Below are 115,343 nucleotides of genomic sequence, written 5' to 3' on the forward strand. Positions count from 1 at the left end.
CGAACAAGCTCCTTGTAGCTCGCTGTTGCGGTGTTGTCCACCTTGCCGGAATTAAGATCCGACTGCTTGATGGTATAGGTCGTCACGATCAAGGTGTCAGTTCCCGGTGCCAGGGTCGAAATCAACTGGCTCAAGCCGGTCAGCGGGTCGGTCACCAAAATGTCCCTCAGCGTCACGTTGCCTTCGTTGGTCACCCTGATGTCGTAGCTGATCACGTCCCCTACCGCATCGTAGGTCTGCGGGGTCGCCACTTTTGTAATGCTGTAATCAAAGTCCTGGATCGCCGTCACCTGCTCTTCGGCTGTGCGAACAAGCTCCTTGTAGCTCGCCGTCGCGGTGTTGTCCACCTTGCCGGAATTAAGATCCGACTGCTTGATGGTATAGGTGGTCACGATCAAGGTGTCTGTTCCCGGTGCCAGGGTCGATACCAACTGGCTCAAGCCGGTCAGCGGGTCGGTCACCAAAATGTCCCTCAGCGTCACGTTGCCTTCGTTGGTCACCCTGATGTCGTAGCTGATTACGTCCCCTACCGCATCGTAGGTCTGGGGGGTCGCCACTTTTGTAATGCTGTAATCGAAGTCCTGGATCGCCGTCACCTGCTCTTCGGCTGTGCGAACAAGCTCTTTGTAGCTCGCCGTCGCGGTGTTGTCCACCTTGCCGGAATTAAGATCCGACTGCTTGATGGTATAGGTCGTTACGATCAAGGTGTCAGTTCCCGGTGCCAGGGTAGATACCAACTGGCTCAAGCCGGTCAGCGGGTCGGTCACCAAAATGTCCCTCAGCGTCACGTTGCCTTCGTTGGTCACCCTGATGTCGTAGCTGATCACGTCCCCTACCGCATCGTAGGTCTGGGGGGTCGCCACTTTTGTAATGCTGTAATCGAAGTTATGACAAACAGGAACGACCGTTGGATCATCATTATCCACTGCAGTTCCTGAAAGGTCGCTAACTTGGTGACCTTTGTGCTCTCCAGTCACAGTAGCTTGGTTTGTCACAGAACCTAATTCAATATCTTCAGGAAGAATTGTATAGGATCCAGTATAGACCCAAGTTTCATCAACCTGTAAAATATCATCATCGTTTTCATCCCCAGTTGGGCCTGTCAAAGTTCCAATCAAAGGATCTACAAGTGAAATATTAGCCAAACCTACTTCTCCTTGGTTGGTAACTGTAAAGGAATAGTAGATAATCGGATTCGCTTCAGGATCCAAACACTCTTCAGGACCCGGTCCATTTGTCGCTTCTTTGACCACTGCGATAGCACAGTTGACAATTTCTATATTTACGGCCTCTGGAGCACTTTCACATTCTCCATCTTTAATTTGAGTTACGTAATAGGTAAATGTTCCCAAGCCGGAAACATCGCTATCAACTGTTGGAGCGTCATTCCCCAAAAAGTCAGTCATCTCCAAATCACTATACCAATTTAGAGTATAACCAGAATCAGGGGTCGCAGAAAATGCATGCTCCCCGGAATTTTCACAGAAAACTTGATCCACCACTGTCACAGGCGGAGCATCATTTGGAATTGTGATAAAAACTTTCGCAACTTTATCACAACCCCCAGTAGTAAAACTATAAGTGATATAATAGTCCCCAGGATCACTGGCACTTAAATCAATGGTTCCATCTGGATATTCAGGAGTTGGAGCAAAAAACAACTGCCCTCCAGCATTTCCCAAAGAGTCGGTTGCTACATAAGAGTACACTCCACTCTCAACCCCTGTTTGAGTAACATAAGCATAATCTCCACAAAGATCTTCTCCTTCATAAGAAATTGTGGCATTTCCAAATATCAAACTTGCTTCTATTGGAAAGATAAAATCATCCAACTCAGCACTCAATGACCCAGAAGTTTTTGTTTTAACCAGAACCGATCCAATTGTCAAATCTTGACAAGGCTCTCCACCATTCAAAAATGCCTGGATATTGATTGCCGCTTCAACAAACTGAAAGCTGGAATATACCTCTGAGCCAAAAGCACCGAAAGGATTTTCAACTCCATCAACTTGGTTTGTAAACGCATAATATTCTAAAGGCTCTAATGACTCATAGTAATCCCAGTCGCCCGCACCAGGGATTGATTCTCTCCAAGTAAAAGCTTGAATAATTGGAACAGAACCACCGTTTGAATAAATAATTGAGATCTGAATATCGCCTTCTGTTCGTCCGCCGTCTGCCCCAGAACTTGTAACATCGCCCCCTCCTTCAGGAAAGGATAAAACTGTGCTGTTTTGAAAAAATTCAAAATCCAGATAGGAAGCTCCATTAGTCTCCCTTCTATCGGCTCCAACAATCAACCATTGATTCCCTTGATCATCTTGACCAATGTGTAAATAGGCATTATTAATATCCCCTTTACCATTCGCGTTTCCTATTGACCAGGACCAGTTATTTGGGTCTTCATTTGCCTTTCCTGCAAGAATATTATCACCAGACCCATTCCCAAACAAATCCACGGTTCTTAAGGTCGTAATGCTTTCTTTAGGAACAATTTTTCCCTCCAGATTTTGATAAAACACAACATCTTCTGCATCTGCTTTATCAAACCTGATCCAATCCCCTCCTTTTAAAAGGAGGTTCAGGTCGATATCAAAATCAAAATTGTTTCCAGGAAGAAGATTCCCATCAATTTCAAATCCTCCCACCGGCTTAAGTACCGGGACTGGATTACTTGGATTTTGAGAAAATCCATTTGTTTGAATTAGCAGGAAAAACAAAAAGAACCAAGAAAGTCCAGCAACTTCTCCTGTAAATTTCTTACTTAGCCATTTTAAAAATCTACCTTCCGGCGTTTTGGGTTTGTACTGATAATCGGATAACTTTTCCATATCCTTAGAGTTTTAAATTTTTCGAGTTCGTAAACGTTTCTCATTACCTTTATCTATTCAAAAGCCAACTTTCAAACTGGTCAAAACCCGCATTTCAAAACTCTAGGAATTCAGGCCCGACCTCTAAATCACTTTTGTCCCAAATTTTAGCACACTATTACCTAATAGAATCTTGTTAAATATTTTAATTTGTAATAAAAATACAGGTTTTTGCTTTTTATAACAAATTTTCAAGAGTTTATTTTCTATTTGAAATGCATTTTTTTTATTATGAAATTAATTTTTTCAAAATTGAAATACATTTTTATTTGGATTTAACCTCATCCATCAGCCAGAACCGAAAATTTCACCTGTTTTTCTTGCCCTTTAATAGCAAATTTCTCATCCCTATATAAAAATTTCACGCCGTTCTCCTCTTCCCATTTTAGCATTTTGTATTTTTTGAATTCTTTTCCAAGCCCGATATGACTTATCACCAACATCCAATCATTACCATGGTAGAAATTCAAGAGATTTTCAACCGCCAAAAAAAAACTGCAGAAAACTGGAGGTCTTCCCGAGCTGAAGAGCGTATTGAAAGGATCAAAAAAATCAGAACTTGGATCAAAAGCCACCAGAAAGAAATTCGAAAATCACTTTGGGAGGATTTTAAGAAGCCCGAAATAGAAACTGACCTGAGCGAAATTTTTCCGGTAACCTCCGAGATTAACCATACAATCAAAAATCTCAAGTCTTGGATGAAACCGCGCTCGCTAAAGACCCCAATGCCCATGCTGGGTACCAAAGCCCAGATCACTTTTGAGCCAAAAGGGAGAGCACTGATCATTTCCCCATGGAATTACCCCTTCAACCTTGCAATCGGACCTTTGATCTCTGCTTTAGCAGCAGGATGCCCCGCAATCATCAAACCCTCAGAAATTAGCCCTTTTACCTCTGAACTGCTGGAAAAGATGATTTCCGAATTATTTGACCCTAATGAAGTTGCAGTTATTCGGGGAGAATCCTCCACTGCCCAAGAACTTTTATCCTTACCATTTGACCATATTTTCTTTACGGGAAGTCCGCATGTGGGCAAAATAGTCATGCGTCATGCCGCTGAACATCTCAGTTCTGTTACCTTGGAGTTGGGAGGGAAATCTCCCGCAATCATCGATAAATCCGCTAATATCCAGGATGCAGCCGAAAAAGTGATTTGGGGGAAAATGGTCAATTGCGGACAGACCTGCATTGCCCCTGATTATATTCTGGTTCATCAGGAGGTGAAAGATATTTTGCTGGCGGAATTGAAGGTAGCTATTCAAAAAATGTACGATCCCATTTACAAGGGACTGGAATATTCCCAAGACCTGGCTCGAATTGTCAATGAAAGACATTATCACAGACTCACAAAATACCTTGAAGACGCTCTTGAAAAAGGCGCAAAATTAGAGTTTGGCGGGGGGAGTAATCCGCACCACCGATTCATTGAGCCCACAATTCTGAGTGAAATCAATGAGTCCATGCTTGTAGCTCATGAGGAAATATTCGGCCCCATTCTACCAGTGATAACCTTTGACTCCACAGAATCTGCCATATCCTATATCAATGCCAAGCCCAAACCATTGGCTTTGTATGCTTTTGGGGGAAACAAGAATTTTACAGATCAAGTCCTCCAACGCTGCAGTTCAGGAAATGCCCTAACCAACGATTGCGTCCTGCATTTTCTCCATAATGAACTTCCATTTGGAGGAGTCAACAACAGCGGAATAGGAAAGGCACATGGACAGTATGGTTTCTTGGCATTTAGCAATGAAAAAGGAGTACTCCATCAACGGACAGGTTACAACAACACTACCTTGCTCCGGCCTCCTTATGGGGCCAAGGCAAAGCAGATCGTAGCTTCCTTGATCAAATGGTTTTAAAATTTTTGACTACTACACCTTAAATAATTGGCCTCTACATACACACTCAACAAAAAAACCCTGCATAATTGGATTGTGCAGGGTTACCATAAGTTCAGACTTTTTGAAGTCCCGTAGATTTGGCTTTTGCTTTAATCGCCCTTACTACTTTTTCCGAAGGTTTTAAAGGAAGTTGATTCATTAACTCTATCGCGCTCAGCAACTCCACATATTCTTGCATCAGGGATTCATCACTTTGCAAGGCTTGCATCAAGAGTTCTTGTTCTACCTCCGGCATTTCCTGATAGATATATCGCACCAGGTCATTTGGGGTAAATGATTTTATCATAGGCAAAATTTAGTTGTTTCATTTTTTTCCTCAAGTGGATCAGCGCGTATCGCATTCTCCCCAAGGCTGTATTTATACTCACTCCAGTTTGATCTGCAATCTCCTGAAAGCTCATATCCATATAATGCCTCATGATCAGCACCTGTTTTTGAGCTTCCGGCAATTCTTCTATCAATCGCTTAACGAGCTCTACCTCATCTTCTTTGACTTTTTTGTCCTCCACAGTCTCCACTGCAAAATTCAAAGAATTGAAAATATTGCTTCCATCCTCCATCATGATGGTAGGATAGCGCTTGGCTTTTCGGAAATGGTCAATTGCCAGATTGTGTGCAATGCGCATTAACCAGGGCTGAAACTTCCCCTCCTCATTGTATTTGTCCGATTGGATGGTCTGAACCACCTTCACAAATACATCCTGAAGCAAATCTTCAGCGACTTCCCGATCTTTTACAATCAGGAAAATCGTAGTATAAACTCTACTCTGATAACGATCTACTAAAAGATCAAAAGCGGCAAAATTGCCATTTCTGTACTGAGCTATCAACTCGCTGTCCCGAGGACCTATTACCTTACTCATTTGATTTAGTTTATGAACAACGTAAAAGTCTAAGCCATAGTATATTTTTAGAGTGACAGAAATGAAAGGCTTTAAAAGTATGATTTTGAAAGTATCTGTGCAAAGAATTAAAACAGCTTTTTTTGCTTTGAAATCGATTCTTTTTCAGATCAGAATTTTATAATGGTCCAAAATCCAAAACCAATCAATAATTTGGTGTTTGTTAATTCGGATCATAGTTTAACCAATCCCTATGCCAAAAAATGTTAAATCGATATACTTTTCAAATTGTATTTAAACCCTTTGTGTCGGGAGATTAATCCAGCTTTGCTTACCTTCGTCAAATAGAAATTTTAATAGATTACAATATGGAATTGAGTGGAAAAATAATTCAGCAACTGCCCGAGGTAGGTGGAAATTCTAGAAATGGCAACGCTTGGAGAAAGCAGGAATATGTTCTGGAAACTCCCGGACAATATCCCAAAAAAGTTTGTGTTGCAATCTGGGGTGATAAAATCGAGCAGTTTAGCTTGAAAGTCGGGGAAAATGTCACCCTAGGAGTGGATGTGGAAAGCCGTGAATACAATGGAAGATGGTACACAGAGGTGAAAGCCTATAAAGTAGACCGAACAGGCAGTACTCCTACTTCTACCACCAATACATTACCAGAGGTAGACACCTTTTACTCAGACAGCGAAGAAGACAAGCTTCCTTTCTAAACAAGCAACTGGATTTTTTAACTATATGTGGGACGACTTTGACAATGAAGACCCGGATTTTGATGAGGAGGGTGAATTTGATTACAGAAAGGAGCAAGAAAGGATCTATCAACATCCCCTGATGAAAAAGGCCAAGGAGATTATTGGCCTTACTCGAGCACTGGTAGGAAGTTTGGATGAAGCAAGGAAAGAGCTTTATGGGGGAATTATGATGGATGATGCCATGATTTTGAGTGCAAAATTCTCCTCCGCTGAAGCCATTCCTGACTTTGTCCTGAAAATGGAGAAGGCGGTTCTTATGAAAGTGCATGCCAAAAGCCTAAACTCCATGACCTACCAATTGGCCTTGGAAGAAACCCATGCCGAAGAACATTTAGCCTTGCTCCGTCAGGCCATTGAGGAATATAGACTTCTGTTTATCGACTGGGTCACAGGATTTGATTCCTCTGAAAAAAGTGACGATGGTTGGGGGATCTTTACCGATTAAAGATTGCCACTTCCAAACCTGAATCCCATATAGGCTCCAAGTGCCATCAGCACTAGGGTAATCAGGATTAACAGCACAAAAATGTTCAAGGGGATTTCCCAGGGAACATCCCCGATTTTAAAACGTACGGGTTTTTTCCAGTCCATGATTGTCAGTAAAAAATGCGGCTAATTGCCGCATTTTATTTTTTCAATACTTCTTTCCAGCCTTTGGCCTCAATGTTCGCAGCTGACTCCTCCACTTTTTCCCGAAGGGAAGCTTTGTAGCGATCCAAATTAGCACCTACCTGAGCATCAAAAGCTCCAACAATAGAGGCTGCCAAAATTCCGGCATTCTTTGCGCCATTGAGAGCCACAGTTGCCACTGGTATTCCTCCGGGCATTTGGAGGATTGACAAAATGCTGTCCCACCCATCAATGGAATTTGAACTTTTGACAGGAACACCTATTACAGGCAAGCTGGTCATGGAGGCCACCATTCCCGGTAAGTGGGCAGCACCCCCGGCTCCTGCAACAATCACCTTCAGTCCTCTCTCTCTGGCAGACTCTGCATATTCCACCATTCTTTGGGGTGTTCTATGGGCCGATACCACTGTCAATTCATATGCGACACCCAATTCTTCGAGCATTTGGGCTGCCTCCGCCATTATCGGAAGGTCAGATTGGCTGCCCATGATTATTCCTACCTGTGGATTCATTGGTTGGATTTTATTTTGATGAGATTTTTGATTCGATTGGCTCTTTCCTTCAATTCAGTCACATTTTCGTCGAGTAGTGTCACATGACCCATTTTACGGAAAGGTTTTGTCAGTTTTTTGCCATAAAGATGGATGTACACGCCTTTTTCTCTCAATGCTTCATCCTGCCCCTCTACGATTGCCTCACCGGTGTATCCCTCTTCTCCCAATAAATTGATCATGGCAGCCGGGCAACGCAATTCAGGATTTCCCAAAGGCCAGTTCATCACAGACCTCAAGTGCTGCTCAAACTGAGAAGTAAAGTTAGCCTCTATGGTATGGTGTCCACTGTTATGAGGTCTGGGGGCAATTTCATTGACTAAAACTTCGCCCTCTTTCGTCACAAACATTTCCACGGCCAATATTCCTACCATCCCCAGTTTTGTGATCACATCCTTTGCGATTTTCTGGGCTGTTTCTTCTATCTCGGCAGATATTTCCGCCGGGGCAAACAAAAACTCCACAAGATTTGCGGTTGGATGGAAAGCACACTCCACAGCAGGGTATGCAATCATTTCTCCATCTTTATTTCGGGCAACGGTTACGGCGATTTCCTTATCAAAGTCAATTAGCTTTTCCAGCAAGCCCGGAGCATCAAAAGCCAAATTGAGATCTTCTTCATCTCGTAAAACCTGCACCCCACGGCCATCATATCCTTCCTTCCCAAGTTTATTGACTGCCGGAAGAAACTCCTTATTCTGAAGCACTTCAACTTTATCCGCAGTAAGGATAAAATCCGCTGTGGGAATTCCCTGAGACTTATAAAACTGCTTCTGCTCCCGCTTATCCTGGATCAGTTGAATTATTTCTGGTTGGGGAAAAACTTCTTTTCCTTCGGATTGGAGCTTTTTCAACGCCTCTGTATTGACAGTTTCAATCTCCACAGTAATCACATCACAAGCCTGTCCAAAGGCATACACTGTGTCAAAATCCTTCAATGAACCCACCGTAAATTTCTGAGCAAGATCCTTACAAGGTGCATTGGGGTCGGGATCCAAGATATGGATATCCTGATTGTAATTGATTGCGGACTGAATGAGCATGCGTCCCAGCTGTCCTCCGCCGAGTACGCCTAATATTCTGGAAGTGGATGATTTGGCCATAGCTTAATTTGAACCCAAAAATACGATAAACTCCGCTAAGGAAAAATCAAGCTGTTCCTCCAAAACGAATACCCATCAATTCCATCAGTTTGTGGGCATTAAAACTCGGACAGGGACCGGGCTTGATCTTGTAGTCAAAGTCGATGTTTTGATCATGGATTTCCGAGTGGAAACTGAAATTTTTTACATAAGGAATTTCGTCTTCGAGAGAGGCCTGCTCAATGTCATGGGTACTGATTATCCCTAAAGCTTTGGTTTCTTTTAGCTGACGAATAAGCGCTTCACTGCCTGCAATTCTGTCCTCTGTATTAGTCCCTTTTAAGATTTCATCTAACAAAAAGAAAATAGGCTCCCCATTTTCCAGTCTATCGATCAAGCTTTTGATTCTGCTCAATTCCGCATAAAAGGAACTGACACTTTCCCCTAAGTTATCCGAATTTCGCATACTGGTGTAAAGCTGCATCTGGTGAATCCCAAAGGATTTGGCAAAAGGTCTCAATCCCAGGTTGATCAGCACAAAATTGATCCCTAAGGTCCGCATAAAAGTTGTTTTCCCACTCATGTTAGCACCGGTAAGCAAAACCAATCGATAATCCTTCCCCATTTCAAAAGTATTGGACACCGCTCTTTGGGGATGAAGTAAAGGATGCCACAGATCTTGGGCTTTGATACCCGGGTATTCCAGTTTCAAAACCTCCCCTTTAGCACCGAGTTCCACCTCAAAAATTCCCAGAGAAACCAATACCTCCCACTTTTCCAATTGGCTTGGATATTTGGAAACCGCCATTCCAAATTTATTTTTCCAGGAAACAAACCTCCGATGCAAGAGCAAATCGGTCCAAAAAATAAGGTTGATGGGTATGTAAAGAATATTGAGGCGGTTTTGGATCCATAGCCCCAAGCGGTCCAACTCCCTAAAGTGCTGGGTTGCTTTTTCTTGACCCATCAGAAAAACAGCTTGGTTCCGTTGCAGAAAATCAGAATTGAAGGCTTCTCTTTCCAACAAAATGAGCCAGTTCAAATAAGCTTTCAGTTTGGCTTGGGCCGGTATTTTTTCACCTGCCTTTTTCAAAGGCTGAAAAACAAAGCCTAAAAAAAACATCCCGAGCAGAATCCAAATCCCCAAAAAACCGGCTGGAAGCTGCCCTGTCCAAACAAGCCCGGATAGAATAATCCCCCCTATTGGCCCCACAAAAGCAGGAAAGGTTAACCAGACTTTTTGGTCCTCTTCTTGACTTAGCCAAGACTCCCAATCCCTGCTTTCCTTTTCCTCTTCATAAAACGCCATACCAACTGCCTCCATTGATTTGAGAAAGTAGGGTTTCTGTGCAAGTTCATCCACTCCCTCGCGAATTTGGCTTGCCAATTTCAAATCTATCCCGGACTTCATTGCCTCAGCAAGACGTTGCTTTCCTCCTTTGGACACAGTATGATTGATCAATTGAAAAAGAGAATGATCCCCGAAGAGGTCAAGATCATTGCAAAATGGATGGGCTTTTTCCATAAACTCCATTCCGGAATCCAAACTTTCAAGATTTCTTTCCCTTCTTAATTTTTCTCTTTTACCCTGCTCTTTCAGCGCCAAAAAAATCTTCTCCTGGTCCTTTTGGAAATTATACCGGGAAATCAGAAAAATAAACAGTGTCAAGACTGCTATAAATGCAAGCATCCAAAGAGGGTGCTCTGCAATTCCAAGGACCAAAAGAGCTCCCATCCCTACAAATACCACTAATCTAAAAATGGAAAGGGATGCGGTTTTCCTTTTGACTTCCTTCAGTTTGGTCTCGAGCCTGGATGGATCAAAATCGTAAGCATTCATGATCAAAGATAAAGATTGGGAATGGATTACTGGCTTAAAGTTCTTTGACACGGGAAAATCTTATCCTAAGTTTATATGTCCAGCAACATTCAAAATGATCAAAAATTTCTGCCTATGAAAAGCCCAAAAAAAAAGAAAAAGGAAGAAGCCGAGGAAATAGAGGAGTTCGATTTTAGAAGCGGAATGGGAATACTTCCGGATGACATTCCTCTGACCAAAAACATTGGCTGTGTTGGAGGCTCAAATAAGAAGGCTGAGAAAAAGGAAAAATAGAAGAACTCAACATGGAAAAAAAAGTAATCCAAGGATTTGGTCATATCCCATATCGAAGAGCCTACTTGAGTCCTGAAGAAGTCCTCAAAAATTCCGAGAATTTCTTTCTTTCGATGAATGAGCGAAGGACCGTAAGGGAGTTTGACAGCAGGGAGGTACCGGAAGAAGTAATGATCACCCTTATCAAAACCGCAGGTACCGCTCCTTCTGGGGCCCATAAACAACCTTGGACCTTTTGTCTTATATCCGATCCGGAAATTAAACGGCAAATCAGGATAGCTGCTGAAGAGGAAGAGAAAATCAGCTACAGTTCCCGAATGCCTGAAACCTGGAAAAATGACTTAAAACCACTGGGAACAGACTGGAAAAAGCCCTTTCTGGAGGAGGCTCCCTATCTGATCGTGGTCTTCAAGCAGTCTTACGGAATAGAAAACGGAGAAAAAATTCAACATTACTATGTCAATGAATCCGTGGGTATTGCCTGTGGTTTCCTGATTGCGGCCATCCACCAGGCAGGGCTGGTCACTGTCACCCACACACCAAGTCCAATGAACTTTCTAAGCCAGATTCTCCAGCGCCCCTCCCATGAAAAACCCTATCTGTTACTGCCGGTTGGTTATGCCAAAGAAGAAACCTATGTGCCCGATATCCAAAGAAAAGCAATTGAAGAATTTTTGGTCCGTTATTAAACCACCTAAACTAAGCTTCATCTAAAGGACAGTTCATTTTAAATAGTTATAAAATTCATAGCCATGAAAAAAATCAAACTCGCTCGCTTGACCATTGTCGGATTTTTGGCTTTGGTTGCTTTCTCATGCAGTGAGCAACCGGAAGCTCCAATTGATACCCTAGATGAAATAGATGAGACCCTCCAGGAAACAGACCTGACAGGAACCATGGAGGACATTGATGAAATTACCCTGACGGGGTTCCAAAGAAATGAGTTTGCTGGCCGTATACTCGTAGAAACTGAGGATGACATTTGCGATCGGGCAAATATTACCTGGCTCCCTGAAGAAAAGAAAATGATCATTGATTTTGGGGAGGGTTGCACCAGCCCAAGAGGAGTGTTTAGAAAAGGGAAGATCATCGTGAGCTTTACAGGAAGGTTTTGGATCCCGGGCACCATCATCACCACAACTTTTGAAAACTTTTTCATCAATGACATGCAAATCGAAGGCATTCGGGTGGTAAAAAACCTGGGCTTCAATGCAGAGGAAAGCTACTTCAGCTTTTCGACAGTAGTCGAAGGTGGTAAAATCACCTGGTCCGATGGAACATCCAAAACCTTTGAGGCAAGACATACCAAAAGAATCTATCTGCCTAATGGTGAAAGAGGCCTGTTCTATGCGGTAAGCGGGGGCTCGGCAGGCACCAACAGAAACGGCAATAGTTATGTCTCTGAGATCGTAGAACCTTTGATTTTTATCCAAAGATGCATCCAAACAGGAGTGAATATCCCAAGTGCAGGTATTTTGAGTCTGAAAATAAGCGGACGCCAAGAAATCCTGGTTGATTTCGGGGACCGAACCTGCGACAGGGAGGTCACCCTTACCATCGGTGACCAAACAAAAACCATTATCCTCTCAAGAAATTAAAAAAGAAAAGGCGATCAAATGATCGCCTTTTTTATTGAATATTACTTGGCCTGATGTACCACTCGCTGGGGAAAGGGAATTTCGATCCCGTTTTGTTCAAACGCTTCATTAATGGCCTCCATTCCATCAAAATACAAAGGCCACAAATTAGCTGAATCTGTCCAGACGCGTACCACCAAATCCAAAGACGAATCTCCAAATTGGTTGAGAAAAACCACCGGAGCAGGATCCTGATGCGCCCTCGGATCATTCTTGAAAATCTCCAATATAATTTCCCTGGCTTTCTTTAGGTCCGTACCATAGGCAACCCCAATATTGAAGTCCGCTCTTCTGGTTGCTTGAGTGCTCATATTGACCACATCTGAATTTGCCAGATTGCCATTCGGAATGATGATTTCCTTATTGTCAAAAGTGGTCAAATGAGTATACAAAATGTCAATTCTCCGGACGGTTCCGGTATGGCCTTGAGCCACTACCACGTCATCCACTTTGAATGGCTTGAACAATAAAATCAAAACACCTCCGGCAAAATTGGATAGTGATCCCTGCAAAGCCAAACCGATAGCCAAGCCAGCTGCACCCAGAATGGTCAGGAAGGAGGACATGGGCACCCCGATGATCGTGGCCACACCTATAAATAAGGAAACATATAATAAAGCCTTGATCAGTCCGATCAGGAAATTATTCAGGGAAGGGTTTTCATCCCTTCTTTCCAATAGCTTCCTAAAACCACTGATGAGTTTATTGACAATGAATTTGCCTATGAAATAAAAAAGAATCGCATAGATCAGGGATGGAACAATACGGTAAAGTAAGTCTATACCTTGGTCGGAAAGTTTTGTGATAGTTTCTGGTGTAATCTCCATATTAACGTTGATTGGTTAGAAAATTCTAATTTAAGACAGATATCCCCCAAGGGAAAGTTTAAGTACCATTGATTTGAAATCCCTTGAATCGAACTGCAAGTTCTTCTCAACCCTTGATATGAAGAGTTTGTGTCCGAATTGGTGGATATTCCTAAATTGAGTTATTAAAAGATCCATAAGGATGCCTAAGACCCAGAAGCCATGAACCTAATTTCCAGCCTTCGCCTTCACTACTCACTTTTCTATCTTCCTGTTTTTTTCTTTGCCTTGGGCTTGACTCCCAACTTAAATGAAACCAGGTTACTTTGGGTTTTCCTTATCCTCCACCTTTTGGTCTACCCTTCCAACAACCTTTTCAGCACCTATTATTCCCATCAAAAAAACGAGTCCGAGGGAAGCCCAAACAAAAATGCGCTGTTCCGCTTTGGTTTGGTTCTGCTGGTGATTTCCATCCTACTCAGTTTCAAGATAAGCGGAGAATTTGCTTCCATGGTGGCAGTCTTTTCCCTGGGAGGTATTGTCTTCACCCACCCCTCCCTAGCAATTAAAAAATCCCCATGGATGACTTACCTGATAAAGGGTACTCTTCAGGGATATTTCGCTTTCGCAATGGCCTATGCCGGCCTGAGTGACTTTGGCTGGGGGATTTTTGGAAAAAGCCATGTACTTATTCCTGGAATTACTTTAAGCATGATGTATTTCGGGTATTATCCATTGGCAGAGATTTACCTTAAATCCAATCAGAAAAGCAGCCTAAAACAGGGAATCCTTGGCACTTTTCTTTTATCGGCCTTCCTATTCACTTTAAGCGGTGCTGGTTTTGCATGGTTTTTTATCCAAAATGGACAGCAAGACTTTCTTTGGACCTTTCTCGGCGCTATGACCCCCATGATGTTGTACTTTTTGGTATGGTTCAATTTTATCAGAGTCAATCCGGAAAAGTACGCAAGCAAAAGCTGGGTAAGAGGAATGGTTAGTCTATCCGTGATAATTTTCAACGGGTTTTCTTTTTACTTTTTTCTCGAAAACACCCAAATCCTTCAGTTATTCGCCTATTGATCAAGCTGGTAGATAAGCGCAAAGTACTGACAGAGGATTTAAATATTCATTTCTAAAAAAGTCCAATGATAAAAAATTTTGCTCCGTTCTGATCAGACACATTCCCGCCTTTGACTCTTCCAATATACCGTCTATCAAAAAAATCAAAGGAAAGCCCACCCATTAAGGAATTTGAAAGTTATTTTATTTCAAAAACTTTTAAATCATGAAAAATAGAACACCCAAATTTCTGAGGAGAATTACCTTACTCGGGGCAATGCTTGGGGTCATGCTGTATTCAGAGGGCTCATTTGCCCAACGAAAAAAAGACACCAAAAATGCTCCAGCTACCGTAACTCCGCCCGCAAGGCCCCAAGCCGGAGCCAACAGTAAAGGCCCAAAACCCTATAAAGAGGTCATTACCAACAAAGCCAAATCCAAAGACGGACTGTTTAAGGTCCACCAAATAGAGGACAAATATTTTTACGAAATCCCTGACTCCCTTTTTGGCAGGGATATGTTGATGGTCACCACCATCGCCAAAACTGCCGACGGAATCGGATACGGAGGTGAGCGTACCAACACCTTGATGCTCCGATGGGAAAAAAACAACGATGATGTTTTGTTGAAGGTCGTTTCTGTCAACAACTATGCTGCGGATTCACTTCCTATCGCCATGGCAGTGAAAAACTCCAACTTGGAGCCATTACTTCAAAAATTTGATGTGAAATCAAGAGGTACGGACAGCACCGGTGTGGTGATTGATGCGACTGATCTTTTCAGCAAAGATGTACAGGCCTTGGGACTTCAGCGAAACAGAAGAACGCAGTACAGAGTACAGCGTTTGGATGCTGATCGATCCTACATCCAGCACATCCATACCTACCCTATCAATATCGAAGCCCGCTACATCCTAACCTATGCTGCGGCAGAGCCCCCTTCAAATAGCTCAACCGGTTTGATCACCTTGGAAATGAATTCATCCATGATTTTGCTTCCAAAAGAACCCATGAAGCAGCGATTGGCAGACCAGCGAGTGGGTTGGTTTAGTCGCTCGGTAGTGGATTATGGTTCGGATGCCCAAAAAGCAGCTTCCAGAAGATTCTTGGATCGTTGGAGACTGGAGGTCAAGGAAGAGGACATGGAGAAGTTCAAGCGTGGAGAATTGGTCGAGCCCAAGAAACAAATTGTCTATTATATAGACCCGGCTACTCCTAAGCAGTGGGTTCCTTATCTGAAACAAGGTGTGGAAGACTGGCAAAAAGCATTTGAAGAAGCAGGATTCAAAAATGCCATTATCGCCAAAGAGGCTCCGACTCCGGAAGAGGATCCAACTTGGAGCCCAGAGGATGCCCGTTATTCCGTAATCAGATATTTTGCTTCCAATATCCAGAACGCCTATGGACCCCACGTTTCGGATCCTAGATCCGGAGAAATTCTGGAATCTGACATCGGATGGTATCACAACGTGATGAACTTGTTGAGAAACTGGTATTTCATCCAGACTGCAGCAGTTAATCCTCAGGCGAGAAGTGTAAAGTTTGACGATGAGGTAATGGGCAGATTAATTCGTTTCGTATCTGCACATGAGGTTGGTCACACATTGGGGCTTCCGCATAACTTCGCCTCCTCCCATGCTTATCCAGTTGAAAAATTGAGAGATCCTGAGTTTACCAAAACAATGGGAACTGCACCTTCCATCATGGATTATGCCCGATTCAATTACATAGCCCAGCCGGAAGACGAGGGGGTTAGCTTGATGCCTGACGTAGGCCCTTATGATAAATATGCGATTATGTGGGGTTATAAGCCTATTTTGGAGGCATCTACTCCAGAGGAAGAGCAGCCTATACTGGACCAGTGGATTTTGGCTAAAAACGGAGACCCTGTGTACCGATATGGTCGTCAGGGCAACAGCTACGATCCTTCGGCTCAAAGTGAGGACTTGGGGGATAATTCCGTTAAGGCTTCCGAATACGGAATCATGAACCTCAAACGCATCATGCCTAACCTGATTGAATGGACAGCTGAAAAAGACAAGCCTTACAAGAATTTTGAGGATTTGGAAGAAATGTATGGACAGGTATTGAGCCAATTCAACCGATACATGGGTCACGTAAGAACCAATGTGGGTGGTGTAATGGAAATCTACAAATCCAGTGGACAGAACGAACCTGTTTATATCCACACTTCCAAGGAAATGCAAAAGTCTGCTGTAGAATTTTTGAATAAACAGCTTTTCGCTACCCCTTCTTGGATGATGGATGAGGAGATCATTTCCCGCACCGGGGATTTCGGGGCTTTGGAAAGAATCAGAAGCCTTCAGGTAAACACACTGAATGGAGTATTGGATTGGGGAAGACTAGGAAGAGTCATCGAAAACGAAGCACTCAATGGATCCGATGCTTACAAAATCACTGAGCTGTTTGATGATTTGAGAAAAGGAATCTGGACTGAACTTGCATCCGGAAAAACCATCGATGTTCATAGAAGAGCTTTGCAGAGAGCACATATTGAAAGACTGGAAGTACTGCTTACTGGAAGTGAGCCGGAAGTTCCTGCTCGCTTCAGAAGCTTTGTGGGACCTCAAATCAATGCTTCCCAATCTGACATCCGTCCTATGGCAAGAGGTGAACTCAAAACACTTCAGACTCAAATCAGAGGGGCTATTGGAAGAACATCGGACCGAATGAGCAAACTTCATCTTCAGGATGCCCTGGAAAGAATCAATGCAATTCTTGACCCGAAATAACCCTAAACACTTCCTTTCAAAAGGGGCGTCAATGGCGCCCCTTTTTTGTACCTGGGGAATTTCTTTATTTTTACCCGGGTTATAGGATTATATGGTCACACCAAACAAAATATTAAAAAGTCACAAACTCCGTATCACCGATTGCCGGCTGGATATTATACAGGAATTTTTGGAAAAACAGGTCGCTTTGGCCCATAGTGATCTTGAAGACAGTTTGGACAAAAAATTCGACCGGGTAACCATCTATAGAACCCTGAATACGTTTCTGGAAAACGACATCATCCATAAAGTATTGGACGATAGTGGAGCAACCAAGTACGCACTTTGCTCCCATGAAGACGATCATGACCACAGTCACGAACACGTACATTTCAAATGTGATATCTGTGGGGAAACTACCTGCTTGGAATCAATCAGCCTTCCTCAGATCAAACTTCCCAAAGGGTTTGAAAAAAGAGAAATGAATTTATTGGTCACCGGCATCTGTGACAAATGCCATCAATAATCAACCGGCTCAGGTTTTTTGGATCTTGTGGGTGAGTCGCTCGGCCAGATCACCCCGGGAGGCAAATCAATTTTGGGAGGATTCAAATTTTCAACCCCTCCATCTCGGTCGTCTCCTTTATTCTTCCCCTTATTCAAAGAATTTTTAGTCATCATAGATACAAAATAGATGACAATGACGTACGCAAATCCTGCCAATAAGAGATTGATGAATAAACTGCTCATAGCTAAAAATTTTAATCAAGATAAGCCTATACTCTTTTTAAATCAATGACTTAGAGGAATTGTTTCATCCCCAATGGCTCACATATGAATTCCTTTGGCTTGTTTTATCCCCGGGATACTTGGATATTTGCGCTCTGAATTTGAAAAAGACATGATTGTAAAAACTAAAAAATATCAGCTTCCTACAGGAACATACATCAAAATGGGGCTTGTCAATATCCTCAAAGAACAGTGGTGGGTAATTTTGATTGCCCTTGCTATCGGATGCGGATATTTTTGGATAGCCTCCATTTGGTGGATAATAGGAGCCGTTTTGGCTTATGGGCTGTATGTGTTGTTTTGGGCAATCCAATTTACCGGAGTGACACAAATGGAACAAAACAAGGTCATTTTCGAAAAAATGGCCTATGAAATAGATAGCCGTCAGATTTTGATGAAAATTAATGTGCGCCAGGGTATGCCAGTGCAGTGGAATATGATCAAAAGGGCAGAAATCACCAAAGAGGCATTTGTGCTGTATATGTCCAAAGCTCAGTTCATCTATCTTCCTTTCAAGATTTTCAATTCTGATAATGATAGAAAATTTTTGGAGACTATCCTCAAGCGAAAAGAACTGATTAAATAATACATGAAGCCTGATCCCTAAATCAGGCTTTTTTATTGAATTCAAAGTATAGGGAGTTCTCCCCATGCCGGATAAAGTATCCCGCTAATTTTATCATATTTGGATATGCAGATCAAAGTATTGGCCATCGGAAAAACAGATCATCCCGCTATAGAGGAACTGATCCGGGAATACTCCAACCGACTGGGACATTATATCCGTTTCGAACTGGAGATTATTCCGGATCTGAAAAACACCAAATCCCTTTCCCAGACTGCCCAAAAGGAAAAGGAAGGAGAGTTAATATTAAAAAAACTCAGCCCGTCTGATGAATTGATTTTATTGGATGAAAGAGGTAAAAGTTTTTCCTCTTTGGAGTTTTCAGAATACCTCCAGAAAAAAATGAACTCCGGACTCAAACAGCTGATTTTTGTAATTGGAGGCCCTTTTGGCTTTTCTGAGGCCGTTTATGCCAGATGCAACGGAAAAATTTCCCTTTCAAAAATGACTTTTTCCCATCAGATGATTCGCCCTTTTTTGACTGAGCAACTCTACAGAGCCTTTACCATTCTCCGAAACGAACCCTACCATCACGAATAATTCTTAACAGGCTCAATGTTAAGTTTTTGAATCCTTTTTTCTTCCAATGTTACCAAATTGTTAACTTTATCGTAAATTGGTAACATTGGATTCACGAACTTGAAAAAAGGCTTATACATAGTACTCATTCTTTTGGGGATCAGCTTCCGGGCTTGGTCACAGGAAAGTGCTGTGTCCTTTGAATCCCTAGCTTTTGAAACATCCGTAGAAAAACAATTTTGGCAGACCGGAACTTCCGAAAACAACCCTCTGGCATTATTCATGGCAGTACATGCTGAAGCTGAAAATCAAGCTGAAAACTGGCATGACCTGCTTAGTACCTTAGATGAACAGTTTGAAAAGAAAGGAAGAAGTGAAAATTTTCTAAGGGTCCTATTCCAGAAAAGCCATCAGAACCTTTTCAAAAAATACGAGCAGCACTCTTCCTTCAATGACATGCTCAATGAGGGACTGTTTGACTGTGTAAGTGGTTCTGCGGCATTGGGAATGTTGTTGGAGCGTTATGGATTCGAATACGATATTGTAGAAACTGACTATCATGTCTTCATTGTAGCCAATTCAGACAACAAAAAAATCATCCTGGAAAGCACCGTGAAAATCGGAGGAATGATTTCAACTCCTTCTGAGGTTCAGAACTATTTGGATTCCTATCAACCTGCAAAAAAAGAAACCTATTTGGAGCTGAGACAGCGTATTGGTGCCCCAAAAGTGGATTTCAGTGAAAATTCCATTTTCAGAAAAGTAGATCTAAACCAACTGGCAGGCCTTCAATATTACAACGATGCCATCCTGCATTTCAACCAGCAAAGATTCCGGGAAGCTGCCTGGCAATTGGAAAAGGCCTTTCAGCTGTATCCTTCCGAAAGAATTGAAGGATTAAAAGAATTGGCCATTGATCAGGCCTATAAAACCTACGGTACCGACATCAGTCAATAAAACCCAAGTATTCTACTTACCAAAAAAGCCCTATTTGAAATAGGGCTTTATTTTTTAATAGAGAGGTATCAGTGGTGGTGACCACCTGGACCATGCACATGCCCATGTTCAATTTCTTCCTGCTCAGCATCCCTGATTCCAACGATCTTCCCTTCAAAATACAGATCAAAACCGGCCAGAGGTGGATTGAAATCCATATGAACCCCGAGATAGTCTACTTTGAGGACTTCTCCTCTCATCTGGTTTCCTTTGTCATCCTGCATGGGAATGACGTTACCAACTTTTAGGATGTCCTTATTCTTTTTGCCCTCCTCTTTAAAATTGGCCTTCGGAATGATCACCTTTTTATTTTCATCATAATCCCCATATCCATTTTCAAAATCGATAAACACCGAGAAGGAATCTCCTACAGCTTTGCCAAGGATTTCTTTTTCCAAAGCAGGAAGAATATTATTCGCTCCAGCTAAGAAATGAAAAGGAGTGGATTCATTCACCTCCTCAAAAGGCTGTGGGCCCGTCTCACCGTCATCTACCTTGAGACGGTAAGAAATAGAAACTACTTTATTTGCTTCTGCGATCATTAATTGATTGATTAAATTCATTGATTCAGTAGGGTTTCCCTTTTAACGGAACAAATAGGCCATGCTCAACTGACCTACAAAATTCTTCCGGTCATAACCCGGTACGAAATACTGGTCCGGCTGATTTTCCAAATACCACTTATAGTTAAAGGTCTTTACATACTGGAATTTTCCGGCGAGCAGGAAATCCCCAAACCTCCACTCAGGGGTAAGGGAAAACACCAAGTCCACATATTTGTTTCTGAAGTCCTTGGACTCCTCATACCGGAAGTAATAGAAATCATTGTTGTACTCAATCCGTTCCACTTGAACCCCGATTTTCTTGAGCTTTTCAACCCAGGCTACTCCTAGAAAAATCTGGTTGCTTCCCGGGCCGTTTCCGATTCCCAGCACCTGTCCCTGATTTGTATACCCATGCCGCACATGGTCATGAATGTACCAAGACCGGAGCTCCCGGATTTCTTCCCGTATAGTCTGTCCAGACTGGGTCATTTCGGAATTGATCTCAATAAATCGATTAGGCTTTTTCAGATCTATCAAATGGGTAAAGCCAAATGTAAATGCCCTCCCTTGTTCAGGAGTGGTAATAAATTCCTCCAGCTTTCTGGAATTACCCCGGGTACCGTATTCCCCATAAAATTCAAATCTTCCCTCCGGGCTCAGCCATCTGAAATATCCCGTACTGAATTGCTGTCTCTTGTCCCGGATGGGGTCAACTACATTCTGTAAGCCCTTTCTCCCGTTGAATACCGGCAATACATCTGCAAAATCCGTGATTTCATCCCGATACAGGTGATTTACAGAGCCATACCCCAGAAAGAGGCCCGGAATCCACTTGGGCTGATAGGTAAGGATCAAACCCGAAATAAAGCGGTCTCCATTTTCTCTCTTTGGGATGTACACCGGATTATTCACAAAAATGTAGTCCGAATGAGGAAGGAGGAAATTCGTTGACTTCAAGAAGCCCGCTATAGTCTGCCCTTCAAAAGTTCCTATTCCACTTTTTATTGGGCGACGGGTGTTTAAGGTATAGTGGAAAAATCCCGGGGCATTGTTGCCCATCAGTAAGGAATTTCTCCTTCCGGGACCCCACCAGAGATTTTCTGTAGAAGCCCCTAAAGAGATACTTCCAAGATTAAATCTTAAACTCGATTGCCCTGCAAACACTTTGTTGTAAACGCTTTTACCAAACCTTTCCGGCATATCTATTCGGTTCAGGTACTCGTAATAAAACAAAATGGTGGACTGGTGTTCAAAAGGAAAGCCTTCGTAATCTTTATTCTCGGCAAACAGAAACTCAGGTTGTACCTGAAGACTGAAATTTCCATATTCTGCATAAATCCCCGGACTGATCACGTGCTGATATCCCCTATTGGGAATAAAGGCTCCATCATTGACTCCAAAAGCATACACTGAATTGTATTGCCCCCGGTAAATTCCAGGCATAGCCAAAAGCTTCCCCTTTTCACCAATTCTTTGATGGAAGGCAGAGTTTTCCAAATCCACCAAAGTACCATCAATGTCAAAGCCATTGGCAAAGCCAAATGCCTCGGTAGGAAACAGAGGCCGGATCATAAAGGAAGAAGCAGAATCTATTTGCCCGGTCAATTGTAGCCTTCTCAGGTAATCATCCAAAACAGGAGTCCCCACAGGAATGGTCTGGGCAACTGCGCTTTTTGCCCATGGAAGGACACAAATCAAAAAAGAAATTATAAGGGATTTTTTCATCTTTAAATTACTTGGAAAGCAACTACTTCTACACCTGAAATGGACCAGGACTCATCACAAACCGGATCTATAGCATTGGTCTGCTTCAAGTCCCCACCAGCATAGATCCTGATGTAATCGTTGTTGTGCTCGATAATCTTGGAGATTTTATAACGGGTAGTATAATTATTAAAAGCCCCAAAACTGCAAAGGCCCGGAAGATTTGTTTGGGTGGCCCCTGTTTTAGGTCTGTTCTGCCTGAAATAGGAATTGGGATAGGATTGATACAGGCAATAGGTGGATTCACAGGGAGAATTTGAGAAAGTAGTCCTAAATACCTCTGTGTCATCATAGCCCATGTACCAATAATCCGGACCGGAGATTTCTCCGTCATTCGGATTACCATCCCAACTGTCATGAATCAGAATTTCAAAAGTGATCTTGAGGTAATTGTGGGGAGGAAGATTGTTAAGATTAACCGCGACTTCTTCATTGCGGTAGTAGCCTGCAATGGTATCTCCTCTCCAAATAAATAAACGTCCATTTTCAAACCCTGCAAGGTCCAATTCCCCAAAATCATTGGAATACACCACTTTTTCGGATTCAATTACATCAAAATAATCCGGCTTCAAGGTATCCACACAGGAAGAAACCATAAGTGCAAGCAAAAAAAGAGTAAAGCTTGGTAAAGTAGTTTTCAAAATCCTTCTTTTCATTGGACTTGTTTAGTATATCAACACAATGCAACAAAGAAACAAAAAACCCTTAAAAGGTGCTCTATCAAAGTTCCTTTCAATCTCGAGATCTAGGAGTTATTCTTATTTTTAGGACAATTATTCAACTTGAGAAATGAGTCTTTTTACCATTGTAGCCGGAGCCCGACCCAATTTCATGAAAATCGCTCCTATAATCCACCAGCTTCAAAAAAAGCAAAGGGAAGGTACGAATGTGCGTTTTCGACTGGTTCACACCGGGCAACACTATGACAAAAAAATGTCCGGGGATTTTTTTGAGCAACTCAATATCCCGCAACCCGATGCCAATTTAGGAGGCGGAGGAGGAACCCAAGCCGAGCAAACCGCCGCCATTATGGTGGCTTTTGAAAAAGAGCTATTCGAACATCCAAGCGATCTAGTCATCGTGGTAGGCGATGTCACCAGCACCCTGGCCTGCTCAATTACCGCCAAAAAACTTCAGATCGATGTAGCCCATGTGGAAGGGGGAATTCGTTCGGGAGACCTGAGTATGCCGGAAGAAATCAACAGAATGGTGACGGATTCCATAACCGACCATTTCTTCACCACCTCGGAACTTGCCAATGAAAACCTTCGGAAAAGCGGCATTTCCGAAGAACGAATCCATTTTGTGGGCAATACCATGATCGACACCCTATTGGCTCAAAAGCCAAGATTCAAAAAGCCCGAAGGGGAAATTTTTGAAGATCTTGAACCGCAGGGCTATTTCATCATGACCATGCACCGCCCGGCAAATGTAGATCAGGAGCAAAAGCTGAAAGCGATGATCGCAGCCATCCTGGAAGGGGTACAAGGTTTGCCTATTATATTTCCTGTACACCCCCGCACGGCCAAAAACCTCCAAGTCATAGGAATTCAGGCGGACAATTTACGGATGTGTGAACCCTTAGGCTATTTGGAATTCAATTACCTCGTCAAAAATGCCAAGGCAGTAATCACAGACTCGGGAGGGATCACCGAAGAAGCAACAGTCATGAATGTCCCCTGCATCACTTTACGAGACAATACGGAGCGGGCTGAGACCATTCTCCTAGGCACCAATGAGCTAGCCGGAACCGACCCAAAAAAGCTGAAACCCTATCTGGAAAAAGTCATGAAAGGGGATTGGAAATCCTATCAGGGCATCCCGCTTTGGGACGGGAAAACCTCAGAGCGAATTGTAGATATACTAATTGAGAAATACGCTTGATACAGCCATGGATACCCAAAACAGAATAGACTTTCTAATCCGATCCCTTGACTTATTGCCCCATCCTGAGGGAGGTTATTACAGGGAAACCTATAGAAGTGAAATACTTCATGATACCCCATCGGGAAAGCGAAATCTAAGTACCTGCATTTTCTTTCTCCTTACCTCTGAAAACGTCAGTCATTTCCACAGGATAAAGAGCGATGAATTATGGTTTTGGCATGAAGGAAGCTCTTTGCTGATTCATTTACTGGGAGATAAAGGCCATGAAATCCTAAAATTGGGTCCTGTAGATGGGAAAGGATGCCTCCCTCAGCAATTGGTCAAAGCCGGAATTCTATTTGGAAGTACGCTAGAAGATGCCAATTCTTATGCTTTGGTTTCCTGTACAGTAGCACCCGGATTTGATTTTGCAGATTTTGAGCTGTTCAAAGCAGAGGACTTATTGAAGGATTTCCCAGATGAAGAGGAAATAATTCGAAGATTGACCTAATGCTATTTGAATTTTTTTTATCCAAGTTTGAAGAATAGCCCAAAATGCTCTTGTCTGAATTCCTAAATCTCACCCAAATAAACAGAGTCTGATAAAATTCTTTTTTTGGTCCAGGGATTTTCCTGGCTAAAGGCCAAAAAAGCAAACCAACTATTTTCCAGGGCAGTTTCTGAAACTGGAAGCAAATAACTCCCCAATTCCCTGTAGTTACCAAAAAACTCCCAAATAGAAGATCCATCCTGATTGATGAGGATCACAAAAGCCTGATCCGAAGGTTTCGCAGAGGCAATCCAGGAATTATTTTCCCAGGAAAACAGAATTCCCTCGGGATTTCGTTCCGCCTTGGCATTCTGGGCTCCTGTGAGACTACCTTTACTCAGCTTTACCAGACTCAGATCCAAAACCTTTTTGCCGTTTTGAAAAACAAAGGAGTTTTTTGAGGTATGAGAAACCGCCGCATGGTAGGGTCTTGAGCCTCCATCTGCTAATTCCTGATATCCAAATCTGAGGAGATGGGTATAATTTTTAAGAAATGCATGCGTCTGGGTATTTACAGATTGAGAAAGCCTTTTGAGTTCAGAGGTTTTTTTCTTCGTGTTTTTACTTTGTTTGGAAGGGGCTCTTCGGGAATAGGTCTTGCCTCCGATCTTGTAGATCACAATATCTCCGATTTTACCTCTCATTCCTTCCAGAATTGAATTTGTCACTCTTGCCATCGCCTTGTTGTTTGATTACCAAGAAGATACGAATAACATTCAAGAAAAGCATGAACTATTTAATTTAAAAATTTACTAAAACAAAAATTAGATCATATTATAAGCTATATAGAATTGTCTAAAATATGCAGTTCCAATGTTTTATAATTGGTTAAGGATTGGTAAAATCAAAGTTTGTCTTAAATCCACGAGAAGATTTTGCTGAATAAATCCAATACTTGACTATATCCGTTGTGAATTGCTTTCAAAATGGTACTTTCCTGTAGGAATCACAGCTTAGTAATTGGAAAGGAGGTGTCCAATGGCGTTGTGAATTGCTTTCAAAATGGTACTTTCCTGTAGGAATCACAGCACTTTGTGGATATGACGGAAAAGAGACAGGGTTGTGAATTGCTTTCAAAATGGTACTTTCCTGTAGGAATCACAGCGAAAAGAAAGTATTTACAGTGGCTCAAATAGTTGTGAATTGCTTTCAAAATGGTACTTTCCTGTAGGAATCACAGCAATTCAATCCAACAAACACACCGTATGACGTTGTGAATTGCTTTCAAAATGGTACTTTCCTGTAGGAATCACAGCTAGTCATTTTGACAATATTGAAGTAATCCAGTTGTGAATTGCTTTCAAAATGGTACTTTCCTGTAGGAATCACAGCACGGGGATATTATTGAACGGGGAGCATTTACGTTGTGAATTGCTTTCAAAATGGTACTTTCCTGTAGGAATCACAGCACACCAATTTTCATGAATATGACCTAATAAGTTGTGAATTGCTTTCAAAATGGTACTTTCCTGTAGGAATCACAGCAAATCTTTCTTCTCTGTCATCCCATCCAAAGTTGTGAATTGCTTTCAAAATGGTACTTTCCTGTAGGAATCACAGCTCAATTGATAATTCGTTATCCTCCATTCTGTTGTGAATTGCTTTCAAAATGGTACTTTCCTGTAGGAATCACAGCGTCAAAGAAGCGGATCTCACTATTGAATTGGTTGTGAATTGCTTTCAAAATGGTACTTTCCTGTAGGAATCACAGCCAAATAGAGGCATAAAACAATAATAAATTAGTTGTGAATTGCTTTCAAAATGGTACTTTCCTGTAGGAATCACAGCTAAGCGCAGTATTATGGTAGCACTCGAAATGTTGTGAATTGCTTTCAAAATGGTACTTTCCTGTAGGAATCACAGCTCGGACATGGTGTTTTGGATGTTATATGTTGTTGTGAATTGCTTTCAAAATGGTACTTTCCTGTAGGAATCACAGCTGGAAAGAGTTTTCATTAAATATAAAAGGGTTGTGAATTGCTTTCAAAATGGTACTTTCCTGTAGGAATCACAGCGGAACTTCATTTGCTAAGTATTTGATACCTGTTGTGAATTGCTTTCAAAATGGTACTTTCCTGTAGGAATCACAGCTGTTTGTGTTATTTTTTCAATCAAAAGGCAGTTGTGAATTGCTTTCAAAATGGTACTTTCCTGTAGGAATCACAGCATACTTTTTTTGCATCTTCTGTCATTTTAGTTGTGAATTGCTTTCAAAATGGTACTTTCCTGTAGGAATCACAGCAAGACTTCCGATGCTACTGATGAAACATTAGTTGTGAATTGCTTTCAAAATGGTACTTTCCTGTAGGAATCACAGCGGCTTTCGTTTTTAGCGTTTGCCTTTTTCTGTTGTGAATTGCTTTCAAAATGGTACTTTCCTGTAGGAATCACAGCTCTTAAGAAATCGGAGCGTGTTGATGCTAAGTTGTGAATTGCTTTCAAAATGGTACTTTCCTGTAGGAATCACAGCTCGCCGGGATGAACAATAAAGCAGCGATCTGTTGTGAATTGCTTTCAAAATGGTACTTTCCTGTAGGAATCACAGCAGAAGCTCCATTGATGGTGATCGGCCCTGTGTTGTGAATTGCTTTCAAAATGGTACTTTCCTGTAGGAATCACAGCTCGGACATGGTGTTTTGGATGTTATATGTTGTTGTGAATTGCTTTCAAAATGGTACTTTCCTGTAGGAATCACAGCATCGAATATTCCAACAAGCAAGAGGCAATGGTTGTGAATTGCTTTCAAAATGGTACTTTCCTGTAGGAATCACAGCAATACCGAAGCTACCTTTTCAAAATTATAAGTTGTGAATTGCTTTCAAAATGGTACTTTCCTGTAGGAATCACAGCGCTCTACCAGTCTGCTGATGGATAATCCCGGTTGTGAATTGCTTTCAAAATGGTACTTTCCTGTAGGAATCACAGCCTTTTTGCTCGTCAGTGCCTCCTCACTGTTGTTGTGAATTGCTTTCAAAATGGTACTTTCCTGTAGGAATCACAGCAGTCTCAAAGCTGTTCAGCTGTTCCTCCCAGTTGTGAATTGCTTTCAAAATGGTACTTTCCTGTAGGAATCACAGCCCGGTGCTCCGGCAGTCATCCCACCGGAGGTTGTGAATTGCTTTCAAAATGGTACTTTCCTGTAGGAATCACAGCTTATCCTCCTCCAACATCTTACACAGCATCGTTGTGAATTGCTTTCAAAATGGTACTTTCCTGTAGGAATCACAGCGTTTATGTTTATGTTATTTCAAAGGTAGAGTTGTGAATTGCTTTCAAAATGGTACTTTCCTGTAGGAATCACAGCTTTAGCCTTTTTTAGCCCTGTTAAGTGCATGTTGTGAATTGCTTTCAAAATGGTACTTTCCTGTAGGAATCACAGCTTTGGAACTATGCACTTTCTAGCGTTTAATGTTGTGAATTGCTTTCAAAATGGTACTTTCCTGTAGGAATCACAGCATTCTGAATGATTACAAGCCTCTATTTGTAGTTGTGAATTGCTTTCAAAATGGTACTTTCCTGTAGGAATCACAGCAAACTGAAATTCACAAACTTAAACAAATGCGTTGTGAATTGCTTTCAAAATGGTACTTTCCTGTAGGAATCACAGCATACCCCACGCTAAGTGGCTGGTATGCTGTTTTTTACATCTAAAATCAGAAATGAAAAAATACGGAAGATGAGCTTTGGGTGAAAACAGACCTGGCAGGTTTTGAAAACCTGCCAGGTCTGAACTGCCCGTTAAAACAACTCCAACTGTTGAGCTGGAGATTCTTTTTCCATTTCTTTTTTTCCGTAAAAAATTTCCATCATTCCAAATTGCTTATCAGTAACCTGCATAATCCCGATTTTCCCTTTCTCGGGAAGCATATTTTTCACCCTTTTGGTATGCACATCAGCATTTTCCCGACTGGCACAAAATCGCATATAAATCGAAAACTGAAACATGGCAAATCCATTATCCAAAAGGTTCTTTCGAAACTTGGTAGCGACTTTTCGCTCCTTTCTGGTTTCGGTCGGCAAATCAAAAAAAACTAAGACCCACAAGCTTCTATATTGGTTAAATCTGGAATAGTATTTATCCTCCATATTCGGGGTAAATGATTTTTCGGCTGATGCCGGCAAAGCATTCAAATAGTGAATTCGTGGTACGACTGGCCGCTACCATCAAGGGGCTTTTTTGGCCATCTATTCGCACATCCAAGGCCGGGATACTTAACAACTCCCTTTTCATATTGGTGGATAGATCTGTAATATCATCCTCCGTATCTACCAAATGACAGACTACCAGGTCCACATAGGGTCGATAAGGCTCCATAATATCATCAGCAAGGCAATAGGCATTGTATTTATTTCTATGCCAGATTCCAAGTCCTGGAAACATTCCAGAAGACACCAAAGCACGCGCAATTACAGCTCTGAGAATCGCATACCCATAATTGAGGAGGTTATTGGGTGGAATTCCAGCTTGGTGTCGATTAAAATCCGGAATATCAAAAAGGCTTTGCCAATAAATAGCGGCTGCCTGAGCCTCATGGTTTCCTGTGTCCCCAGAGGCTACATTTTTTGCTAAATAGTGGATCCGGGCAGAGTCCTTTCCTCTTTCTTTGAGATGAGCTGCTTGGTTTTGTATTTTAGCAGATACAGTTTGTTGCCAAAGGTTCTTTTTTAGCGGTTGTGAAGCCTGTATTTGATATCGTATGCGTTCAGTTTGTTCAGAGTGGCCATGCATAGGTAAAAGCAAACCTTCAGGCAAATGCTGACTGTTGCAGGTCACGATACTGACTTTTTTCTCCGTAAGTTTGGCTATTAATCCATGGGTAATAGTGACCTGTTGGTTCTCCAATACAATCATTCCCAAGTCTTCGATGGGAACGGTGCGGTCAGGTTTATCGGCTTCGGGAAAAGATATAAAAAGCTGCTCATTTTTGGTACTGAGGTAGGCAGGATTTCCGAAGAATAGGGTACGTTTGATCATTTGATTGACGATAAGGATAAAACTAAAAGACCTAGCAGGTTTCCAAAAACCTGCCAGGTCTGAATCATTTCACTCGTACTCTTTATTCAAAAGCCACTCTTTCTTTTTCTCCATCAACTCCCGAACATGCCTTGACCCGTCAAAGAAATTAAGGTAGAAATTCCTTTCAAGATTTGACGGTTTATCCGGTTGCTGATATCCGTGCCAACTCGACCACTTCCATTCTTCTGTCCGGTTTACAAATCCATGCTTAACTGGATTCAAATGGATATACAAAAAGGTTTCCTGCCAGTGCTTTTCGTCCAGAATTGGAGTTCTTTTGAAATGCTTCACAAACAAACTTCCCTTTCTTTCAAATCGCTTGTTGATTGCTTTGGTGTAAGAGTTGAAGAAATCACTGAAAGCCTTGATTACGGGGTTATTGGAAGCGTGAGCGAGTTTTGTGGTGGAAAGACCTGGCAGGTTTTGAAAACCTGCCAGGTCTAAATCAGCCTTCACACCCACCATCAGATGAAAATGATTCGGCATTAAACAATAGGCATAAGTATCCACCACTTCTGCCAGATACTTGGCATACTGCTTTAGGAAAAACCGATAGTTTTCCTCATCCCGGAAAATATTCTCCGTCCCGTTTGCGTGGTTGTAGATATGATAGGACTGGCCTAGTTCCATTCTTAATTCTACTAAATAACTCTTCCGATTCGATCTATATCAACTTTTTGACATCTATCCTTAATCATAGTATTATCAATAGCTCTCTCTGCCTTATTTAATGCAGAGAATTCAACCTTATTCACAATAGGAGTTGATACATCATGTTTCACAAAAAAACATTGTGAGCCAGAAGAACTTACCATTTTATAAATCCTATCAACTTGATCTTTAGATAGTTTTTTGAGTTCTATGCTATTTAAATTCTCATCGGGTTCAGGTACATAAACCAATTCATTCGGAGAAAGGTGAAAAAGCAATTTATCCCCTATTTCATTAACTGAAGGTACTGGTCCTTCCCCTTGTTTTAGCCTTTCCATTACCACATTAAAAGGAATGGTTTCATAACTCCTCTTACCTTCCTCGTTTACATAAATTGCAAAGAACAAATTAGTCCCTTTGGCCGCTTCTACATATTTAGAGTCTTTATTTCCCCTGAAGCCAACCTGAAACTTATTGCCCTTGGGTTCAAAGGTGCGAACCTTATAGATCGGCTTATGGAATTTTCCATCATTAAGAATCTGGATGTTTTTATTCATATCCTCGATCCCTTCGGGAGTAAAAGCCAAGGTTTCAGCTGGAATGATTTTGCCTTTTTCGTCTTTTATACCTTCGTATTCAGCCAAATGCTTTAAAAGGATTTTTTTAATTCCTGTATCAGTTATCGAGTGTATTTTCTTTTCGTTAAAAGAAGTGTCCAAATTCACCCTAGACGCTGCCAAACCCTCCTGGAAAAAGTAAACATCAAGCTTGGATATATCTCTGCCTTCAAAACTGTTATTCCTGTCTTTGAAATATTTTAGCAAGAGCTTTTTATCGTAATTCAACTTGGTCAGTTCAGCAATCTTTTTCTTTAGACCTTTATCCAAAATGTTAACAGGATTATCCAAGGCCAAACTTAGACTTATTGATTTTACACCTCTCAATTTGACAAGACCTGAAACAGTATCCTTGTGAATGGGCTTTCTTATAGCCCAGGAATCTCCTTTTGTCTGCCTAGTCAATGACTTTATTGGATTTCCCTGGCTATCAAGCCTTAGCTTCCCCTCTTCATCTTTATAGCTAAGGTATTTATTGCTCGCCTTATTAATAACTCTAAGATTTTGCTTGAAGCTGACCACAATTCGCTCCAGATTTTCCTTTGCTTCAAGAGTGAAGGAGTCCCATGGTTTGGAGAAAACCCATTCAAAATGCTCTTGGGAGTTACCGTTCTTTTTCTTGAAACAAAGTTTTTGTCTTAGATCAAATCTTCTCGACTGTTTTTCTTCTTTTCCTTTGTACTTCTTACCAAGCGCGTGTTCATTATTTAAATAATTCACATGATCTCTCGTTGCACAAGCAATTACTAATGCATCCAAGGCATGGTGCCTGTGATCAATTCTTTTTTTCTGAAAGCCTTTTGCATATTCCAAAGGAACTGTTGGCAGGAATTTTTGGTGATTCTCATTCCAAGCCGTAAAAGCTGTGGTCCCTGTAAGTTTATTCATCCGTTCAAACCTTGGCAAAATCAACTCATTCCATACATCATTGAGCCCCCAATCTTGCTTAAGTGCAGTCGTAATTTTTCCATTTCCCGGAATAATGTTTTTGGAATTAAATCCAGTGTCATTTTCCTCAGACCTAACAATACAGGACAAGATGGATGTAATAAATTTACTGATGTACCGGGTATCATTCATTTGTCTTTCGACCATCTGCTCGGGCAATTCATCCATCAAAAGTTTTCTTTTCTTAGTTGGATTCTTGGCGTAATTTTCTTGGATAAATGCCTTGTAGGCACTTTCCGAAAAAATCTCCACCTCTTCCCCAAATCCCAAGACAACTCTTTGTCCATGGAAGCTTTTAATAAACTCCATTCCCAATCTATTGTCTTTCAATTTATTGACTGCCGACTCACAAATTACTTTATTACTTAGGCTATCATCAAAATACCTGGATTGCGGAATGACATGCTCTATCTCATAAGCAGGGGTAAACAGCCTATTCAACGGAATAATTTTGCCTGTATATGGTGACCGGTACCTTTGTTCTAACCAAAGTTTATATCGCTGCAAATCAGATTTAGAAGGCTGGGCTGTCCTACTGATTTTGAGAATATCATCAGGCACCTCCACATTCGATTTTAAAACTCCCTCTTCATAAATTTTAAGGATTTCTTGCTGCATGGGGGAATAGGGCCTAACATTTTCCACATTAGGATCATGAAGCAGCTCCGCCAAAAGAGACTTTATCCTAAAGTTAGTGTTTTCATTTTCGGATATCTGATTGGTCAGTCTGGCACGTTGCCCAGCTGGATTTTTCATTTCCCTGCCTAATTCTACATGGATTTCATCAAAAAAGTCTTTTTGTCCATGTCCATACTTATCCCAAATATCCTTTACCACTCTCAAGGTTTCCAGAACCACCTGCTCAACAATGGGATTTCTGAGCGAATGCTGCTTGAATTCCTGAATGAAATCTGTCATTTCAGCACTAGAATTCCATTTGATTAACTCTGAGGCTTCCGAATGGCGACCATAAACTACATAATTGGCAAACCAAACTGGCAAACCTTGGAAGTCCTCGAGCTCATTAAACTCTCTGGAAATCTCACGGACCTTGTCTTTAATATCCGGATCAAATTCCCCCGTAAGGATTTTTTCAATCCTTAGTTTGGAATAACTATCAATTAACTCCTCTCTCCAATTTTCACCGAATCGCATCAATGCTAGCAGCTTTTTTATGGCTTTAAGTGAATAAGAGGCATATTCACTCTTGTAAGGAGGGAACTTCTTGAAATTCTCCACAAATGAGTTGACCTCTATTCCGTTTTTGCGAGCAAACTTTCTGAGCGCTTTTTCAAATTCTAACTTGTCTGTAACTGAATAAACAATATGCCAAAGTGATTCTTCAAACTCTTCAGTGTACTTGGCAAAATCAAACTCTTCAAGCCTTCCTAATCTTTTCAGAAATTCTGCTCTTGTACTATTTGAAGGGTACGTTTTAGAATCACCCGTTTCGGAATCAAAGACATAATTCCATCTAAACTTGGCAACTTCAGACTTAAGGTCTTTCCCTTTATATCCCTCAAGGGTCAAAAAGAAGGTCATTAATTTGCCGTAATCGATCTCGGCTTGGGTCATCAAATAATCCAAAAGCCTTTTAGTCTTTTCTAGAGTACCCATAAATTCCATGGTTACATCCGAATCATCCTCTTTTCGGATAATCCGAAGATTGGAGACCCACTGTAACAATCTAAATTCTTGAAACAAAGGATGAGACTTGGGAGCCACCTTGAAGGGAATAATCTTTTGTACTCCATCCTTTTCATAGGTTTTGAACTCCAAAGGACAGTTTGCTACGGTGGATTTTTGGCTTCGTAATGGTCTTTGATAAAAAATTATATCATTAATTATTAAATGAGCTAATTCTTTACTTTCAAGAAAATTCTGGTGTGAATGATTGTGTTTGTATAATTCTCTGATGCATTCCACCATCAAATCAGCATCATTGAGTTCTGGATGAAACCTTTTTTGCGAAGCTAGAATTTGCTTCAGTTCATCTTTATAAAATTTACGCTCAATGGTCCTAACTAGCTTTCCCTTAATTTTTTGAGTCGGATCTGCTAAAAGGTTTTCAAAAATGAATTGCCCAACAGTTTTGGAGGAGTCTAGAATCTCCTTTTCGGTCTTTTTTTTTCTCAATCCCCAATCATCCTCATTTGGTGCCCGAAAACTTCTTTTTGGATTTCCCTCTTTGTCTAGTTTAGGATTTCCTTGATCATCAACATCTGTAGTGACGATAAAATCCCTTGTTTTTCCTAACCAATCATCCAAAGGAACTTTGCTAGATCTCCTGTAAATCCAGCCATTTTCGAGCCTTAATGAATACCATGTATCCCCCTTTTTATTTGGAGCCTCATCCACTTTGATATCCACTACTTTTAGTGAGTAAAATTCTTCGAGCTTATTTGGCTTTTCCTCTTCATTCTCCCCTCTAAGCTGATAATACCCTCGCTTTTGATTGAAGTTTAGAATTATCCATGCCAACTCCTCTTTTTCGATTCTCTCAGTTAACGCCTTCCTTCGCAAAAAATAAATCGTCCAATCGTATGGGACTTTTTTATCACCGTCAACAAAACTTGGTTGATATATTTTGAATTCCTCAAGCATTTCCAAGAACGAAGACTTGAAAAGGAAATCTCCATTATTGTACGCAATCTTAGGCTCAGATTCTTCCAAAAACTTCCCTAATCTTTCCTGAAAATCGATCTGATCCGCGTAGTGCTTCGGTAAAAAACCAAGGACATTAAGAACTCGATGTAGGCGCTCTCTTCTCAAAAGATGACGTTCTCTCAGTCTCCTTACACTTCTCAGCCTCGTTCTTTCGGCGGTTTGGGAGACTGAATTTCCTTTATCAAAATCCCCCAGCACATCTTGACCCATAGGTATAATTCTAGAGCCCATTCCTAAAATATTACCATCCTTTTTTTCAAAGTCATTTTCAATAAGAGCCCAGCCTATTGAATTGGTCCCCAAATCCAATCCCAAAATCTTTTTCATATTTTTTGAAAAGTTGAAAGTTTAAAATCTATATTAGTGCTACCATTTTGAAGCAATTCACAATAAGGATTATTCCGTTGTGAAAACATTTAAGAGAGCCCTGGTTGAAATTTTCAGCCAGGGTTGTCTTTTTCTAGATCAAAAAGGAATTTCAAAATATCTCCAATAATCCCAAATTAAAATACCTTATATAGGGTATTTTAGATGTTTTTTAGGTAATAAATGAAATATTTCGGTCAATTTTTGTCAAAAAATTGAAATAGAAGATCAAAAGAACAATCTAATCTAGCTCTTAATAATACGAATTCACACAATAATCTGTGGGTCTATTTTGAGAAAACCCCCTTACATAAATCAAATAACTAGCTTCTAATAAACCCAGAAAATTCCTGTATTCCTGGAAAAAATATGCCCCTTGGCTATCATCCAAAAGGGTATCCGAAGAAATGGATTCATAAACTATCCTATTCCAACGCTTTACCCAACCTATACAGCTGTCCTGATCAAAAAATCCTTTTAGATACCGGAATGGGTTCTCAATGTCGGCCTCATCCAAATTTTTTGGAAGTAGCATAACCCAATCCTTCAAACCTGAGCCACTCGACAAATCCTTTTTCAAAATAAAATTCCTCCAGTCCGAGCTCGTAATTGATGGCTCATTTAAATTCTTGCTGAGGTATTCGGCCAGATAGATTAGTTGGATAAAATGCCCACCAAAATATAAGTGGCTATTGGCACTCAACCTCCCGAACTCCGGGGAACTTTTGAGGACATTCTCAAAAATTATTGACAACTCCTCTCTCCAGATTTTTAAAGTGCAAAAATCGCAGAAAAAATGATACAAGCCCTTTTCACAATCTTCTAGTTTCGTACAGGCAAAATTACTTTCCATCGTACTCAGGTAGTCTTCCATAACATTAAATTTAAAGATGATTAGCATCCTAAGCTTCTATTGAATTTGACAACTATATCCTTCAAAATAGCAGTACCCGATTATGGGCTAATTCTAAGCCCTTCCTTTTGGCTACCTTGATTTGAAATTTGTGAAAACGTGATTTCCGAATTAAGAGAGGGAAAGTCCATCTTTGGAATCTACCAAAACTGGAGCAATTCGGAACAGCTAAATAAAAAGCTCTATAGGATTTGGTGCAAAATCAATATTGCTTCTCTTTTGATGCTTATATTACTGTTATTGATATAAATATAAATTATTTTGTAGATATTTTGAAACATTAAATAACTATTTTTCTACAATGTCGGAAATTGTCACAAGAATTGGGGAATATGCTTTTCGTACTAAAACCAGTATGCGAACAATAGAGGCTACAATTGGCTCAAGTAATGGAACCCTTTCCAAAGCAGTGGGGAATGACAAGGATGTCCAAACGAAATGGATTTCAAGATTCATAGAAAAGTATCCAGAAGTCAACCCAGTTTGGTTGCTAACAGGAAAAGGAGGCATGCTTAGAGATGAAAATTCTTTAGATGGAAATACGGTGGAAGAACCCCGGGAAGTTCTGCCTTCGAAAAGAATCAATCAACAAAATTTGGAACTAATAGAGACCCTCAAGAAGCTGGTTGAATCTATGGAAGGGCAATTGCAGGATAAGGAGAGATTGATCCAGTTAAAGGATAAAATAATTCAAGAGCTTAGGGAGGCAAAATTGAAATAAATCAACTTCCAATGCTCCCATTAGTATCTTACAAAAATTAGGGAATTTGATTATCTGTAATCCCGCCAAGGACACAAAGAAGTCCCCAAGGAAAGGTTTTTCTGATTTTTCAAGCATACTTGAACTTTATGTTTCCAAAACGGCCTAGAACCGAAAAAGAGTGATATCTAACCTATAGGGAACAAAAAAGCCATTTTCTTTGCGCCATACTTTGCGCTTTTTGCGCCTTTGCGGTAAGAAAACAAGTAGATGAATGAAAACCAAATTAGGCCCGATTTGGATTTTTAGCTTGTCTCCACTCTCTCTTACCTAGAAACCGGCAATAAAGCCGATATGCATAAAAGGGAATTAGAAAACCCGAAAAAACAAAAAAGGCCCCCAAATTGGGGGCCTTTTCATTATTTACTTTTCTATCTTTTAGAAAGAATAGGCAAATCGGAAGGTCATTTTAGTACCTGGAGCAAGGCTTGTAAACAACTGATCCTGTGCACCATAAGATCTGAACACTTGTTCCTTCTTGTCATTTAGCAAGTTCTGAATTCCAAAACCAGCCTGAACTCTCTCATCTGCACCGAAGGTCTTGTTGATGTTCAAGTTTACACTGTGGAAAGGTACTGTATACGTATCAGTTCTGTTACCGAAACCAACATAGTTGAGGGTAGATCCCTGCACATTGTAGAAGATCCCTGCTTCCCAACCGGTGTTGTAATTTTGGTAACCCAAACCTGTGTTGATGATGTAAGGAGCCTGTCCAGCCATATCACGGGTATCCCCAATAACCTGTCCTTCTCTAGCAGTCAAAGATCTGGATCTGTATTCTGATTCAGACATTTTGATTTGAGATTTGGTCAAGGTCACGTTGGTATTCCAGTTGAAATTCTCCAGAGATGGAGAAAGGAATTTCAAAGACTTTCTGAATTCAAATTCCAAACCTGCCACAGTACCGTTTCCTACGTTTCTTGGCTGGAAAGCTCCAGGGTCAGAAAGGAACTGCACCATTTCGATTGGCTTGTCAAAGGTCTTGTAGAATGCACTTACGGAGAACATCTGGCCTCTTTCCTGGAAAGCTTCCCATCTCAGGTCGAAGTTGTTGATTCTTGTAGAAGTCAAGTTACCGTCCCAAAGTACTTCTGAGCCACCGTTGGTTGTCTCGCGGTACATACCACCGATAAAGGTTCTACCGGTAATTGGGTCCAGGATCTCAGCATAAGAAAGCTCCTTGAAAGAAGGTCTTGCTATGGTTCTGGATGCGGATGCTCTTAGGTTCTGGTTTTCCTTCAGATTGAAAATCAAGTTCACAGTAGGGAAGAAATCCAAATCATCCAGCATTTCTACCAAGTCAAAGTTGATGGTACCAGTCTGGTTGGTTCCGGTGTAGTACTGATTGTACTTTTCTACTCTAAGACCCAAGATGGCCTTCAAGTTGGAAGCTGGATTCATCTCTACTGAAGAGTAACCAGCCACATTGGTGATGATGGATTCGTACTGGTTTGGATTGATTGGAATAAAATCCGCATTGTATCTCACTCCATTTCTGTTGGTAGCAGAGAAGAGGTTTTCATCCTGCAAGATCTGGTTTGGATCTCCGGTCAATTCAGTACTTCCGGTAGCAAACTGGAAGCTCTGGATATTAAAGTCACGGTATTTGAACACATAGTTGGTACCGAACTTAAGCTTTCCTTCTCTCTGGAACAGGTTCAATGATCGAGTCACATCAGCCTTTCCAACGATACTGTTTTCCTCCAAATTTCTCCAGATTCTGGTTGGAAGACCAACCTCTGTAGAAATCGTATTTGTAGGAACTCTGAATCGGGTAAATCTGATATCTGGATCCTGGATGGTGGATCGGGTTGGAGCCAACTTCCAGTTGATCTCCCAGTTTCTTCCGTTGAAGTAGTGTGTACCCGCCAACAAGATGCTGCTCAAGCCTCTTTGGCTGTATTCAAGGTTGTATTGCTTCGCTTCAAAATTGGCCCCCAAGTTGGTGTTGACAAAGTCAAACTCACCTGCTTTGGTTTCACCGTTCTGAAGGTGCATCAAGTTCAGTTTGTACTTGGAGTTATCGGTCTTAAGAGCGATTCCAGCCAAACCTCCTAACAATACATTATTTACTCCATAATCACCTTTTTGCTTTTCCAAAGATTCCAATTCAGTTTCATTGGCATCTCTAGGCTTTGCATATAGGTTGAATTCTGCATCCTGGTAAAACTCAGTTTCATTCTTGTAAGTCAGGGCCAAGTTGTAACCCCAAGTAGCTTTGCTTCTGGAAAGTTGGTTACCCAAAGAGAAGCTCAAGCCGTAATCCATGAAGCTATTGGTTCTGTATCCTCCGAGCGTTTTGTTGAAACTACCCAAGATATTCTGATACTCCTGTCCTCTGGTTCCGTTTGGATTACCTACGGCATCACCGTATTGAGGGATGTCAGTTCTGTTGGCAGTAGGAATTTCTCTTGTTCCATCATCAAAACCTAAGAAGTCGGTTTTTCCACCATCATAAGTCAGGTAATTGCTATTGAAGTGCATGGAAGGATTAACACCTCCAGACACGCTGATTCTAGCAGTTTTTTCCTCAGGGAAATCCTTAGTCTCGATATCTACGACACCACCTGTAAAGTCAGCAGGAAGCTCAGCAGTGAAAGACTTGGATACGATGATGTTATCGATCACGTTGGTTGGGAAAATGTCCATTTGAATGGTGTTTCTATCCGGATCCAAACCAGGAATATCCACACCGTTCAATACTGTTTTAGTATATCGGTCTCCCAATCCACGCACATAAACATACTTGCCCCCTTCGATTGACACCCCGGTTACACGCTTCACTGCGGATGCAGCATCACCGTCACCGATTTGTCTGAAGGTACTTGCAGAAATACCGTCCATCAGGTTGGCAGCATTTCTTTTGACAGACATCAAAGCTGATTCTGTGGTACGGATAGCAGAAGCAGAAATGGTAACAGTCTCCAGTTCTGAAGCTTCCTCCGCCATCATAATGTCATTAATTACAGTAACGTCTCCTGATTTTACTTCCACCTCTGTCAATTCCACAGTGGCATAAGACATGTAAGAAATCTGAAGAGAATAAGTTCCCGGATCTACCTGGATTTCGAATTTTCCATCGAAATCAGTAATAGCTCCAGTTGAAGTTTCTTTTACAAATACAGAGACACCAAATAAGGGCTCTCCTGTACCTTCTTCGTAGATAGCACCTCTGATTGTTCCTTTTTGCGCAAATGCAAAACCTGCCGCCAATTGGGCAATGACAATCAGAATAAGAATCAACGTCCTTCTAAAGAACGAGTTGGATGATTTATTTTTCATACAGCAATTTGATTTCAATTTTGAGTAAACAGGAAGAAAAGAACCTTGCAAGTCTTTTCTTCCTATTTAGCTAGTATTGTATTGTTAGAATGCGGATAGTTGTCCAGCAGTGGCAGCCCAAGTCCAGCTTGCAAAGGCAGAAACATCTGCACCTACTGTATTTGCACCTGCAGCTACCGCAGTCGCAGAGGCATCAGTTCCAGCTTTGAATACTGTGGATAGTGCCACACCTTCTGCAAGCGTTGCTTCAAGGTTGATAAACTTCAAGGAACCGTCAGCAAGTGTTGCGATCGTCTTGTCACCGCTGATTGAAAGGTCACCTCTACCGTCAGTGGTTGCTGGATCAGCAAATCCGAAGAAGTAGATATTTTCGAAAGTACCTCTAGCACCATCTCTGAAGTCGCCTAATTCAGCAACATTGTTACCTTTTACAGTACCATTCTTTAAGGTATGAGCTCCGATATAAGATCCTTCAGGACCGTCGATTTCCAAAGCATGGTCAGTTTCTGGACCGGTGATCACGATAAAGTTGTCCACAGTACCAGCGAAAGCTTGGTCTGTATCCAAACCGTCGTCACCAGCATTCCATACGATTGCGTTTTTCACGTTTACAGTTCCACCGAAGAATTCGATACCGTCATCCTGGTTACCGATTACTTCTACGTTTTCGATTACAGTTCCTGAACCTACAGCTCCCAAAGTAAGACCGTTGATTTCGTTACCTTCACCGATGTTTGCACCACCGTGACGGATTGATACATATTTCAATACACCGGAATTGTCGGTATCATCAGTTCCACCGTAAAGACCGTTGATGTCAGATGCAGGAATACCTTCGATTTGAATCTCAGTAACATCCCCAGCAAAAGAACCTTTCGCTTTACCAAGGATGATTAGACCACCCCACAGACCGGAAAGCTCAGGCTCCAAGTTTGGAGAAGCAATTTGTCCCGGCTCGATTTCATCCGCATAAGTGGTGAAAATGATTGGAGAGGTAGCAGTACCAACGGCGTTGATTTTAGCTCCTCTAGCGATGATCAAAGCAGAAGCATTAGAACCTGTACCTACTTCACCTTTTACAACCACACCAGGTTGAATAGTAAGGGTGCTTCCGGCAGTAACGGCAATTCTTCCAGCCAGAATGTAGGTTTTACCAGTTTCCCAAGTAGTACTTGAGGTAATGTTGGACGAGATAACCTGAACATTGTCAGACCCTGTATCATTTCCCAAATCCGGTTTTTCATTACCTTCAATACAAGAAGTGAAAATCAGCGTGATTGCTAAAAACATCAAGCCAATAGTCTTTAAATTTTTCATGGAATTATGATTGATTAATAGGTTTTGCACTTTTGACAGTACAAAAGTGCATCAAATCATAACCCCAAGAGAATTTTTTGAATTATGCTTTTTTTAAAAATGAATACAGAATTTAATACTGAATTAACAGATTAAACAAAAAAAAAGGCTTTCCCCACGGAAAGCCTGCTATTCATCGATTTTATGTTATTTCAATGTTACCGACTTATTAATCGGCACTTTTTCCAATAATATTTTTACAAGGTCCCTGGTATTGATTCCATCCGCCTCTGCCTCATAATTAAGGATAATTCGGTGATTCAGTACGTCTTCCGCAATCTCTTTGATATCCTCAGGCAACACGTAATCCCTTCCATCCATGTAGGCTACTGCCTTGGAGGCTAAGTTCAAATTGATACTAGCTCGAGGTGAAACTCCAAACTGGATGTACTTGGCCTCATTTTTCAATCCATATTGATCAGGGAAGCGTGTTGCAAAAACCAATTCAATAATATATTGCTCCAATGGCTCGGCAATATTTACAGCGTTGATCTGATCGCGGATCTCAAATATGTCCTTTTTGGAAAGGATGGCATTCACTTCAGAGCTGAAGGACATATTGGCCATACGCCTCATTACCTCCATTTCATCGGACTTACTTGGATAATCGATATGGACTTTCATCATGAATCGGTCCACTTGGGCTTCAGGCAAAGGATAGGTTCCTTCCTGATCCACCGGGTTTTGTGTCGCCAATACCAAGAAGGGCCGATCGAGAGGAAAGGTAGTTTCACCGATAGTCACCTGCTTTTCCTGCATGGCCTCCAACAAAGCCGACTGAACCTTGGCAGGAGAGCGGTTCACTTCATCCGCCAGAATCAAATTTGCAAAAATTGGCCCCTTCTTTACCTCAAAGCTTGCGGTTTGTTGATTGTAAATCATAGTACCGATCAGATCTGAAGGCAAAAGATCCGGAGTAAATTGGATTCGGTTAAAGTCCAAATGTAAAACTTTAGCGAGTGTGTTTACTGTCAAGGTCTTGGCCAGACCAGGCACCCCTTCCAATAGGATGTGACCATTGGTAAACAGTCCGATCAGCAAGCGATTGACCATCTTTTCCTGTCCGACTACGACCTTACGTACTTCCTCTACTACTGCTGTTATTTTTTCCTGATGCATGGAAATGATTTTTTAACGCTAAGACCTCAAAAATAGAACAATTTGTCCCAAGCGCAATCTTAATTCTTTGAAGTGGCAATGCCTTGATCCAAGCGGGTTTTTAGGATTTTTTAAGACGGGTAGTTTTCAATTTTCTTACCGGAAAGACGCAGTAGGCGCAAAGCAGGACGCAAGGAATGGTTTTTCCTAAAGACTATTTACTACCCTTTTTAAGCCCTCAGCCATTCTGGAAACATTGAAATTTAGAAGCAAACCAAGCTTTAGGTTTGAAAGCTTTAAATAAGTGAGAATTTGCGCCAAATGAATAGGGGAAAATTCATCAACGGCTTTCACTTCAATTATTACTTTCTTCTCGACTAATATGTCAATGCGATATCCAGCCTCTAACTTTACTTCCTTAAAAACAACGGGTAAGCCAACCTGGGTCTCAACCTCTAAACCACGGGATCTTAATTCATAGGCTAAGCAAACCTCATAGCTGCTCTCCAAAAGGCCAGGCCCCAATTCTTTGTGGACTTCTATGGCTGAACCTATAATAATTGAAGAAATTTCATTTTCTGTCATTTGAAAAAAATTTAAAAGTTTAGGATAATAATTTAAAATAATGCTTAAAAAATTAAAACCATTCCCCTTTGCGAACTTCTCTGCGAACTTGCCGGCTTGGCGGTAAAAATTCTAACCGGGTAAATTTATGGTTTCTGTGGAATAGGACCCTAAATCTGAAAAAATTGCTCGGTCCCATTAATCGGGATATGTACAGTTCTATTTACAGGATTGAAACTTTTTTCTACCGCAAAGACGCAGAAGGCGCAAAGCAGGACGCTAAGAATATTCCTTCTCACCTATCCATTAAAACCATTCCCCTTCGCGAACTTCTCTGCAACCTTGCCGGCTTGGCGGTAAAAATTCTAACCGGGTAAATTTATGGTTTCTGTGGAATAGGACCCTAAATCTGAAAAAATTGCTCGGTCCCATTAATCGGGATATGTACAGTTCAATTACAGGATTGAAACTTTTTTCTACCGCAAAGACGCAGAAGGCGCAAAGCAGGACATCAAGAATATTCCTTCTCACCTATCAATTAAAACCCTTCCCCTTCGCGAACTTCTCTGCGAACTTGGCGGCTCTGCGGTAAAAATTCTGATCCAGACAAACTTACTTTTTGCTCTTAAGAAATCCGGTCATTCCCAAGGCTCTATAGATTTCCTCTTTGCTCATTTCCCTAACTTCCCCAACAGCAAAGCCTTCAATGCTAATCTTCTCCATAGACCAACGCACAAGGCGTAAGGTGGGAAATCCAATAGCAGCAGTCATTTTTCGGACCTGACGGTTTTTCCCCTCTATTAAAGTCAAAGAAATCCAGGTGTCAGGTACGTTCTTGCGGTAACGTATCGGTGGATCCCGATCGGGCAATTGGGGAATTTGCTCAGGGATTTTGGCGATGGCTGGCTTGGTATGGTACATTTTCCCATCCACATTAATGTCCACTCCTTTTTCCAGCTGACGAAGGGACTCCTTATCAGGAACTCCTTCCACTTGGGCAAGATAGCTGCGCTGGTGCCCAAAGCGGGGATTCAGTAAATGATGGTTGAGCCATTTATCATCGGTTATGAGAAGCAGGCCTTCGCTATCCTTGTCCAAGCGCCCAACAGGGTAGACTTCCTTGGGAAAATGAAAAAGAGAGGCAAGTGTCTGCCCCTCTCCGCTAAATTGGCTCAATACCCCGTAGGGCTTATAAATGATAAAATAACGTGCCAAAACTTAGGTTTTAGCTACCGCAACCGATGCAATCGATACTGGAATCCATGGGCTTTACACCATCTCGCTTCATCTTCAGGTTGTGAATCTGATCGCGGATTTCCATATCTGCAAACATGTCGCCGGTCAATTGTGATTCCAATGAGGCAATTTGCTCATTGATTTCTTGGAGTTGGATTTCGCTCATAAAAGTGTTGTTTTACGGGTTGAAGTGATTGGTTGAAAATAGCAAGATTGAAACATTAAGTTCCTATCCTTTATAGAAAAAATTGACTCAAAAATGATTCCAATTGAACGCGAGGCACTTAAAAATATGTCCAACCCCGGATCCTTGATTCAGCTTAGAAGAATGCTACATGCCCATCCGGAAGTAGCCGGGGAAGAAAATGGGACCGCAGAAAGGATCTTGGATTTCTTTACTCCCTTAAAGCCAGACCAAACTTTACAAAAACTTGGAGGAACAGGACTCGCTTTTGTTTTCAAGGGGAAAAGACCAGGAAAACGGCTGATGTTCCGCTGCGAACTGGATGCCCTGCCGATTCAGGAAACCGGAAATCCTGCTTATAAAAGTCAAATTGAAGGGAAAGCCCATCTTTGCGGACATGATGGGCATATGGCAATCCTTTGTGGCTTGGGAGAAATCCAGGCACAAAACCGTCCTGAAAAAGGAGAGATTGTTTTGCTATTTCAACCTGCTGAGGAAACCGGAGATGGAGCAAGAGCAATTTTGAATGATCCTCGCTTTGAGCAAATCAAACCGGATTTTGCCTTTGCCCTACACAACCTTCCCGGCTATCCCTTGCATCAGGTTGTGATGCGAAAAGAAACTTTTGCTGCGGGAAGTACAGGGATGACCATTAGACTCACAGGAAAAACTTCCCACTCTGCACATCCGGAAGCTGGGCTGAATCCAGCACAGGCTTTGGCAGAACTAATCCGAAAATTACCCGAACTACCTAAAGAAATGGAGGGCTTCTGCCTGATTACCTTGATCCATGCCGAATTGGGAAACTTGGCTTTTGGCACCAGTCCGGGAAAAGCCAACTTAAGCATGACACTGAGGGCATTTGATCAGCAGGATTTGGATCAATTGATCGAAAATGTAAAAAGTTTAGCCATGGAAACGGCTTCCAGAACTGGTTTGAAAATAAACTTTGACTTTGTGGAGCAATTTGCCGTCTCGGTCAATGACTCCGATCTATATAACATAGTGGAAAAAACTGCTCTAGACCTTGGGCTCTCCCTTTTTGAAAAGCCCGAACCCTTTCGATGGTCAGAGGACTTTGGCCTATTTTCCCAGATTTGCCCTTCCTTTTTATTTGGCTTAGGAGCGGGTGATAGTTGCCCCCAACTCCATGAAGGGACTTATGACTTCCCGGATGAATTGATTGAAACAGGAAAAGGAATATTTGAAAGAATAATAAAAGAAGTGCAAGCGTAAAGTTTGGACCCTTTACAATAAAAAAAGCCGGAAGATTCCGGCTCTTTTGTTTTAAGACTAGTTGAAGATCAAAAGTCTGAATAATCGGTAGGATATAAGAATCGGGTATCGTTTCGGGAAACGGTGTTTTTGTATTCCTCCATGCCGCTCATTCGTTTCCAGTCCGGATCGGCACCAAAGGCTTTCCAATGCGCATCTCTTGACTCCATGTCTGAGAAGGTGGTCATATAAACCAAATTCGGCATAGTTGCACCCGCCAATGTTTCAGCATAAAACACTGGGTTAAAATCCAGCTTGGTGAAAATATCCGTTTCTCCCTCATTGAACATCTTTACCTTTTGTCTGTAGAGACGCTCAGTGGCTCCTTCATAGCTTCTCAACTCATAGACCCTGTCTTTTTTGGGTCCGGTCAACTTAGGTTCAGTAAAGGCAGGCCATGCCTTAAATGCCTGTAATAAGGCTGTCTCTATTCTTTTATAGGGAGGGTTGTCATGAGCCGCATTGATATAGGCATCCCCGTCCTTCAGATAGGTTTGGTCCTTAAGTAGTTTACCTTCCAGGGACAAAAACTCATTTAGGGATTTATGAGGAATAAAAACATAGACTTTTTGTCCCGCATCCGGCTGGGAAGCCAAAGGCTTGAATACCCCGACTTTTTTGATGCCGTTTCTGTGCATGGCGGGCAGATAGGCATTCTCCAGGTATTCATCCAGTACAGCCTCCTGAGCCGCTGTTTCAATATGGTAAATTCTGAGTTCGTAGATGTCCCGATTCGCCTTTTGGGCAAATAGGTGACTGGTCATTAAGAAAGAAAAGGCCAAGAGAAAGGCCGATAGAAATGTTTTTGCTTTCATGGTGTAGGTTTTAGGTTTGTTAATTGTTTGGAAACTCAAGTTAAAGACAAAATCAGATTTCCATCCGTGTTTTTAATCACTTAAAAGAAAAAAGCCGGACAATGCCGGCTTTTCGCTTATTTTTTACTCTGAGCTTTCTTCATAGGATTATCTCCCATGGATGCCCCTCTTACGCCTCCACGGCCTTTATACAATTCAAAGCGAGTAGGCTGATATTGTCTTGGCCAATAGTTACTGCTTTCATCGATATCGGCAGTTTCACGCTTTGGATCCAATACAAACTGAACCACTTCTTTCTTCTTTGGAAAGACTTTGGTAACCTGGCTTTCGTTATGCTTCCAGATTTCAGCAGGAATTCGTTCTATTTCAGAGGTTCCGTCCGCATACTGGAATTCGATGATCAGAGGCATCACTAGCCCACCCACATTTTTGAAGGTGATTTCGTAGAAATTCAGATCGGAATTCATCAACTCCTTTTCTTTTGGAGTAAGGCTTGCCATGAATTTCTTATAGGTGTCCTCATCCTCTGGAGTCACAGTAAACGGATTATAGGTAGTGTAGAAATCACGGGTAGCAGGATCCGTTTCCAACACAGTCTTTTCCACATCCACTTTGTTGAAATCCTTGGAAACGTAGGTTTCCTCTCGCTCAAATTCAGCCTTCTCATCAGCCTTCTTCTGAGCCGGAGTTCGGTTGTCCATTTTGTACCAAGCTACATTCTCGATAGAAATGTCAACCGGCTCAGTTCCGTAGAACCAACCTCTCCAGAACCAATCCAAGTCCACAGCTGAGGCATCTTCCAAAGTTCGGAACAGATCTTCTGGGGTTGGGTGCTTAAACATCCAACGCTTGGCATACTCCTTAAATGCAAAATCAAAGAGCTCTCTTCCCATTACGGTTTCTCTCAGGATGTTCAGGGCAGTCGCAGGCTTGGCATAAGCATTTGGTCCGAATTGGATAATGTTTTCTGAATTGGTCATGATAGGTTCCAGCAAATGCTTTTCACTTCTCATGTAAGGAACGATCTTATGGGCAGGACCCCGTCGGGAAGGATAATTTCTATCCCACTCCTGTTCTGCCATAAACTGCATGAAGGTATTCAAGCCTTCATCCATCCAAGTCCACTGTCTCTCGTCGGAATTGACAATCATTGGGAAGAAATTGTGCCCCACCTCATGGATGATCACTGAAATCATTCCGTTCTTGATTGCTTCCGAATAGGTGCCATCTTTGTCAGGACGGCCATAGTTGAAACAGATCATAGGGTATTCCATACCATTACTAGCCTCTACAGAGATAGCAGTAGGATAAGGATAGTCAAATGTATGGGCTGAATAGGACTTGATTGTATGGGCTACCACTCGAGTAGAATACTGCTCCCATAATGGATTGGCTTCCTTGGCATAGTAGGACATGGCCATTACATCCTTACCTCCTTGCTTCACAGCCATGGCATCCCAGATGAATTTTCTAGAAGAAGTCCAGGCGAAATCCCTTACGTTTTCAGCTTTGAACACCCAGGTTTTCTTGTCTTTGGATTTTCCTTTCTCCAACTTTTCAGCTTCAGCTTGAGTACGGATAATCACCGGGTTGTCATAAGTCTGCTTGGCTTTATTCCATCTTTCTAGTTCAATTGAGGAAAGTACTTCCTCTGGATTTTGCAAAACTCCGGTAGCACCTACCATATGATCTGCAGGCACGGTAATCCTTACTTCATAATTTCCAAAAGTCAGAGCAAACTCTCCACGTCCAAGGAACTGCTTGTTTTGCCATCCTTCGAAATCAGAGTAAACGGCCAATCTTGGGAACCACTCAGACATTGTATAGAGGTAGTTGCCATCCTCCGGAAAATACTCATATCCCGGACGGCCAGAAATGTAGCTCATACGATCGGTGATATTGAAGGACCAATCCACGGCAAAAGTGAAGCTTTCTCCTGACTTCAAAGGCTGAGGCAGGTCAATGCGCATCATCGTCTTATTGACAGCTACAGGGAGCGAATTGCCATTGCTGTCTTTTACATTGAGGACTTTGTAGCCAAACTCTTCATTTTCCCAAAGGATTCCTTCCAGAGTCCTCATGGTCATACGAGAGTTGATGGAGCTTTCCGCTACTTTTGGAGCTTCCGAAAGCGGTCCTCTTTGGTTTTCTTCCAATTGCACCCATAGATAAGTCAACTGATCCGGTGAATTGTTGATATAGGTGACCTTTTCACTGCCTTTGATGGACTGATTGTCATCATTCAGCTCCACATCGATCACATAGTTGGCCTGCTGCTGCCAGTACATATGTCCCGGAGCTCCAGAAGCCGTGCGGTACACGTTGGGAGAGCGGAGCATAGTGCCCAGCTGCTCAAATCGTACCGCGTGGTTTTGCTCTGTTTGCTGCGCCAAAACGGGTAATAAACCCGAAAACGCAAGAGCGGTTAAAGCGAGTAATTTTCTCATAATATAATCAGCGCTGTTTAGTTTTATTTTTGTCGATTCAAGGAAATCTTACCAGAATTTAGTGTCAAGCATCAGCATAAGGGCAATCCCAAATACCATGGAAGAAATGACTAAAGCCCATTCCTTTCGGTTTACTCCAGCCAATCCCACCACGATGGAAGTAACCAAGAGGAAAATCCCTACAATGACCAACTGCCCCACTTCAAGACCAAGGTTGAAAGCCAGTAAAGGTTCCCAGATGGAAGCCTCTTTCCCCAGCAATTGTCTCAGGTAATTCGAAAATCCCAAGCCGTGAATCAGCCCAAAAAACAGGGCGAAGAAGTAATTGAGCTGAATCCCTCTGCCAGTGGATGGACGAGGCTTTAATATCGTAATAAATGCAGTAACAGCAATGGTCACGGGAATCAAAAACTCAATGATATCCGAACGCACCTGAATCAGCTTGAATGTGGCCAAAGCCAAGGTTAAAGAGTGTCCAATAGTAAAGGCTGTTACTAGGATGATGATTTTTTTCCAATCTCTAAGAATGTACACAGCACAAAGGGCTAGCACGAATAGGATATGATCATACCCCTTGATGTCGAGAATATGATCAAGGCCCAGATGAAAATAAAGTTCGAAAGTAGTCATAGATGGGTTTAAAATACCTCAATAGAAGTAAATTGCGGGCAAGTATAAAGTTTTCTTCCCACAAAAGACAATCAACTCTACAGTAAATGCAGCTCTTTTATACCTATCTGATTACACTGGGATGGACGGTTTTATTTCATCCCTTTTTTATCAGCCTGACAGAAATCCGTCACAATCCTGAAAATCAACGACTAGAGATCGCCCAGAAGATTTTCTGGGATGATTTAGAGGTGGCTCTCAGCGAGTTTCACGAAGAATCAGTGGATTTTCTAAACCCGGAGGATTCAGAAAAACTCCAAAAACAGATTGAGGCCTATCTTTTGAAGCACAACCAAATTTGGCTGGATGGAAAGGAATCCAAACTCCACCTACTGGGTTATGAGATTGAAGAAGATGCAGCCTGGTTTTATCTAGAATCAGACCCGATCAATTGGACCAGTGAAATTAAAGTCAAGAACTCCATTCTTTTGAAAAATTTTGATACCCAACAAAACATCATCCATATCTACAAGGATTCAAAAAGTCCACGAAGTATGCTACTTCATAAAGAGCAGGAAAGTATGACTTTGAAATTCTAAACAGATTAAGTACGGATTGGGCAAATAGGAAGCCATCCTTTTAGTTGATCCATCAACTAGTTTCTCGAATCAAAAAAGCCCGGCTCAAATGAACCGGGCTTTCCTTTTTCAAACCAACAGTGATTAATATCCAGGGTTTTGCGCAATAGGAGCGCTAGAATTAGTCTGGATTTCAGTCAATGGAATTGGCCAGATAAATCTGTAATCAGAATACTCGATAGAGTGATCTGTAGGAATTTCTCTGTCAGTGTTGTAGAAATCGATGTTGGTGATAGATCTGGAAGTAGCCTTTGCAGGAACACCATCCATTACACCAGCACCTGAAAGTCTGTGAATATCAGCCCATCTTCTACCTTCTGCCAAGAATTCGATTCTTCTTTCGTTATAGATAGCAGTCAGGATACCATCTTTTCCACCAAGGCCAGCAGCAGTGAAGGAAGGTACAGTATCAGGAAGCGCTCTATCTCTTACTGAGTTCAACAAAGTAACTGCAGCATCCAGGTTACCCAACTGAGCATTGGCTTCAGCAGCGTTCAACGCAACCTCAGCAAATCTCAAGATTACGTTAGGATCAGTGTAGGTAGTGTTGTCCTGATACTTGTCAGTGTAAACACCTACAGAGCTGCTAGTTGTCATGGCTGTTCTTCTCAAATCTTCTGCATGCCAGAAATCCGCTCTCCAGATCAATGGGCTGATTTTTACCAGACCACGAGCACCGTTGTTAGGGTTTCCGTACATAGAAGCCAAAGCACCGTTAACACCTGCGTTTGCAGCTTCAGAGTTTACAAAAGAGAAAATGTTGTCAGAACTTGTTCCTCCTCTGAAAGGAGTCACAGGGTTTGCAGTAACTGCATAGCTTCCCTGAATTTTAGCATACTCAGCCAATACTCCAGCCCAATCTTCCATGTGAAGTTTCACTCTGGATTTCAACGCGATTGCAGCTCCTTTAGAAGCTCTGAAAGCACCACCGGTAGCCATCAGGTTTTCTGCTTCGTCCAAATCAGCCAAAACTTGAGCATAATCTTCTCCTACAGTACCTCTAGGAACGGCTTCACCTTCTGGTACCTTTGGTACGTCATTGATGGCAAAAGTTCTGTAAGGAATACCTGGGGCACTTGGGTTGTCAGAGTAAGGTCTTGAGAAATGGATCAAAAGTTCGTGATGAGCCAAAGCTCTCAAGAACAACATTTCTCCTCTGTATCCATCACGCTGTGCCTGAGTCAACACACCGTTTGCTAATGCGATATCCAAATTTTCAATAACAATATTGGCTCTGTTGATCATTCTGTATAGAGAGATCCACATACCGTTGTTATTGGCAGTATTTGGGTTGTAAGAGCCTACATAAGTGATTTCATAGAACAACTGGTCGTTGTACATATCTTCACCTCTCATGTCACCCTGCTCCACATTGGCAGCACCAAAAGGATAACCACGCTGAACTGAATTGCTGTAGAAACCACGCTGAGCAGCTTCATATACACCCAAAACAGCAGACTGAACTCGTGCCGGTGTAGCAAATGCTTCCTGATCAGGAATCAGGTCCGCAGGTGCCAAATCGGTCACATCACAGGAACTGGCAAAACCAATTAAGGCTGCACCTACCAGCGCCAACTTGATATTTTTTATCGTGAATTTTTTCATTGTAATTCTTCTTTTAGGTTTTAGAGATTAGAAACCTACGTTAACACCGATAGTGTAGGTACGGATGATTGGAGCTACGTTCCAGTCAACTCCGAAGTTCAACTGACCAGAGTATTGGTTGGCTTCAGGATCCAAACCTGAATAACTGGAGAACAAGAACGGATTCTGAACCTGTGCAAAGAATCTTGCATTGGTAATGGCACCGTTGAAGGCATTGTTAAGAACAGTGGTTGGGATAGTGTAACCCAAAACAATGTTCTGGATTCTTACGAAATCACCTTTCTCAATGAATCTGCTGTTAGAAGCAGAAGTCTGCCACATATTGGCATCCTGTCCAGAGTACAGTTTAGGTACATCAGTTACCTGACCGCTTTCAGTCCATCTGTTCAGGATAGAAGCGTGGTTGTTAGAGAAGCCCTGACCCAACAATCCTCTCAAAGACTCATTCATGATGTAGTTACCACCAGAGAATCTAGTGAAGATCTCAGCATCAAAGTTTCCGAAAGTGAAGCTGTTAGTCCAGCCACCTTGCCACTTTGGAAGGGTATTTCCCAAGTATTCCTGAGTAGGACCAGAAGCAGCAGTGGAAACATCACCTGGGTTGGAAGGATCATAAGCTCTCCATCCCAAAGCATTTCTAACCAAGTTATACTGAACGATTTCATCGCCTCTGTAGTACATTGGGTTACCATTGGCAGAGTTCACACCTGCCCACTTGAAGCCATAAAGACGAGCGATTGGACCGCCTACTTCAGTTCTGTTGTAAGTAGAAGTCAAAGGCTGAACCAAGTTAGTCACCTCATTCTTCAAGAAAGTAATGTTGAAATCGGTATTCCAAGAGAAGTTTTCTTTCTCGATTATGTTAGACATCACTCTCAATTCAAAACCGGAGTTTGTCATGGATCCCACGTTCTGGTTGATGCTGTTACCAGGTACACCCAAAGAAGGAGCAGTAGGAGCAGCAAGGATCAAACCGTCGATGTCGTTGGTGAAGTAATCAGCGGCAATGGTTACTTTTCCGATAGTCATGTCCATACCGATGTTCAACTTCTTGGAAGTTTCCCACTGAAGGGCACCGTTAGCAACTCTTGCATATCCGATACCTGCACCGGCACCACCCAATACTGGAGAGAAACCACCGATAGCAGCGAAAGTACCAATCTCTGTGTTACCTACTTCAGCATAAGAACCTCTCAATTTGAAGTCAGAAATCAGATCAGAATTGAAGAAAGCTTCGTCAGAAACTCTCCATCCCACAGATCCACCGAAGAAGGTACCTCTCTGGTTGTCTTTTGCCAAGTCAGAAATACCGTCATTTCTCAAAGTGAAAGAAGCTAGGTATTTTCCTCTGTAGCTATAGTTGAATCTACCGAAGTAAGAATCAAATCCTCTTTCTGAATATCCACCACCAGAGAACTGGTTGTTGTAAGAACCTGAGATCAGGTTATCCTGACGGTAGAAGTTGTCAGAGATATCAGTACCCCAACCTGCGAAGTTGTAGAATTTGGTGAACTGATATTCCATACCAGCAGTCACGTTCAAGCTGTGATCTTCAGCAATGATGGTCTGGTAGTTCAAAGTGTTCTGCCAGTTCCAACGGAAAGCTGGGTTGTAGGCCATGTATACATAACCATTGGAGCTACGTCCGTCACCGTGTCTAGGATCCAAAGACTGGAAGTCATCAGCCATGGTCAAATCCACACCCACTTGGGTTCTGGCAGTCAAACCGTTGATGATGTCCACTTCACCATAAGCATTACCCAAGATTCTGTGGGCACGGCTTCTGTACTGGTTGTTCTGGATTACAAATCCGATGTTAGGGATATTGTTGTCCGGACCGGCAAGGTTTGCTCCGAAACCGGTAGTAGCTCCGTTTGCAGTTACGTTGAAACCATCAAAGGCAACGTTTTCAGCATCATAGATAGGCACGTTAGGCAAAGAACGGGTTGCGTTGTAGATCGCACCTGAAAGTGAGTTCGCTCCGTTGTTCAGACCAAAGATCTCAGTCATGGAGTAAGACATGGAAGAACCGATTCTTACTGCACTTGAGATTTTGTGGTCGATATTCGCTCTAAAAGAATATCTGGAAAGATCATTCGGTCTTACAGGAGATTCCTGATCAGTATATCCCAAAGAGAAGAAGTACTTAGTAGCTTCAGAACCTCCAGAAATGGAAAGATTGTGCTGCTGAGTAAAACCTTTTCTGAAGATCAAGTCCTGCCAATCGGTATTCACACCTGGGTTCGCAAGGCCAGTTTGACCGGCGTTGGTTCTCTTTTCGTTTGCGATTTCAACAAACTGGTCACCGTTCAACAGTTCAAATCTTTCTACTTCTTCATTGAAACCAATGGAAGTATTGTAAGAAACTTTTGCTTTACCGGTTGCACCTCTTTTGGTAGTAATCAAAATCACACCGTTAGCAGCTCTTGAACCGAAGATGGCAGTAGCAGAACCGTCTTTCAATACTTCGAAAGAAGCAATGTCAGAAGGGTTGATGTTTGCCAATGGGTTAGAAGCATTTACTGCAGATCTGTCAGAATCTACTACAGGAACACCGTCGATTACAATCAGTGGGTTAGCACTGGAAGTAATGGAGTTGACACCACGGATACGGATGATTGGTCTAGCACCAAGGATACCATTAGGAGTAGTCACCTGAACACCTGGTGCTCTACCCGCTAATTGAGATTCAAAAGAAGGAGTAACCAAGTTTTCAATGGCCTCACTTCCGATGGAAGCTACCGAACCGGTAATCTCTCTTCTTTCCTGAGTACCGTAACCAACAACAACAATTTCATTAAGGACTTTAACATCTGTGTCCATCACCACATTGATAACAGCGCTTGAACCGATGCTAACCTCCTTGGTTAGATAACCTACGAAACTGAATACCAAAGTAGTGGCATCAGCAGGTACAGTTAAAGAGTAAGAACCGTCCAGGTCAGTGACAGTTCCAGTCGTGGTTCCTTTCACCACAACACTCGCACCCGGCACCCCACTTGGCTCTTCAGCCGAAGTTACCCTACCGGTGATCGTTTTGCTCTGCGCAAGTACTGACATCACTGTCAATATGCTCAACGCGAAGCCTAATAAAACTTTCTTCATGGGCTTAAATTTTTTATGATTTAATTTTCAATGAGCTAAGATCAACCTAAATAGCCCAAAGGAGCAAATTTGGCACGGTTAAAAAATTTAATGATTTTTAGAATATTATTTTATAATAATAATGATTAAAAAAATTTTATTTTATTTACCTATGTATATGATTACGTTCTCACTATAAGAGTTTGAGCTTTTAAATTTTAACATCTAAAAATTTTGGGGAAATGCATTTTTAATCTAAAAAATTCTAATTCTCGAAAAAGTTCAATAAAAATTAAATTTGTAATAAGATTATTAAATTATTATTTTTTAATTGATTTATGAATATTTTTTAAAAAAAACAGAATAATATTCTAATCACATGAAACCAAGATTTGAATGCAATCAAATTTTTATTATTTCTAAACGATTAATTCAAAATTAAATTTCGATTAACATTTTTTGACGAATTGACAAAAAACCTCCAAGTCTGGCACTTTTTCACCTTCAATTGGCAATTTTTTTAAGCTCAAACTCTTTCCAGACCTCCCATCGACCCAAAACCCGCTTTAGTAAAGTCAGTTTGGATACTTCAAATCGGCAATTCAGTTTTTTCTCTTTCACGAGTTTCATCACATCTTCAAAATAACTGGTTTTCATATCCTTAAAGGCCACAGTCATATGGGGATGAAAATTTCGGTCACTCAATTCGGAAACCATCTTAAGATCCCTCTTGCAATACTCTTTCAGTTGCTCTTGAAACACCACCAATCGCTCCTGCTTTTCAACATCAAGAAAAACCACCCTTCTTCCAAAACTATCCGTCCCCCGAATGAAAAGCTCAAAAGGCTGCTGCCCTGAACAAAATTGTTCCAATTGTCCAAAAAGCTTTAACTCCTTGGCTTCATTGTAAGTAAAAGGCATTTTTACAGTAATATGGGCAGGGGATTTTAAAGCATATTTGATCCCGAATTTTTCCTTGATCTCCTGCTTCAGATCCTCCACTTTTTCCCTAAAACCCTCAGGGGGAAGAATCGCAAGAAAATATTTCTGCATTACTTTCATCTCTTTAATTTACCTTGAGTCCGAACCTGTGGATCAAAAACAAAAAAACTATTTAGAATACCCAATCAATCCTTTAAATTAAGGCTTATAAACAAATTAGAACTATGAAGTTTTTTTCCAAGGTAATGATCGGGCTCGATCTCACCGAAATGGATGATATCCTGATTCAAAAAACCATTGTGTTTTTGGAGTTTCTAGGTATCGAAAAATGCTATTTCGTCCATATCGCCAAAAACCTGGCTGTGCCGGATGAAATCCTAAAGCAATATCCCAATTTATTGGCTCCCGGAGATGAATCTATCGAGGCCATTATGCAGGAAAGAATTAGCCACCATAATTTCCCCAAAAAAATAGAAGTAGAGATTTTTGCTGAAGAAGGAGACCACCCTCTGGATACATTCTTGAGATGGGCAAGGATAAAAGATGTAGACCTCATCGTTATGGGTCGAAAGGAAACCCTATCCGGAAGCGGAGCTCTTGCAAATGGAGTGGCGAGAAAGGCTCCCTGCTCAGTCATGTTGCTCCAGGAAAAAAGACCCCCTGGACTTCCCAAGCGAATTATGATTCCTACGGATTTCTCTCCCCACAACCACATGATCTATGATTTTGGAGAGCGTATCGCGGATCAGTTAAATGCTAAACTGGTTCCAGTGCATATTTATCAGGTTCCTCAAGGCTATTCCAAAACAGGTAAAACCTATGAGGAATTCTCGGAAATCATGAAAACCCATGCAGAAAATGATTTCAAGAATTTCGTTACCAAACACAACCATTCCGAACTGGAATGTGATTTTCTCCTGAAAGAAGACGGCGAGGATGTGGGTGAACTTCTTCTCAAAGAAGCGCACAAAATGGATATTGACATGTTTATCATGGGCTCCAGAGGTCGCTCCAAATCCGCGGCAATTCTTTTGGGAAGTACTGCTGAAAAACTGATCAAAGTCAACAATGTGCTTCCTATGATCATCTTCAAGCAAAAAGGTGAAACGATGGGATTCTTCGATGCCCTTCTGAAGCTTTAAACAGGCTTTTGCAAATAGAAGCAAACCTGATCCCCTTGGCCCTCCCGATTAAAAAGGAGGGCTTTTTCTTTGTATAGAGCCATCAACTTTTGATCAATATATTGGGGGATTAATTGCCGATCGAGCTTTTGGCCCGACTCATAAAGCTGTGTGCCCCAGAACTGAAATTCATCCGAATCAAATTCTACCTCGAGCAATCTAAACCCTTGCTGCTCTGCCAAGGTACGGAACCCTTTTATCGTCGGAATTACCAAATGTCTGGGGGCATCAAGCTGAACCCAAAGTGCTCTTTTCTCCTTCCAAATAGCAGCATCGGCTACCGGTGTGCGGATCAAGAGTTTCCCGCCTGGCCTCAGCCTGTCAAAACAGTCAGATAAAACCTGCTCCGGAAATTCCATATGTTCGAAGGAATGGTGCATCATGATCAGGTCAAAAGTCCTATCACTATCCTTTATACTTCCTTTCTTCAGCACCAGGCCCTTTTCTGGATCAAAACTTTTTGCCAAAAAAGGATCAAATCCAAAGAGATTATTATATCCGGAAGCATGCAATTCATAGAGCAATTGCCCATTTCCACAGCCCACATCGGCTATTTGAGCTTGGAAACCGGGATGGATCTTTTTTAACCAATATCCATAAACAGGAGCCATGAACTCCAACCTAAACCAAAAAAAAGCCCTGAGCCGAATTCTTTTCAGAACCTTACGGAATAGGCTAGATTTTACTAATGGGGAAAAGGAATAATAAACTGAGTCTGAATAATAAGGAGATAAATCTTCGGGGATATTTTTCAATTGAAGGGAACCACAAGCCCTGCATTCCTGGTAGACGAAATCCCCTCCAAGCCCAAGCATTCTCTCAGTGGCAGTAAACTCCGTGAGATCAGTACTTTTGCAAAATTTACAGTTGGACATGGATCAATAGGCGTTCTCCCGATTGAAAATCAATTCATAAACGGTTTTTACCATGATTCCCATATCCAGTAAAAATGTCCAGTTGTTGATGTAAAAAGAGTCCAACCGTACTCTTGATCGAATCTGATAGGGGTTTTCGATTTCCCCTCGGTATCCCATAACCTGCGCCAAACCAGTAATCCCCGGGCGGATTTTGTGCCGGGAATTATACTTCTCAATCTGGGACTTAAAGGTTTGATTCATAGGAACTGTATGTGGACGAGGCCCTACAATGGACATATCACCCAGCAGTACGTTGATAAACTGGGGCATTTCGTCCAAGGAAGTATTTCTGAGAAACGCTCCAATTTTGGTGACTCTAGGATCGTTTTTTGTAGCCTGCTTTACATCTGCATAGTCATTTGGAGTCATGGACCTAAACTTCAGACAATTGAAAACCTTGTTATTGATTCCATTCCTTTTCTGAATAAAAAAGACAGGACCCTTTGATTCCAATTTGATGAGAATTCCTACCAAAGGAATCAGCCAAGACAGTACGAAAACCAAAACAAATGAGGCAAAAACCAAGTCAAACGCCCGTTTCAACAGACTGTTCAGCACATGGTCCAAAGGAATTTCATTGACATTGATCACAAAGAAATCCCCATATCTGGAAAAGGAAAGATTCTTTTCCAGTTGAAGGCTTCCTCCCGGGATCATTTTTACCTTGATGTAATTCTCATCAGCATAGTTGATGATCTTTCGGACCAGTGATGGCTCAAGGTGCTCGTGAATATAAATCAGATCCAAATCAAGTTCTGGAGCCTGGAAAAAGAAGGAATCGATACCTCCTCGCGTTTGACTGCAATCTGCCAAATCATCGAAGTATCCCAAAAAATTGATCCCGAAGTCCTTCCTGATCCGAAATACGTCCGCAAGTTTGGGGCTTGTGCCACCTTTTCCGATAATTACCGCATTTCTAAAGTTATTCCCCCCCGCTCTGTACTTCCTGAGGAGCATTTGAACCGAAACACGGAAGAACCCCATAAAAATCAACATTCCCAGGCCTAAGGCCAAAATTGGAAACACCTGAATTTTCGGAGTGTTGAAAGGAAGCCATAGTAAAGTCGCAGCGCCTAAAAACCAAAAAACAGTTCCTACCAGATGCTGAAGGGTTTGATCATATTCATCAGTCCTCCCAATTCGATAATCTTTTCTCAGGAAGGCAACCAAAAACCACAAAACCAATAGCGGGAAAAAAGCCATCAGTTCTGCTCCTTCAAGCAAGCCCAGACCACCCAGAATAAAATTACAGGCAACCAGTGAAAGAAGGGCGGCTAATAAGTCACTTAAAGTAAAAAGCCAAGGAAAGTACTTATCAAATCTTCGCTTCATAAAAATCTATTAAGGCATGGTCATTTTATCAAAAACCACGCAAAAACTGATATTGCTTAGTCAATTAACTCCATTCAAAACCAAAATTAAAAAAAGAATCGGCAAGCCTTATTACTTTTGGATTTATTTATCATTTCCAGCCAGAAAAGGCAAGCCATGAGTTTTATTTTAGATTTATTTGATTCTTCCGACAACCCCAAATCACTCGGGGCCAAATTTAGGGGTGGAAGGCAAAAGATGTTTGAAACACTATTTTTTCAAAACTTCAATTCTGAGCAATCCATAAAAATCCTCGATGTGGGAGGCTATAGCAATTTCTGGAAAAACAGCGCCCTACTTCAAATACCGGGACTTGAAATCACGCTCTTGAATTTACAGGCAGAAAAGACCTCCAATCCTATTTTCAACAGTCTCAAAGGAGATGCTACCCATATGCCCGAATTTGAGAGCCAAAGCTTTGATCTGGTCTTTTCAAACTCTGTCATCGAGCACCTCTATACATTCGAGAACCAACAAAAAATGGCAAAGGAAATTCTTCGGGTTGGCAAAAAACATTTTATCCAAACACCCAATAAGTTCTTTCCAATAGAAGCTCACTATGCCTTGCCCTTTGCCCAATTTATGCCCAAATCTTGGGTTTTTTATTTACTGACCAAAACCAAGCTAAGCAGACTGCATGCCTGGGAACCTGAAGCAGCACAGCAGTACCTGGACGAAATTAGGCTATTGGATGAGGGGGAGGTAAAGGCTCTTTTCCCACAATCCTCTATTTATAGAGAAAAAGTGATGGGCCTATGCAAATCAATAGTGGCCCACAACCTTTAAATCAAAGTAAAATTGATTCTTTCCCCTTCAGGATCATCTCATTGATGCCATCCCAGAGCAATTTTCTTGCTTCCAAAGCTTCTTTTGCCGCAATCTTTGCTTGCTCCAGATGCAAATCTGTCTCCAACAGCATGTCTACCATTTTCCAAGCCAAAGGCCCATGCTCTTCTTCATCCAAGTGGATGTGCCTGTCGAAATAAAAGGCCAAAGTATCCAAGTCACCTGGCTGATTTTGTATCAACTCATTCACCAATTGACGGAATAAATCTGGAATAAGATCTTCTCTTCCAAGGGTAAAGGATGCTGCAATTTCATGAGGTTTGCCAAAAAGGGCGGTCTGATAATTCACACGAAGAAAATTCTTCACGAAATCAGGCAAATGACAAGCCTCCATTGCCTCATCAAGCTTTTTCCCATGAGAAAGATGCTTTACTAATTGATCAACTTGATAGGTCTGGGCTCCCGCCTCATTCATCGCACGCAGATACAATTCAAAATGGCTACAATAGCCTCCCTGACCATCCTCATCACTTTCCTCAGCCAAAACTATGTCATTGATAAGACGGACTACCTGTGGGTCTTTAGCAGGGATCCAGGGGAGATTGACGCCGGTCAGGCGAATCTGAAGGGCTTTTAACAAACTCATGAAATCCCAAACCGCAAAAACATGATATTCCATAAATACTCTGAAATCATCTATGGTATTGAGGTTTTGGTACAAAGGATGGGACAGCAACTCTTCTCGATCAGCCGCAACAGAGCCAATCAAATTTTTTAAGGATTCAGACATTAAATTCTAGGGTGATTTTGGCATGAAAATAACCCCTGAACCGGATTATTTAAGCTATTTGGCAATTGAAATTTTCTATGGATAATTTCAGGTATCCGCAAACTGCAACTTGACCAGATTGGCGTAAAACCCCTCGGGATTTCCCAGAAGATCCAGGTGGCTTCCCTGCTCTATGATTTTGCCTTCACTGAGTACATAAATGCGGTCGACTTTTCGGATAGTCGCCAACCTATGGGCAATGATAATGGTTGTCCTCCCTTTCATCAGTTCATCCAAAGCTTCCTGAACAAGCGCCTCGGATTCTGCATCAAGAGAAGAAGTCGCCTCATCCAAAATCAAGATGGATGGATCCTTCAAGATGGCCCGGGCTATGGCAATGCGCTGACGCTGACCTCCTGAAAGCTTGACCCCTCGCTCCCCAACAAGGGTCTCCAAACCCTCTGGAAACTGGGTGATAAACTGCCATGCATTAGCTTTTTTGGCAGCCTGTATGATTTCTTCCTCGGTGGCATTGGGCTTGGCATAAGCGATATTCTCCCGAATGGAACCTCCAAACAGCAATACTTCTTGAGGAACAATCCCCACCAAACCTCTCAGGTCTTCCAGATTCCAATCCTGAAGGAGTTGGTCATCCACTCGGATACTTCCTTTTTGAACCTCATAGAAGCGAAGTAATAATTGGATGATCGTCGACTTACCCGCACCAGAATGCCCGGCTAAGGCTATTTTTTCTCCAGGATTTACATGGAAGGAAAGATCTTTAAGAACTTCAACCTCAGGGCGGGTTGGATAATGAAAACCTACATTTTCATAAGCTATTTTCCCTTCAAATCTTGATTTCGCTGCTCCTTGACTGTTTTCCTCGGGCTCATTCAAAATTTCAAGTACGCGTTCGGAGCTACCGATTGCCTTTTGAACCTGACTGTAAATGTCTCCCAATCCGGCAATGGAACCCCCAATAAATGTGGTGTAAAGTACAAAGGAAACCAGCTCGCCAATGCTCATTTCACCGGATGCTACCAAACTGGCACCATACCACATGACCGCTACAATGCCTCCAAAAAGAGCAAAAATGATAAAGGAAATAAAGGCTCCTCTGAATTTGGCGGTTTTCAAAGCCACTCCAACAACGCTATTCAGGCTTTTGGAATAGCGCAGGCTCTCATAGGCCTCACCAACAAAGGATTTTACGGTACTGATTGACTGCAATGTTTCCTCCACGATTACATTCGCTGCGGCTAATTCATCCTGGGTCTTTTTGGACAATCCCCGGATAAACCTCCCGAAAACCATGGCAATCACCACCAGCACCGGAAAAGTCCCCAGCATGAACAGAGTCAGCTTTGGAGTATTGAGCATGAGGAAAACAATACCTGCTAGGAGGGTTACAACCTGCCTGAACAATTCTGCAAGCGTGACCGAGAAAGTATCCTGTAGCAAACTGACATCAGAAGTGATCCTGGAGATCAATTCTCCGGTTCTTCTTTTATCAAAAAATGTCATCGGAAGACGGAGCAATCTGCTGTATAAGGACTGACGAATATCACGCATGGACCTTTCAGAAACCAAGGCAAACAGCCAAACCCTGAAAAAGGAAAAGATACTTTGAACTGCAAGAATACCTACAAGAATCAGCGCGATGCTATTTATGTCCGAAACTATCCATGACTGCCCTTCGGCTGTGTCGATAAGTTTACCGGCGACATAGGGGAAAGTCAATAAGGTCAGGGAAGAAAGAAGCAAAAATACCAGCCCTAGGAAAAACACTCCTTTATAGGGCAAGATAAACCTGAAAACACCTCCTAGTTTACTTAAATTCTGCTTATTCAGTTTTCTCTTTTCACCCTCTTCCAAAGCAGTTCCTCTTTTCTTAGCCATTTTTCTTTTTACTTCAATCGGCAAAAATAGCCCTTTTGATCGAGAAATGTCAGGAAATATGGATAGTGGAAAAAATCTCAGCCAAAAGGCTCTTTCAGTTGATCAGCGAGCAATTCCCCCAATGCTGCAGAATGCTTGAATCCATGTCCTGAACAGGCAGAAACATAGGTGACCTGCTCCATTTCAGGCAACTTCCCCATTACAAATCTGGAGTCTTCAGTTACGGTATAAAAACAAACCTCTGATTTGACAAACTCAGGTTTCAGACCACCTATCCTTCCTTCAACCCTTTCTTTCCAGAATTTTTCCTGTTCCTCTTTTGTCACTGAGCGATTTATTTGTTCGGCAGACTCGGTCTCAACAAATGATTCACTGGACAATTTGATGCTTTCTCCATCCAATGAGGGGAAGCCATAGATAAAGTCCTCAGGATTGGGGCCAAAACCCCACATGAACACCGGGCTTTCCTTATAGGCTGTATTTCCCTCCTCAAGCCGAACCCAGTGCAGGACCTGTCTGCAGATTTTAAACTTGGGCCGCTCGGACTGGGGCAAAAACTCCTTTACCCAACCCCCTGCAGCCAAAAGCACCCGGCGAGCAAACACCTTTTCTTCCTTCAAATGGAGTTTGACTACGTCTTCTGTCATCTCTATACTGGATACTGGAGCGTTAACTTTTAATTTGGCTCCAAACTCATTGGCAAGACTCAACTGAACACGTATAATTTCCTCAGGAAAAAGATAGCCGGCTGAAGGCTCAAAATATGCCTTTCCTTCTTTTTCCAGCAGAAATTGAGGGTATCGCTCCCTGAGTTTTTCGGAGGAATATATCTGGTGAGGTATATTCATCTCCTGAGCGTATGAAACCGTTTTTTCAAAAAATCCAGCTCCTCCGTGTTTGGCCCAAGGCTGTATCCCTGAATCCATCAAAATGCCACCTACCGGATGGAAAAGCTCTACCCCAGATATACTTTCCAATCCCTTCCAAATCTTCTGGGAACGAAGAGCAAGGTTTACATAGTCTTTTCCCTCTCCCACAGCCAATCGAGTAATCCTGGTCTCTCCATGAGATGAACCAAAACAATGGGGAGGATCAAACCGGTCAATTCCGATTACAGAAAGTTCTTTTTGTTTGGCCAGATGGTAAAGGGCAGCAGAACCCACCGCTCCAAGCCCGACTACAGCGACATCGAAGATTTTCATAGAAACAACAAACTCAGGCCTGAATCTATAAAAAATCCCGGCATTGGAAACCGGGATCTTATTTCTAATTCTATTAGGATTTGCCCATTTGTGCATCAATGAGCTCTCGCTTCAGCTTGCGCTCCCTTTCCAAGGTGTTTTTGCGGTGCTGGTCAAACTCCTCCTGTACTTCTTCCAGATCCTTTTGTGCCTTTCTGATCTTCTTGAAGCTACGGAAATACTGGAAAGAGAAAAATCCCAAAGCAGCAGCCAAGCCCGCCACCAGCAACCACATAAAGGATGAATACACGGATTTATGAATATTCAGTCCCAAAAAGACAAATTGGTCTTTGGCAGCAATGGCCTCCTGCTTTTCTGTCTCGGTCTTCTGGAGAATTACATTCAGAGATCCTACGGAGTCCTTTTGACTTGAAATTGTATTTTTTAGGTCCAGAACCTCACTTCTCATGGTTCGCATGGAATCCAAAATATTGGATTTCAATCTATCAAGACTTCGAATTTTGACTACTTTGTAATCTTGGTAATTGTTGGAACTTTGATAGATGTAATCAAATTGGCTATCAATAGTTCCGGAATCCAATGAACCGCTCGGCGTGGAAGTTTCCTGAGCACTGAGGCCACTTGAAAACAAGGAAAACACTACAAGCAAGGATCCAAGGGTAAATAATTTCATCTGGGTTAATTTAGTTTGAATATTCCGCGTTAAACAAGCCAAACCAATAAACGTGCCTAAGGGTATTCGTAAAATGGTTTTTTTAACACACTCATTCAAAAAATTCAACTACTTGTTTATCCAAGCTCTTCCATTTTGCCCAATTCCCCACTTCAATTTGTAGATTTAAGATCATGAAGAAATTACTTCCTGTTTTTCAAATTTGCCTATTCCTGTACTCTTTTTCGGTAAATGGACAAGATCAGGCCAAGTTCAACGAACTCGACTTGGGCCTGCAGTCCTTTAATTCTGAAGAATATGGGACTGCTCTTATCCATTTTGATGCTTGGACTCGAGAAAACCCCAATGACCCCATGGGATATTGGTACAAGGGTCAATGCTATGAGGCTTTTGGAGGGGAGGAACTGGTGATGGCATTAGAAAATTATTCCATAGCTCTCACTCTGAATCCCGAGATTACACCTATTTACTTGAACAAAGGCCGTGTTCTTTATTTGTTAAAACGATTTGAGGAAGCAGAACAGAATTTCAATACCTATTTAAAGCTACCCAAAGGAGAAACCACACAGGTTATATACCGAAAATCTTCGACGGGGACAGGCATCTCTGGCATTTTTACAGACCAAACAGAAAACCCTTCCCATATCTATTACCAGATTGGGTTATGCCGCATGGGTCTGGAGGATTTCGAGGCGGCTGTTTCTTTTCTGGATTCTGCTATTTTCTACAGCCCAAATGAGGCAGATTACCATGCAGAGCAGGGAAAAGCTCTCATGGAATTGGGTCGAAATCAAGAAGCATTAGAAAATCTGAAAAGAGCAATTGAACTAGACCCCAATCATTATCTGGCCATCCAACGCATTCTTTTAATAGAAAAGGGGGGAGACAGTGAAAACCTGGAAGCACTCACACTGGCAATTTCAAATGATCCGGAAAATCCAGAAGTTTGGAATCTCCGTGGGTATTATAAATTGACCCATGAGGATGCTGTGGGAGCCATCCAAGATTTTTCTGAGGCAATTTCCCTAAATCCAGAGCTCCCCGAAAGCTGGATGTATCGGGCAAAAGCCAATGCCTCAGTTAAGAATTGGCCAAAAGCGGAATCCGATTTCTCCGAAGCTTTGATATTGGATGAATATAATCCTGAACTGTTTTTGGGAAGGGGACAGACCCGCTACTACCAAAGCGAAAATCTCTTGGCCTTGGCTGACTTCATGCAGATGATAATTTTAGATCCCGGAAACCCCTCTGGTTATTATCATCGGGGAATCACTTTGCATCGTTTAAACCGGTTTGAGGAAGCCTGTCAGGATTTGAAAAAAGCCTATGAAATGGGAATGCGTGAAGCAATGGCTGTCTTTGAAAAAATCTGCTCGGATTGATCAAAGTTCTGTCACCGTATTTACCCGAGAAGCTATAAAGGCGGGTCTCCAAGATGCAAGTAGCGTAATGGATATTACTGCCAAACTGATCCAGATAAAATCCCACCAAACTATCCGAACCGGATAAGCCTCAATCACCGCTGAGGAAATCCCCAGGGAAACCAAACCGAAATTCTCCTGAGCCAAGCAAATCAAGTAGCCAAGCACCAGACCAATAACTGCACCTGAAAATGCAATTAATGCCCCTTGTTTCAGGAAAATTTGTTGGATCAGCTTTTCTGGAGCTCCCATGGCTTTAAGTACGGCAATGTCCTTCTTTTTCTCTATTGCCAGCATACTCAGGGAAAAGAAGATATTAAAAGAAGCAATAGCCAGAATAAAAGTCAGGGTCAAAAACACAAATAGTTTTTCCAATTTGACAGTCCTAAGGAGCCCGGCATGTTGCTCATCCGTGTTTTTTACCAAAAACTCAGGTCCCAGGTGGGATTTGAGCTCTTGTTGGACCTCATCAATGGAATAGCCCTCTTCAACTTTAACTTCCAGAGAAGTTCGCTTGTTTCCATAATTCAGCAAATCCCGTGTAAATGCCAAGGGAGCGATCACATATTCATCATCAAACTGCCGCTCCACAGAAAAAAATGCCACCGGTTCCAATATCCCGGAGCTATAGAGTTGATTGGGGTCCAAGCTAGCTGCTGATCGAGGTGCTTTGGGGTAGAAAATTTTAAGGGGGATATTGATATCATCCAAGTTTACAGAAAGAAAAAATCCTACCCCTCTTCCCAAAATTGCACCTGGCCGGAGCTCATTTCCCAAAGTGGTGTCACCCCAAAAATACCCTTTTGAAAACCTTCCTTGCTCCAGAAAATTATCAGAAACTCCTTTGATTGTCCCGACTATTTGATTCCCATTGTAATCAAGCAAAGCCTTGTCTTCAATTACTTCTGTAAGAATGGCAACACCCTCCAAATTCCGGATTTCATCCAACCAATCCTCCTCAACTGTGAAGCTTTTTCCCATCGCTGCCTCGATCTTCAATTCCGCATCAAAACTGGCAAACAAACCCCTAATGAGATCCTCCAGTCCGTTGAATACAGACATGACTATCACCAAAGCCATAGTCCCCACGGCCACTCCTACCATGGAAATGGTAGACAATACCGTGATGAAGTTCCGCTTCTTTTTACTGCGAAAATAACGGGCCGCTATGAAAAAACTGAGGTTCAAATTCCTGAATTAATCCTCTTCTTCCTCTTCTTCAGGAGCAGGAGGGATCTCCAAATCCGAAATCACCTTGTCCATATGCTGAGCATAGGAAGCGGAATCATCCGGAAAAAAGGCCAACTCAGGAATGATACGCACGGATTTTCCGATACGCTTTGCGAGGTGATGCCTAATTTCCTTCTTGTGATCATTGATCAGCTGGTAGATAGTCTGGGGATCTGCGAGAAGGAAACTGAGGTAAACCTTTGCAAAACCCAAATCCGGGCTGACCATGACACGGGTGATAGTCACCATAGCCCTACCCACCAAGTGTTTGGCTTCTTTCTGAAAAATATCTCCAAGCTCCTTTTGAAGCAATTTGGCGTGTTTTTGTTGTCTTTTACTTTCCATGTGAAGTATTTGTGGTACAAATTTAGCGAAATACTTGGGCATGCTTTAATTTCGGGGCATCACAAATCCCAAAGACACCTGGACCTTGCTCGAATTTTTCAAAGTCAATGACCCTTTTAGACTGATTGGTGTAGGAATTTACTTCCTGATCACTACTTTTTTATATCTCGTCTTTGGGCAACTTCCCATTACTTCTCCCCAATTGGATTGGATGCTTTTAGGAGAGCGCTTGGGCGATGGCTATTTTCTATATCAGGATATTATCGATGATACTGGACCATTTTCAGCCGGTTTCTTTTTTTTGGTGGATTTCATCTTTGGAAGATCTCCCCTCATCTATGAGATTCTGGGAAGAATCCTGATCTTTTTTCAGATCTACTATTGGAACAGAATCCTGATACGATATAAGGTATTTGATGAAAACACCTATGTGCCGTCAATTGTGATGCTAGCACTATTCCATTTTGGGTTTGATATGCTGTCAATCTCCCCCGCATTGTTGGGAAGTACTTTTTTGCTTTTGGCTTTGGGACATTTATTCTCCCAGACAGTCATCCAGAAAGACGGTAGTGAATCAACTCTACTGATTGGAATATATGGAGGATTGGCTACAGGTTTCCATCCAATCTATGTTGTTTTTCTACCCTTCATGATTTTTGCAGGAATAGTAGTCAGTGGCTTTTCTTTCCGCCAACTCATGCTTTCTCTTGTTGGGTATTTTCTTCCCATCCTCTTGATGTCAGTATTTTATTTCTGGAAAGACAGCCTTGATGAAGCCATTACAATATGGCCACTGATCTTTTTTTCGGAAAAATACCACTATCAATCCTATCTGGACTGGGCTATTTTGGGAACCTTCCCATTAATTCTTTCCTTGGTTGGTTATTTTTATACCTCGCTTTTGAGGGCCTCCACTATCAATCAGCAAAAACAAAGGCAACTAATTTTGATTTGGCTCCTATTTGCAATAGCAGGAATTTTTATTGCAAAAAGGGAGGCAAGTTTTCAGTTGGTTATTCTTACTCCAATTTTAAGTTATCTCATTACTCAGTTTTTTCTGAATGTCAGGAAAGCACCGGTGCTTAGGATAGCATTTTTTCTTCTGGTAATTGGGCTCCCTGTTGCAAGCTGGTGGTATTGGGAAAAAAAATCCCAGGAAAATACGGGATACTTTGTTCAGGGCCCAGAAAAAACTAGCAATACTAAACAACCACTTTTGGTTCTCGGAAATGATCGTTCCCCATACCTTAACGGCAGCTTGGATGGGCCTTTTCTGAATTTCAACCTAAGCAAACTTTACCTCAGTCAAGAACGGGATTTACCACAGCGCGCCCGTTTGTTTCGGATGATCGAAAAACAGAAACCAAAACTCATTTTGGACCAAGAAGGTGTTTTTGCAAAAATACTTGAAGATTATCCCGAACTCAGCCGTCAATATCAAATGACTTCTCCCGGGGTCTATTCATTAAAATGATACTAAATCATCCATTTTAAGAAGGAAATCAATTTTTTGATCATCAAACAGTCAATAAATTTTGCTGAGCGGAGAAAATAATCTACTTAGCAAGAATGAAGAGACTAGCGCCTTACCTTTTAATTCTTTCCCCTCTCTTTTTCTCCTGCTCCCTTTCGAAAAAGAATGAATCTTCCGTGGACATTTCTACGGATCAAGAACAGATACAATCCGGAAAAAACCTTTTTGAACAAAACTGTTCGGCATGTCACAGTTTCACCCAGACTACCATAGGTCCAAATCTAAGTGGCCTCACGATAAGTGTGGAATCAGAATGGATCCGAAATTTCATCAAAAATCCCCAAGCTCTTATTGATAGGGGAGACGAAAGAGCAAAAGACCTTTATGCAAAGTTTAAAGTATACATGCCTGCCTTTGGGCATTTGAAAGACCCGGAAATCGAAGATTTACTGAGTTACATGCATACTTTTCAGACCCTTCCGGACACCACTCAGCCAAAAGGCCTAGAGGATCCAATTCCAGCAAAAATCCAAGATTCGGGAATCCGGTTGGAGCTCGAATTTTTAACCCAGGTTCCCGCTTCCGACTCAGTTTCCCCACTGGCAAAAATCACCAAGTTGGAGTCCGAACCGATTTCAGGAAGGACTTTTGTCAATGACCAACATGGAACCCTCTATGAACTGAAAGGTGGAAAAGTCCAAGTCTATCTTCCTCTGAAAACCCTCCGACCCAAACTGGTCTCCAAACCGGGACTGGCTACCGGTTTTGGAAGTTATGCCTTTCATCCTGAATTTGTCGAAAACGGGAAACTTTATACCAGTCATACAGAACCCGGAGACACAGCCAAAGCAGATTTTGCCTATGCCGACAGTATTCCGGTAAAAATGCAATGGGTTCTTACCGAATGGGAAACCGACAATCCACAAGCTCATGAGTTCAAAGGAACAGGTAAGGAACTGATGCGTATCGATGTGGTCACCCAAATCCATGGCGTGCAGGAGCTGACCTTCAATCCCAACTCGAAAAAAGGCGATTCGGACTATGGCTTGCTCTATATTGGAATAGGAGATGGGGGTAGTGCAGAAAGCGGATATTCTTTTATTTCCGACCATTACGGTACCAAAATCTGGAGCAGTATCCTCAGAATAGACCCATCCGGAACCAACAGCAAAAATGGAAAATATGGAATTCCGTCCTCTAATCCATTGGCAGGCAATCCTAGTAAAGCCGGGGAAGTGTATGCCTATGGTTTTCGAAATCCCAACCGGATTTTCTGGGATGAAAAAGGGAGAATGTTTGCCACAGAAATCGGTCACAAAAATGTCGAGGAACTCAATGTAATTGAGGCCGGTAATTTCTATGGTTGGCCACAACGGGAAGGAACCTTCGTCATCAATGCTTATGGCAATATGGACGAGATTTATGCACTTCCAAAAAATGATGCGGAGTTGGGTTCGGTTTATCCCCTCATCCAATTGGACCATGATGAACTCTCGGCAATCATTGGTGGCTATTTTGTGAAAAACGGCCCGCTCAAAGGAAAATGGCTCTTTGGTGACGTTCCTTCAGGAAGGTTGTTTTATGCTGATTTGGAGGAAGAAGAAAATGTGAAAGTAGAAACTTGGGGGATATCATTCGAAGGGAAGGAAATGACCCTTCAGGAACTTTGCGGTAAACCCCGGGTCGACCTAAAGTTCGGTCAGGATAAGTCAGGTCAAATTTACCTCATGACCAAGGCTGACGGAAAAATCTACAAAATCAAAGGTACCCTATAACAAAGAAAGCTGCTCTATAATTAGAGCAGCTTTCTTTTTGCATTCAGATTGGATTAAGCCTTTTTAGCTTCTTTTTCCTGCTCCAATTCTCTCTTCATCAAGTCCACTACAATTGGAGTGGCAATGTAAACAGAAGAATAAGTACCTACTACGATACCGATAAATAGGGCAAAGGAGAAGCCTCTCAATACTTCACCACCAAAAATCAAGAGTACAATCACCACAACCAAGGTTGTAAATGAAGTGATCAAAGTACGTCCCAAAGTTTGGTTGATCGCATCGTTGAATACCTTCACCAATTTTCCGGTACCACGGTTCTCGATATTTTCACGGATACGGTCAAATACAATCACGGTATCGTTGATGGAGTAACCAATTACGGTCAAGACTGCAGCGATAAACACCTGGTCAATCTCAAAGGTAGCACCCAGTGCACTGGCAATCGCAAAGGCTGCAATCACAAACAAGGTATCGTGAATCAGGGCAATGATGGAAGCCAGTGAGAACTGCCACTTACGGAATCTCAACAAAATGTAAAGGAAGATCGCTACCAATGCTGCCAACATTGCCTCTGCGGAAGAAGCTTTGATGTCATCAGCCACAGTGGCACCTACTTTGGATGAACCCGTGATTGCAAACTGTCCGGAAGACAGGTTTTCTGCATCCTCGGTGAATCTGAATCCTGTCACCGTAGCAATTCCTTCTTTTACTTTTTCTTCAACAGCTTTGTTGGAAGCGTCGTCATCCTCATTGATCAGATAAGAAGTAGTCACTTTAAGGACATTATTAGCTCCATAAGTCTTCACCTCTACAGAGCCATCAAATTCTCTGTCCAAACCAACTTTCAATTCAGAAGGAACAACCGGCTCGTCAAAAGCAACGATATAGGATCTACCTCCCGTAAAATCAACCCCGAATTTCAGTCCGTTAATTGCGGCAATTGCAAGACCGATTACGATGATTCCAGAAGAAATCAGATAGGCTACCTTACGCTTGCTCAAGAAATCCAAGTTCAGGGAGCTCAAGGCATTTTTTGCAAATGGAGTAGCGAAGCTGATGGAGCTCTTTTCTCCCTTCTTGCTCATCCAGTATACAATTACTCGTGTGATGAATACCGCAGAGAAGAAAGAAGACGCAATACCGATCATCAACACAATCGCGAAGCCTTTCACTGGTCCCTGTCCCAATGCATACAAAATCGCACCGGTCAAGAAGGTAGTTACGTTGGAGTCAAGGATTGCAGAGAATGCCTTATTGTAACCAGCGTTGATGGATGCAATCAAGCCTACCCCGTTTCTCAGTTCTTCTTTGATACGTTCGAAAATCAGAACGTTGGCGTCAATGGACATACCAATAGTCAACACGATACCAGCGATACCCGGCAAGGTCAAAGCGGCACCCAACTGCGCCAAGATTCCAAGGATGAAGAAGATGTTGAATACCAATGCAGCAATCGCCACCAAACCACCTTTGGAATAATAAGCAACCATAAACAAGACCACAATCACCAAACCAGCAACCATGGAAACGATACCTTGACTTTGAGCCTCTTTACCCAAAGTTGGACCGATAATGCTTTCCTCCACAATTTGGGTAGGAGCCGGAAGAGAACCGGATTTCAGAATATTAGCCAAATCTTGTGCTTCCTGAAGGGTAAAGTTACCAGAGATTTCAGACTGTCCAGTTGGGATTTCTCCATTTACAACCGGAGCGGTATACACATAATCATCCAAAACAACAGCAATTCTTCTTCCGATATTGGCAGCAGTCAGGGTTCTCCATTTTCTGGCACCTTCTGCGTTCATCTGCATGGAAACTGCAGGTCGGGAAGTTTGGTCCAATGTCTGACGGGCATCAGTCACTACATCACCTTCCAAAGGAGCTTGGTCAGTTCCTCTTGGAGCCTTGATGGCATACAACTCCATTACCTCAGCACCATCCTCTGTCACAAATGGCTTCACGCCCCAAAGCAACTTGATGTCCCTTGGAAGTAAGGAGCTGTAGTTAGGATTTTTCAAAATTCTATTGATGGCCATCGTGTCGCCCAACTCATAGGCAAGACCCATATTTGGCATCAACAAACTATAAATAGGAGACACATCATTTCCTCCTGCATTCATTGGATCAATCTGCTCCAACTGTTTTTCCAAGGCAATTCTCAAGGAGTCTTCCTGAGACATTCCTTCTTCATAAACCTCTTCCTCCTCAGCTGAATTTGCCTTATTGTCAGCTACCCAGCTAGAATTGATGGCATCAAGAGCTCCGCCTATTTCATTGACTTCGGCAACTTCCCAAAACTGAAGCTTAGCCACACCTTGAAGCAAGTTTCTCACACGCTCCTGATTGTCCACACCTGGAAGTTCGATCTGGATACGTCCAGAACCCTGAATCCTCTGAATATTTGGCTGAGAAGTACCGAATCGGTCGATACGTGTTCTCAAAATGTTGAAAGAACGGTCTATGGCATTTTCAACCTCAGTATCGATAATCTCAAGGATTTCGGAATCAGAGGATTCCAAAGAGATTCTACCTCTGTTCGCTGCAGTGGCAAAAATGCTACTAAGGTTTTTGCCTGAATTGTTTCTTTGCCAAGCTGAATAAAACAGGTCAACAAACTTCTCATCAGAAGTTTTTGCTGCTTCTCTTGCTTCATCCACAGACTGGTTGAATGCCTGATCCTTGGGGTTTCCGGCAATACCTTTTACGATTTCAACAGGAGAAACCTCCAGAGTCACGTGCATACCTCCTTGAAGGTCAAGACCCAATCCAAGCTCGGTTTCTTTAATCTCCTGATAGGTAAAATCAGCACCTAGGAAATTGTATACAGGCTGTCTCCAGATGGAGTCCAGATATCCTCGTCTTTTGGCAAAGTCAACATTGCCGGAAGCGTCAGTAGCATAGGCTGTTGCCTTTTCCTGAACGCCAGTAGATACAAATGTGAATGACAGATAATACAGACAAAGCGCTGTAATAATCACTGTCAAAAACACAATGACACCTTTGTTTTGCATAGAAATAGATATTAATTAATTGAATTGTAAATACAGATATAGTGTGGAACTGCTCATACAGATCCTAAAATAAAGCCGAGAAAAAAAGGAGGATTAGGGCCCCTTGGTCGAAATTATCCTTTCAAAAAGGATTTCTACCAATTGATTTGGCTGAAAAACAGAAACAACTTCGGCTACAAAAGTTTTGGGCTCAAAGCTGATGATTTCATAGATCAAATAAAATACGGAATGACTTACCTGAAGCGCAAAAGGAACAACTGCATCAAGAGCAACATTTAAAAAAGTCTGCTCGGAATCGGAATTAGCGTGATTTTCAACCTTCACGGATTCCGGCTCAGGCATGTACTCCAAAGAAGAAACAAAAAAGCACAATAGCAATGCAAGCATCAAAGTGATGCGCTGTTGGATCAGTTTGCTATTTGCCTTTTTATTGTTCATGGGTCGCAAATATAGCCATTATTTGAAATTCAAGAAGTTTGGCCAACTTTTTTTGAATCACTTGCTGGACTTGGCTCTCATATAGGTCCGGATCACATCCAAAGCCCTGTCAAAATTGCTGTTGTTTGGAACGATCAGATCTGCCTCATTTTTGAATGGTTCGATGTACTTTTCATAGGTAGGCATCACGTGCATCTCATAGCGGTACAGCACATCATCCAAATCATAGCCCCGCTCCACTTTGTCACGGATGATTCTGCGCTTCAATTTGATATGATCCTTTGCATCAATAAAAATCTTCAGATCCAGCAACTCTGCCAACTCCGGATAATATAAAACAAAAATACCCTCTACCACCACTACTGGAGCGGAGGAAAAGGTCAGCATTTTGGGCTTCTTGGCAGAATTGTTAAAAGTGTACTCCTCCCGCTGTACCGTTTCCCCGGCCTGTATCTTCCGGATATCCGCGGCATATGCTTCAAAGTCAATGCTCTGAGGAGTATCAAAATTGTGAACCCCCTGGGCATCGACGGGCTGCAAGTTTCTAGGTTTATAATAATTGTCCTGGGAAATCAAACAGACTTCCTCTGGATCAAAAGAACTTAGCAGGCGCTCAAGAAAAAGCGTTTTCCCAGAGGCCGAACCTCCCGTAATCCCGACTATAAACGGTTTTTGCATGGTCACAAAGTTAATTCAAATTCGGGCTAAATTCAGAATTTTCTTTGGCTCAGAAATTCGATCAAAGCCCTGACCGCCTTTCCCCGATGGGAAATTTGATTCTTTTCATCCAGGCTCAGTTCGGCAAATGTCTTTTCATATCCCTCTGGACAGAATACAGGATCATACCCAAATCCTCCTTCTCCTACTTTTTCCTCCAAAATCTCTCCTTTTGCTATTCCTTCAAACTGGAATTCTTCTCCATCCAGAATCAAGGCGATGACAGTCCTGAACCGAGCCTTTCTATTCTCCAAGCCCTGCATATTCTTCAAAAGCAACTCAATATTCCGCTCATCGGATCTGGGTTCCCCGGCATATCGCCCAGAATAGACTCCGGGAGCTCCAGCCAAGGCCTCCACTTCCAATCCAGTATCATCTGCAAAGCAGTCCACTCCATAATTCTCCTTGACATAGCGGGCTTTTTGAAAGGCATTGTGCTCCAAGGTGTCCCCTGTTTCAGGAAGCTCCTCATTACAGCCCACTTCTTTGAGGGAAACAATTTCAAAGTCAGAGCCGAGCGCAGCTTTCACTTCTTCGATTTTCTTGGTATTGTTTGTTGCAAAGCAGATTTTCATAGTCCAAAAATAGGCAAAACATAGGTTGTGAAGAAGTTTGGAAAAAGATATAGACTGTCCACCTCAGATTGCCTATTTTCACTTTAAAATTTGGGCTTATGAAAAAGATTACCATTTATTGCGGTTCCAGAAAAGGCGAATCATCGGTTTTTGAATCAGGAGCAAGGGCCTTGGCTCAGGAAATGATCAAAAGGGATCACTCCCTTGTTTATGGTGCAGGTCGAGTAGGGCTCATGGGTATTATCGCCGATGAAATGTTGGGAGCAGGGAAGGAAGTCTTGGGGATCATTCCGCAAAAATTGGTAGATCGGGAAGTGGCCCATGAAGGCTGTACTGAGCTCATCATCGTGGAAACCATGCGCGACAGGAAATGGCTAATGGCTGAGCGTGGAGACGGATTTATTGCCATGCCAGGAGGAATCGGAACTTTGGAGGAACTCTTTGAAATCATGACCTTGAACCAACTCCGATATATCCAAAAACCCCTGGCGCTTTATAATGTAAATGGATACTTCGACAAGCTGATTGACTTCCTCAACCATGCCATGGACTCCGGCTTTTTATATCCTGAGCAAGAAGAGCTGTTGATCATTTCCGATGATCCCGTCGATTTGCTCGACCAAATGGCGGCCTACCAAGCCAGAAGACCATCAGATTGGTAAAAGCATCCTTTCCGGCAAACCGTGGCAGTGTGTTTGCCCAAAATTCGAAAGAAAAACTTCTTTTCCGGGTCAATTTTCCTCCCATTGTGAGGAATTCCCTATTTTTGCTCAGCAATTCAGCACAACATGATTCAAAAACTGTTTCCACTTGACAAAAACTACATTCTCAGACAGGCACAGTCTGTTTTGGAGGAAGAGTTGATCGATAGAATGGTTTTTGAACTGAAGAAATCCTACACATTATTATATAATCCCCTGCGACTGATGGATCCGACCTATGAGCGGATTTTGGACACTTTTGAATTTCCACGGGACCGGGTTCGGTTGATTTATCGGCAGCTCTGTGGAATCTACCGCTACAAGCATGGGGATAATCAATTGGAATTGCTTTTCGACGGGCGAACCCATTTTGAAAAATTCCAGGAGGATTGGGCTAGCAGTTTGGTGAATTATACCCAACAGCTCGGAATGCATGAACAATACGTCAAGACCATGCTCCGGATGACCATACTTTTTGATACTGAGAGCAGAGCGGAATGGGCAGAAAACCACTGCAAGGCATTTATCAACCAGTTTTTTGAGATCAAGGTGGTAAAAAGACAGGGTGAGCTGAAACTTAAAGTCAGCTAAACCACTGCTAAAAGCCCTCAAATAAGGTCCCTGTGCTTGAATTGGGCTTGATATTTAGATGCTTATAAGCCAATTCAGTGGCCATTCTACCTCTGGAGGTCCGTTTCATATAACCTTCCTGAATCAAAAAAGGCTCATAAACCTCCTCGATGGTTTCAGATTCCTCCCCACAGGCAGTAGCAATGGTACCCAATCCTACCGGCCCTCCTTTGAATTTCTCGATTATGGTCAACAGGATACGATTATCCATTTCATCCAGGCCATGTTCATCCACATCCAGCGCATTCAAGGCAATCTTTGCGATATCCAGGGTGATTGTTCCGTTTCCCTTGACTTCTGCAAAGTCACGGGTTCGGCGAAGTAGCATATTGGCAATTCTTGGCGTGCCCCGGCTTCTTCTAGCGATTTCATAAGCGGCCACTTCGTCAATTGGAGTCTGCAAAATCCCGGCGGAACGGGACACAATATCAGTCAGTAATTTGGCATCGTAGTATTCCAGTCGGGAATTGATCCCGAAGCGGGCACGTAGGGGAGAAGTAAGCAAGCCTGAACGAGTCGTCGCCCCAATCAAGGTAAATGGACTCAAGGAAATCTGAACAGATCGGGCATTAGGACCACTATCCAGCATGATATCAATTCGAAAATCCTCCATGGCAGAATACAGATATTCCTCCACGATGGGATTGAGACGGTGAATCTCATCAATGAAAAGCACATCCCCCTCTTCCAAATTCGTCAGCAAGCCTGCTAAATCAGAGGGTTTGTCCAGTACTGGTCCAGAGGTGATCTTAATCCCCGCCTGCAATTCATTGGCGATGATATGACTGAGCGTGGTTTTGCCCAATCCCGGAGGGCCATGAAGTAATACATGGTCCAGAGGTTCATTTCGGTTTTTGGCAGCAAGGACAAACACCCGGAGGTTTTCCACGATTTTTGCCTGTCCGGTAAAGTCCTCAAAACTTAAAGGGCGAAGTGCTTTCTCAAACTCTTTATCCTTCGAACTTAAATGCTCCTCGTCTCCTCTCAGATAGTCTTCTCTCATAGTCTTGCAATACCTTACAAATATAGAAAAATACAGAAGCGAGGACAGATGATTTTTGATCAGTGAACTCTGGCCTCCATGCCAAAATAAGCTTTAACTTTGAGCCAAATTCCAAGTGCTATGCGTCCCAATGCCCGAAAAAATATAGTCTATTCCCTGGTTTTGTTGCTAATGGTGATCCTGGTCTATTCCTGGAGGACCCGGGAAGCGAAAGAGTCGAGCCTTTCTCTACCCCAGAAAACTGAAATCAGTAAAATGACTCTTTCCGGCCAAACCATGGGGACTACCTACCATATTTCCTATTTGGATTCCGCAGAAAGGGATTTTCAGACATCTGTAGACTCTCTTTTGGTAGTTTTCAACCAAAGCTTGTCCACCTATATCCCGGATTCTGAGCTAAGCCGCTTCAACCAAAACGACAGCTTGGATTTTGAACTTCCCTATCTCCCTGAAGTTTTGGCTGCCTCCAAGGTGGTTTATGAAAAAACCGGAGGAGCATTTGATCCAACTGTAGGCCCATTGGTCAATGTTTGGGGTTTTGGTCCAGGAGGGCCTGAACTGAAAGATAGCGTAGCCATCAGCGAAATGTTGAACAAAGTTGGATTTGAAAAGATCGAATGGGATGAGAATCAACTCCGAAAAAAAATACCGGGAATTTATCTGGACTTTTCCGCCATTGCCAAGGGACAGGGTGTGGATGTAGTTGGAAATTTCCTGGCCTCCAAAGGCATCAAAAATTACCTTGTCGAAATCGGTGGAGAGTTAGTAGCCAGAGGTCTCAACGAAAAGGGAGAACTTTGGAAAGTGGGGGTCAACCGCCCGGAAGAATCCGCCAATGCCTCTGAACTCTACAGCATCATCGCACTTCAGGATAAAGGAATGGCAACTTCTGGCAATTACAGAAACTTCTATGTCAGAGATTCCCTAAAAATCTCCCATACCATCAATCCAAAAACCGGATATCCTGTCAGTCATAGTTTATTGAGCGCCACTGTGATTGCCAAGGACTGCATGACAGCCGATGCCTTTGCTACTGCCATGATGGTCATGGGAACCGAAAAGGCCATAGCCTTGGACGAAGAGCTGGAAGAAATCGAAATCTTTTTGATTTTCAGTGGTGCCAATGGGGAATATGAGACATATGCCAGTGAAAGCCTAAAACCCTATCTCTCCTTTATTCAGGAATAGGACTGGGCAGTGGGATCGGAATCCCTTGCATTAAATGCAACATTATTGAATTTTATTACCTTTGCCTTGGTTATACCTGCAAATTCCCCCTTTATCGGGAGGAAAAGAGCATAGCAATCCATGGCAATAAATTTTATCCTTCTTTTTTTAACAGCAATCGGAGTTGGTTCGATTGTATTTTTCGCTCCGAATTTCAGGGAAAATTATTTCAAGTTGGCCCTGGTTTTTGCCGGAGCCTATCTTTTTTCCATCACCATTCTACACATCATCCCCGAACTCTTTGCAGGTGGATTCGGAACTTCCCAAATGGGACTTTACATCTTGATTGGTTTTCTTCTGCAACAGATTCTCGAATATTTGTCCAGTGGAATAGAGCACGGGCATATCCATTTGCATCACCATGAAGGTTCTGGTAAAGGTGGAGTACTGACAGTGATGCTGGGACTGTTTATCCATGCATTTCTGGAAGGAACCCTTCTTTCCCATGGTAGCTTGATGGAATCTGTCACCCATACCGGAGGACATATCCACAGTGGCAAAACTGTACTACTGGGTATCATCATGCACAAAGGGCCAGCAGCTTTTGCTTTAGCGGCAGTACTTTCTTCCGTACTGAGCAAGCGACTGAGCTTTTTTCTTTTGGTGCTTTTTGCACTTGCTTCTCCCTTGGGAATGTATTCCAGCGCATACCTATATGAATTGGGAGTATTAGAAAAAGAAGGAGTGGGAATTCTCTATGGGCTTGTTGCGGGAGGATTTCTGCATATTTCCACCACCATTTTCTTCGAAAGTAGCCCTCATCATAAGTTGCAACTCAATAAAATGCTAATCAGCTTTTTGGCGGCGGCACTGGCCATCCTTTCGGAATATTTAATCTAAGCCTTACATTTTTCTTAGGCATTCAATAATTCCCAAAGAAAATCAGGGATAAATCAAGACTTTCAGAAATTTTTTGTGTTTTTCATAAAAAACTGGTTGCTTTTGGAGCAAGCATACCCCTACTTTAGGAGGAAATGATATTCCCAAAATCCAGTCCCCATGTCGTCCCAAAAGCAACAAATGAAAGCGTATTGGAGAAAAAATCTCCAAACACTTCTGATTCTTCTCCTCATCTGGTTTCTTGTATCCTTTGGTTTTGGAATCCTACTAGTGGATCCTTTAAATAAGATCCAGTTAGGCGGTTTTAAACTCGGCTTTTGGTTTGCGCAACAAGGCTCTATTTACTCCTTCGTGATTTTGATTTTCGTCTATGTATGGAAGATGAATCGGCTCGACAAGGAATTTGATGTCAACGAAGATTAAATAAAGTCCACTCAAAAAGCTCATACTATGGAAATTCTTACCTGGACATATATTTTGGTGGGGCTGACTTTTGCCCTGTATATAGGAATTGCAATCTGGACCCGAGCCGGATCCACTAAGGAATTTTACGTTGCCGGGGGTGGAGTATCTCCCCTCGCCAATGGCTTGGCCACGGCTGCGGATTGGATGTCGGCGGCTTCCTTTATCTCCATGGCTGGAATAATATCCTTTGCAGGCTATGATGGATCGGTCTATCTCATGGGCTGGACCGGAGGATATGTTTTGTTGGCTCTTTTGCTGGCTCCTTATCTTAGAAAATTCGGAAAGTTTACGGTTCCGGATTTTGTTGGAGACCGATACTATTCCACTACGGCAAAAATTGTCGCCGTTGTTTGCGCCCTGTTCATCTCCTTCACCTATGTAGCCGGACAAATGCGAGGTGTTGGGATCGTATTCTCCCGATACCTGGAAGTCCCCATAGAATGGGGAGTGGTGATCGGAATGTGTATTGTCTTCTTTTATGCGGTTTTGGGAGGAATGAAAGGCATTACGTATACCCAAGTTGCCCAGTATTGTGTCTTGATTTTTGCATACATGGTTCCTGCCATATTCATTTCCATGCAGTTGACCGGAAACCCAATACCTCAATTGGGTTTGGGAGGGGATTTAGCTGATGGAACTCCCCTTTTGGCAAAATTGGACGGAGTTCTTTCCGAATTGGGATTTGCAGAGTATACCAGTGGCCGAAAAGGCATGACGGATGTCTTTATGATCACCCTGGCACTGATGGTCGGGACAGCAGGCCTACCCCATGTAATTGTCCGCTTTTTTACGGTACCAAGAGTGAAGGATGCACGGCTTTCGGCTGGCTACGCCCTTGTTTTTATAGCGATATTATATACCACGGCTCCTGCTTTGGCGGCATTTGGCATTTACAATACCATCAACAGTACCTCTGAAAAAAACATCTCCGCTCTTCCTGAATGGGTAAATACCTGGCAAAAAACCAACTTGATCCATGTGGATGACAAAAACGGAGATGGAAAGGTCCAGTATCTGGCCGACCCTGTTGCCAATGAACTTTCCATTGACAGGGACATCATGGTACTGGCAAGTCCTGAAATCGCCCAACTTCCCAATTGGGTAGTGGGATTGGTAGCCGCAGGAGCGATGGCTGCCGCACTATCAACTGCCGCGGGCTTGCTCTTGGTGATCTCCACGTCTGTTTCCAGAGATCTTTTCAAAACTTTCAAACCAGACATTTCTGAAAAGAAAGAACTCCGGATTGCCCGAATTGCCGCAGCAGGTGCGGTAATCCTGGCTGGTTATTTCGGAGTGAATCCTCCGGGATTTGTGGCTCAGGTAGTTGCCTTTGCCTTTGGACTGGCCGCAGCCTCATTTTTCCCCGTCATTATCATGGGGATTTTCTCCTCAAGGATAAACAAGGAAGGAGCAATTGCCGGGATGCTCTCCGGATTGGTTTTCACCCTTGGCTATATTATTTTCTTTAAATTTATCAGCCCCGAGCTCAACACGGCTGAGAATTGGTGGTTTGGCGTATCTCCGGAGGGAATAGGTTCAATAGGCATGATCCTCAACTTTGTGGTCTGCATCACCATTTCCAAATTCACACCTGCGCCACCTCAGGAAGTCCAGGAAATGATCCAAGAAATCCGGATACCAAGAGGAGCAGGAAAAGCAATAGAACATTAACGATTTACATCAATACTCGATTCAATAAACCTCAAGATTATGAGTGACAGATTACATACCCTAAGCGGATACCTTTATGAATACCAAAAAAGTGTAACCCAACCGGAGGAATTTTGGGCAAGGATTGCCGATTCATTCCACTGGAGAAAACGCTGGTCCAAAGTCCTCAAATGGAATTTCAATGACCCGGATGTCAAGTGGTTTATTGACGGAAAACTGAATATTACCGAGAATATATTTGAACGCCACCTCTTTACAATTGGAGATCGACCTGCCATCATTTGGGAACCCAACGATCCCAATGAGGAAAGCCGCACGATTACCTACAGAGAGCTTTATCATGAAGTTTGTCGGTTCGCAAATGCTCTAAAATCCAAAGGAATCGGAAAGGGAGACCGTGTCATTATCTACATGCCCATGGTCCCTGAAGCTGCTATAGCCATGTTGGCCTGTGCCAGAATCGGTGCTGTGCATTCCGTTGTTTTTGCCGGATTTTCAAGCACAGCCTTGGCCGACCGGATCAATGACTGCTCCGCAAAAGCGATTTTAACATCAGATGGAAACTTCCGAGGCAACAAGAAGATCGGTGTCAAATCCGTAGTGGATGAGGCGCTGGAGAAATCAAGTGTGGAAACTGTCATCGTCCATCAAAGAACCGGAGTGGAAGTATCCATGAAGGAAGGTCGGGATTACTGGTGGCATGAGGTAATGGAAGGAATGTCCGATTCGAATGTTGCCGAAGAGATGGACTCAGAGGATATGCTGTTTATCCTTTATACTTCCGGTTCCACCGGAAAACCAAAAGGTGTGGTTCACACCACGGGAGGGTATATGGTTTATACTCAGTATTCCTTTGAGAATGTCTTCCAATACTCTCCTGGGGATGTGTATTGGTGTACAGCAGATATTGGCTGGATCACGGGACATTCCTACATCGTATACGGGCCATTGCTGTCAGGAGCTACGACCCTGATGTTTGAAGGTGTGCCGACCTATCCGGACGCCAGCCGCTTTTGGTCTGTGGTGGAAAAACACAAGGTGAATCAGTTTTATACCGCCCCAACAGCGATTAGAGCTTTGCAAGCATATGGCACAGAACCTATTGAAGGCCATGACCTGAGCTCGCTAAAAGTACTGGGATCAGTAGGTGAACCCATCAACGAAGAGGCTTGGCATTGGTACCATACCCATATCGGAAAAGGCCAATGCCCTATCGTGGATACCTGGTGGCAAACAGAAACCGGAGGCATCATGGTTTCCCCACTTGCCGGAATTACCCCAACCAAACCAGCCTATGCCACCTTACCTCTGCCTGGAATCCAACTTTGCATCGTGGATGCAGATGGGCATGAACTGACCGGGAATGGAGTAGAAGGCAACCTCTGTGTCAAATTCCCTTGGCCTTCCATGATCCGAACCACCTATGGGGATCATGAGCGCTGCAAGCAAACCTACTTCTCGACTTACAAAAACATGTATTTCACTGGGGATGGGGTCAAAAGAGACCATGACGGATACTACAGAATTCTGGGGAGAGTGGATGACGTGATCAATGTCTCAGGTCACAGAATGGGAACTGCCGAGGTGGAAAACGCCATCAACGAGCACCCACTGGTAATCGAATCAGCAGTGGTTGGATATCCTCACGAAGTCAAAGGGCAGGGTATTTATGCCTATGTGATTTGCGATATGAAAAACCGAACCGAAGAAAACCTGATCAACGAAATCAAGGACACGGTTTCCAAAATCATCGGACCTATCGCCAAACCGGACAAGATCCAAATCGTACCTGGCTTACCCAAAACTAGATCCGGAAAAATCATGCGCCGTATCCTGAGAAAGGTGGCAGAAGGAAGTCTGGACAACATGGGTGATACCAGTACACTTCTGGATCCAGAAGTAGTCAACCAAATCATAGAAGGAAAGAAATAATCCAGTAATGAAAAGAGCCAAAATTTATTTGGCTCTTTTTTTCTTCCCTTTAAAGTTTGGGCGCGGAATCCTCATCCTCGGCATCCACATGAATGGAAGAAATAATAGAGTCCGGGGAATCCATTTCCTGCTTGTAAAAATTGTGAACTCCCACCATAAAGGCAACAATTAATGCCCACATGATTCTTCTGATAGGCTTGGCAATTTTGAAAAGTCTCTTCATTCCCAATAATTTAGAGCTACATAGGATCAATTAGAATGCTGAAAAATTTTCTGACATTATGACGGTAAAAGAGAAGGATTGATCCTTAAATTGAAGAAATGGCAAATGTAATTGTAAACCGGGTTTTGGAGTTCCTGAGGAGATATCCGCCTTTTTCCTTTCTTGGCAGAGAGGAACTCGAACGAGTGGCCTCCGCTGTGGAAATCCATTATCTGGAAAAGGGTGAATTGCTGTTCAATCAGGGAGAAGCGGCCCAGCCCCATTTTTTTGTCTTGAAAGAAGGTTCGGTAGAGCTCATCGAAACCAAGGCCGGAAAGGAAGAAATCCAGGAAATCTGTGACGAGGGAGATGTGTTTGGGGTATTGGCCCTTTTGGGAAAAAGACCCTACGTCCTTACCGCCAGAATCGCCGAAAACTCACTCATTTATTCCATCCCAGTGGAGATTTTTGAAGAGGTCCTGGAAAAAAACACCAAAGTTGCTCTCTATTTTGCTGCTGGGTTTGCATCCGGTCAGGTGGTAGTCCGCCAGGATCTTTCTCAGGGACAGAAGGCCCGTGGGGTATTCAAAGCTGAAAACAGGGACCATTCCCTACTGATCTTTTCAGACCAGTCGGAAATCAAAATTTCAGAAAAAGTGCTTACCTGCCGCCCCGATACGAGCATTCAAGAATTGGCAAATCAAATGTCTGAGGCAGATGTCAGCAGTATTGTGGTCAGCTCTGAGAAAGGCTTTCCCTTGGGGATCATTACGGATAAGGATCTCCGAAAAAGAGTCATAGCCCAATCCCTCCAAACCTCTGCTTTGGCTTCGGAGATCATGAGTACGCCGGTCATCACGCGAAAGAAAGAGTCCGGGTTTTCGGACCTCTATCTGACCATGATCAAAAACCGCTTGCATCATCTGATCCTTACCGAAGATGGGTCAGACCAAAGTCCTGTTTGTGGGATTCTATCGGACCATGATGTGCTGCTTTCCATGGGCAACAGTCCAGCGGTCCTGATCCATGGATTGATGAATACCTTGGATGTCAAAGAAATGCGCACCATAAGGGATCGGGCAGAACAAATGCTCCGGTACTATCTGGAAAATGAGGTAGCCATGGATTTCGTGGCTTCAATAATGACTGAAATCAACGATGTGATCATCCGTCAGGCAGTCAAAATCGCAGAAAGCAACTTAAAAGTAGAATATCCTGAATTCAAAAATACCCGCTATTGCTTTCTCTCCATGGGCTCAGAAGGTAGGGAGGAACAGCTCCTGCGAACAGATCAGGATAATGCTCTTGTATATGAAGACGTACCCGAAAAACTGAAGGAAAAAGCTGCAGAATATTTCTTGAAACTGGGGACTTCCATTGTAGAAGTGATGCTTGCCTGTGGTTTTGCCTCTTGCCCAGGGGATATCATGGCCAGCAACCCGGAATGGGTACAGCCCTTGTCCACCTGGAAAAACTATTTCAGCAAATGGATTCTAACCCCAACCCAGGATGCCTTGATGCGGGCTTCGATTTTCTTTGACTTTAGAGCGGTGACAGGCAATACCGGACTGGCCGAGGAACTCAGCCTTCACATCTACCAAGAGGTTCAAAAGAAGCAGGCATTCCTGAGTTTTCTAGCCCAAAACGCACTGGCTAATCCTGCTCCACTAGGCTTTTTCCGAAATTTCATGGTGGAAAAGTCCGGGGAACACAGGGACCAATTTGACATCAAAGCCCGCGCAATGATGCCTTTGACAGATCTGGCCAGACTTCTGGTTTTAAGTCACGGGGTTATTGGGGTCAATAATACATTCAAGCGATTTGAACGCCTGGCTGAATTGGAGCCCAACTACGAGGCGCTCTTTACTCAAGCAGGAAAAGCCTATGAAATCCTCATGAGGATGCGGGCTTTGGAAGGACTCAAAGAAGGAGACAGTGGACGATATATCCATCCCGAAAACTTGGGTAAACTACAGCGACAACTCCTCAAGAACACATTTTCCCCAATCTCCGAACTCCAGGAAATCGTACAGGTCCGTTTTCAGTTAGATTATTTCAGGTAATGAGTTGGTGGCCTTTTGAAAATAAGAAAACAGTCAAAACCGACTTTGTCAAAGCCTTCCTCGAGAAAGCCAGCAAACCTATTCCCTCCATTCGAAGTTTGGACCAGTTAAACTTCGTGGTGCTTGATACGGAGACTACCGGACTCAACCCCGAGGAGGATTTCATCCTTTCCTTTGGAGCCGTCAAAATCGAAAAGGGAAAAATCCTGGTCCACACAGCCTGCGAATGGTATCCTACTTCTCCCAAATCGGGAGGCGAAACTGCAAAGATCCACGGCTTAGTCAGTAGAGAAGAGGAAATCGAGTTAGAGGTTTTTGTCAAAAAACTCCTCCCATATTTAGACCAATCCATTTTGGTAGGGCATCATTTGGGTTTTGATTTGCAGATGCTGAAGAAAGCCTGTAAGCCTTTTGGCCTTGAAAAATTCCCAAACCCTGTTCTGGATACCATGAATTTTGCCGTTCGACTCGAATACGGGCCCCAAATTGATTGGCATCGGATCAAAAAGGAAGAGTATAGCCTGGACTCCCTTTGTGAGCGATATGGAATCGCCAAAGATGACCGCCATACGGCAGCAGGAGATGCTTTCCTGACTGCACAGCTTCTTTTGAAATTATTGAAAGTTGCCGAATCCAAAGGCATTGAAAATTTCGGGCAACTCATGCGCTGATCAGCGCCAGGACACCCTCACTTTACCGCTGGCTTTCATATAAACCAACAGCCCTCTGGAAACAGGAATAAACTGATCGGGAACAATTTCAAGTTCTGAAATAGCCAAGTCCGCAACTTCGGTTTCAAAACCCAGCCTTTCCAAAATCCCTTCTTCACTATCGGCAAGTAAGTCCCTTATCGGAAACTTGGACTGCTTCTGTATCTGCCTGATGATTTTTCGCTTTTTGAGAGCCACTCCCCATCTCGCCTGTGACTGATCGCTATCCAGTTTAAGGTTCAAATCTTTGAAAACCACGTTTTGGGTTTGACTGTCAAACTCAGGCCTTCCGACCACATAAATCTTTCCTTTCCAATCCTCACCTACTGATCTTTTTGCCAAGAAATCCATGGAAACCAAAACTAAACTCCCAAAGGCCTCCGTACGGATTCCTCCTAAGCTAAGATTGGTTTTTCTATTGACCCGGAAATTCCTTCCTTCCAGGTTCTGCTCCAGAAGTTGATCCAGATCGGCGTAGTCCACTTCCAAAGGCAATAAGATTTCCAAATGGTTCCCGTAGTCATTATTGCTACTGAGGTTGGGCAGGGGAAATGCCCGGGAAGGTGCAGCATCAATGGGATGCGTATTGATCTTTCCATCCAGTCCCAAAAGCACATTAAAATTGTCATCAGTGTCAAAGTATTCCTTAAACCGTACTTGCTCCGGCTGTAAGGAAAAAGCAGACCTGCCCCCCTGCCAGTCCACTGAAAAAGGTCTTCCGGCCTGATTCCAGGCTTTTTCTACAAAAGGCTTCAGGTTAAGCAGGGCTTTATCTTCATTCAGATTTTCCAAAGCCCATCTACGGAGTTCCTTTTCCATCAAACCGGTCAAATCCAGTCTCAACCCCAATACTTCCAAGCTAAGGTTTCCTCCCAGATCCACCAATTCAAATTCAGAGATACTGATGGTCCAGTTGCTATTGATCTCGGGATTGAATCTAAAAACAGGAGCAAACTCCTCATTCAAGGGGACTTTTCCTCTGAATATATTCCCCAAGCCTCCCCGCTTCAACACAACTTGTCCTTCAAGTTTGAGGGGAAGGCGGATTTGCACCGTCTGGCTATCCAAAGCATTCCAACTTAGTTCCCCATTTCGGATGAGAAGGAGGTTTCCTTCCATCCCAGATCCAAAATCAAGATTTTCCTCCTGAATTATTCTGGAAGGAATTTGAGAATTCAGGATACGATCCAGCGTATTTTTGGGCATTTCAAATGGCACATTCACCGTAGAACTCGCCAATGGAGGACTGGAAACAGGACCTGGCTTGCTAAGGTCCAGACTTTTGCAGGAGGCCAAGATCAAAAATCCGAATAGAAGTATCTTATAATGTTTTTTCAATTTGCTCGCGAAATGTATTTTCATACCAAAATTCTATACTTGGTTTAGGAACTATTATTCCCCTACAAGTATTGTCCCAAAATAAGGATAAAAGAATATGAACTGGAATAAACTCACCCAAGTCGGACAAATCGAGGAAATCAAAGAACTCAGCATGACTCAACCTGTCTTGATTTTCAAACATAGCACCCGGTGCTCGGTGAGCAGCATGTCATTGGATCGACTTCTGAGAAACTGGAAGCCTGAAGACACTGAGAAAATTGTCCCTTACTTCTTGGATCTCATCGCTTATCGGGAACTTTCCGACAGAGTGGAAGATGAATTTGGCGTCCCTCATCAATCTCCCCAGATCATTTTGATCAAAAATGGGGTTGCGGTCTATGACAACAGCCACTTTGGAATTTCCTATCCTGAAATTATGGGGCAGATTTAAGCCAACATCAGATCTATTTCTTGGAAGAATTAATTTTTAAATAGGAATTACACCATTTATCCCCCTCTAATTCCATTCTTATTTTTTTAAAAGTTCGGAATAAACCTTTGGCTTTCTGAATTAGTCAAAGAAGATGAACTTTGCATTCAAATGAAAACAAGACATTCTTTAATCGTCCTGACTTTTAGTCTATTACTTGCCTTTTCGGCGTTCGGACAGCGTCCACAGGGACAGGAACGTAAATTTACCGGAACCGTAATTGACGGGACGGTCAACAAACCTATGATTGGTGCCAATGTACTGATCAAAACCTTGGCGGATTCCCTTTTGCGCGGAACCACCACAGACGGACAGGGTAAGTTTGAAATAGTACGGCCTGATATTCCCCAGGTGAAACTTGAAATTACTTTTATCGGATATAAAACCATTAGCCGGGTCCATAGCTTCCGAGAGTCTGTGGAGCTTGGTGAGATTGTGCTTCTGGAAGACACTAAGGTGTTGGGGGAAGTGCTGATCGAGGGACAGATTCCGGTAGGAGAGCAAAAAGGGGATACCACCTCCTTCAATGCCAATGCATTCAAAACTCAACAAAACGCTCAGGCAGAAGACCTGATCCGTAAAATGCCGGGCATCAGTTTCCAAAATGGCCAAATCCAGGCTCAAGGTGAACAGGTACAAAAAATCCTGGTAGATGGACGGGAGTTTTTTGGATCCGACCCCAACATTGCCTTGAGAAACTTACCTGCCGATGCAATTGACCGAGTGGAAGTTTTAGACCAACGTTCGGATCAAAGCCGACTGACTGGCTTTGACGACGGTAATTATACCAAAACCATCAACATCATCCTAAGAGAAGACCGCAAAAACGGACAATTTGGACGTGTTTATGGGGGCTATGGAACCGATGATCGCTATTCAGCTGGAGGAAGCCTGAATCTTTTTGGCGGGGATCGAAGGGTTTCAATTTTGGGACTTTTCAACAACATTAACCAACAGAATTTCTCCTCCCAGGACTTGGCAGGCGTGACCGCCAATGCTTCCGGAGGAGGTGGAAGACGCGGCGGATTTGGCGGTGGAAGATGGGGAGGAGGAAACAATAATTTCTTTGTCGGAAATGACATCGGGATCATTGGAACCAACGCCCTGGGTCTGAACTACAGTGACAAATGGGGCAAAAAGGTCAACTTCACCGGAAGTTACTTTTTCAACAATACCAACAACACCCTGCGTCAGACGACCAACCGGGAGACCATCATCAATGAAGATCTAAGCCAGTTTTATCAGGAAAGCCTGATCAACAATGTGGAAAATTTCAACCACAGAGCAAATGCACGGATCGAGGCAGACCTGAATGAGAAAAACAGCCTGATTATTACTCCCAATATTTCATTTCAGACCAATCGAACCTATAGTGATCGGGATGCATTGACCCTCAACAGCGAAGGAGATTCCCTTTCTGCCCTGCGATCAATTTCAAATGCGGAAACCCAGGCTTATACTATTTCCAACAATTTGACCTATCGCTATAAATTTGACAAAACCGGAAGAACATTCTCCACGGATATCAATACCAGTTGGAACAACCGGGATTTATATTCCGATCTGTTGGCGGCAAACAGGGATTATAACAGAAATTTCCTGGACACCTCTCTTCAGGAAACCAATTCTCTGAATGAGGGCTTCAATTACAGGGTCAATCTGACCCTTACCGAGCCTTTGGGCGAAAAATCCATAGGAACATTCGGATACCAGATCAGCAACAACAAAACCCGGGCTGATCAGAAAACCAGAGTTTTTGACGAGGACAATATTCCTCAGTTGGATACAGCACTTAGTAATGAATTCAACAACAAATTCACTACCCAGCGATTGCGCACAGGCTATGCCTACAATAACAACGGCTGGAATATCAATCTGAATCTGGATTACCAGAATGCGCGTCTGGACAATGAGTCCTTTTTCCCTACAGAAGGAGTTTTCAAAAGAGATTTCAACAATATCCTACCAAGTGCCAATATCAACTACCGCAACCGGGAGACTGGATTTTCTTGGAGACTACGCTACCGTACCGATACAGATGAGCCAAGTGTCAACGAGCTTCAAAATGTAGTCAACAATCAAAATCCACTCAATCTGAGGGTGGGTAACCCAAGCTTGGGTCAGAGTTTCAACCATAATTTCTTCGCAAATATCAGCAAGGTGAATCTGGAAAAATCCAGAACCTTTTTCATGTTTGTAAACTATTCGGCTACCAGCAATTTCATAGGCAATAGCACCTTTGTAGCTTCTCAGGACACGTTGATCAACGGAGAAATTCTCCTGAGACCGGGAGGGCAAATTTCTCAGCCCGTCAATTTGGACGGAAATTGGAGAACCCGCTTTTTCCTTACCTATGGAGCCCCGATTCCAAAGTTGAAATTGCAGTTCAACACCAACACCAGACTGGGATTCAACCGTACTCCAGGCTTGATCAATGGGGATAAAAACCTCAATGACAACATTGACCTGAGTCAGGGGATTACTTTGAGCAGCAACATCAGCAAAAACGTGGATTTCTCGGTAAGCACCACTGGTACTTATACCATTGTCAATTCCAGTTTGCAGTCCAATTTGGATCAAAACTACTACATACAGGAATCCAATATCCGTCTGTATTTTTCTCCAAACAACGGAAAGCTATTTGTAGGCAACACTGTCAACAATATGTTATATAGCGGGCTTTCTGAGGGCTTCGACCAATCTGTGTGGCTCTGGAATATCGAAGGAGGTTTCCGCTTTGCCAAAAACAACAAAGCAGAATTGAAGGTGGTGATCTTTGACTTGCTCAACCAAAACAACAGCATCAGCAGAACCATTTCTGACGTAGCCATCACCGACGTCTTTACCAATGTCCTGACCAGATATGGAATGTTGACTTTTACCTACATCATTGGAAATTTCAAAGAACCTGAGCCTTCCAACAACCAGCCTTGGCAGCGCATGCGCCCAGGAGGAGGAAGAACATGGTAATTCATAATAGGGGTGATTAAGAAAAAAGCCGGCGGGATTCCCAGCTGGCTTTTTTATTTACCGGGCCCATAAAACGGGTTTATAATCCAAAAAGCAGGGAATCCAGTAGGCTCTTTTAGGGATGTTCTTCCCATAAATGCTCAAAAATCTTAGCTTTGTGCTTTGATTGATTTTCATCACATGTACCAGGAAAAAATCGAAGCCATCAAAGCGGCCATAGCCGTCGCTGACGCAAATACTCCCGAACAGCTGGAATCCTACCGCATGGAGTTTATCTCCAAAAAAAGTGTAGTGGGAGAACTTTTTGCCGCCATGGGTCAAATCCCCAATGAGGAGAAAAGAACCTATGGACAATTGGTCAATGGAGTCAAGCAATTGGCTGAGGCCAAGTTTCAGGAACTGATCGAAAAAGTAAACTCGGCTACCAAAAAGGCTAAATCTGCGGAGGTAGACCTTACCCTTCCTCCTTCCAACCATTCTTTGGGAGGAATTCATCCCTTGACCGCTACCCGTCAGCGTATCATAGAGATTTTCGAGCGTATTGGATTCAACCTTTCAGAAGGCCCCGAAATAGAAGATGACTGGCATAATTTCACTGCATTGAACTTCCCTGAAAACCACCCAGCGAGGGAAATGCAGGATACCTTCTTTATCGAAAAAAACCCGGATATCGCGTTGAGGACACACACTTCCTCTGTACAGGTGCGGGTGATGGAAAACCAAAAACCTCCAATCCGGACTCTTTCTCCGGGAAGGGTGTACCGAAACGAAGCGATTTCGGCACGGGCCCACTGTATTTTCCATCAGGTAGAAGGGCTGTATGTGGATGAAAACGTAGGCTTTGCCGACTTGAAAAATACCCTTTACCATTTTGCCAAGGAAATGTTTGGAAAGGAAACCAAAGTCCGATTCAGACCTTCTTATTTCCCCTTTACCGAACCCAGTGCGGAAATTGATATTTCCTGCCTGATTTGCGGAGGAAAGGGCTGCAATGTGTGTAAGGGAACAGGCTGGGTAGAAATCGGAGGATCCGGAATGGTAGACCCGAATGTTCTCGAAAACTGCGGCATTGACTCCAACAAATACACAGGATTTGCTTTTGGAATGGGTATAGAACGCATTGCCATGCTGAAATATCAAATCAAGGATTTGAGACTGTTTACTGAAAATGATGTCCGATTCCTGAGGCAGTTTAGGCCTCTCTTATAAAGTTACTGAAACCCCGGCTCAAGGCTGGGGTTTTGTTTTATAGCCCATTTTCTTTAGGACAATAATTTTGCGCTGCCTTTTCGATTTCGACCCTTATCCTTCCAACCCTCATTCTTTCCTGTTTGGCAGCTATTCAGGACCCCACCATTATGATAAGGCAGAACCGAAAAAGATGAAATAGGGCCTATTTCACAAAAACCAACTCAACCAAAAAAGCCCGGTAAACCGGGCTTTTATTCAATTTCAAATCAAATTAGGAACAGGCAATCTTATTTACTCTGTTTTGATGGCGCCCCCCTTCAAACTCCGTAGTCAGGAAGATCTCAGCGAGCTTTTCAGCCAATTCATAAGAGATAAATCGTGCAGGCAAGGCGATCACATTGGCATTGTTGTGCTGACGGGCCAAAGCTGCCAGATCCTCGTTCCAGCAAAGCGCCGCACGGATTCCCTGATGCTTGTTGGCAGTAATCGCGACTCCATTTCCACTTCCGCAGATTACAATTCCCAGGTCAAATTCACCCTTTTCTACTGCTGTACTCAGAGGGTGTACAAAATCCGGGTAGTCTACCGATGCATCCGAAAAAGGCCCGAAGTCCTTCACCTCATAACCCAGGCTTTCCAGCTTTTTGATCAGCTTGGCCTTGTATTCAAATCCGGCGTGGTCCCCGCCAATTGCTATTTTCTTTGCCATGATTGTGCTTTTAATATACTTATTCAGAATCTTCTCTTGCTTCCATTGCCTCCTTCAGGGCTCTTTTCTTTTCCAAGCGCTTGGCAATATTGATCCCAATTTCATACAGAACCAATATAGGCATGGCAATCAGCAATTGACTGATCACATCCGGAGGAGTAATCACAGCAGCAACCACCAAGATCACCACAATGGCATGCCTTCTATATGCCCTCAACATGGAGGAAGTCACCAATCCTGACATGGAAAGGAAATAGACCACCACAGGAAGCTGGAACATGATCGCCGAGGCCAACACCAACATAATCAAGGTGGTGACATAGGAGCTGATATCAAATTCATTGAGAATGGAGGGGTCTAACTGGTAGTTGGAAAGGAAGTTGATCGAAAGAGGGGAAAGGATAAAATATCCAAAACAGGCTCCTAGAAAAAACAACAAGCTCACAAAGAACACCGCTCCCCGGGCTGCACTTTTTTCCTGATCATACAAGCCTGGACTTATGAACCTCCAAAACTCCCAGAAAACATAGGGAAATGCCACCACAAAACCCACTACAAAACTGGAAGTCATGTGCATGGAAAACTGTCCAGTCATCTGACGGCTTTGGATAGTAAAAGGCAATTCGTCAATACACAAAGCAGAGATTCCCAGATAATCCCCGATATCACATAGTACCCGGTAGGTCAAAAAGTCCACTTTGGACGGACCCAAGATAACCATTCCAAAAACGATGCTTTTGGAAAGAAATGCGATAACAGAAAGAATAAGAACCGCTGCAACGGATCTCAATAAATGCCAACGAAGGGCTTCCAAATGATCGAGAAAGGACATTCCTTCCTCTTCCTCTTCTTGATATTGGTCTAATGCCACTTTAATAAATTACGCTTTAGTACAAAGGAAATTGAACCATCCAGCTGTTGACCTCCGCACGGATTTTATCCAGTTCGGCTTCGTTGTCGTGATTGTTCAGGGCACGGTCAATCAACTGTACAATTTTTTTCATGTCTTCCTCTTTCAATCCACGGGTAGTGACTGCTGCAGAACCAACGCGCATACCGGAAGTCACAAAAGGAGATTTGGTATCGAAAGGAACCATGTTTTTATTGATGGTGATATCTACTTTGCCCAGAGTCTCCTCTGCAAGTTTTCCAGTCAGATTTTTATTTCTCAAGTCAATTAGCATCAGGTGGTTGTCAGTACCTCCTGAAATCAACTGATATCCCAATTTTACAAATTCATCTGCCATCACGGATGCATTTTTCTTCACTTGCAGCACATAGTCCATGTATTCGTCAGAAAGGGCTTCCTGAAAAGCAACAGCTTTGGCAGCAATAATGTGCTCCAATGGACCACCTTGAGTTCCTGGGAATACCCCCATATCCAACAAGGAAGACATTTTTCTGATCTCTCCTTTTGGAGTGGTCAAGCCCCATGGATTGTCAAAATCCTCTCTCATCATGATCAAACCACCTCTAGGGCCTCTAAGAGTCTTGTGGGTAGTAGTGGTGACGATATGGCAATGCTCCAATGGGTCATTCAATAAACCTCTGGCGATCAAACCGGATGGGTGGGAGATATCTGCCAAAAGGATAGCATCAACCTGATCAGCAATGTCTCTCAACCTTTCGTAATCCCAGTCTCTGGAATAGGCAGAAGCACCGCAAATGATCATTTTTGGGTTCACAGCAAGGGCTTTTTCCTCCACCTTGTCATAATCGATCACCCCGGTTTCCTCCTCTACTCCGTAGAAATGTGGTTCGTACAATTTCCCGGAGAAGTTTACAGGAGAACCATGGGTAAGGTGCCCTCCATGGGAAAGGTCAAAACCAAGAATGGCATCACCTGGCTTCAGGCAGGCCAGCATCACAGCAGCATTAGCCTGTGCTCCAGAGTGGGGCTGAACATTGGCCCAAGTAGCTCCGAAAAGCTCCTTGGCACGGTCAATAGCAATTTGCTCAATATCATCCACTACCTCGCACCCGCCATAGTAGCGTTTACCCGGAAGACCTTCCGCATATTTATTGGTCAACACGCTTCCAGCAGCTTCCATTACTTGCTTGCTGGTGAAGTTTTCCGAAGCAATCAGCTCGATGCCACGCTTTTGTCTGTCTTCCTCTCGGGCAATGAGGTCAAATACTACCGTATCTCTTTTCATAATCAGGGGTTTGAAAGCAATTTTGTAGGAGAAAAGCAGGAAATCTCCTGCTTCAAACAAGGCTCAAAAATAGCCTGAAAGTCCCTATTATCCAATCTTAAAGAGAGATAGGAATTTTCTCATTCTGCTAATTCTTACTTTTGTCCATGTTTGATTTCAAATTCCGCCCAAAAACCTACTTTGAAGAGGACATTTCCTCCGCCTTATTGGTCAAACTTCACTATCCAGAAAGTCAATGGGGAGAGCAAATTAGCATCTATGCGCACCAAAGCGGCTACCACATCCAACTGGAAGCAGTCGACTTTTATGGACATGAATATATGCTCTATCCCAGCAAAATCGAAGAGCCTTTATCTTTGGAAGATTTAATAGACTTGATTGAGGGCATGAAGCTCAATAGAGATGAGCTGGACGGAAAAATGGAATTGGTATTGGATGGAATTCCCGAGGCAAAAAGCAATTATTACCCCGAGTTGGAAAAATACTATTCGGAAAAGAGAAAAGACTTTGGCCTGGACTAGAAATCAAGCAAGGCCTGTCTCTGAACATACAATTGGTGACTTCTGAACCACAGCAAATAGGTGTCAAATGCCACACAATCGTTTAGCTCAATTCCGTTGAGATTTATTTTTTTCAAAGAGTTGACGGGAAGCCAGGATTTAAGCCGCAGTGCTTGCTCCACGGAAAGCTGGGATAGCTGAATCCAATTGCTTCCATTTATAGAAATCGGTATCAGTTTACTCATAGCACACATTTTTCTGTTCAAAAATATTCTGAGGATCAGATCCTTACAATTTTATCAGATTAAGGTTGTGTTAATAAAAGCACCCTTTATAAATTCAGACCATGATCGGAGCCCTACTAGCCGTTTTGTTTTTAATTTCAGGTTTGATCCTACAGCGACGGCCGGGCTTTCCGCTGGAAAAAGCCATCGCGCTTACCAATTCCTACCTCTTCAACCTAGTGCTCCCTGCTCTAGCTTTGCTTTACATCCCAAAAATCAAACCAGGATGGGACTTACTCATTCCCATATCAGCTTCCTGGCTTACTTTTTTTCTTTCCTGGCTGGTATTTGGACTTCTTGGAAAGTTATTTCATTGGAACCGACAAATCACCGGGTGTCTTGCGGTGGTTTCAGGTTTGGCAAATACTTCTTTTTTGGGCTTTCCAGTAATCGAAGGACTCTACGGAAAGGCGGGTCTTCCCGTAGCTCTATTGATGGATCAGGGAGGCTCCTTTTTATTGGTTTCCTCCATGTCCATTCTAATCGCCACTATCTACAGTCATCAAAGAGGTAATCTTCGGGCCATTCCGCTGAAAATTCTCAAATTTCCTCCTTTTGGCTTTCTGATTGGAACTCTGATCATGAGTCTAATGGGGTGGAAAACTCCCGAGTTCATTATGCCGGTTTTGGGACTAATCGGAAAAACCATGGCTCCTGTTGCGCTCTTCGCAATTGGACTCCGGTTTAGCCTGAAAAGTAAAGACCTAGGCTCCGGATATTTCTGGCTGGGACTAGGGTATAGATTAATCCTCGCACCAGCGTTAATTTGGATAATTTACCGAAACTTCATGGATGAAAGCGACCTCACCTTCAAAGTTACTGTCATGGAAAGTGCCATGGCCCCTATGATCACAGGGTCAATAGTCGCAATCAAATACAACCTAGAACCCAAACTAGCCACCTTATTAGCCGGTTTGGGCATCCCGATTTCTGTGATTACTCTTTTTGCCTGGTACCTCTTTTTGGCTTAAGAGTTCCAAATCCTCTGCAATTCCGCGAGAAATTCCTCGTGGATGCTTTGGTTGGAAGCCAAAATCTGCCTTCCAAAAATGTAGTCTCCGCCCCCTGAAAAATCAGTTACCTTTCCACCAGCCTCCTGAACGATCAGGGTTCCCGCTGCTACATCATAGGAGTTGAGATTGTATTCAAAGAAACCTTCTATCCTGCCTGAAGCCACATAGCAAAGATCCACTGCGGCAGACCCAAATCTCCTCAGTCCGTGAGTGGATTGCATGAGGGATTTTAAAGCCGCTAGGTAGCGATCTATCAGTTCAAAATTGTAATAAGGGAAACCGGTAGCCACTAGGGATGCCGCTAGATTTTTTGCCTTACTGACTGAAATTCTGGTTTCATTGCAGAATGCCCCGCCTCCTTTGATTGCATAGAAACACTCATGCATGTTGACCTCATAAACAACTCCAAGGATCACTTGCTCCTTTTCCATCAAGGCAATGCTGACAGAATAAACAGGGACTCCGTGGATAAAATTGGTCGTTCCGTCCAAGGGATCTATGACCCAATTGTAAATCTCAGCCCTAGTCGTGTTGGTACCTTCTTCAGTGATAAAGCCTGCTTCGGGAAAAATATGGGAAAGCTTGGCCACAATTCTTTTCTCGGCTTCCTTATCCACATAGGAAACCAAATCATTGAAGCCTTTGTGCTCCACTGCATCCATGTCAAAGTGCTGTCTTTCCTTCCGGATAAAAGATCCTACTTCCTTGGCAATTTCTTGAGTTTGCTCCAACAGCAAACTGAGTTTTTCTTTGGTAATCATACAATCAATAGGTGTTTAGGCTTTTGGATTCTTTCCAGCAACAACGAGGACAATTTCCCCCTTTAGTGGGTTGGTTTGATAATATTCAATCAGTTCTAAAAAACTCCCTCTCACATTCTCTTCATGGAGCTTAGTCAGTTCTCTGGACACACAAGCTTGCCTATCCCCTCCAAAAGCTTCAGCCAACTGCTCCAATGTTTTCATCAGCCTGTGGGGAGATTCATAAAAAATCATGGTCCGAGTTTCCTCCAACAAGGACTCAATCCTTGTTTTCCTTCCTTTTTTATGGGGTAAAAAGCCCTCAAATACAAAGCGATCATTGGGAAGACCACTATTGACCAAGGCAGGTACAAATGCAGTGGGACCGGGAAGGCACTGGACTTCCAGACCTTCCGCCAAAACCTCCCGAACCAATAAAAACCCAGGATCGGAAATAGCCGGAGTCCCCGCATCACTTACCAAAGCGAATTTCTCGCCTTTCTTCATGCGGTCAACCAGTTTTTCTACTGCTTTATGTTCATTGAAAATATGATAGGACTGCAAGGGCCTTGAAATCTCAAGATGCTTCAGCAGCATACCCGTTGTGCGGGTATCCTCCGCAAGAATTACATCAACCGACTTTAGGGTCTCAATTGCCCGAAGCGTGATATCCTTCAGGTTCCCGATAGGAGTGGGGACAAGAAATAAGTTTATTTCCTTTTCAGTCATGAAATCAAAGCATCAATAGCTTGAGCAAGTTGGTGATCCTTTTCAGTCACGGTATTTCCGGCATCATGTGTAGTCAGCTCGATTTCAACCGTATTGTACACGTTGCTCCAATTTGGGTGATGCTGATGGGCTTCCGCCAAAAATGCAACACGGGTCATAAAGGCAAAGGCCTCCTGAAAGTCCCCAAACTTGAAGGTACGCTTCAGTTTATTGTCCTCTTCTTTCCACATAAATGATCTGTTTACAAGGAAATCACTCCCTCAATGGTAGATGCTTGTTCGTAAATCTCAATAATCTGATCGGCACTTTCCATCATGATCTGAATAGTGGTGCTGATGTATTTCCCTCCAGAACTTGGCTTCAAAACCATTTCATTCTTGGGGAAAATAGCCCCAATCTCATGTTCCCTACCATTGGGAACGATAAATTTAAACATATATAGCATTGGAAACTGTCCATTAGCTTCCAACTTTTCCCTAAATGATTCTTTGTCGAATTTATTTTGCATCCTCTTTCTTTAAACTTGAATACAAACAAAGAACCCATGCTGTATGGCATGGGTTCCAATTTTAATTCTTAGAAGAACTTATATCGGAAATCCTTCACATTTGCCAGATCTTCCAAGGCCATCATCACCTGATAAGAAGCCCGCTGTGCGGCGCTTTGGGTGAGTTGAGCCTGGTAGGCTGTATAATCTCCGATTTCCGCAGCAGGAGTCAAGGTGTTCAATTTACCTACAACCACTCCAATGTCTTCTTTGATTGGCTGAGTCAGCTGTCCTGCCTCAATGCCGAAGATAGAACCGATGGCTTTTGGAGCAAAACCGATTCCAGGGATCACAGAGGCACTCATTCTCAGATCAGGGATTTCGTTTACAGAAGCTTCATTTGGGTAAAGGCCTTTCATTTCTTCCAAGGACGCCTTGCCTTTCAGGTTTTCCATGATCATCTCCGCTTTCTTCTCATTTCTTACCTGAGCTTCCACTTGAGCTCTTACATCCTCAAGAGTAGCATCACCTTCTTCTTTTTTACTAACCAAAGAGGCTACGATGTATGCGTTGTCCAGTTCAAAAACCGGAGAAACTTCACCTTGGGAAGCTTCGGCAAAAGCCCAACGGATGATCTCGCGCGCATTTTGTAGATTGTTCAGGTTTCTGGCACCGGCATCTACGTTGTTTGCCTGAAGGATACGGTAGTTGTTATCGATCGCGTTTTCGCTGAATTCATTTCTGTTTCCGGATTCACCCGCAAAAGAATCTGCATTTCTGAAGGCCTCGTTACGGGTAGCATCGGAAGCAACCAGCTCCAACTGAAGAACGGCAATTTTGGTGTATTCTGATTTAGGGAGTTCGGTAACTTCAATAATATGGAAACCATATTCCGTTTCGACGAGGTTAGGCAATAGGCCTGTAGATTTTCTGGCATAAGTCGCATCCGCAAACTCAGTCACGAAGTCCTCTTTTGCAAACCAACCCAAGTCTCCACCAGTCTGGGAAGTTCCATCCTGACCATACTGACTTGCAGCCATGGCAAAATCTCCTCCGTTTTTCAGGTCAGCCAAAACCGACTCGGCCTGTGCACGAACCTCAGCCTTTGCAGCGTCATCCATTCCTTCAGTACTGAAGAGAATATGGGAAGCTCTCATTCTAGGTGTACCCTGATAGGTATCAGAGATTTTGTAGGAAACGTAAGTGGAATTAGCAGTTACAAAAGGACCGTAAGTCTGGCCTTCCTGGAAATCAGAAACATTGTTTGTAAGATCTGCAGGGAAATTGTCACCAGGTCTGATCGTAATAAATGCTGGACGAACATCAGAATTTCTGGAAACGAAAGCTGAGTCATTGTCAGTGGTTTTCAACTCTTCAGTCAATTCCTGAATATTGGAAATAACATCAGCTGAATCAGCACCACTTGGAAGAATGCTGAAACTTACATACTCGATATTAGCAGAGTTTCCGGTTCTGAACTTGCTCTTATTTTCATTTAGATAAGCCTGCATTTCGCTTTCACTTACTGAAACTGCGGAATCCGAGATCGCATAGTAAGGAACAAAAAGCACTGAAGCATCTGCGATGGTGTTCGCCGCTATGTACTCCAGTTTAGCCTCAGCAGAGGTGGCGTACTCAGAAGTAGCCAAAAGGTTGTCATATTTGATTCTCAATCGAGAATCTGCAAACAACTGCTCCTGCTGTGCCCAAAAAGCCTGCTGAGCTGGATCAGCAGTCTCCAAAGACTGTAGGAATGCAATTAGCTGAGTTTTGTCAAACTGACCGGTTTGCGGGTTAATCAACTGCTGACGAAGTTCGGGAACGATATTCTTGCCCTGAACCATATCTACCAATTCTGCTGGAGAAATAGTCAGTCCAAGTTTTTCATATTCTTCCTTGAACACCTTTTCAACGATCATTGCCTGCCAGGCCTGCTCTCTCACGGTGAACATTTCTACCTCAGAAGGAGCTCTTCCGGTACGCTGCTGATAAGCAACTCGAAACTCCTCCACCTTGGCTACATATTCTTCATATGTAATTTCCTCACCGGCAATTTCACCCACGATGTTCTGATTTGAATTCAACAGGGTGGAATTTGGACTCAAAAGGTCACCCCCAAGAAGGAATAAAATCAACCCGCCGGCGATCACACCGATTGCGAGACCCGTTCTCTGTCTTATTTGTTTAATTAACGCCATTATTGTTACTACGCTTTTTTAGAAGTGTCGCAAAATAATAGCATTAGTAACGAAATTCAAAATATATTCTGAATCAAACCCTTATCTAAAAAATCCCAGAGGGGTTGATTTTAAGGCGAACGGTATCAATCCGGTGTTCCTGTTTAGAAACCACAGTAAAAGTGTAAGGCCCAATCATCACAGACTCACCCTTTTTGGGGAGATTTTCTGTGTAGGACAAAATCAGACCAGACAGGGTTTCAAACTCCCCAATGGGCAATTCCCAGTCATATTTATCATTTAAATAATCTATTTCGTGACGGGCACTGAGCAGATATTCATCCTCTCCGACTTTTTGTTCCATCAGATCATCGATATCATACTCGTCCTCGATTTCCCCAAAAATTTCCTCAATAATATCTTCCATGGAAACAATCCCACTCGTTCCGCCAAATTCATCCACAACTAATGCAAGGCTTTTCCGTTCTTGGATAAACTGGATCAGAAGCTCGTTGGCTAAGGCAGACTCCGGAACAATGATGATAGGAGTAAGAATCTCCTCAACAGATTTGGGCTTTTTGAACAGTTCCAGCTGATGACAATAACCAATCACATCATCAATAGACTCTCGGTAAACAATGATTTTTGAATGACCGCTTTCGGCAAAAATCTCCTTTAGATCTTCAATACTATCTTCCATTTCGACTGCAACAATATCTGTCCTCGGGACCATACATTCCCTCACCCGAACTGTTTTAAATTCAACCGCGTTATCAAAAATCTTTGTATCAATCTCCGCTTTTCCCTCTGCACTTGCCTGATTCATGTGGTTTTGGATAAAGCTGTTCAAGTCTGTCACCGTAAATACCGGACTGTCTTCACTATACTCCAGACGTAAAATTTTGGTAATGAAAAACCGTGAAAGCCCGACAACTGCCCAAACAACCGGATACATCACATAATAAATCCCCACAAAGGGAATGGCAAAAAAGGTCATCATGCTATTAGGATTGAGCATGAATAGACTTTTTGGTAAAAACTCAGCCGTTACCAATACAACCAATGTTGAAATTAAGGTTTGCAAAACCAGGATCACCCCTTCATTATTGAGACTCTCGGGAAGCCACATGGCCAATGGATCTTCCAAAAGATAGGCCATGAAAATACCATAAAGTACCAGAGAGATGGTATTACCCATCAACGTAGTGCCTATAAATTGGCCGGGGCGCTTTACGAAATCACTAAGGATACGCCCACTCAGACTACCTTGCTTGTTTTGCAGTTCGATCTGAAGTTTGTTCGCAGAGATATAGGCAATCTCAATCCCGGAAAACAATGCCGAAAAAAGCAGCGTGATGATGACGTAGACCAAATAGCTTGTTTCCATAATCAGCGTTTCCGCCCGGGTTTTTTCTTGGTAGATGATTCCTTCTCCTCAGCAGCCTGCTTGTTTCTTCTGATTTGAAACCAAAAGAGCAGTGCTACCGCAAACATAAATATAGAATAAGAATACCCTATTCCTACAGTCATAGACTGATGAATTCCGATAATAATCAGGGCCAAAGCCAGGGATAAGATCAATACGTCTGCTAGTTTCATAGTCCTTCTCCAGGTAACAGGGTTTTACTGTCTCTCACTTGTTTGAGGGTATAATTGGTGAAACTTTCATCTGCCTCCATCCCGGTACCGTTGAAGAGGGTCTGTTTGTCCTGAATGGTCACGAAAGTCTCAGTATAAATCCGCTTTTCATTGGGGTTCCAAAACAATTCTTCTGCCTGCAACCGCTGATCTTCCAGAAGGTTTCTCACCTGCACATTGCCTTCTCCACGGTACAAGTTGTCTTTTTTGTCAAAATACCCCCTATCCGCACGCATGGTGGTACTGAGGGTCCCATCGATTTCAAAAAATTCTATTTCAATCCCATCCGGGAATTCCAGATCCCCTTCTGCAAACTCCAGCTGCTTGGGTGCTCTGATTTCTGATCGGACTATGGCAGAATCGGAATGCACGACATGGACATTGGTAGCCATATTCACCGGACCGTCATAAACCTGAAAAGCGGCAGAGTCTACCTCACTTCTACAGGAAGCAGCCAGGACGAACAAGAAAAGGGTAAGCAAATAATGAAATCTGTTCACAGGACAAAGATACCAGAAATTGCGGTAAGAGCTTAAACGAAAAAAGGCAGTCTTAAGGACTGCCTTTTAAATATTTAATCACTAGAAATTAATCTCTAGTCGCAATGGATACATTTTCACCGATCCAGCATCCGGTACTGATGCTTCCACCTACCTGAAGACCTTCAGTAAAGACTTCTTCCTTGGAAGGGAACTGAGCTCTTGCCTGCGCCATACCCTGAGAATCACCGGCTCTCTGGTACGCATTGTAGGCAGCCATAAAGATTGCACGGTCCTTAACTCTGGAAACACCACCCTTACAATCGTTGAAGGAGTTCATATATAATCCAGCAATCATAGTGTAAGCATCTTTGGTTTTTTCAGGATCCAAACTTGCGGCTTCACGAGCAGCTGCTCTTGCAGCAGACTTTCTACCCAAATTGGCATGTACTTTAGCCAAGTCCATTTGGATTTCGGCCTTTTGAGCATCATTCTCTGCCAAAGCCAAAGCTTTTTCCAAAACAGGCTGAGCTTTTTCATAATCCTGCTCTTGGATATATCTCATTGCTCTTACCTGAGAAGTAGCATAGGTTGGGTTATTGGAGTCGATCAACTCCAATGCAGCCAAAAATGCATTTGAAGAAAGGCACTTGTACTGCACAGAGTATTTGAAGATCTGCTGAGCCAATTGCTCGTTGGTTGGATCTGCAGCCAATTTAGAACCCATGGTATTTTCGATGAATTCACAATCGATCAGTTCCATTGCCACCAACAGTTGCTCCAAAGTACCTTTAGGACTGCTCACATCTTTACCGGAAGCTGCTGCTTCATCCAACAAAGCCTGGATTTTATCGTGAATTTCAAGGATTTGCTCACTTGTATAGGCTTTGTTGTAAGCCCAGTGACGATATACCAAATCGAAATAAGCAGCAGTTAGAGATGGAGTCATGGTTCCATTCAATTCCAATGCTTTTTCAAAGTTGCCTACAGCCTCACCAAGTTTTTCCTTAGCTCCTTTGTAGTATCTGTATCCGTAATACGCTTTGTTTTCAATCCAGTTGGATTCGTTGTTGTACAACTCACCTCTTTTGTTGTAAATAGCTATCACAGAATCCTGGTATACTCTTTTTTGAGCCTCATCAGAAACAGCATCGGCAGCCCCATCATAGATCTTTACCCCATTGATATAAAGGGACTCGTTCAACTCAGGAACGTTTACCAGCAACCAATTCAAGGGTTTGGTAGCCTCAACAAATTGCTCAGACTTCATGTAGTCTACATATGCTGCATTCAGTTCCCTAGCTTTAGCTTCTTGTTCAGCATCAGATGGCCAATTCCATCCATCCTGTGCTTGCACCATTCCGGCGAGAAGCAAGGCGGCTAGCCCCAGAAGGGTTGATTTAATTTTCATGGTTTTAACTGTTTAATTCGGTTTAATTGCTCTTTTCCATCAATTCTGCTGACCTCAGCTGCTGGTCGGCATTATTCAAATACTCGTTTGTAGAACCAACTGTTATCGTTCAGTGAAAATCCCAGAGTGAAGTTCACATAATTCTCGCGAATCAATCCGTTGGTGGTAGTTCCTCTCTGGCCAACCTTGACTGCGAAATTAAGCAATGACAATTGATTAACAGGAAACGAGGCTCCAAAGTTAATGCCAAGATCATTGATTTTTTGTTGGTTCAGATAGTAGGGGGTCTGCAAGAACTCCAATCCGAACCGGTAAGTAGCCCGTTCCCATCCATTGTCAACCGCCAAGTAATTCGGTACAATCTGGAATCCAAGGCCAAGTTTGAGAGCTTCCTTCAGCTGTAAAGGATCCCCAAAGAAATTCTTGTATTCGGTAAAGTCCTGATACTGACCTTCCAATCCAATCACATATTTATTCAGCTTTTCATAGCTAAGTCCAAATCCGTAACGATTTGGTATATAAATACTTCCCTTTTCGTCGTTGGAAATCAAGTCCCCCTCCGAATCGGGGTCGCTAGCTTCCCCAAATGAGGCCAGTTTGGCAAAAGTTTTTCCACTAACGTCCCCTAGGTTCTGATAAATGGCACCTAAATGAAGGTTATTCCCATCACCGACTTTGAAGAAGTAGTGTGCACCGAACTTCAGGCCGATATCACTAATTGTTAATCTTTCATAATATTCAGAAGTATTCCCTACCTGATTGCCATTGTCATTGAAAATCGTCAACTGATTGGTACGGATAGTGGATCCGAATAAGTAGGAAGCCTGCAAACCCAAGCTCAGATTTTTGGCAACCAAAATCCCGGTGTTCAGGTAAACTTCTGAGATACCACCGTCTCCCTTGATATTATTGATGGCGGTGTATTCGGCGTTGTTGACCTGACTCTCCACCTGCATGTCATAGTTCACACTGGTAATCTGGTTGAGTCCCATCCCTGTGGTGATCTTTCCAGCCTTAAAAGGAAGAGATAATGCAACGTAAGAAAGGCCTCCACCGTCAACATCCGAACTTTCAGAGCCATTGGAAGCATTGATTTTTCTATAGTTCAACGCTGCCTGGAAGTTGAAAATGGTGTTTCTCGTCGTCAAAGCCGGATTGACCACGTTCGCGTTCCAGCCGGTGGCAAAGCTGATCCCAAGCCCTCCCATACCCTGGTTATGCGTCAATCCGGAGTAATTAAACTCCCCGATCCCAAGCGCACTATAGGTGGAAGAACTGGACTGAGCCCGAGCTTCTGAAAATAAGAAAAGGGCGCAGAGCACACCCAGCAAATGCAATTTGATTTTACTCAACATTGTGGTTTAGAATACAATTCAGCCCATGCAGGACCAAATTTGGGACTACAAATATGTGGTCTTTTGCCAATGAATCAAAAGATTGTGCATCTCCTCCGCAAACAAAGACCTTAATTTCGGGAAATTCTGACCTATAAGCCTCTATTTGGCCCTTAATTTCAAACTCCACCCCGTACCAAATCCCGGATTGCATACAGGTTTGGGTAGAATCCCCCATTAGCTTTTTGGGTTTTTCGCTTAGGGAAACCAAAGGCAGTCTTGCCGTAAACTGGTTCATGGCCTTTGCACGCATAGCCAAACCGGGACTAATCGCTCCTCCCAAATAAACCCCATTACCATCCACGAACTCAAAAGTCAAACAACTCCCCATGTCAATGACTAAGACAGGCTTCCCTTGGGACATGGCCCATCCTCCCACGGCTGCTGCAATTCTGTCTAAGCCAAGGGTCTCGGGAGTTCCATACCCATTTTTGACAGGAATGGGGGTAAGCCTATCCAAAAAAAGAAAAGAAAAGCCCAATTGCTTCTCCAATTCTTCTTTGGACCATCTAACGGAAGAAACCAAGCAATGCCCCAACTCAAGAGTTTTCCAAACAGGAATAGCCTCTTCCAAATCCGTAAATGCCAATTCCTGAACCAACTCCTGGTCCTGGAAGAGCGCGGATTTGATCCGGGTGTTGCCTATGTCTATGATTAGATTTCTCATGGGGATGGATCTGCCCGCAAAATAGCCAATTCTAAAAAGGGGGGATTTTCCGAGTTCTAAAATTATCTTTGAAAACCGGGATACTTAACAAACATTAACCCATGAGCAGTATTATCTACCAGGCAATCGGACTGATGTCCGGGACTTCAGGAGATGGATTAGACATTGCCTTCTGTGAATTCGAACTCACCGATAAATGGGCATTTCGGATTTTGAATGCCAGCACAGTGCCTTTTCCTGAAGCTTTGAAAAAGAGCCTGATGCATTCCCATGAGCTAAGCGCCCTGGACTTGGCGGTTTTGGATGTAGAATTTGGAAAATGGACCGGGACCCAAGTCAAAGCATTTTGTGAAAAAATCGGGAAAAAGCCGGAAATCATCTGTTCACATGGACATACGGTGTTTCACCAGCCATCCAAGGGAATCAGTCTACAGATCGGCAATGGCTGGGCCATTCATCAGGCATCCGGCATGAAAGTGATCAATGATTTTCGGATGCTGGATGTTCAACTGGGAGGTCAAGGCGCTCCCTTGGTACCCATTGGAGACCGCTTGTTGTTTTCCGACATGGACTTCTGTCTCAACTTGGGGGGAATATCCAACGTCAGTATGGAGCACCAAGGAAAACGTATAGCTTTTGATTGCAGTCCATTTAACCTACTTCTGAACCCCATCGCAAGGGAACTGGGAAGAGAATATGACGATGGAGGCCAATGGGCATCAGAAGGAAAGGTGAATTTGGATCTGCTGGAAAAGCTCAATGCCCTATCTTTCTATAAGGTTCCCTCAGCCAAATCCCTCGGCAGGGAGGATATAGAAAGGGACTTTGAACCCCTTCTTCAAGACTCGGAAATTCCTTTAAAGGATCTTCTCTGCACCTTGGTAGAGCACTATGCCATGCAGATTGCAGCTGTCATCAAACGCTACCAAAGCCAAAGTAATCCGAGAGTGCTGATTACCGGAGGAGGGGCCTATCATCTTTATTTTATAAATAGACTGGACTTTCATTTGCAAGGCGCTTGGGAGCATTTTCCGGCTTCCTCGCAAATTATAGAATTTAAAGAAGCTTTGGTTTTTGCCTTTTTGGGAGTATTGCGTCTCAGGGAAGAGTCCAATTGCCTTGCATCAGTAACCGGAGCAAGCTCAGATTCCTGTGGCGGAGTGATTTATGGCTAATCAAGCCTCTGAAACAACTTAGGTCCGGGAAGATATTTTTCTAATTTTGCGCTGCATATAAACCCAAATCAAAAATGCAGGAATTATTAAAAAAGTTTGAGAATAAGCAACCTGAAATCATTTTCGAATGGAGTGATTCAGAATCTGAAGCAGAGGGTTGGGTAGTAATCAACTCCCTTCGGGGAGGAGCTGCCGGAGGTGGAACCCGGATGAGAAAAGGGCTGGACAGGAGGGAAGTCGAGTCCTTGGCCAAAACCATGGAGGTGAAATTTACAGTTTCCGGACCAGCCATCGGTGGGGCAAAATCAGGAATCAACTTCGATCCCAGCGACCCTAGAAAAGAAGAGGTACTCCGAAGGTGGTACAAGGCAGTCATGCCCCTACTCAAAAATTACTACGGAACAGGTGGAGATCTCAACGTAGATGAAATCCATGAAGTCATTCCAATCACCGAGTCCTATGGACTTTGGCATCCTCAGGAGGGAGTTGTCAATGGCCATTTCCACGCCAATGAACCTGAAAAAATCCGTAAGATTGGCCAATTGAGACAAGGAGTGTCCAAGGTACTTGAAGATCCCCTTTACACTCCCGATGGAGAAAAAAAATATACGGTAGCGGATATGATCACCGGATTTGGGGTAGCTGAGGCAATCCGCCACTACTACAAAATCTGGGGAGGAAATATAAAAGGCAAACGAGCCGTCATTCAAGGCTGGGGAAATGTGGGAGCTGCTGCTGCCTGCTTCCTTGCAGTTGAAGGAGTCAAAATCGTAGGGATCATTGACCGGGTAGGAGGGTTGATTAATCCGGAAGGCTTCTCTCTGGATGAGGTCAGATCTCTTTTCCTCAAACGTGAAGGAAACAAGCTGGTAGCCGATGACTTGATACCATTCGAAGAAATAAACCAAAAGATCTGGGATTTGGAAAGCGAAATCTTTATCCCTGCTGCCGCTTCCCGACTAATCACCCAGGAGCAAGCTGAGCGAATGGTGAATTCCGGTTTGGAGGTTATTTCCTGTGGTGCCAATGTCCCATTTGCCGATCCGGAGATTTTCTTCGGGCCAATAGCGGCATGGACAGATCAGCAGGTATCCGTAATCCCGGATTTCATCGCCAATTGTGGTATGGCAAGAGTTTTTGCCTACCTGATGAGCGAAAAGGCAGAAGTCACTGACCGGGCAATTTTCCGGGATGTGAGCAAGACCATAGAAAAAGCATTAAAGAAGACTTTCGCAGAAAATCCGGAAAAAACTAAACTGGCTGAAAGCTCCTTTAAAATAGCTTTGGATCAACTCGTGTAAAACCTTTCTTCCTGAATGCCCGGCTGTAGTTAATTTTTGGACAATTCAGCCGGGCCTTTCTTTTGGATAGGTGCAAATTCATGCAAAATCTGTAGTTTAGTGCTCGCCACATTGGATTTCCATCCAATTATAATTTCCTTTAATTAACCGAAAAGAATATACAGCTTACCAAATTATCCCCATGAAGAATTTTATACTAAGTTTCTCCATACTTTTCGGAATTTTATTTTTCGCAGGACCTCAGGTATCTGAAGTCCTTGCCCAAGACAACCCCGTAGAGCAAAACTATCTGGCTCAAGCCGATCATCAATCTGTAGATCATTCCAGTGCCGGTGAACACCAAGTTGATGCCGACCATGGAGAAGCCGCACACCATACACCTCCTACCTGGCTGGTGATTCCTTTTGTGGCATTGTTGCTGATGATTGCCACAGGACCTTTGTTTTATGAGCATTTCTGGCATCACAACTATCCAAAAATCGCAGTAGGGTTAGCCATTTTGGTAGTAGTCTATTATCTATTTGTATTGGAAAATGTCCATGGACCAGTACACGCTTTAGCAGAATATGTTCAGTTTATAGCCCTCTTGGCTTCACTTTACATTGCCTCTGGAGGCATCCTGATTGAAATTGATAAAAAAGCCACACCTCTGGCCAATGTTACCCTACTGGTTATTGGTGCATTGATCTCCAACCTGATTGGTACAACCGGAGCTTCCATGTTGTTGATCCGTCCCTTTATTCGACTGAACAAAGGAAACATACAACCTTATCATATTATCTTCTTCATCTTCATGGTGAGTAATATTGGAGGTTCCTTAACCCCAATTGGCGACCCTCCACTTTTCCTTGGATTCCTGAAAGGAATTCCATTCTTCTGGACCTTTGAGCACAACTGGCCTGCTTGGGTTTTTGCATTGCTGCTTCTTGCTTTGGTATTCTATGTTATAGACCGGAAGTTCGGACGCTCTGCTGATGATTCAGAAGTAGAGGCTAATAATTATACCAACAAGTTCACCCTCATCGGAGTCAAGAATTTTGGATGGCTGTTCATCGTAATCTGTTCTGTGTTCCTAGATCCAAACGTAATCGAATGGGTACCTTCCATTCAATATGACGGGCAGAAATTCTCCTTCCTACGTGAGATCATCATGCTTTCTGTGGCCTTTTTATCTTACCGATTTGCAGATCAGAAGGCAATCCAAGGCAATGAATTCAACTTCGAACCAATCCGTGAAGTGGCATTCATCTTCATCGGTATTTTCGGTACCATGATGCCAGCATTGGAATTGGTAGGTAACTTTGCAAAATCTCCTGAAGGAGCAGCATTGATCACGCACAATACCCTTTATTGGGGGACTGGTACACTTTCTGGGTTCCTGGACAACGCACCAACCTACCTTAATTTCCTTGCAGCAGCCATGGCTTCCAAAGGCGCCTCCATCAATAATATCGAAGAGGTGCGCCAATTTGCCGCAGACGGATTCCATGATTCAGCCTTTGAACTGATGGCCATCGCCGTAGCCTCCGTATTCTTTGGTGCGATGACCTATATCGGAAATGGTCCAAACTTCATGGTGAAGTCTATTGCAGAGCAAAGTGGAATTAAGATGCCTTCTTTCTTTGGCTATATCATCCGCTTCTCTTTGCCAATTTTGCTTCCGCTTCTATTTATTGTTTGGCTAGTCTTCTTTGCTTTTGTTTAACTATTCCAGTTACTAAAAAGCAAAAACGGTCTGGTGAAAAATCACCAGACCGTTTTTTATTAAAACTTTCATTTGTTCATCAAAACCAAGAGGATTTGGAGCCTCTGGCGAGAAAAACCCAATTTTTTAGGAGTTTTTTTTCAACAAACGAGTATGTTGAATCGTATTGATTATGAATCAATTATAAGCCATGAAAGCCAATCATTTTTTCCTGATCTTCTGCCTTCTTTTTTTGCTGTCCTGTTCGGAAGAAGACTATCTCCCTAGAGGAAGTCAACTTCTTTTGAACCCTAATTTATCCCTATACCAGGATTCTGTTTTTCCTTGGGCTCCTAGGTTTCCAAATGAAATTCAGTATGGAGTCAGTAGAGAGGTATTCTTGACTGGAAATCGATCACTCTTCATTGAGAATAAGGAAAGGTCCTCCGCTAATTCAGCTACTTGGATTCAAACCTACACTGGACCAATGCCTGCACCGGGAAGCACATTGGAGCTCATGGCTTTTGTAAAAGGAGAAAATGTGGTAGACTTGACGGCAGGAGGTAGAGTGCACATTGGGATAAAGGTCTTTCCCTTCGAAACGAGCGAAAGTAGAAATGCTTTCGCTACAAATGAACAACTATTACAAGGGGATTTCGATTGGATCCTGTTGAAGGCAACTTTAGAAAACTTCCCAAAAGATGCGGAAAAAATTCAGGTTAGTTTGTTTGTGCCTGATTTGACATTGGGAAAAGTTTACTTTGATGAGATTAACCTTTATGCGAGGTAAAGTCCAAGCTTAAGAACGCTGCAGTTTTTTCACTTCATCATATCGAAAACAATCCACCAAATGATCATTGACCAAGCCTGCCGCTTGCATATGGGCATAAATGGTGGTGCTTCCCAAAAATTTAAATCCACGCTTTTTCAAATCCTTGGCAAGGCGGTCTGATTCGGGCGAGGTAGCAGGAGCATCTTTTATGCTTTGAAGTTTATTTTGGATAGGTTTACCTCCAACAAATCCCCAGATATAATCGGAAAAGGAACCAAACTCTTTTTGTACCTCTTGAAATCTCTGGGCGTTGTTGATAGCAGCTTTGATCTTTAGTTTATTCCGGATGATGCCCGGCTCCTGAAGCAGTTCCTCGACATAACTCTCTGGGAAGTCGGCCACAACTCTATAATCGAAGTCGGCAAATGCTTTTTTGTAACCCTCCCGTTTTTTGAGAATGGTCGCCCAACTCAAACCTGCTTGTGCCGATTCCAAAACCAAAAATTCAAAATGAACCCGATCATCGTATACAGGAACACCCCATTCTTCATCGTGGTATTTTACATATTCCTCAAAGGAGAGGCACCAAGGGCATCGGGTTTGGTTTTCTGAAGGTTTCATCCAAGTATCTTTTGTTTAAAAGTAGAAAAGGTTTGCGATTTCCTTCGGAATGGCCTTACTTTTTGTCATGCAAGATTTCCCAACAGGTATTCCTACTTCCCGTCTTGAAATTAGCGCAAAAGCCTACCGCCAAAACATCCGCTACTTACGTTCCGAAATAGGGCCCAAGCCAACCATCTCCGCCGTGGTAAAAGGAAATGCCTATGGACATGGAATCGCCCAAGTCGTTCAAATTGCAGAGAAAACAGGGATCCGACATTTTAGCACCTTTAGTTCGGATGAAGCGTGGACAGTTAGAAAGCATTCTACCAAAAATTCCGAAATCATGATTATGGGGATGCTATATGAGGAAGAGTTGGAGGATTTGATTCGTTCGGGTATTAGTTTTTATGTGTTTGATTTTCAGCGTTTGGAGCGTGCCATTGAAGTTTCCAATCGGATCGGAATCCCTGCAAAAATTCATGTGGAATTAGAAACTGGTTTTCATCGAACAGGCTTCGAATGGGAGGACCGGGAAAAATTGGTGGAGCTTCTTCAACAAGGAAAAGATCAGGTGATTTTGGAAGGGCTATGTACGCATTATGCCGGGGCAGAAAGTGTGAGCAATTATGTCCGCGTGAAAAAGCAGATCGCCGTTTATTATGATTTCAAAAATTACCTATCCGAAAACAAGCTGTTTTTTAACCGTTATCATTCCGCCTGTTCGGCCGCAACATTGATATTTCCGGAAACCATCATGGATATGGTTCGAATTGGGATTGCCGGATATGGTTTTTGGCCAACCAAGGAAACCTACTTTGCCAAGTTGAAAGACCTCCCTAAAAACAACAAAAACCCTCTGAAAAGACTGATTACCTGGAAAAGTCAGGTAATGAGTTTGAAAAAAGTGGAAATGGGTGAGTTTGTGGGTTATGGAAATAGTTTTATGGCTTTGAGAGAAATGATGTTGGCGATTGTCCCCGTAGGCTATGGGCACGGGTACAGCCGATTGCTGAGTAATTCCGGTCAGGTGTTGATCGGAGGAAAATATTGTCAGGTGGTGGGAACGGTAACCATGAATGCGATCGCGGTGGACATTTCAGCGATGAAGGGGGTGAAAATCGGCGACGAGGTCGTCATGATTGGCAAACAAGGAAGACAGGAAATTACGGTTGCGAGTTTCTCGGAATCAACCCAACAGGTCAATTATGAATTATTGACCCGACTTCCACGGGACATTCCCCGAAAGATCATCGATTGAAATTGTATCAGGAATTCCAGATTTTCCATGCCGCCTCGGCCTGAAGTTCCAGCATTTCGAGGCCATTTTTAGCCTTTCCCCCTCGATCCAGGCAAGCCTTCATCAAGGTGGTGATCTCCGGATTATAAACCAAGTCATATACAAAATGCACAGAATTCAGATGATCAACCGGAATATCCGGCATGTCCTCAGTCTTGGGATAAGTACCCAAAGGAGTACAGTTGATCAACAAGTGATACCCTTGAATCAAGTTTGGATCTTGATGCAAATCGGAATAGGTAATTTGATTTTCTCCGGCAGTTCTTGAAACCGACAGGAACTCTAAGCCCATATCTGAAAGAGCCTGCTTAATGGCCTTGGACGCACCACCTGTTCCCAAAACCAAGGCTTTGGGCTTTGTCCTTCCTAGCCATTTTTCCAAGGATTCCTTAAAACCAATGTAATCCGTGTTGAAGCCTTTGAGTTTTCCTGGACGGATTTGGATACAATTGACAGCACCGATTTTAGCGCATGCCGGATCCAGCTCATCCAGATAAGCCATCACTTCCTGCTTGTAGGGAATGGTTACGGACATGCCCTCCAGTTTAGGGTTTGCCTTCAGCACTTCCGGAAAATCCTGAATGCTTGGAATTTCATAAAGATCAAAGCGGCAGTCCTGAATATGCTCACGTTCAAATTTGGCAGTAAAGTATTTTTTCGAAAAAGAATGTCCCAAAGGGTACCCTATCAAACCAAATTTTCTCATGACTTCTTCAATTGATTTGCGAGCAAGTCTATTCCTAAAACAAGCAAAATCCCTCCAACAAATCCCGCTATTGCCAAGCCTACAAAAGGTTCCTGACCCACTTGCGCTAAATACTCACTTGGAAGGAGATTTTCTGTAAGAAAGGGCTTTTGCTCTCCTGAAGAAGAAATTCGGTATTCAGTTACGATTTTCCAAGGCCAGAGCTTATTGACCGATCCTAACATAAAGCCTGAAAGCAAACCTATGGTGGTCGAGTGAAATTTGCGCAGCAACCAAGAAATCACCCGACTAAAAGAAAGAATTCCGACAATGCAACCCAGAGCAAAAAGACCCAAAGTCAAAATATCCCTCTCAGAAACAGCATGGAGAATGGTCTCATATTTTCCCAAGATCAACAGAATAAAACTTCCGCTGATACCGGGCAGGATCATCGCACAAATGGCAATGGCACCGGAAACAAAAGTAAACCAAAGTGCATCCGGTGAGGAAGTAGGAGGCAATTCTGTAA

At 42.8% G+C, this 115,343-nt stretch carries 104 protein-coding genes, 1 pseudogene and 1 CRISPR repeat array (1 of these 106 cut by a window edge); of the genes and pseudogenes, 42 read left to right on the plus strand and 63 right to left on the minus strand.

The annotated features are described in order from the left end of the window. Nucleotides 1-2,831 (minus strand): annotated as a pseudogene (locus P2G54_RS00010) (hypothetical protein); the annotation flags it as partial. A gap of 494 nt (nt 2,832-3,325) precedes the next feature. On the opposite strand from P2G54_RS00010, the gene P2G54_RS00015 reads away from it, so the two are divergent. Further along, a complete protein-coding gene (locus tag P2G54_RS00015) occupies nt 3,326-4,732 on the plus strand; it encodes an aldehyde dehydrogenase family protein (RefSeq protein WP_275866926.1) in 1,407 nt (468 codons plus the stop codon). Between the two features lie 94 nt (nt 4,733-4,826). Here the strand turns inward: P2G54_RS00015 and P2G54_RS00020 are convergent, their stop codons facing one another. Together P2G54_RS00020 and P2G54_RS00025 are read right to left on the minus strand one after the other, a co-directional pair. Beyond that, on the minus strand, nt 4,827-5,060 hold the full coding sequence (locus P2G54_RS00020) for a hypothetical protein (protein WP_275866965.1): 234 nt from the start codon (nt 5,058-5,060) through the stop codon (nt 4,827-4,829). Beyond that, the gene (locus P2G54_RS00025) at nt 5,035-5,637 is read right to left on the minus strand and encodes a sigma-70 family RNA polymerase sigma factor (RefSeq protein WP_275866967.1); all 603 of its coding nucleotides are present in this window, start codon (nt 5,635-5,637) and stop codon (nt 5,035-5,037) included. The genes P2G54_RS00020 and P2G54_RS00025 overlap by 26 nt, the downstream gene beginning before the upstream one ends. 347 nt (nt 5,638-5,984) lie before the next feature. On the opposite strand from P2G54_RS00025, the gene P2G54_RS00030 reads away from it, so the two are divergent. Together P2G54_RS00030 and P2G54_RS00035 are read left to right on the plus strand one after the other, a co-directional pair. Beyond that, nucleotides 5,985-6,335 (plus strand): DUF3127 domain-containing protein, encoded by a 351-nt coding sequence (locus P2G54_RS00030; RefSeq protein ID WP_275866969.1) that lies wholly within the window; start codon nt 5,985-5,987, stop codon nt 6,333-6,335. Nucleotides 6,336-6,360: 25 nt separating this feature from the next. After that, nucleotides 6,361-6,822 carry a hypothetical protein gene (locus P2G54_RS00035; protein WP_275866971.1) on the plus strand — a complete coding sequence of 154 codons (462 nt, stop codon included), beginning with the start codon at nt 6,361-6,363 and terminating at the stop codon, nt 6,820-6,822. Here the strand turns inward: P2G54_RS00035 and P2G54_RS00040 are convergent. The 4 genes from P2G54_RS00040 to P2G54_RS00055 are packed head-to-tail and all read right to left on the minus strand — an operon-like array spanning nt 6,819 to nt 10,480. Beyond that, nucleotides 6,819-6,968: a hypothetical protein gene (locus P2G54_RS00040; RefSeq protein WP_275866973.1), complete on the minus strand. Its 150-nt coding sequence runs from the start codon at nt 6,966-6,968 to the stop codon at nt 6,819-6,821. The genes P2G54_RS00035 and P2G54_RS00040 overlap by 4 nt on opposite strands. 35 nt (nt 6,969-7,003) lie before the next feature. Then, a complete protein-coding gene (gene purE / locus P2G54_RS00045) occupies nt 7,004-7,519 on the minus strand; it encodes a 5-(carboxyamino)imidazole ribonucleotide mutase (protein ID WP_275866975.1) in 516 nt (171 codons plus the stop codon). Then, nucleotides 7,516-8,661, minus strand: a complete 1,146-nt coding sequence (locus tag P2G54_RS00050; RefSeq protein WP_275866977.1) for a 5-(carboxyamino)imidazole ribonucleotide synthase — start codon at nt 8,659-8,661, stop codon at nt 7,516-7,518. The genes purE and P2G54_RS00050 overlap by 4 nt, the downstream gene beginning before the upstream one ends. 46 nt (nt 8,662-8,707) lie before the next feature. Beyond that, nucleotides 8,708-10,480, minus strand: a complete 1,773-nt coding sequence (locus tag P2G54_RS00055) for a DNA mismatch repair protein (protein WP_275866979.1) — start codon at nt 10,478-10,480, stop codon at nt 8,708-8,710. Nucleotides 10,481-10,594: 114 nt separating this feature from the next. On the opposite strand from P2G54_RS00055, the gene P2G54_RS00060 reads away from it, so the two are divergent. The 3 genes from P2G54_RS00060 to P2G54_RS00070 all read left to right on the plus strand — a co-directional run bounded on the left by P2G54_RS00060 (nt 10,595) and on the right by P2G54_RS00070 (nt 12,351). Continuing rightward, a complete protein-coding gene (locus tag P2G54_RS00060) occupies nt 10,595-10,753 on the plus strand; it encodes a hypothetical protein (protein WP_275866981.1) in 159 nt (52 codons plus the stop codon). 11 nt (nt 10,754-10,764) lie between these two features. Continuing rightward, a complete protein-coding gene (locus tag P2G54_RS00065) occupies nt 10,765-11,442 on the plus strand; it encodes a nitroreductase family protein (protein ID WP_275866983.1) in 678 nt (225 codons plus the stop codon). 63 nt (nt 11,443-11,505) lie between these two features. Then, nucleotides 11,506-12,351: a hypothetical protein gene (locus P2G54_RS00070; RefSeq protein ID WP_275866985.1), complete on the plus strand. Its 846-nt coding sequence runs from the start codon at nt 11,506-11,508 to the stop codon at nt 12,349-12,351. Between the two features lie 41 nt (nt 12,352-12,392). Here P2G54_RS00070 and P2G54_RS00075 read toward each other — a convergent pair whose 3' ends face one another. Then, nucleotides 12,393-13,217 (minus strand): mechanosensitive ion channel family protein, encoded by an 825-nt coding sequence (locus P2G54_RS00075; protein WP_275866987.1) that lies wholly within the window; start codon nt 13,215-13,217, stop codon nt 12,393-12,395. 201 nt (nt 13,218-13,418) lie between these two features. Between P2G54_RS00075 and P2G54_RS00080 the strand changes: the two genes are divergently transcribed. From P2G54_RS00080 to P2G54_RS00090, 3 genes are all read left to right on the plus strand, one after another. Beyond that, a complete protein-coding gene (locus tag P2G54_RS00080) occupies nt 13,419-14,276 on the plus strand; it encodes a ubiquinone biosynthesis protein UbiA (protein ID WP_275866989.1) in 858 nt (285 codons plus the stop codon). Nucleotides 14,277-14,481: 205 nt separating this feature from the next. Beyond that, on the plus strand, nt 14,482-17,007 hold the full coding sequence (locus tag P2G54_RS00085) for a zinc-dependent metalloprotease (protein ID WP_275866991.1): 2,526 nt from the start codon (nt 14,482-14,484) through the stop codon (nt 17,005-17,007). 91 nt (nt 17,008-17,098) lie between these two features. Continuing rightward, the gene (locus P2G54_RS00090; RefSeq protein WP_275866993.1) at nt 17,099-17,512 is read left to right on the plus strand and encodes a transcriptional repressor; all 414 of its coding nucleotides are present in this window, start codon (nt 17,099-17,101) and stop codon (nt 17,510-17,512) included. Here the strand turns inward: P2G54_RS00090 and P2G54_RS00095 are convergent. Further along, nucleotides 17,506-17,736 carry a hypothetical protein gene (locus P2G54_RS00095; RefSeq protein ID WP_275866995.1) on the minus strand — a complete coding sequence of 77 codons (231 nt, stop codon included), beginning with the start codon at nt 17,734-17,736 and terminating at the stop codon, nt 17,506-17,508. The genes P2G54_RS00090 and P2G54_RS00095 overlap by 7 nt on opposite strands. Nucleotides 17,737-17,887: 151 nt before the next feature. Between P2G54_RS00095 and P2G54_RS00100 the strand changes: the two genes are divergently transcribed. The 3 genes from P2G54_RS00100 (at nt 17,888) to P2G54_RS00110 (ending at nt 19,876) form a co-directional block, all read left to right on the plus strand. Further along, nucleotides 17,888-18,361, plus strand: coding sequence for a YcxB family protein (locus P2G54_RS00100; RefSeq protein ID WP_275866997.1), 474 nt, complete (start codon nt 17,888-17,890; stop codon nt 18,359-18,361). A gap of 105 nt (nt 18,362-18,466) precedes the next feature. Continuing rightward, a complete protein-coding gene (gene rlmH, locus P2G54_RS00105; RefSeq protein WP_275866999.1) occupies nt 18,467-18,940 on the plus strand; it encodes a 23S rRNA (pseudouridine(1915)-N(3))-methyltransferase RlmH in 474 nt (157 codons plus the stop codon). A 99-nt stretch (nt 18,941-19,039) separates the two neighbouring features. Next, on the plus strand, nt 19,040-19,876 hold the full coding sequence (locus P2G54_RS00110) for a hypothetical protein (RefSeq protein ID WP_275867000.1): 837 nt from the start codon (nt 19,040-19,042) through the stop codon (nt 19,874-19,876). 68 nt (nt 19,877-19,944) lie between these two features. Here the strand turns inward: P2G54_RS00110 and P2G54_RS00115 are convergent, their stop codons facing one another. From P2G54_RS00115 to P2G54_RS00125, 3 genes are read right to left on the minus strand one after another with little or no spacing between them, the layout of a single operon-like run. After that, the gene (locus P2G54_RS00115; RefSeq protein ID WP_275868417.1) at nt 19,945-20,457 is read right to left on the minus strand and encodes an FKBP-type peptidyl-prolyl cis-trans isomerase; all 513 of its coding nucleotides are present in this window, start codon (nt 20,455-20,457) and stop codon (nt 19,945-19,947) included. 42 nt (nt 20,458-20,499) lie between these two features. Further along, complete coding sequence (locus P2G54_RS00120) at nt 20,500-22,185, minus strand: capsule assembly Wzi family protein (RefSeq protein ID WP_275867002.1); 1,686 nt, start codon at nt 22,183-22,185, stop codon at nt 20,500-20,502. Between the two features lie 2 nt (nt 22,186-22,187). Beyond that, entirely contained in the window at nt 22,188-22,880 is a 693-nt protein-coding gene (locus tag P2G54_RS00125) for a hypothetical protein (RefSeq protein WP_275867004.1), read from the minus strand. 133 nt (nt 22,881-23,013) lie between these two features. Between P2G54_RS00125 and wecB the strand changes: the two genes are divergently transcribed. After that, nucleotides 23,014-24,108, plus strand: coding sequence for a UDP-N-acetylglucosamine 2-epimerase (non-hydrolyzing) (gene wecB / locus P2G54_RS00130; RefSeq protein WP_275867006.1), 1,095 nt, complete (start codon nt 23,014-23,016; stop codon nt 24,106-24,108). Further along, nucleotides 24,092-24,601 carry a cupin domain-containing protein gene (locus tag P2G54_RS00135; RefSeq protein ID WP_345795457.1) on the plus strand — a complete coding sequence of 170 codons (510 nt, stop codon included), beginning with the start codon at nt 24,092-24,094 and terminating at the stop codon, nt 24,599-24,601. Before wecB ends, P2G54_RS00135 begins: the two co-directional genes overlap by 17 nt. 62 nt (nt 24,602-24,663) lie before the next feature. Here P2G54_RS00135 and P2G54_RS00140 read toward each other — a convergent pair whose 3' ends face one another. The 6 genes from P2G54_RS00140 to P2G54_RS00165 form a co-directional block, all read right to left on the minus strand. Next, nucleotides 24,664-25,317: a DUF6266 family protein gene (locus P2G54_RS00140; protein WP_275867008.1), complete on the minus strand. Its 654-nt coding sequence runs from the start codon at nt 25,315-25,317 to the stop codon at nt 24,664-24,666. Between the two features lie 1,444 nt (nt 25,318-26,761). Continuing rightward, nucleotides 26,762-28,248: a CRISPR direct-repeat array (repeat unit 46 nt; unit sequence GTTGTGAATTGCTTTCAAAATGGTACTTTCCTGTAGGAATCACAGC). A 130-nt stretch (nt 28,249-28,378) separates the two neighbouring features. Further along, complete coding sequence (gene cas2 / locus P2G54_RS00145) at nt 28,379-28,726, minus strand: CRISPR-associated endonuclease Cas2 (RefSeq protein WP_275867010.1); 348 nt, start codon at nt 28,724-28,726, stop codon at nt 28,379-28,381. Then, nucleotides 28,716-29,615 (minus strand): type II CRISPR-associated endonuclease Cas1, encoded by a 900-nt coding sequence (cas1, locus tag P2G54_RS00150; protein ID WP_275867011.1) that lies wholly within the window; start codon nt 29,613-29,615, stop codon nt 28,716-28,718. The genes cas2 and cas1 overlap by 11 nt, the downstream gene beginning before the upstream one ends. Before the next feature lie 69 nt (nt 29,616-29,684). Continuing rightward, nucleotides 29,685-30,287, minus strand: coding sequence for a transposase (locus P2G54_RS00155; RefSeq protein ID WP_275867013.1), 603 nt, complete (start codon nt 30,285-30,287; stop codon nt 29,685-29,687). Nucleotides 30,288-30,298: 11 nt separating this feature from the next. After that, nucleotides 30,299-34,867: a type II CRISPR RNA-guided endonuclease Cas9 gene (gene cas9, locus P2G54_RS00160; protein ID WP_275867015.1), complete on the minus strand. Its 4,569-nt coding sequence runs from the start codon at nt 34,865-34,867 to the stop codon at nt 30,299-30,301. Between the two features lie 292 nt (nt 34,868-35,159). Continuing rightward, the gene (locus P2G54_RS00165; RefSeq protein WP_275867019.1) at nt 35,160-35,780 is read right to left on the minus strand and encodes a hypothetical protein; all 621 of its coding nucleotides are present in this window, start codon (nt 35,778-35,780) and stop codon (nt 35,160-35,162) included. 394 nt (nt 35,781-36,174) lie between these two features. Here P2G54_RS00165 and P2G54_RS00170 point away from each other — a divergent pair, with 394 nt between their 5' ends. Then, on the plus strand, nt 36,175-36,540 hold the full coding sequence (locus P2G54_RS00170) for a hypothetical protein (protein ID WP_275867021.1): 366 nt from the start codon (nt 36,175-36,177) through the stop codon (nt 36,538-36,540). A 417-nt stretch (nt 36,541-36,957) separates the two neighbouring features. Here the strand turns inward: P2G54_RS00170 and P2G54_RS00175 are convergent, their stop codons facing one another. From P2G54_RS00175 to P2G54_RS00190, 4 genes are all read right to left on the minus strand, one after another. Continuing rightward, nucleotides 36,958-39,861 (minus strand): TonB-dependent receptor, encoded by a 2,904-nt coding sequence (locus tag P2G54_RS00175; RefSeq protein WP_275867023.1) that lies wholly within the window; start codon nt 39,859-39,861, stop codon nt 36,958-36,960. Nucleotides 39,862-39,945: 84 nt separating this feature from the next. Continuing rightward, nucleotides 39,946-41,178: a hypothetical protein gene (locus P2G54_RS00180; protein ID WP_275867025.1), complete on the minus strand. Its 1,233-nt coding sequence runs from the start codon at nt 41,176-41,178 to the stop codon at nt 39,946-39,948. Between the two features lie 186 nt (nt 41,179-41,364). Beyond that, the gene (locus P2G54_RS00185; protein WP_275867028.1) at nt 41,365-42,336 is read right to left on the minus strand and encodes an AAA family ATPase; all 972 of its coding nucleotides are present in this window, start codon (nt 42,334-42,336) and stop codon (nt 41,365-41,367) included. 186 nt (nt 42,337-42,522) lie between these two features. Next, nucleotides 42,523-42,900, minus strand: coding sequence for a GxxExxY protein (locus P2G54_RS00190; protein WP_275867030.1), 378 nt, complete (start codon nt 42,898-42,900; stop codon nt 42,523-42,525). Nucleotides 42,901-43,088: 188 nt separating this feature from the next. On the opposite strand from P2G54_RS00190, the gene P2G54_RS00195 reads away from it, so the two are divergent. Then, nucleotides 43,089-43,256: a hypothetical protein gene (locus P2G54_RS00195; protein ID WP_275867032.1), complete on the plus strand. Its 168-nt coding sequence runs from the start codon at nt 43,089-43,091 to the stop codon at nt 43,254-43,256. 235 nt (nt 43,257-43,491) lie between these two features. Here P2G54_RS00195 and P2G54_RS00200 read toward each other — a convergent pair whose 3' ends face one another. Together P2G54_RS00200 and P2G54_RS00205 are read right to left on the minus strand one after the other, a co-directional pair. Then, nucleotides 43,492-44,094: a pseudouridine synthase gene (locus P2G54_RS00200; RefSeq protein ID WP_275867034.1), complete on the minus strand. Its 603-nt coding sequence runs from the start codon at nt 44,092-44,094 to the stop codon at nt 43,492-43,494. A gap of 10 nt (nt 44,095-44,104) precedes the next feature. Further along, nucleotides 44,105-44,281 carry a hypothetical protein gene (locus tag P2G54_RS00205; protein ID WP_275867037.1) on the minus strand — a complete coding sequence of 59 codons (177 nt, stop codon included), beginning with the start codon at nt 44,279-44,281 and terminating at the stop codon, nt 44,105-44,107. A gap of 93 nt (nt 44,282-44,374) precedes the next feature. Here P2G54_RS00205 and P2G54_RS00210 point away from each other — a divergent pair, with 93 nt between their 5' ends. Then, nucleotides 44,375-45,535, plus strand: coding sequence for an amidohydrolase (locus tag P2G54_RS00210; protein WP_275867039.1), 1,161 nt, complete (start codon nt 44,375-44,377; stop codon nt 45,533-45,535). Between the two features lie 68 nt (nt 45,536-45,603). Here P2G54_RS00210 and P2G54_RS00215 read toward each other — a convergent pair whose 3' ends face one another. The 3 genes from P2G54_RS00215 to P2G54_RS00225 all read right to left on the minus strand — a co-directional run bounded on the left by P2G54_RS00215 (nt 45,604) and on the right by P2G54_RS00225 (nt 49,466). Then, on the minus strand, nt 45,604-46,389 hold the full coding sequence (locus P2G54_RS00215; protein WP_275867042.1) for an NIPSNAP family protein: 786 nt from the start codon (nt 46,387-46,389) through the stop codon (nt 45,604-45,606). 116 nt (nt 46,390-46,505) lie between these two features. Then, complete coding sequence (locus tag P2G54_RS00220; RefSeq protein ID WP_275867044.1) at nt 46,506-48,836, minus strand: M1 family metallopeptidase; 2,331 nt, start codon at nt 48,834-48,836, stop codon at nt 46,506-46,508. 48 nt (nt 48,837-48,884) lie between these two features. After that, a complete protein-coding gene (locus P2G54_RS00225; protein ID WP_275867047.1) occupies nt 48,885-49,466 on the minus strand; it encodes a HupE/UreJ family protein in 582 nt (193 codons plus the stop codon). 86 nt (nt 49,467-49,552) lie between these two features. Here P2G54_RS00225 and P2G54_RS00230 point away from each other — a divergent pair, with 86 nt between their 5' ends. Then, nucleotides 49,553-50,044: a DUF6702 family protein gene (locus P2G54_RS00230; protein WP_275867049.1), complete on the plus strand. Its 492-nt coding sequence runs from the start codon at nt 49,553-49,555 to the stop codon at nt 50,042-50,044. A 123-nt stretch (nt 50,045-50,167) separates the two neighbouring features. Here the strand turns inward: P2G54_RS00230 and P2G54_RS00235 are convergent, their stop codons facing one another. The 3 genes from P2G54_RS00235 to P2G54_RS00245 all read right to left on the minus strand — a co-directional run bounded on the left by P2G54_RS00235 (nt 50,168) and on the right by P2G54_RS00245 (nt 55,825). Beyond that, nucleotides 50,168-51,688 (minus strand): RagB/SusD family nutrient uptake outer membrane protein, encoded by a 1,521-nt coding sequence (locus P2G54_RS00235; protein WP_275867052.1) that lies wholly within the window; start codon nt 51,686-51,688, stop codon nt 50,168-50,170. Nucleotides 51,689-51,715: 27 nt separating this feature from the next. Next, on the minus strand, nt 51,716-54,793 hold the full coding sequence (locus P2G54_RS00240) for a TonB-dependent receptor (RefSeq protein ID WP_275867054.1): 3,078 nt from the start codon (nt 54,791-54,793) through the stop codon (nt 51,716-51,718). Between the two features lie 483 nt (nt 54,794-55,276). Further along, on the minus strand, nt 55,277-55,825 hold the full coding sequence (locus P2G54_RS00245; protein ID WP_275867056.1) for a 2'-5' RNA ligase family protein: 549 nt from the start codon (nt 55,823-55,825) through the stop codon (nt 55,277-55,279). A gap of 113 nt (nt 55,826-55,938) precedes the next feature. Between P2G54_RS00245 and P2G54_RS00250 the strand changes: the two genes are divergently transcribed. Then, on the plus strand, nt 55,939-56,856 hold the full coding sequence (locus tag P2G54_RS00250; protein WP_275867059.1) for a universal stress protein: 918 nt from the start codon (nt 55,939-55,941) through the stop codon (nt 56,854-56,856). On the opposite strand, the gene P2G54_RS00255 is transcribed toward P2G54_RS00250, so the two are convergent. Both P2G54_RS00255 and P2G54_RS00260 read right to left on the minus strand, forming a co-directional pair. Continuing rightward, entirely contained in the window at nt 56,853-57,770 is a 918-nt protein-coding gene (locus tag P2G54_RS00255; protein ID WP_275867061.1) for a class I SAM-dependent methyltransferase, read from the minus strand. The two genes, P2G54_RS00250 and P2G54_RS00255, sit on opposite strands and share 4 nt — an antisense overlap. 3 nt (nt 57,771-57,773) lie before the next feature. Beyond that, the gene (locus P2G54_RS00260; RefSeq protein WP_275867064.1) at nt 57,774-59,144 is read right to left on the minus strand and encodes an exopolysaccharide biosynthesis polyprenyl glycosylphosphotransferase; all 1,371 of its coding nucleotides are present in this window, start codon (nt 59,142-59,144) and stop codon (nt 57,774-57,776) included. Between the two features lie 156 nt (nt 59,145-59,300). Here P2G54_RS00260 and P2G54_RS00265 point away from each other — a divergent pair, with 156 nt between their 5' ends. Next, nucleotides 59,301-59,969 (plus strand): methyltransferase domain-containing protein, encoded by a 669-nt coding sequence (locus P2G54_RS00265; RefSeq protein WP_275867067.1) that lies wholly within the window; start codon nt 59,301-59,303, stop codon nt 59,967-59,969. A gap of 1 nt (nt 59,970) precedes the next feature. On the opposite strand, the gene P2G54_RS00270 is transcribed toward P2G54_RS00265, so the two are convergent. The 4 genes from P2G54_RS00270 to P2G54_RS00285 all read right to left on the minus strand — a co-directional run bounded on the left by P2G54_RS00270 (nt 59,971) and on the right by P2G54_RS00285 (nt 64,512). Next, on the minus strand, nt 59,971-60,759 hold the full coding sequence (locus P2G54_RS00270; protein WP_275867069.1) for a DUF3050 domain-containing protein: 789 nt from the start codon (nt 60,757-60,759) through the stop codon (nt 59,971-59,973). A gap of 87 nt (nt 60,760-60,846) precedes the next feature. Further along, nucleotides 60,847-62,637, minus strand: coding sequence for an ABC transporter transmembrane domain-containing protein (locus P2G54_RS00275; RefSeq protein ID WP_275867072.1), 1,791 nt, complete (start codon nt 62,635-62,637; stop codon nt 60,847-60,849). Between the two features lie 77 nt (nt 62,638-62,714). Further along, complete coding sequence (solA, locus tag P2G54_RS00280; protein ID WP_275867074.1) at nt 62,715-63,839, minus strand: N-methyl-L-tryptophan oxidase; 1,125 nt, start codon at nt 63,837-63,839, stop codon at nt 62,715-62,717. Between the two features lie 73 nt (nt 63,840-63,912). Continuing rightward, complete coding sequence (locus tag P2G54_RS00285) at nt 63,913-64,512, minus strand: hypothetical protein (RefSeq protein ID WP_275867075.1); 600 nt, start codon at nt 64,510-64,512, stop codon at nt 63,913-63,915. 173 nt (nt 64,513-64,685) lie between these two features. Between P2G54_RS00285 and P2G54_RS00290 the strand changes: the two genes are divergently transcribed. Further along, a complete protein-coding gene (locus P2G54_RS00290; RefSeq protein ID WP_275867077.1) occupies nt 64,686-65,894 on the plus strand; it encodes a tetratricopeptide repeat protein in 1,209 nt (402 codons plus the stop codon). Here P2G54_RS00290 and P2G54_RS00295 read toward each other — a convergent pair whose 3' ends face one another. Both P2G54_RS00295 and rbfA read right to left on the minus strand, forming a co-directional pair. Then, a complete protein-coding gene (locus tag P2G54_RS00295) occupies nt 65,895-67,121 on the minus strand; it encodes an FtsX-like permease family protein (protein WP_275867078.1) in 1,227 nt (408 codons plus the stop codon). 9 nt (nt 67,122-67,130) lie between these two features. Next, nucleotides 67,131-67,508 (minus strand): 30S ribosome-binding factor RbfA, encoded by a 378-nt coding sequence (gene rbfA, locus P2G54_RS00300; RefSeq protein WP_275867080.1) that lies wholly within the window; start codon nt 67,506-67,508, stop codon nt 67,131-67,133. A gap of 85 nt (nt 67,509-67,593) precedes the next feature. On the opposite strand from rbfA, the gene P2G54_RS00305 reads away from it, so the two are divergent. Beyond that, nucleotides 67,594-68,982, plus strand: coding sequence for a hypothetical protein (locus P2G54_RS00305; RefSeq protein ID WP_275867081.1), 1,389 nt, complete (start codon nt 67,594-67,596; stop codon nt 68,980-68,982). 95 nt (nt 68,983-69,077) lie between these two features. Further along, nucleotides 69,078-70,757: a PQQ-dependent sugar dehydrogenase gene (locus P2G54_RS00310; RefSeq protein ID WP_275867083.1), complete on the plus strand. Its 1,680-nt coding sequence runs from the start codon at nt 69,078-69,080 to the stop codon at nt 70,755-70,757. Nucleotides 70,758-70,810: 53 nt separating this feature from the next. Here the strand turns inward: P2G54_RS00310 and secDF are convergent, their stop codons facing one another. The 4 genes from secDF to P2G54_RS00330 form a co-directional block, all read right to left on the minus strand. Then, nucleotides 70,811-73,768, minus strand: coding sequence for a protein translocase subunit SecDF (gene secDF / locus P2G54_RS00315; RefSeq protein WP_275867085.1), 2,958 nt, complete (start codon nt 73,766-73,768; stop codon nt 70,811-70,813). Nucleotides 73,769-73,861: 93 nt separating this feature from the next. Further along, nucleotides 73,862-74,206, minus strand: a complete 345-nt coding sequence (locus tag P2G54_RS00320; protein WP_275867086.1) for a hypothetical protein — start codon at nt 74,204-74,206, stop codon at nt 73,862-73,864. Nucleotides 74,207-74,263: 57 nt separating this feature from the next. Further along, nucleotides 74,264-74,884, minus strand: a complete 621-nt coding sequence (gene udk / locus P2G54_RS00325) for a uridine kinase (RefSeq protein WP_275867088.1) — start codon at nt 74,882-74,884, stop codon at nt 74,264-74,266. Nucleotides 74,885-74,916: 32 nt separating this feature from the next. Next, nucleotides 74,917-75,498 (minus strand): non-canonical purine NTP diphosphatase, encoded by a 582-nt coding sequence (locus P2G54_RS00330; protein WP_275867089.1) that lies wholly within the window; start codon nt 75,496-75,498, stop codon nt 74,917-74,919. 98 nt (nt 75,499-75,596) lie between these two features. Between P2G54_RS00330 and P2G54_RS00335 the strand changes: the two genes are divergently transcribed. Next, on the plus strand, nt 75,597-76,160 hold the full coding sequence (locus tag P2G54_RS00335) for a TIGR00730 family Rossman fold protein (RefSeq protein WP_275867091.1): 564 nt from the start codon (nt 75,597-75,599) through the stop codon (nt 76,158-76,160). A 126-nt stretch (nt 76,161-76,286) separates the two neighbouring features. Beyond that, nucleotides 76,287-76,790: a hypothetical protein gene (locus tag P2G54_RS00340; protein ID WP_275867093.1), complete on the plus strand. Its 504-nt coding sequence runs from the start codon at nt 76,287-76,289 to the stop codon at nt 76,788-76,790. 7 nt (nt 76,791-76,797) lie between these two features. Here the strand turns inward: P2G54_RS00340 and ruvB are convergent, their stop codons facing one another. Beyond that, the gene (ruvB, locus tag P2G54_RS00345) at nt 76,798-77,832 is read right to left on the minus strand and encodes a Holliday junction branch migration DNA helicase RuvB (protein WP_275867094.1); all 1,035 of its coding nucleotides are present in this window, start codon (nt 77,830-77,832) and stop codon (nt 76,798-76,800) included. Between the two features lie 120 nt (nt 77,833-77,952). Here ruvB and P2G54_RS00350 point away from each other — a divergent pair, with 120 nt between their 5' ends. From P2G54_RS00350 to acs, 5 genes are all read left to right on the plus strand, one after another. Beyond that, on the plus strand, nt 77,953-79,020 hold the full coding sequence (locus P2G54_RS00350; protein ID WP_275868421.1) for an FAD:protein FMN transferase: 1,068 nt from the start codon (nt 77,953-77,955) through the stop codon (nt 79,018-79,020). Nucleotides 79,021-79,140: 120 nt separating this feature from the next. Beyond that, entirely contained in the window at nt 79,141-79,899 is a 759-nt protein-coding gene (locus P2G54_RS00355; protein WP_275867096.1) for a zinc permease, read from the plus strand. 159 nt (nt 79,900-80,058) lie between these two features. Next, nucleotides 80,059-80,322: a DUF4212 domain-containing protein gene (locus tag P2G54_RS00360; protein WP_275867097.1), complete on the plus strand. Its 264-nt coding sequence runs from the start codon at nt 80,059-80,061 to the stop codon at nt 80,320-80,322. Between the two features lie 27 nt (nt 80,323-80,349). Next, nucleotides 80,350-82,035 carry a sodium:solute symporter family protein gene (locus tag P2G54_RS00365; RefSeq protein ID WP_275867099.1) on the plus strand — a complete coding sequence of 562 codons (1,686 nt, stop codon included), beginning with the start codon at nt 80,350-80,352 and terminating at the stop codon, nt 82,033-82,035. Nucleotides 82,036-82,074: 39 nt separating this feature from the next. Next, the gene (gene acs, locus P2G54_RS00370; protein ID WP_275867101.1) at nt 82,075-83,967 is read left to right on the plus strand and encodes an acetate--CoA ligase; all 1,893 of its coding nucleotides are present in this window, start codon (nt 82,075-82,077) and stop codon (nt 83,965-83,967) included. A gap of 49 nt (nt 83,968-84,016) precedes the next feature. Here the strand turns inward: acs and P2G54_RS00375 are convergent, their stop codons facing one another. After that, entirely contained in the window at nt 84,017-84,190 is a 174-nt protein-coding gene (locus P2G54_RS00375; RefSeq protein ID WP_275867102.1) for a hypothetical protein, read from the minus strand. Nucleotides 84,191-84,288: 98 nt separating this feature from the next. On the opposite strand from P2G54_RS00375, the gene P2G54_RS00380 reads away from it, so the two are divergent. Further along, complete coding sequence (locus tag P2G54_RS00380) at nt 84,289-86,232, plus strand: DUF294 nucleotidyltransferase-like domain-containing protein (protein ID WP_275867104.1); 1,944 nt, start codon at nt 84,289-84,291, stop codon at nt 86,230-86,232. Continuing rightward, nucleotides 86,232-86,903, plus strand: coding sequence for a 3'-5' exonuclease (locus P2G54_RS00385; RefSeq protein ID WP_275867106.1), 672 nt, complete (start codon nt 86,232-86,234; stop codon nt 86,901-86,903). Before P2G54_RS00380 ends, P2G54_RS00385 begins: the two co-directional genes overlap by 1 nt. On the opposite strand, the gene P2G54_RS00390 is transcribed toward P2G54_RS00385, so the two are convergent. Continuing rightward, nucleotides 86,904-88,304: a DUF4403 family protein gene (locus P2G54_RS00390; RefSeq protein WP_275867107.1), complete on the minus strand. Its 1,401-nt coding sequence runs from the start codon at nt 88,302-88,304 to the stop codon at nt 86,904-86,906. A 73-nt stretch (nt 88,305-88,377) separates the two neighbouring features. On the opposite strand from P2G54_RS00390, the gene ytxJ reads away from it, so the two are divergent. The 3 genes from ytxJ to pheS all read left to right on the plus strand — a co-directional run bounded on the left by ytxJ (nt 88,378) and on the right by pheS (nt 92,931). Beyond that, the gene (gene ytxJ / locus P2G54_RS00395) at nt 88,378-88,713 is read left to right on the plus strand and encodes a bacillithiol system redox-active protein YtxJ (RefSeq protein ID WP_275867109.1); all 336 of its coding nucleotides are present in this window, start codon (nt 88,378-88,380) and stop codon (nt 88,711-88,713) included. Nucleotides 88,714-88,863: 150 nt separating this feature from the next. Beyond that, nucleotides 88,864-91,722, plus strand: a complete 2,859-nt coding sequence (locus P2G54_RS00400; protein ID WP_275867110.1) for a TonB-dependent receptor — start codon at nt 88,864-88,866, stop codon at nt 91,720-91,722. 180 nt (nt 91,723-91,902) lie between these two features. Beyond that, nucleotides 91,903-92,931 carry a phenylalanine--tRNA ligase subunit alpha gene (pheS, locus tag P2G54_RS00405; protein WP_275867112.1) on the plus strand — a complete coding sequence of 343 codons (1,029 nt, stop codon included), beginning with the start codon at nt 91,903-91,905 and terminating at the stop codon, nt 92,929-92,931. A gap of 253 nt (nt 92,932-93,184) precedes the next feature. On the opposite strand, the gene rpiB is transcribed toward pheS, so the two are convergent. Genes rpiB through glyA form a run of 3 tightly spaced genes read right to left on the minus strand, consistent with a single transcriptional unit; the run spans nt 93,185 to nt 95,778 of the window. Continuing rightward, nucleotides 93,185-93,622: a ribose 5-phosphate isomerase B gene (gene rpiB / locus P2G54_RS00410; protein ID WP_275867114.1), complete on the minus strand. Its 438-nt coding sequence runs from the start codon at nt 93,620-93,622 to the stop codon at nt 93,185-93,187. Nucleotides 93,623-93,641: 19 nt separating this feature from the next. Further along, complete coding sequence (tatC, locus tag P2G54_RS00415) at nt 93,642-94,493, minus strand: twin-arginine translocase subunit TatC (RefSeq protein ID WP_275867115.1); 852 nt, start codon at nt 94,491-94,493, stop codon at nt 93,642-93,644. Nucleotides 94,494-94,509: 16 nt separating this feature from the next. Next, a complete protein-coding gene (gene glyA / locus P2G54_RS00420) occupies nt 94,510-95,778 on the minus strand; it encodes a serine hydroxymethyltransferase (protein ID WP_275867117.1) in 1,269 nt (422 codons plus the stop codon). A gap of 146 nt (nt 95,779-95,924) precedes the next feature. Here glyA and P2G54_RS00425 point away from each other — a divergent pair, with 146 nt between their 5' ends. Continuing rightward, the gene (locus P2G54_RS00425; protein ID WP_275867119.1) at nt 95,925-96,299 is read left to right on the plus strand and encodes a UDP-glucuronosyltransferase; all 375 of its coding nucleotides are present in this window, start codon (nt 95,925-95,927) and stop codon (nt 96,297-96,299) included. On the opposite strand, the gene P2G54_RS00430 is transcribed toward P2G54_RS00425, so the two are convergent. Next, nucleotides 96,296-96,523 (minus strand): hypothetical protein, encoded by a 228-nt coding sequence (locus tag P2G54_RS00430; protein ID WP_275867120.1) that lies wholly within the window; start codon nt 96,521-96,523, stop codon nt 96,296-96,298. The genes P2G54_RS00425 and P2G54_RS00430 overlap by 4 nt on opposite strands. A gap of 101 nt (nt 96,524-96,624) precedes the next feature. Here P2G54_RS00430 and P2G54_RS00435 point away from each other — a divergent pair, with 101 nt between their 5' ends. Next, entirely contained in the window at nt 96,625-97,533 is a 909-nt protein-coding gene (locus tag P2G54_RS00435; protein WP_275867122.1) for an AEC family transporter, read from the plus strand. Here the strand turns inward: P2G54_RS00435 and P2G54_RS00440 are convergent. The 11 genes from P2G54_RS00440 to P2G54_RS00490 form a co-directional block, all read right to left on the minus strand. Next, nucleotides 97,530-98,336 carry an inositol monophosphatase family protein gene (locus P2G54_RS00440; RefSeq protein ID WP_275867123.1) on the minus strand — a complete coding sequence of 269 codons (807 nt, stop codon included), beginning with the start codon at nt 98,334-98,336 and terminating at the stop codon, nt 97,530-97,532. The genes P2G54_RS00435 and P2G54_RS00440 overlap by 4 nt on opposite strands. 15 nt (nt 98,337-98,351) lie before the next feature. Then, nucleotides 98,352-99,044, minus strand: a complete 693-nt coding sequence (gene rsmI / locus P2G54_RS00445; RefSeq protein WP_275867125.1) for a 16S rRNA (cytidine(1402)-2'-O)-methyltransferase — start codon at nt 99,042-99,044, stop codon at nt 98,352-98,354. Next, nucleotides 99,041-99,274 carry a 4a-hydroxytetrahydrobiopterin dehydratase gene (locus tag P2G54_RS00450; protein WP_275867126.1) on the minus strand — a complete coding sequence of 78 codons (234 nt, stop codon included), beginning with the start codon at nt 99,272-99,274 and terminating at the stop codon, nt 99,041-99,043. Before P2G54_RS00450 ends, rsmI begins: the two co-directional genes overlap by 4 nt. Nucleotides 99,275-99,285: 11 nt before the next feature. Beyond that, a complete protein-coding gene (locus P2G54_RS00455) occupies nt 99,286-99,552 on the minus strand; it encodes a DUF493 domain-containing protein (RefSeq protein ID WP_275867127.1) in 267 nt (88 codons plus the stop codon). Between the two features lie 68 nt (nt 99,553-99,620). Then, a complete protein-coding gene (locus tag P2G54_RS00460; protein WP_275867128.1) occupies nt 99,621-101,729 on the minus strand; it encodes a SurA N-terminal domain-containing protein in 2,109 nt (702 codons plus the stop codon). A gap of 85 nt (nt 101,730-101,814) precedes the next feature. Next, a complete protein-coding gene (locus P2G54_RS00465) occupies nt 101,815-103,095 on the minus strand; it encodes a hemolysin family protein (RefSeq protein WP_275867129.1) in 1,281 nt (426 codons plus the stop codon). A 2-nt stretch (nt 103,096-103,097) separates the two neighbouring features. Further along, nucleotides 103,098-103,307: a hypothetical protein gene (locus P2G54_RS00470; protein ID WP_275867130.1), complete on the minus strand. Its 210-nt coding sequence runs from the start codon at nt 103,305-103,307 to the stop codon at nt 103,098-103,100. Then, nucleotides 103,304-103,846, minus strand: a complete 543-nt coding sequence (lptC, locus tag P2G54_RS00475) for an LPS export ABC transporter periplasmic protein LptC (RefSeq protein ID WP_275867131.1) — start codon at nt 103,844-103,846, stop codon at nt 103,304-103,306. The genes P2G54_RS00470 and lptC overlap by 4 nt, the downstream gene beginning before the upstream one ends. A gap of 88 nt (nt 103,847-103,934) precedes the next feature. Further along, nucleotides 103,935-105,236 (minus strand): hypothetical protein, encoded by a 1,302-nt coding sequence (locus tag P2G54_RS00480; protein WP_275867132.1) that lies wholly within the window; start codon nt 105,234-105,236, stop codon nt 103,935-103,937. A 71-nt stretch (nt 105,237-105,307) separates the two neighbouring features. After that, nucleotides 105,308-106,591 carry a hypothetical protein gene (locus P2G54_RS00485; protein ID WP_275867133.1) on the minus strand — a complete coding sequence of 428 codons (1,284 nt, stop codon included), beginning with the start codon at nt 106,589-106,591 and terminating at the stop codon, nt 105,308-105,310. Then, the gene (locus tag P2G54_RS00490) at nt 106,581-107,297 is read right to left on the minus strand and encodes a type III pantothenate kinase (protein WP_275867134.1); all 717 of its coding nucleotides are present in this window, start codon (nt 107,295-107,297) and stop codon (nt 106,581-106,583) included. The genes P2G54_RS00485 and P2G54_RS00490 overlap by 11 nt, the downstream gene beginning before the upstream one ends. Nucleotides 107,298-107,398: 101 nt before the next feature. Here P2G54_RS00490 and P2G54_RS00495 point away from each other — a divergent pair, with 101 nt between their 5' ends. From P2G54_RS00495 to P2G54_RS00510, 4 genes are all read left to right on the plus strand, one after another. Then, nucleotides 107,399-108,472, plus strand: a complete 1,074-nt coding sequence (locus P2G54_RS00495) for an anhydro-N-acetylmuramic acid kinase (RefSeq protein ID WP_275867135.1) — start codon at nt 107,399-107,401, stop codon at nt 108,470-108,472. A 74-nt stretch (nt 108,473-108,546) separates the two neighbouring features. Further along, nucleotides 108,547-109,773 carry a Glu/Leu/Phe/Val dehydrogenase dimerization domain-containing protein gene (locus P2G54_RS00500; protein WP_275867136.1) on the plus strand — a complete coding sequence of 409 codons (1,227 nt, stop codon included), beginning with the start codon at nt 108,547-108,549 and terminating at the stop codon, nt 109,771-109,773. Between the two features lie 181 nt (nt 109,774-109,954). Continuing rightward, nucleotides 109,955-111,478 (plus strand): sodium:proton antiporter, encoded by a 1,524-nt coding sequence (locus P2G54_RS00505; RefSeq protein WP_275867137.1) that lies wholly within the window; start codon nt 109,955-109,957, stop codon nt 111,476-111,478. 190 nt (nt 111,479-111,668) lie between these two features. After that, a complete protein-coding gene (locus tag P2G54_RS00510) occupies nt 111,669-112,247 on the plus strand; it encodes a hypothetical protein (RefSeq protein ID WP_275867138.1) in 579 nt (192 codons plus the stop codon). Between the two features lie 9 nt (nt 112,248-112,256). On the opposite strand, the gene P2G54_RS00515 is transcribed toward P2G54_RS00510, so the two are convergent. Continuing rightward, nucleotides 112,257-112,850, minus strand: a complete 594-nt coding sequence (locus P2G54_RS00515; protein WP_275867139.1) for a DNA-3-methyladenine glycosylase I — start codon at nt 112,848-112,850, stop codon at nt 112,257-112,259. 49 nt (nt 112,851-112,899) lie between these two features. Between P2G54_RS00515 and alr the strand changes: the two genes are divergently transcribed. After that, entirely contained in the window at nt 112,900-114,090 is a 1,191-nt protein-coding gene (alr, locus tag P2G54_RS00520; protein ID WP_275867140.1) for an alanine racemase, read from the plus strand. A gap of 7 nt (nt 114,091-114,097) precedes the next feature. Here the strand turns inward: alr and P2G54_RS00525 are convergent, their stop codons facing one another. Both P2G54_RS00525 and P2G54_RS00530 read right to left on the minus strand, forming a co-directional pair. Then, nucleotides 114,098-114,835 carry a shikimate dehydrogenase gene (locus P2G54_RS00525; protein ID WP_275867141.1) on the minus strand — a complete coding sequence of 246 codons (738 nt, stop codon included), beginning with the start codon at nt 114,833-114,835 and terminating at the stop codon, nt 114,098-114,100. Further along, on the minus strand, nt 114,832-115,343 hold the 3' portion of the coding sequence (locus tag P2G54_RS00530; protein WP_275867142.1) for a DUF368 domain-containing protein. The gene runs 424 nt beyond the window's last position; only the last 512 of its 936 coding nucleotides appear in the window; its start codon lies off the right edge, out of view; its stop codon occupies nt 114,832-114,834. The genes P2G54_RS00525 and P2G54_RS00530 overlap by 4 nt, the downstream gene beginning before the upstream one ends.

This window comes from Algoriphagus sp. CAU 1675, assembly GCF_029222925.1.
In the GTDB taxonomy this organism is placed as follows: Bacteria; Bacteroidota; Bacteroidia; order Cytophagales; family Cyclobacteriaceae; genus Algoriphagus.

Bases quoted from the DNA above. Each gene is read 5' to 3' on its own strand.
- P2G54_RS00015 (WP_275866926.1), top strand. From the start codon at position 3,326: ATGGTAGAAATTCAAGAGATTTTCAACCGCCAAAAAAAAACTGCAGAA.
- P2G54_RS00020 (WP_275866965.1), bottom strand. From the start codon at position 5,060: ATGATAAAATCATTTACCCCAAATGACCTGGTGCGATATATCTATCAG.
- P2G54_RS00025 (WP_275866967.1), bottom strand. From the start codon at position 5,637: ATGAGTAAGGTAATAGGTCCTCGGGACAGCGAGTTGATAGCTCAGTAC.
- P2G54_RS00030 (WP_275866969.1), top strand. From the start codon at position 5,985: ATGGAATTGAGTGGAAAAATAATTCAGCAACTGCCCGAGGTAGGTGGA.
- P2G54_RS00035 (WP_275866971.1), top strand. From the start codon at position 6,361: ATGTGGGACGACTTTGACAATGAAGACCCGGATTTTGATGAGGAGGGT.
- P2G54_RS00040 (WP_275866973.1), bottom strand. From the start codon at position 6,968: ATGGACTGGAAAAAACCCGTACGTTTTAAAATCGGGGATGTTCCCTGG.
- purE (WP_275866975.1), bottom strand. From the start codon at position 7,519: ATGAATCCACAGGTAGGAATAATCATGGGCAGCCAATCTGACCTTCCG.
- P2G54_RS00050 (WP_275866977.1), bottom strand. From the start codon at position 8,661: ATGGCCAAATCATCCACTTCCAGAATATTAGGCGTACTCGGCGGAGGA.
- P2G54_RS00055 (WP_275866979.1), bottom strand. From the start codon at position 10,480: ATGAATGCTTACGATTTTGATCCATCCAGGCTCGAGACCAAACTGAAG.
- P2G54_RS00060 (WP_275866981.1), top strand. From the start codon at position 10,595: ATGAAAAGCCCAAAAAAAAAGAAAAAGGAAGAAGCCGAGGAAATAGAG.
- P2G54_RS00065 (WP_275866983.1), top strand. From the start codon at position 10,765: ATGGAAAAAAAAGTAATCCAAGGATTTGGTCATATCCCATATCGAAGA.
- P2G54_RS00070 (WP_275866985.1), top strand. From the start codon at position 11,506: ATGAAAAAAATCAAACTCGCTCGCTTGACCATTGTCGGATTTTTGGCT.
- P2G54_RS00075 (WP_275866987.1), bottom strand. From the start codon at position 13,217: ATGGAGATTACACCAGAAACTATCACAAAACTTTCCGACCAAGGTATA.
- P2G54_RS00080 (WP_275866989.1), top strand. From the start codon at position 13,419: ATGAACCTAATTTCCAGCCTTCGCCTTCACTACTCACTTTTCTATCTT.
- P2G54_RS00085 (WP_275866991.1), top strand. From the start codon at position 14,482: ATGAAAAATAGAACACCCAAATTTCTGAGGAGAATTACCTTACTCGGG.
- P2G54_RS00090 (WP_275866993.1), top strand. From the start codon at position 17,099: ATGGTCACACCAAACAAAATATTAAAAAGTCACAAACTCCGTATCACC.
- P2G54_RS00095 (WP_275866995.1), bottom strand. From the start codon at position 17,736: ATGAGCAGTTTATTCATCAATCTCTTATTGGCAGGATTTGCGTACGTC.
- P2G54_RS00100 (WP_275866997.1), top strand. From the start codon at position 17,888: ATGATTGTAAAAACTAAAAAATATCAGCTTCCTACAGGAACATACATC.
- rlmH (WP_275866999.1), top strand. From the start codon at position 18,467: ATGCAGATCAAAGTATTGGCCATCGGAAAAACAGATCATCCCGCTATA.
- P2G54_RS00115 (WP_275868417.1), bottom strand. From the start codon at position 20,457: ATGATCGCAGAAGCAAATAAAGTAGTTTCTATTTCTTACCGTCTCAAG.
- P2G54_RS00120 (WP_275867002.1), bottom strand. From the start codon at position 22,185: ATGAAAAAATCCCTTATAATTTCTTTTTTGATTTGTGTCCTTCCATGG.
- P2G54_RS00125 (WP_275867004.1), bottom strand. From the start codon at position 22,880: ATGAAAAGAAGGATTTTGAAAACTACTTTACCAAGCTTTACTCTTTTT.
- wecB (WP_275867006.1), top strand. From the start codon at position 23,014: ATGAGTCTTTTTACCATTGTAGCCGGAGCCCGACCCAATTTCATGAAA.
- P2G54_RS00140 (WP_275867008.1), bottom strand. From the start codon at position 25,317: ATGGCAAGAGTGACAAATTCAATTCTGGAAGGAATGAGAGGTAAAATC.
- cas2 (WP_275867010.1), bottom strand. From the start codon at position 28,726: ATGGAGGATAAATACTATTCCAGATTTAACCAATATAGAAGCTTGTGG.
- cas1 (WP_275867011.1), bottom strand. From the start codon at position 29,615: ATGATCAAACGTACCCTATTCTTCGGAAATCCTGCCTACCTCAGTACC.
- P2G54_RS00155 (WP_275867013.1), bottom strand. From the start codon at position 30,287: ATGGAACTAGGCCAGTCCTATCATATCTACAACCACGCAAACGGGACG.
- cas9 (WP_275867015.1), bottom strand. From the start codon at position 34,867: ATGAAAAAGATTTTGGGATTGGATTTGGGGACCAATTCAATAGGCTGG.
- P2G54_RS00165 (WP_275867019.1), bottom strand. From the start codon at position 35,780: ATGGAAGACTACCTGAGTACGATGGAAAGTAATTTTGCCTGTACGAAA.
- P2G54_RS00170 (WP_275867021.1), top strand. From the start codon at position 36,175: ATGCGAACAATAGAGGCTACAATTGGCTCAAGTAATGGAACCCTTTCC.
- P2G54_RS00175 (WP_275867023.1), bottom strand. From the start codon at position 39,861: ATGAAAAATAAATCATCCAACTCGTTCTTTAGAAGGACGTTGATTCTT.
- P2G54_RS00180 (WP_275867025.1), bottom strand. From the start codon at position 41,178: ATGAAAAATTTAAAGACTATTGGCTTGATGTTTTTAGCAATCACGCTG.
- P2G54_RS00185 (WP_275867028.1), bottom strand. From the start codon at position 42,336: ATGCATCAGGAAAAAATAACAGCAGTAGTAGAGGAAGTACGTAAGGTC.
- P2G54_RS00190 (WP_275867030.1), bottom strand. From the start codon at position 42,900: ATGACAGAAAATGAAATTTCTTCAATTATTATAGGTTCAGCCATAGAA.
- P2G54_RS00195 (WP_275867032.1), top strand. From the start codon at position 43,089: ATGTACAGTTCTATTTACAGGATTGAAACTTTTTTCTACCGCAAAGAC.
- P2G54_RS00205 (WP_275867037.1), bottom strand. From the start codon at position 44,281: ATGAGCGAAATCCAACTCCAAGAAATCAATGAGCAAATTGCCTCATTG.
- P2G54_RS00210 (WP_275867039.1), top strand. From the start codon at position 44,375: ATGATTCCAATTGAACGCGAGGCACTTAAAAATATGTCCAACCCCGGA.
- P2G54_RS00215 (WP_275867042.1), bottom strand. From the start codon at position 46,389: ATGAAAGCAAAAACATTTCTATCGGCCTTTCTCTTGGCCTTTTCTTTC.
- P2G54_RS00220 (WP_275867044.1), bottom strand. From the start codon at position 48,836: ATGAGAAAATTACTCGCTTTAACCGCTCTTGCGTTTTCGGGTTTATTA.
- P2G54_RS00225 (WP_275867047.1), bottom strand. From the start codon at position 49,466: ATGACTACTTTCGAACTTTATTTTCATCTGGGCCTTGATCATATTCTC.
- P2G54_RS00230 (WP_275867049.1), top strand. From the start codon at position 49,553: ATGCAGCTCTTTTATACCTATCTGATTACACTGGGATGGACGGTTTTA.
- P2G54_RS00235 (WP_275867052.1), bottom strand. From the start codon at position 51,688: ATGAAAAAATTCACGATAAAAAATATCAAGTTGGCGCTGGTAGGTGCA.
- P2G54_RS00240 (WP_275867054.1), bottom strand. From the start codon at position 54,793: ATGAAGAAAGTTTTATTAGGCTTCGCGTTGAGCATATTGACAGTGATG.
- P2G54_RS00245 (WP_275867056.1), bottom strand. From the start codon at position 55,825: ATGCAGAAATATTTTCTTGCGATTCTTCCCCCTGAGGGTTTTAGGGAA.
- P2G54_RS00250 (WP_275867059.1), top strand. From the start codon at position 55,939: ATGAAGTTTTTTTCCAAGGTAATGATCGGGCTCGATCTCACCGAAATG.
- P2G54_RS00255 (WP_275867061.1), bottom strand. From the start codon at position 57,770: ATGTCCAACTGTAAATTTTGCAAAAGTACTGATCTCACGGAGTTTACT.
- P2G54_RS00260 (WP_275867064.1), bottom strand. From the start codon at position 59,144: ATGAAGCGAAGATTTGATAAGTACTTTCCTTGGCTTTTTACTTTAAGT.
- P2G54_RS00265 (WP_275867067.1), top strand. From the start codon at position 59,301: ATGAGTTTTATTTTAGATTTATTTGATTCTTCCGACAACCCCAAATCA.
- P2G54_RS00270 (WP_275867069.1), bottom strand. From the start codon at position 60,759: ATGTCTGAATCCTTAAAAAATTTGATTGGCTCTGTTGCGGCTGATCGA.
- P2G54_RS00275 (WP_275867072.1), bottom strand. From the start codon at position 62,637: ATGGCTAAGAAAAGAGGAACTGCTTTGGAAGAGGGTGAAAAGAGAAAA.
- solA (WP_275867074.1), bottom strand. From the start codon at position 63,839: ATGAAAATCTTCGATGTCGCTGTAGTCGGGCTTGGAGCGGTGGGTTCT.
- P2G54_RS00285 (WP_275867075.1), bottom strand. From the start codon at position 64,512: ATGAAATTATTTACCCTTGGATCCTTGCTTGTAGTGTTTTCCTTGTTT.
- P2G54_RS00290 (WP_275867077.1), top strand. From the start codon at position 64,686: ATGAAGAAATTACTTCCTGTTTTTCAAATTTGCCTATTCCTGTACTCT.
- rbfA (WP_275867080.1), bottom strand. From the start codon at position 67,508: ATGGAAAGTAAAAGACAACAAAAACACGCCAAATTGCTTCAAAAGGAG.
- P2G54_RS00310 (WP_275867083.1), top strand. From the start codon at position 69,078: ATGAAGAGACTAGCGCCTTACCTTTTAATTCTTTCCCCTCTCTTTTTC.
- secDF (WP_275867085.1), bottom strand. From the start codon at position 73,768: ATGCAAAACAAAGGTGTCATTGTGTTTTTGACAGTGATTATTACAGCG.
- P2G54_RS00320 (WP_275867086.1), bottom strand. From the start codon at position 74,206: ATGAACAATAAAAAGGCAAATAGCAAACTGATCCAACAGCGCATCACT.
- udk (WP_275867088.1), bottom strand. From the start codon at position 74,884: ATGCAAAAACCGTTTATAGTCGGGATTACGGGAGGTTCGGCCTCTGGG.
- P2G54_RS00330 (WP_275867089.1), bottom strand. From the start codon at position 75,498: ATGAAAATCTGCTTTGCAACAAACAATACCAAGAAAATCGAAGAAGTG.
- P2G54_RS00335 (WP_275867091.1), top strand. From the start codon at position 75,597: ATGAAAAAGATTACCATTTATTGCGGTTCCAGAAAAGGCGAATCATCG.
- P2G54_RS00340 (WP_275867093.1), top strand. From the start codon at position 76,287: ATGATTCAAAAACTGTTTCCACTTGACAAAAACTACATTCTCAGACAG.
- ruvB (WP_275867094.1), bottom strand. From the start codon at position 77,832: ATGAGAGAAGACTATCTGAGAGGAGACGAGGAGCATTTAAGTTCGAAG.
- P2G54_RS00350 (WP_275868421.1), top strand. From the start codon at position 77,953: ATGCGTCCCAATGCCCGAAAAAATATAGTCTATTCCCTGGTTTTGTTG.
- P2G54_RS00355 (WP_275867096.1), top strand. From the start codon at position 79,141: ATGGCAATAAATTTTATCCTTCTTTTTTTAACAGCAATCGGAGTTGGT.
- P2G54_RS00360 (WP_275867097.1), top strand. From the start codon at position 80,059: ATGTCGTCCCAAAAGCAACAAATGAAAGCGTATTGGAGAAAAAATCTC.
- P2G54_RS00365 (WP_275867099.1), top strand. From the start codon at position 80,350: ATGGAAATTCTTACCTGGACATATATTTTGGTGGGGCTGACTTTTGCC.
- acs (WP_275867101.1), top strand. From the start codon at position 82,075: ATGAGTGACAGATTACATACCCTAAGCGGATACCTTTATGAATACCAA.
- P2G54_RS00375 (WP_275867102.1), bottom strand. From the start codon at position 84,190: ATGAAGAGACTTTTCAAAATTGCCAAGCCTATCAGAAGAATCATGTGG.
- P2G54_RS00380 (WP_275867104.1), top strand. From the start codon at position 84,289: ATGGCAAATGTAATTGTAAACCGGGTTTTGGAGTTCCTGAGGAGATAT.
- P2G54_RS00385 (WP_275867106.1), top strand. From the start codon at position 86,232: ATGAGTTGGTGGCCTTTTGAAAATAAGAAAACAGTCAAAACCGACTTT.
- P2G54_RS00390 (WP_275867107.1), bottom strand. From the start codon at position 88,304: ATGAAAATACATTTCGCGAGCAAATTGAAAAAACATTATAAGATACTT.
- ytxJ (WP_275867109.1), top strand. From the start codon at position 88,378: ATGAACTGGAATAAACTCACCCAAGTCGGACAAATCGAGGAAATCAAA.
- P2G54_RS00400 (WP_275867110.1), top strand. From the start codon at position 88,864: ATGAAAACAAGACATTCTTTAATCGTCCTGACTTTTAGTCTATTACTT.
- pheS (WP_275867112.1), top strand. From the start codon at position 91,903: ATGTACCAGGAAAAAATCGAAGCCATCAAAGCGGCCATAGCCGTCGCT.
- rpiB (WP_275867114.1), bottom strand. From the start codon at position 93,622: ATGGCAAAGAAAATAGCAATTGGCGGGGACCACGCCGGATTTGAATAC.
- glyA (WP_275867117.1), bottom strand. From the start codon at position 95,778: ATGAAAAGAGATACGGTAGTATTTGACCTCATTGCCCGAGAGGAAGAC.
- P2G54_RS00425 (WP_275867119.1), top strand. From the start codon at position 95,925: ATGTTTGATTTCAAATTCCGCCCAAAAACCTACTTTGAAGAGGACATT.
- P2G54_RS00430 (WP_275867120.1), bottom strand. From the start codon at position 96,523: ATGAGTAAACTGATACCGATTTCTATAAATGGAAGCAATTGGATTCAG.
- P2G54_RS00435 (WP_275867122.1), top strand. From the start codon at position 96,625: ATGATCGGAGCCCTACTAGCCGTTTTGTTTTTAATTTCAGGTTTGATC.
- P2G54_RS00440 (WP_275867123.1), bottom strand. From the start codon at position 98,336: ATGATTACCAAAGAAAAACTCAGTTTGCTGTTGGAGCAAACTCAAGAA.
- rsmI (WP_275867125.1), bottom strand. From the start codon at position 99,044: ATGACTGAAAAGGAAATAAACTTATTTCTTGTCCCCACTCCTATCGGG.
- P2G54_RS00450 (WP_275867126.1), bottom strand. From the start codon at position 99,274: ATGTGGAAAGAAGAGGACAATAAACTGAAGCGTACCTTCAAGTTTGGG.
- P2G54_RS00455 (WP_275867127.1), bottom strand. From the start codon at position 99,552: ATGCAAAATAAATTCGACAAAGAATCATTTAGGGAAAAGTTGGAAGCT.
- P2G54_RS00460 (WP_275867128.1), bottom strand. From the start codon at position 101,729: ATGGCGTTAATTAAACAAATAAGACAGAGAACGGGTCTCGCAATCGGT.
- P2G54_RS00465 (WP_275867129.1), bottom strand. From the start codon at position 103,095: ATGGAAACAAGCTATTTGGTCTACGTCATCATCACGCTGCTTTTTTCG.
- P2G54_RS00470 (WP_275867130.1), bottom strand. From the start codon at position 103,307: ATGAAACTAGCAGACGTATTGATCTTATCCCTGGCTTTGGCCCTGATT.
- P2G54_RS00480 (WP_275867132.1), bottom strand. From the start codon at position 105,236: ATGAAAATTAAATCAACCCTTCTGGGGCTAGCCGCCTTGCTTCTCGCC.
- P2G54_RS00485 (WP_275867133.1), bottom strand. From the start codon at position 106,591: ATGTTGAGTAAAATCAAATTGCATTTGCTGGGTGTGCTCTGCGCCCTT.
- P2G54_RS00490 (WP_275867134.1), bottom strand. From the start codon at position 107,297: ATGAGAAATCTAATCATAGACATAGGCAACACCCGGATCAAATCCGCG.
- P2G54_RS00495 (WP_275867135.1), top strand. From the start codon at position 107,399: ATGAGCAGTATTATCTACCAGGCAATCGGACTGATGTCCGGGACTTCA.
- P2G54_RS00500 (WP_275867136.1), top strand. From the start codon at position 108,547: ATGCAGGAATTATTAAAAAAGTTTGAGAATAAGCAACCTGAAATCATT.
- P2G54_RS00505 (WP_275867137.1), top strand. From the start codon at position 109,955: ATGAAGAATTTTATACTAAGTTTCTCCATACTTTTCGGAATTTTATTT.
- P2G54_RS00510 (WP_275867138.1), top strand. From the start codon at position 111,669: ATGAAAGCCAATCATTTTTTCCTGATCTTCTGCCTTCTTTTTTTGCTG.
- P2G54_RS00515 (WP_275867139.1), bottom strand. From the start codon at position 112,850: ATGAAACCTTCAGAAAACCAAACCCGATGCCCTTGGTGCCTCTCCTTT.
- alr (WP_275867140.1), top strand. From the start codon at position 112,900: ATGGCCTTACTTTTTGTCATGCAAGATTTCCCAACAGGTATTCCTACT.
- P2G54_RS00525 (WP_275867141.1), bottom strand. From the start codon at position 114,835: ATGAGAAAATTTGGTTTGATAGGGTACCCTTTGGGACATTCTTTTTCG.